General features: G+C 38.9%; 121 protein-coding genes, 1 other RNA gene and 3 other annotated features (2 of these 125 only partly in view). Of the genes, 107 read left to right on the top strand and 15 right to left on the bottom strand.

From position 1 onward, the window contains the following. On the top strand, window positions 1-249 hold the final stretch of the coding sequence (gene ysxE, locus ACMX9J_RS18690; protein WP_013085128.1) for a spore coat protein YsxE. 801 nt of this gene lie to the left of the window's left edge; the window shows 249 of its 1050 coding nt (coding positions 802-1050); its start codon lies beyond the left edge, outside the window; the stop codon is at window positions 247-249. Window positions 250-260: 11 nt separating this feature from the next. On the opposite strand, the gene ACMX9J_RS18695 is transcribed toward ysxE, so the two are convergent. Further along, a complete protein-coding gene (locus ACMX9J_RS18695) occupies window positions 261-458 on the bottom strand; it encodes a hypothetical protein (RefSeq protein WP_013059354.1) in 198 nt (65 codons plus the stop codon). A 230-nt stretch (window positions 459-688) separates the two neighbouring features. Continuing rightward, window positions 689-933, top strand: a binding site (T-box leader). An 82-nt stretch (window positions 934-1015) separates the two neighbouring features. Here ACMX9J_RS18695 and ACMX9J_RS18700 point away from each other — a divergent pair. The 23 genes from ACMX9J_RS18700 to pheA all read left to right on the top strand — a co-directional run bounded on the left by ACMX9J_RS18700 (window position 1016) and on the right by pheA (window position 21630). After that, complete coding sequence (locus ACMX9J_RS18700) at window positions 1016-3658, top strand: valine--tRNA ligase (protein ID WP_416226090.1); 2643 nt, start codon at window positions 1016-1018, stop codon at window positions 3656-3658. Window positions 3659-3754: 96 nt separating this feature from the next. Next, window positions 3755-5053, top strand: a complete 1299-nt coding sequence (locus ACMX9J_RS18705; protein ID WP_047749802.1) for a bifunctional folylpolyglutamate synthase/dihydrofolate synthase — start codon at window positions 3755-3757, stop codon at window positions 5051-5053. A 156-nt stretch (window positions 5054-5209) separates the two neighbouring features. Next, on the top strand, window positions 5210-5767 hold the full coding sequence (locus ACMX9J_RS18710; protein ID WP_028411723.1) for a DUF420 domain-containing protein: 558 nt from the start codon (window positions 5210-5212) through the stop codon (window positions 5765-5767). A gap of 185 nt (window positions 5768-5952) precedes the next feature. After that, the gene (locus tag ACMX9J_RS18715) at window positions 5953-6147 is read left to right on the top strand and encodes a hypothetical protein (protein ID WP_047749803.1); all 195 of its coding nucleotides are present in this window, start codon (window positions 5953-5955) and stop codon (window positions 6145-6147) included. Next, entirely contained in the window at window positions 6144-6899 is a 756-nt protein-coding gene (locus ACMX9J_RS18720; RefSeq protein WP_047749804.1) for a prepilin peptidase, read from the top strand. Before ACMX9J_RS18715 ends, ACMX9J_RS18720 begins: the two co-directional genes overlap by 4 nt. A 118-nt stretch (window positions 6900-7017) precedes the next feature. Continuing rightward, entirely contained in the window at window positions 7018-8100 is a 1083-nt protein-coding gene (locus tag ACMX9J_RS18725) for an SPOR domain-containing protein (protein WP_416226091.1), read from the top strand. A 111-nt stretch (window positions 8101-8211) separates the two neighbouring features. After that, window positions 8212-8781 carry a Maf family protein gene (locus tag ACMX9J_RS18730; RefSeq protein ID WP_033579650.1) on the top strand — a complete coding sequence of 190 codons (570 nt, stop codon included), beginning with the start codon at window positions 8212-8214 and terminating at the stop codon, window positions 8779-8781. Window positions 8782-8796: 15 nt separating this feature from the next. Beyond that, window positions 8797-9483 (top strand): RadC family protein, encoded by a 687-nt coding sequence (gene radC, locus ACMX9J_RS18735; RefSeq protein WP_028411718.1) that lies wholly within the window; start codon window positions 8797-8799, stop codon window positions 9481-9483. Window positions 9484-9712: 229 nt separating this feature from the next. Next, window positions 9713-10738, top strand: a complete 1026-nt coding sequence (locus tag ACMX9J_RS18740) for a rod shape-determining protein (protein ID WP_013059345.1) — start codon at window positions 9713-9715, stop codon at window positions 10736-10738. Between the two features lie 19 nt (window positions 10739-10757). Next, complete coding sequence (gene mreC, locus ACMX9J_RS18745) at window positions 10758-11639, top strand: rod shape-determining protein MreC (RefSeq protein WP_013059344.1); 882 nt, start codon at window positions 10758-10760, stop codon at window positions 11637-11639. Further along, window positions 11639-12157 (top strand): rod shape-determining protein MreD, encoded by a 519-nt coding sequence (mreD, locus tag ACMX9J_RS18750; RefSeq protein WP_014458115.1) that lies wholly within the window; start codon window positions 11639-11641, stop codon window positions 12155-12157. The genes mreC and mreD overlap by 1 nt, the downstream gene beginning before the upstream one ends. Window positions 12158-12273: 116 nt before the next feature. Continuing rightward, on the top strand, window positions 12274-12957 hold the full coding sequence (gene minC, locus ACMX9J_RS18755) for a septum site-determining protein MinC (protein WP_028411717.1): 684 nt from the start codon (window positions 12274-12276) through the stop codon (window positions 12955-12957). A 2-nt stretch (window positions 12958-12959) separates the two neighbouring features. Beyond that, window positions 12960-13760, top strand: coding sequence for a septum site-determining protein MinD (minD, locus tag ACMX9J_RS18760; protein ID WP_013059341.1), 801 nt, complete (start codon window positions 12960-12962; stop codon window positions 13758-13760). A gap of 120 nt (window positions 13761-13880) precedes the next feature. Then, the gene (locus ACMX9J_RS18765) at window positions 13881-14663 is read left to right on the top strand and encodes a M23 family metallopeptidase (RefSeq protein WP_028411716.1); all 783 of its coding nucleotides are present in this window, start codon (window positions 13881-13883) and stop codon (window positions 14661-14663) included. After that, window positions 14656-15522: a M50 family metallopeptidase gene (locus tag ACMX9J_RS18770; RefSeq protein WP_033579652.1), complete on the top strand. Its 867-nt coding sequence runs from the start codon at window positions 14656-14658 to the stop codon at window positions 15520-15522. Before ACMX9J_RS18765 ends, ACMX9J_RS18770 begins: the two co-directional genes overlap by 8 nt. A gap of 83 nt (window positions 15523-15605) precedes the next feature. Next, complete coding sequence (locus ACMX9J_RS18775; RefSeq protein WP_416226092.1) at window positions 15606-17075, top strand: Rne/Rng family ribonuclease; 1470 nt, start codon at window positions 15606-15608, stop codon at window positions 17073-17075. 78 nt (window positions 17076-17153) lie between these two features. Further along, window positions 17154-17225: a sequence feature (ribosomal protein L21 leader region), on the top strand. A gap of 14 nt (window positions 17226-17239) precedes the next feature. Then, window positions 17240-17548 (top strand): 50S ribosomal protein L21, encoded by a 309-nt coding sequence (rplU, locus tag ACMX9J_RS18780; RefSeq protein WP_013059337.1) that lies wholly within the window; start codon window positions 17240-17242, stop codon window positions 17546-17548. Between the two features lie 9 nt (window positions 17549-17557). Continuing rightward, complete coding sequence (locus ACMX9J_RS18785) at window positions 17558-17890, top strand: ribosomal-processing cysteine protease Prp (RefSeq protein ID WP_013059336.1); 333 nt, start codon at window positions 17558-17560, stop codon at window positions 17888-17890. Window positions 17891-17906: 16 nt separating this feature from the next. Next, on the top strand, window positions 17907-18200 hold the full coding sequence (gene rpmA, locus ACMX9J_RS18790; protein ID WP_013059335.1) for a 50S ribosomal protein L27: 294 nt from the start codon (window positions 17907-17909) through the stop codon (window positions 18198-18200). 171 nt (window positions 18201-18371) lie between these two features. Further along, window positions 18372-18908, top strand: coding sequence for a Spo0B C-terminal domain-containing protein (locus tag ACMX9J_RS18795; RefSeq protein ID WP_029320103.1), 537 nt, complete (start codon window positions 18372-18374; stop codon window positions 18906-18908). A 51-nt stretch (window positions 18909-18959) separates the two neighbouring features. Continuing rightward, the gene (gene obgE, locus ACMX9J_RS18800; protein WP_028411712.1) at window positions 18960-20246 is read left to right on the top strand and encodes a GTPase ObgE; all 1287 of its coding nucleotides are present in this window, start codon (window positions 18960-18962) and stop codon (window positions 20244-20246) included. Between the two features lie 33 nt (window positions 20247-20279). Beyond that, window positions 20280-20729, top strand: coding sequence for an ACT domain-containing protein (locus ACMX9J_RS18805; RefSeq protein ID WP_028411711.1), 450 nt, complete (start codon window positions 20280-20282; stop codon window positions 20727-20729). A gap of 28 nt (window positions 20730-20757) precedes the next feature. Beyond that, the gene (gene pheA, locus ACMX9J_RS18810; protein WP_028411710.1) at window positions 20758-21630 is read left to right on the top strand and encodes a prephenate dehydratase; all 873 of its coding nucleotides are present in this window, start codon (window positions 20758-20760) and stop codon (window positions 21628-21630) included. 29 nt (window positions 21631-21659) lie between these two features. Here the strand turns inward: pheA and ACMX9J_RS18815 are convergent, their stop codons facing one another. Both ACMX9J_RS18815 and ACMX9J_RS18820 read right to left on the bottom strand, forming a co-directional pair. Continuing rightward, the gene (locus ACMX9J_RS18815; protein WP_028411709.1) at window positions 21660-22205 is read right to left on the bottom strand and encodes a transcription repressor NadR; all 546 of its coding nucleotides are present in this window, start codon (window positions 22203-22205) and stop codon (window positions 21660-21662) included. Window positions 22206-22220: 15 nt separating this feature from the next. Further along, complete coding sequence (locus tag ACMX9J_RS18820) at window positions 22221-23357, bottom strand: IscS subfamily cysteine desulfurase (protein ID WP_257041496.1); 1137 nt, start codon at window positions 23355-23357, stop codon at window positions 22221-22223. Between the two features lie 89 nt (window positions 23358-23446). On the opposite strand from ACMX9J_RS18820, the gene nadB reads away from it, so the two are divergent. From nadB to ACMX9J_RS18850, 6 genes are all read left to right on the top strand, one after another. Beyond that, complete coding sequence (nadB, locus tag ACMX9J_RS18825) at window positions 23447-24991, top strand: L-aspartate oxidase (protein ID WP_028411707.1); 1545 nt, start codon at window positions 23447-23449, stop codon at window positions 24989-24991. A 35-nt stretch (window positions 24992-25026) separates the two neighbouring features. Next, entirely contained in the window at window positions 25027-25920 is an 894-nt protein-coding gene (gene nadC / locus ACMX9J_RS18830; protein WP_165635124.1) for a carboxylating nicotinate-nucleotide diphosphorylase, read from the top strand. Beyond that, window positions 25877-26977, top strand: a complete 1101-nt coding sequence (nadA, locus tag ACMX9J_RS18835; RefSeq protein ID WP_416226109.1) for a quinolinate synthase NadA — start codon at window positions 25877-25879, stop codon at window positions 26975-26977. The genes nadC and nadA overlap by 44 nt, the downstream gene beginning before the upstream one ends. A 220-nt stretch (window positions 26978-27197) precedes the next feature. Beyond that, window positions 27198-28472 carry a SafA/ExsA family spore coat assembly protein gene (gene safA, locus ACMX9J_RS18840; protein ID WP_416226093.1) on the top strand — a complete coding sequence of 425 codons (1275 nt, stop codon included), beginning with the start codon at window positions 27198-27200 and terminating at the stop codon, window positions 28470-28472. Then, window positions 28462-29427, top strand: a complete 966-nt coding sequence (locus ACMX9J_RS18845; RefSeq protein WP_230624656.1) for a phosphotransferase — start codon at window positions 28462-28464, stop codon at window positions 29425-29427. The genes safA and ACMX9J_RS18845 overlap by 11 nt, the downstream gene beginning before the upstream one ends. Window positions 29428-29521: 94 nt before the next feature. Next, a complete protein-coding gene (locus ACMX9J_RS18850; protein ID WP_033579658.1) occupies window positions 29522-30181 on the top strand; it encodes a YhcN/YlaJ family sporulation lipoprotein in 660 nt (219 codons plus the stop codon). A 103-nt stretch (window positions 30182-30284) separates the two neighbouring features. On the opposite strand, the gene ACMX9J_RS18855 is transcribed toward ACMX9J_RS18850, so the two are convergent. Beyond that, window positions 30285-31364 carry a YsnF/AvaK domain-containing protein gene (locus ACMX9J_RS18855; protein WP_028411701.1) on the bottom strand — a complete coding sequence of 360 codons (1080 nt, stop codon included), beginning with the start codon at window positions 31362-31364 and terminating at the stop codon, window positions 30285-30287. Between the two features lie 291 nt (window positions 31365-31655). On the opposite strand from ACMX9J_RS18855, the gene ACMX9J_RS18860 reads away from it, so the two are divergent. From ACMX9J_RS18860 to yajC, 7 genes are all read left to right on the top strand, one after another. Then, complete coding sequence (locus ACMX9J_RS18860; protein WP_028411700.1) at window positions 31656-32192, top strand: BofC C-terminal domain-containing protein; 537 nt, start codon at window positions 31656-31658, stop codon at window positions 32190-32192. A 296-nt stretch (window positions 32193-32488) separates the two neighbouring features. Next, window positions 32489-33100 (top strand): Holliday junction branch migration protein RuvA, encoded by a 612-nt coding sequence (gene ruvA, locus ACMX9J_RS18865; protein ID WP_028411699.1) that lies wholly within the window; start codon window positions 32489-32491, stop codon window positions 33098-33100. 16 nt (window positions 33101-33116) lie between these two features. Further along, the gene (gene ruvB, locus ACMX9J_RS18870; RefSeq protein WP_028411698.1) at window positions 33117-34118 is read left to right on the top strand and encodes a Holliday junction branch migration DNA helicase RuvB; all 1002 of its coding nucleotides are present in this window, start codon (window positions 33117-33119) and stop codon (window positions 34116-34118) included. Beyond that, complete coding sequence (locus tag ACMX9J_RS18875; protein ID WP_028411697.1) at window positions 34115-34315, top strand: DUF2905 domain-containing protein; 201 nt, start codon at window positions 34115-34117, stop codon at window positions 34313-34315. Before ruvB ends, ACMX9J_RS18875 begins: the two co-directional genes overlap by 4 nt. Window positions 34316-34338: 23 nt before the next feature. After that, window positions 34339-35367, top strand: a complete 1029-nt coding sequence (queA, locus tag ACMX9J_RS18880; RefSeq protein WP_028411696.1) for a tRNA preQ1(34) S-adenosylmethionine ribosyltransferase-isomerase QueA — start codon at window positions 34339-34341, stop codon at window positions 35365-35367. 23 nt (window positions 35368-35390) lie between these two features. Further along, window positions 35391-36530 (top strand): tRNA guanosine(34) transglycosylase Tgt, encoded by a 1140-nt coding sequence (gene tgt / locus ACMX9J_RS18885; RefSeq protein WP_013059317.1) that lies wholly within the window; start codon window positions 35391-35393, stop codon window positions 36528-36530. 72 nt (window positions 36531-36602) lie between these two features. Then, window positions 36603-36866, top strand: a complete 264-nt coding sequence (yajC, locus tag ACMX9J_RS18890) for a preprotein translocase subunit YajC (RefSeq protein ID WP_028411695.1) — start codon at window positions 36603-36605, stop codon at window positions 36864-36866. 35 nt (window positions 36867-36901) lie between these two features. Here yajC and ACMX9J_RS18895 read toward each other — a convergent pair whose 3' ends face one another. Next, window positions 36902-37285, bottom strand: a complete 384-nt coding sequence (locus ACMX9J_RS18895) for a TIGR04086 family membrane protein (RefSeq protein ID WP_034265495.1) — start codon at window positions 37283-37285, stop codon at window positions 36902-36904. Window positions 37286-37431: 146 nt separating this feature from the next. Between ACMX9J_RS18895 and ACMX9J_RS18900 the strand changes: the two genes are divergently transcribed. Further along, window positions 37432-38085, top strand: coding sequence for a DUF421 domain-containing protein (locus ACMX9J_RS18900; RefSeq protein WP_028411694.1), 654 nt, complete (start codon window positions 37432-37434; stop codon window positions 38083-38085). Window positions 38086-38105: 20 nt separating this feature from the next. Here ACMX9J_RS18900 and spoVB read toward each other — a convergent pair whose 3' ends face one another. Beyond that, a complete protein-coding gene (gene spoVB, locus ACMX9J_RS18905; RefSeq protein ID WP_257041499.1) occupies window positions 38106-39716 on the bottom strand; it encodes a stage V sporulation protein B in 1611 nt (536 codons plus the stop codon). 64 nt (window positions 39717-39780) lie between these two features. Between spoVB and ACMX9J_RS18910 the strand changes: the two genes are divergently transcribed. The 6 genes from ACMX9J_RS18910 (at window position 39781) to dtd (ending at window position 48322) form a co-directional block, all read left to right on the top strand. Continuing rightward, window positions 39781-40074 carry a post-transcriptional regulator gene (locus tag ACMX9J_RS18910; RefSeq protein ID WP_028411692.1) on the top strand — a complete coding sequence of 98 codons (294 nt, stop codon included), beginning with the start codon at window positions 39781-39783 and terminating at the stop codon, window positions 40072-40074. 137 nt (window positions 40075-40211) lie between these two features. Next, a complete protein-coding gene (gene secDF, locus ACMX9J_RS18915; RefSeq protein ID WP_416226095.1) occupies window positions 40212-42449 on the top strand; it encodes a protein translocase subunit SecDF in 2238 nt (745 codons plus the stop codon). 141 nt (window positions 42450-42590) lie between these two features. Continuing rightward, window positions 42591-44933: a single-stranded-DNA-specific exonuclease RecJ gene (gene recJ / locus ACMX9J_RS18920; RefSeq protein WP_047749811.1), complete on the top strand. Its 2343-nt coding sequence runs from the start codon at window positions 42591-42593 to the stop codon at window positions 44931-44933. 15 nt (window positions 44934-44948) lie between these two features. After that, entirely contained in the window at window positions 44949-45461 is a 513-nt protein-coding gene (locus tag ACMX9J_RS18925) for an adenine phosphoribosyltransferase (protein ID WP_013059309.1), read from the top strand. A 185-nt stretch (window positions 45462-45646) separates the two neighbouring features. Beyond that, a complete protein-coding gene (locus ACMX9J_RS18930) occupies window positions 45647-47845 on the top strand; it encodes a RelA/SpoT family protein (RefSeq protein WP_013059308.1) in 2199 nt (732 codons plus the stop codon). A gap of 15 nt (window positions 47846-47860) precedes the next feature. Next, window positions 47861-48322, top strand: coding sequence for a D-aminoacyl-tRNA deacylase (gene dtd / locus ACMX9J_RS18935; RefSeq protein WP_416226097.1), 462 nt, complete (start codon window positions 47861-47863; stop codon window positions 48320-48322). Here the strand turns inward: dtd and ACMX9J_RS18940 are convergent. Next, entirely contained in the window at window positions 48313-49197 is an 885-nt protein-coding gene (locus ACMX9J_RS18940) for an N-acetylmuramoyl-L-alanine amidase (RefSeq protein ID WP_416226098.1), read from the bottom strand. The two genes, dtd and ACMX9J_RS18940, sit on opposite strands and share 10 nt — an antisense overlap. Before the next feature lie 166 nt (window positions 49198-49363). Here ACMX9J_RS18940 and ACMX9J_RS18945 point away from each other — a divergent pair, with 166 nt between their 5' ends. From ACMX9J_RS18945 to pstA, 8 genes are all read left to right on the top strand, one after another. Further along, a complete protein-coding gene (locus tag ACMX9J_RS18945; RefSeq protein WP_013059305.1) occupies window positions 49364-49540 on the top strand; it encodes a hypothetical protein in 177 nt (58 codons plus the stop codon). An 87-nt stretch (window positions 49541-49627) separates the two neighbouring features. Continuing rightward, window positions 49628-49860: a binding site (T-box leader), on the top strand. A gap of 68 nt (window positions 49861-49928) precedes the next feature. Continuing rightward, complete coding sequence (gene hisS / locus ACMX9J_RS18950; protein ID WP_028410586.1) at window positions 49929-51197, top strand: histidine--tRNA ligase; 1269 nt, start codon at window positions 49929-49931, stop codon at window positions 51195-51197. Between the two features lie 12 nt (window positions 51198-51209). After that, a complete protein-coding gene (aspS, locus tag ACMX9J_RS18955; RefSeq protein WP_416226099.1) occupies window positions 51210-52988 on the top strand; it encodes an aspartate--tRNA ligase in 1779 nt (592 codons plus the stop codon). A 118-nt stretch (window positions 52989-53106) separates the two neighbouring features. Continuing rightward, window positions 53107-53288: non-coding RNA, 6S RNA (gene ssrS, locus ACMX9J_RS18960), on the top strand. A gap of 162 nt (window positions 53289-53450) precedes the next feature. Continuing rightward, window positions 53451-54215, top strand: coding sequence for a ThiF family adenylyltransferase (locus ACMX9J_RS18965; RefSeq protein WP_028411687.1), 765 nt, complete (start codon window positions 53451-53453; stop codon window positions 54213-54215). Between the two features lie 422 nt (window positions 54216-54637). Beyond that, window positions 54638-55522 (top strand): phosphate ABC transporter substrate-binding protein PstS family protein, encoded by an 885-nt coding sequence (locus tag ACMX9J_RS18970; protein ID WP_033579664.1) that lies wholly within the window; start codon window positions 54638-54640, stop codon window positions 55520-55522. Window positions 55523-55646: 124 nt separating this feature from the next. Then, a complete protein-coding gene (gene pstC, locus ACMX9J_RS18975) occupies window positions 55647-56534 on the top strand; it encodes a phosphate ABC transporter permease subunit PstC (protein ID WP_013059300.1) in 888 nt (295 codons plus the stop codon). After that, window positions 56531-57460, top strand: coding sequence for a phosphate ABC transporter permease PstA (gene pstA, locus ACMX9J_RS18980; protein WP_025750576.1), 930 nt, complete (start codon window positions 56531-56533; stop codon window positions 57458-57460). The genes pstC and pstA overlap by 4 nt, the downstream gene beginning before the upstream one ends. Window positions 57461-57506: 46 nt before the next feature. Here the strand turns inward: pstA and ACMX9J_RS18985 are convergent, their stop codons facing one another. After that, entirely contained in the window at window positions 57507-58784 is a 1278-nt protein-coding gene (locus ACMX9J_RS18985) for a replication-associated recombination protein A (protein WP_033579665.1), read from the bottom strand. 226 nt (window positions 58785-59010) lie between these two features. Here ACMX9J_RS18985 and cymR point away from each other — a divergent pair, with 226 nt between their 5' ends. From cymR to ACMX9J_RS19090, 21 genes are all read left to right on the top strand, one after another. After that, window positions 59011-59427, top strand: a complete 417-nt coding sequence (gene cymR / locus ACMX9J_RS18990) for a cysteine metabolism transcriptional regulator CymR (RefSeq protein WP_013059297.1) — start codon at window positions 59011-59013, stop codon at window positions 59425-59427. 23 nt (window positions 59428-59450) lie between these two features. Then, complete coding sequence (locus tag ACMX9J_RS18995) at window positions 59451-60593, top strand: cysteine desulfurase family protein (RefSeq protein WP_028411684.1); 1143 nt, start codon at window positions 59451-59453, stop codon at window positions 60591-60593. A gap of 106 nt (window positions 60594-60699) precedes the next feature. Further along, window positions 60700-61812: a tRNA 2-thiouridine(34) synthase MnmA gene (mnmA, locus tag ACMX9J_RS19000; protein WP_028411683.1), complete on the top strand. Its 1113-nt coding sequence runs from the start codon at window positions 60700-60702 to the stop codon at window positions 61810-61812. A 157-nt stretch (window positions 61813-61969) separates the two neighbouring features. Continuing rightward, window positions 61970-62629, top strand: coding sequence for a tetratricopeptide repeat protein (locus ACMX9J_RS19005; RefSeq protein ID WP_013085089.1), 660 nt, complete (start codon window positions 61970-61972; stop codon window positions 62627-62629). 24 nt (window positions 62630-62653) lie between these two features. Continuing rightward, window positions 62654-65011: an ATP-dependent RecD-like DNA helicase gene (locus ACMX9J_RS19010; protein ID WP_047749816.1), complete on the top strand. Its 2358-nt coding sequence runs from the start codon at window positions 62654-62656 to the stop codon at window positions 65009-65011. Window positions 65012-65152: 141 nt separating this feature from the next. Then, complete coding sequence (locus tag ACMX9J_RS19015; RefSeq protein ID WP_013059292.1) at window positions 65153-65344, top strand: hypothetical protein; 192 nt, start codon at window positions 65153-65155, stop codon at window positions 65342-65344. A gap of 25 nt (window positions 65345-65369) precedes the next feature. Then, window positions 65370-65504, top strand: a complete 135-nt coding sequence (locus tag ACMX9J_RS19020; RefSeq protein WP_013059291.1) for a YrzQ family protein — start codon at window positions 65370-65372, stop codon at window positions 65502-65504. A gap of 113 nt (window positions 65505-65617) precedes the next feature. Continuing rightward, window positions 65618-66679, top strand: a complete 1062-nt coding sequence (locus ACMX9J_RS19025; protein ID WP_028411681.1) for an AI-2E family transporter — start codon at window positions 65618-65620, stop codon at window positions 66677-66679. A gap of 388 nt (window positions 66680-67067) precedes the next feature. After that, the gene (gene alaS, locus ACMX9J_RS19030) at window positions 67068-69701 is read left to right on the top strand and encodes an alanine--tRNA ligase (protein ID WP_154991838.1); all 2634 of its coding nucleotides are present in this window, start codon (window positions 67068-67070) and stop codon (window positions 69699-69701) included. Window positions 69702-69785: 84 nt separating this feature from the next. Further along, the gene (locus ACMX9J_RS19035) at window positions 69786-70055 is read left to right on the top strand and encodes an IreB family regulatory phosphoprotein (RefSeq protein ID WP_013059287.1); all 270 of its coding nucleotides are present in this window, start codon (window positions 69786-69788) and stop codon (window positions 70053-70055) included. Then, a complete protein-coding gene (gene ruvX, locus ACMX9J_RS19040; RefSeq protein WP_013059286.1) occupies window positions 70056-70472 on the top strand; it encodes a Holliday junction resolvase RuvX in 417 nt (138 codons plus the stop codon). 154 nt (window positions 70473-70626) lie between these two features. After that, a complete protein-coding gene (locus ACMX9J_RS19045; protein ID WP_013059285.1) occupies window positions 70627-70911 on the top strand; it encodes a DUF1292 domain-containing protein in 285 nt (94 codons plus the stop codon). Window positions 70912-71323: 412 nt separating this feature from the next. Beyond that, window positions 71324-72427, top strand: coding sequence for an endolytic transglycosylase MltG (gene mltG, locus ACMX9J_RS19050; protein WP_028411679.1), 1104 nt, complete (start codon window positions 71324-71326; stop codon window positions 72425-72427). Between the two features lie 181 nt (window positions 72428-72608). Then, window positions 72609-73265, top strand: coding sequence for an O-methyltransferase (locus tag ACMX9J_RS19055; protein ID WP_028411678.1), 657 nt, complete (start codon window positions 72609-72611; stop codon window positions 73263-73265). After that, entirely contained in the window at window positions 73262-74191 is a 930-nt protein-coding gene (locus tag ACMX9J_RS19060; protein WP_028411677.1) for a peptidase U32 family protein, read from the top strand. The genes ACMX9J_RS19055 and ACMX9J_RS19060 overlap by 4 nt, the downstream gene beginning before the upstream one ends. Before the next feature lie 39 nt (window positions 74192-74230). Beyond that, on the top strand, window positions 74231-75493 hold the full coding sequence (locus ACMX9J_RS19065; RefSeq protein WP_028411676.1) for a peptidase U32 family protein: 1263 nt from the start codon (window positions 74231-74233) through the stop codon (window positions 75491-75493). A 7-nt stretch (window positions 75494-75500) separates the two neighbouring features. Beyond that, the gene (gene udk / locus ACMX9J_RS19070) at window positions 75501-76136 is read left to right on the top strand and encodes a uridine kinase (protein ID WP_028411675.1); all 636 of its coding nucleotides are present in this window, start codon (window positions 75501-75503) and stop codon (window positions 76134-76136) included. Between the two features lie 218 nt (window positions 76137-76354). Next, complete coding sequence (greA, locus tag ACMX9J_RS19075; protein ID WP_013059279.1) at window positions 76355-76831, top strand: transcription elongation factor GreA; 477 nt, start codon at window positions 76355-76357, stop codon at window positions 76829-76831. Window positions 76832-76950: 119 nt separating this feature from the next. Beyond that, entirely contained in the window at window positions 76951-77511 is a 561-nt protein-coding gene (locus tag ACMX9J_RS19080) for an isochorismatase family protein (RefSeq protein WP_416226100.1), read from the top strand. Between the two features lie 119 nt (window positions 77512-77630). Continuing rightward, window positions 77631-79397 carry a peptidoglycan D,D-transpeptidase FtsI family protein gene (locus tag ACMX9J_RS19085; RefSeq protein ID WP_028411673.1) on the top strand — a complete coding sequence of 589 codons (1767 nt, stop codon included), beginning with the start codon at window positions 77631-77633 and terminating at the stop codon, window positions 79395-79397. Between the two features lie 117 nt (window positions 79398-79514). Beyond that, entirely contained in the window at window positions 79515-80180 is a 666-nt protein-coding gene (locus ACMX9J_RS19090; RefSeq protein ID WP_045292102.1) for a YrrS family protein, read from the top strand. 13 nt (window positions 80181-80193) lie between these two features. Here ACMX9J_RS19090 and ACMX9J_RS19095 read toward each other — a convergent pair whose 3' ends face one another. Beyond that, entirely contained in the window at window positions 80194-80409 is a 216-nt protein-coding gene (locus ACMX9J_RS19095) for a YrzA family protein (RefSeq protein ID WP_033579671.1), read from the bottom strand. A 138-nt stretch (window positions 80410-80547) separates the two neighbouring features. On the opposite strand from ACMX9J_RS19095, the gene ACMX9J_RS19100 reads away from it, so the two are divergent. The 6 genes from ACMX9J_RS19100 to ACMX9J_RS19125 all read left to right on the top strand — a co-directional run bounded on the left by ACMX9J_RS19100 (window position 80548) and on the right by ACMX9J_RS19125 (window position 84946). Beyond that, complete coding sequence (locus ACMX9J_RS19100; RefSeq protein WP_416226101.1) at window positions 80548-81189, top strand: class I SAM-dependent methyltransferase; 642 nt, start codon at window positions 80548-80550, stop codon at window positions 81187-81189. A 17-nt stretch (window positions 81190-81206) separates the two neighbouring features. Further along, complete coding sequence (mtnN, locus tag ACMX9J_RS19105) at window positions 81207-81902, top strand: 5'-methylthioadenosine/S-adenosylhomocysteine nucleosidase (protein ID WP_028411671.1); 696 nt, start codon at window positions 81207-81209, stop codon at window positions 81900-81902. Between the two features lie 143 nt (window positions 81903-82045). Then, the gene (locus tag ACMX9J_RS19110) at window positions 82046-82969 is read left to right on the top strand and encodes a PLP-dependent cysteine synthase family protein (RefSeq protein ID WP_416226102.1); all 924 of its coding nucleotides are present in this window, start codon (window positions 82046-82048) and stop codon (window positions 82967-82969) included. Between the two features lies 1 nt (window position 82970). Continuing rightward, window positions 82971-84104, top strand: a complete 1134-nt coding sequence (locus ACMX9J_RS19115) for a bifunctional cystathionine gamma-lyase/homocysteine desulfhydrase (protein WP_028411669.1) — start codon at window positions 82971-82973, stop codon at window positions 84102-84104. A gap of 81 nt (window positions 84105-84185) precedes the next feature. Beyond that, on the top strand, window positions 84186-84416 hold the full coding sequence (locus ACMX9J_RS19120) for a YrhC family protein (protein WP_028411668.1): 231 nt from the start codon (window positions 84186-84188) through the stop codon (window positions 84414-84416). Between the two features lie 389 nt (window positions 84417-84805). Further along, window positions 84806-84946: a YrzI family small protein gene (locus tag ACMX9J_RS19125; protein ID WP_014458165.1), complete on the top strand. Its 141-nt coding sequence runs from the start codon at window positions 84806-84808 to the stop codon at window positions 84944-84946. 170 nt (window positions 84947-85116) lie between these two features. On the opposite strand, the gene sigK is transcribed toward ACMX9J_RS19125, so the two are convergent. After that, a complete protein-coding gene (sigK, locus tag ACMX9J_RS19130) occupies window positions 85117-85845 on the bottom strand; it encodes an RNA polymerase sporulation sigma factor SigK (protein ID WP_013059268.1) in 729 nt (242 codons plus the stop codon). 216 nt (window positions 85846-86061) lie between these two features. On the opposite strand from sigK, the gene ACMX9J_RS19135 reads away from it, so the two are divergent. Then, window positions 86062-86211 (top strand): hypothetical protein, encoded by a 150-nt coding sequence (locus ACMX9J_RS19135; RefSeq protein ID WP_014458166.1) that lies wholly within the window; start codon window positions 86062-86064, stop codon window positions 86209-86211. 175 nt (window positions 86212-86386) lie between these two features. Here ACMX9J_RS19135 and pssA read toward each other — a convergent pair whose 3' ends face one another. After that, complete coding sequence (gene pssA, locus ACMX9J_RS19140; RefSeq protein WP_013059266.1) at window positions 86387-86926, bottom strand: CDP-diacylglycerol--serine O-phosphatidyltransferase; 540 nt, start codon at window positions 86924-86926, stop codon at window positions 86387-86389. Window positions 86927-87040: 114 nt separating this feature from the next. Between pssA and ACMX9J_RS19145 the strand changes: the two genes are divergently transcribed. Then, a complete protein-coding gene (locus tag ACMX9J_RS19145) occupies window positions 87041-87823 on the top strand; it encodes a phosphatidylserine decarboxylase (RefSeq protein ID WP_028411667.1) in 783 nt (260 codons plus the stop codon). Window positions 87824-87896: 73 nt separating this feature from the next. On the opposite strand, the gene ACMX9J_RS19150 is transcribed toward ACMX9J_RS19145, so the two are convergent. After that, window positions 87897-88037 (bottom strand): sporulation histidine kinase inhibitor Sda, encoded by a 141-nt coding sequence (locus ACMX9J_RS19150; protein ID WP_013059264.1) that lies wholly within the window; start codon window positions 88035-88037, stop codon window positions 87897-87899. 549 nt (window positions 88038-88586) lie between these two features. Between ACMX9J_RS19150 and ACMX9J_RS19155 the strand changes: the two genes are divergently transcribed. From ACMX9J_RS19155 to ACMX9J_RS19190, 8 genes are read left to right on the top strand one after another with little or no spacing between them, the layout of a single operon-like run. Next, complete coding sequence (locus ACMX9J_RS19155) at window positions 88587-89099, top strand: YqeG family HAD IIIA-type phosphatase (RefSeq protein WP_013059263.1); 513 nt, start codon at window positions 88587-88589, stop codon at window positions 89097-89099. A gap of 3 nt (window positions 89100-89102) precedes the next feature. Beyond that, a complete protein-coding gene (yqeH, locus tag ACMX9J_RS19160) occupies window positions 89103-90209 on the top strand; it encodes a ribosome biogenesis GTPase YqeH (RefSeq protein ID WP_028411666.1) in 1107 nt (368 codons plus the stop codon). A 19-nt stretch (window positions 90210-90228) separates the two neighbouring features. Next, window positions 90229-91068, top strand: a complete 840-nt coding sequence (gene aroE, locus ACMX9J_RS19165; protein WP_224980544.1) for a shikimate dehydrogenase — start codon at window positions 90229-90231, stop codon at window positions 91066-91068. Window positions 91069-91086: 18 nt separating this feature from the next. Continuing rightward, a complete protein-coding gene (gene yhbY, locus ACMX9J_RS19170) occupies window positions 91087-91386 on the top strand; it encodes a ribosome assembly RNA-binding protein YhbY (RefSeq protein ID WP_013059260.1) in 300 nt (99 codons plus the stop codon). Window positions 91387-91446: 60 nt separating this feature from the next. Continuing rightward, a complete protein-coding gene (locus tag ACMX9J_RS19175; RefSeq protein ID WP_025750563.1) occupies window positions 91447-92019 on the top strand; it encodes a nicotinate-nucleotide adenylyltransferase in 573 nt (190 codons plus the stop codon). Beyond that, window positions 92006-92578 (top strand): bis(5'-nucleosyl)-tetraphosphatase (symmetrical) YqeK, encoded by a 573-nt coding sequence (yqeK, locus tag ACMX9J_RS19180; protein ID WP_028411664.1) that lies wholly within the window; start codon window positions 92006-92008, stop codon window positions 92576-92578. Before ACMX9J_RS19175 ends, yqeK begins: the two co-directional genes overlap by 14 nt. After that, a complete protein-coding gene (gene rsfS / locus ACMX9J_RS19185) occupies window positions 92571-92924 on the top strand; it encodes a ribosome silencing factor (RefSeq protein WP_013085071.1) in 354 nt (117 codons plus the stop codon). Before yqeK ends, rsfS begins: the two co-directional genes overlap by 8 nt. Continuing rightward, window positions 92921-93679, top strand: coding sequence for a class I SAM-dependent DNA methyltransferase (locus ACMX9J_RS19190; protein WP_367071613.1), 759 nt, complete (start codon window positions 92921-92923; stop codon window positions 93677-93679). Before rsfS ends, ACMX9J_RS19190 begins: the two co-directional genes overlap by 4 nt. A gap of 40 nt (window positions 93680-93719) precedes the next feature. Here the strand turns inward: ACMX9J_RS19190 and comER are convergent, their stop codons facing one another. After that, window positions 93720-94550, bottom strand: coding sequence for a late competence protein ComER (gene comER / locus ACMX9J_RS19195; RefSeq protein ID WP_025750559.1), 831 nt, complete (start codon window positions 94548-94550; stop codon window positions 93720-93722). Between the two features lie 96 nt (window positions 94551-94646). Here comER and ACMX9J_RS19200 point away from each other — a divergent pair, with 96 nt between their 5' ends. The 3 genes from ACMX9J_RS19200 (at window position 94647) to ACMX9J_RS19210 (ending at window position 98300) form a co-directional block, all read left to right on the top strand. Next, window positions 94647-95282 (top strand): helix-hairpin-helix domain-containing protein, encoded by a 636-nt coding sequence (locus tag ACMX9J_RS19200; RefSeq protein WP_028411662.1) that lies wholly within the window; start codon window positions 94647-94649, stop codon window positions 95280-95282. 90 nt (window positions 95283-95372) lie between these two features. Next, window positions 95373-95939, top strand: a complete 567-nt coding sequence (locus ACMX9J_RS19205) for a ComE operon protein 2 (protein WP_028411661.1) — start codon at window positions 95373-95375, stop codon at window positions 95937-95939. 69 nt (window positions 95940-96008) lie between these two features. Then, a complete protein-coding gene (locus ACMX9J_RS19210; RefSeq protein ID WP_416226103.1) occupies window positions 96009-98300 on the top strand; it encodes a DNA internalization-related competence protein ComEC/Rec2 in 2292 nt (763 codons plus the stop codon). A gap of 57 nt (window positions 98301-98357) precedes the next feature. Here ACMX9J_RS19210 and ACMX9J_RS19215 read toward each other — a convergent pair whose 3' ends face one another. After that, on the bottom strand, window positions 98358-98492 hold the full coding sequence (locus tag ACMX9J_RS19215; RefSeq protein ID WP_013059251.1) for a YqzM family protein: 135 nt from the start codon (window positions 98490-98492) through the stop codon (window positions 98358-98360). A gap of 327 nt (window positions 98493-98819) precedes the next feature. Between ACMX9J_RS19215 and holA the strand changes: the two genes are divergently transcribed. Then, on the top strand, window positions 98820-99836 hold the full coding sequence (gene holA, locus ACMX9J_RS19220) for a DNA polymerase III subunit delta (RefSeq protein ID WP_047749824.1): 1017 nt from the start codon (window positions 98820-98822) through the stop codon (window positions 99834-99836). Between the two features lie 34 nt (window positions 99837-99870). On the opposite strand, the gene rpsT is transcribed toward holA, so the two are convergent. Beyond that, entirely contained in the window at window positions 99871-100137 is a 267-nt protein-coding gene (gene rpsT, locus ACMX9J_RS19225) for a 30S ribosomal protein S20 (protein ID WP_013085065.1), read from the bottom strand. A gap of 256 nt (window positions 100138-100393) precedes the next feature. Here rpsT and gpr point away from each other — a divergent pair, with 256 nt between their 5' ends. From gpr to ACMX9J_RS19295, 14 genes are all read left to right on the top strand, one after another. Beyond that, entirely contained in the window at window positions 100394-101506 is a 1113-nt protein-coding gene (gene gpr, locus ACMX9J_RS19230; protein ID WP_028411658.1) for a GPR endopeptidase, read from the top strand. An 84-nt stretch (window positions 101507-101590) separates the two neighbouring features. Continuing rightward, window positions 101591-101926, top strand: coding sequence for a YqxA family protein (locus ACMX9J_RS19235; protein WP_416226104.1), 336 nt, complete (start codon window positions 101591-101593; stop codon window positions 101924-101926). Window positions 101927-102054: 128 nt separating this feature from the next. Further along, window positions 102055-103878, top strand: a complete 1824-nt coding sequence (gene lepA / locus ACMX9J_RS19240; RefSeq protein WP_013059246.1) for a translation elongation factor 4 — start codon at window positions 102055-102057, stop codon at window positions 103876-103878. A gap of 175 nt (window positions 103879-104053) precedes the next feature. Further along, window positions 104054-105193: a radical SAM family heme chaperone HemW gene (gene hemW, locus ACMX9J_RS19245; protein ID WP_047749825.1), complete on the top strand. Its 1140-nt coding sequence runs from the start codon at window positions 104054-104056 to the stop codon at window positions 105191-105193. A gap of 91 nt (window positions 105194-105284) precedes the next feature. Beyond that, window positions 105285-106313, top strand: coding sequence for a heat-inducible transcriptional repressor HrcA (gene hrcA / locus ACMX9J_RS19250; protein WP_416226105.1), 1029 nt, complete (start codon window positions 105285-105287; stop codon window positions 106311-106313). 105 nt (window positions 106314-106418) lie between these two features. Continuing rightward, window positions 106419-106979: a nucleotide exchange factor GrpE gene (gene grpE, locus ACMX9J_RS19255; protein ID WP_028411655.1), complete on the top strand. Its 561-nt coding sequence runs from the start codon at window positions 106419-106421 to the stop codon at window positions 106977-106979. A gap of 30 nt (window positions 106980-107009) precedes the next feature. Continuing rightward, window positions 107010-108827 (top strand): molecular chaperone DnaK, encoded by a 1818-nt coding sequence (gene dnaK / locus ACMX9J_RS19260; RefSeq protein WP_014458181.1) that lies wholly within the window; start codon window positions 107010-107012, stop codon window positions 108825-108827. A 235-nt stretch (window positions 108828-109062) separates the two neighbouring features. Continuing rightward, window positions 109063-110193, top strand: a complete 1131-nt coding sequence (gene dnaJ / locus ACMX9J_RS19265) for a molecular chaperone DnaJ (protein ID WP_013059241.1) — start codon at window positions 109063-109065, stop codon at window positions 110191-110193. Window positions 110194-110310: 117 nt separating this feature from the next. Then, window positions 110311-111252, top strand: coding sequence for a 50S ribosomal protein L11 methyltransferase (gene prmA, locus ACMX9J_RS19270; protein ID WP_028411654.1), 942 nt, complete (start codon window positions 110311-110313; stop codon window positions 111250-111252). Between the two features lie 19 nt (window positions 111253-111271). Beyond that, entirely contained in the window at window positions 111272-112024 is a 753-nt protein-coding gene (locus tag ACMX9J_RS19275; RefSeq protein ID WP_033579675.1) for a 16S rRNA (uracil(1498)-N(3))-methyltransferase, read from the top strand. A gap of 5 nt (window positions 112025-112029) precedes the next feature. Further along, window positions 112030-113388, top strand: coding sequence for a tRNA (N(6)-L-threonylcarbamoyladenosine(37)-C(2))-methylthiotransferase MtaB (gene mtaB / locus ACMX9J_RS19280; RefSeq protein WP_025750549.1), 1359 nt, complete (start codon window positions 112030-112032; stop codon window positions 113386-113388). A gap of 226 nt (window positions 113389-113614) precedes the next feature. After that, a complete protein-coding gene (gene rpsU / locus ACMX9J_RS19285) occupies window positions 113615-113788 on the top strand; it encodes a 30S ribosomal protein S21 (protein ID WP_013059237.1) in 174 nt (57 codons plus the stop codon). A gap of 15 nt (window positions 113789-113803) precedes the next feature. After that, a complete protein-coding gene (locus ACMX9J_RS19290) occupies window positions 113804-114247 on the top strand; it encodes a GatB/YqeY domain-containing protein (RefSeq protein ID WP_013059236.1) in 444 nt (147 codons plus the stop codon). 178 nt (window positions 114248-114425) lie between these two features. Then, on the top strand, window positions 114426-115343 hold the 5' portion of the coding sequence (locus tag ACMX9J_RS19295; RefSeq protein WP_033579677.1) for an NfeD family protein. 414 nt of this gene lie beyond the right edge of the window; 918 of the gene's 1332 nt are visible here — the first part of the coding sequence; the start codon lies at window positions 114426-114428; its stop codon lies beyond the right edge, outside the window.

Below are 115343 nucleotides of genomic sequence, written 5' to 3' on the forward strand. Positions count from 1 at the left end.
TTTGCTCTCAGAGAAGAGGAAAGACTGCTTTTGCACAGTTATTTAGCGTTTCCAGAACCCTTGTATCAGTGTATCGTTCAATATAGGCAGCATAAAGAAAGTAAAACGGAGCTTGAACATATGCAGTCATTTATTCGAGCATACTGGCTGACGAAAAACATTGAACAGCTCAATATTAAAATATTTGAAGTAGATCAGCAAAAAAAAATGGCAGCGGAAGCAGCTGCACAAGCCCAAGCGAACGAATAGCGCTTGGGTTTTTAAATCCAGTCCGAATATAAAGCAACCGCTAGTATGGCAAGAAGTGCCAACAACAGTACATCAAAGGTTGTGGGGAAGAATAGTGTACGTATACCTTGAAAAATTGTTAAAGGAACAATAAACTGTCCACAAGCCGCTCCTGCTGTTTTGAGCCACCGCTGCAGCTGATACGAATTTACATTTATTCGTTTCTTCATTTGTACATGCCCCTTTCAATCCACGTGCCCAGGTTAAAGTAAGTATATGAAAAAAGAAAGAAATGGTGCCATTTTTTTGAGCGGACTTTTCATTTTATTTCCAAAATTAGCGAGTGAATGAAAAAATAAAGAGCAGAACAAAAAAATTATGAATATAATCATAAAAAAATGGAGAAGATTATTGACGATTCAACATTTTTTCATATAGTATAATTAAGAGAAATTCATACATAAATACAGTGAATAGGAAGAGTACGGGATGTTCGTCTTTCAGAGAGAGAAATCAGCTGCTGTGAGATTTCTTAAGAATGTGCACTCGGAATGTCGCCTATGAGTAGCTTTTTTGAACAGCTGCATAGCTCAGTAGAAAAAGCCGGTTAATCAACCGTTATGAAATGAAGTGTATAGGCTTATCAAACGGGATACGTCTATAAAAAAAGGTGGTACCGCGAAATCAACTCCTTTCGTCCTTTTATTAGGAAAGGAGTTTTTTTATGTTTATAAAAGCTTTACACAGTTTCTAAAGACTGAAACTTTATATTATGGAGGTATACATTATGTCTGAAAAAGAAGTGACTCTTCCAACGAAGTATGATCCAAAAGCCGTTGAAGAAAATCGTTATCAGTATTGGTTAGACGGGAAGTTTTTTGAAGCAACAAATAACCCTGAAAAAGAGCCATATACAATTGTAATTCCACCCCCAAACGTAACGGGCAAGCTGCATTTAGGCCACGCTTGGGATACAACGTTACAAGACATCTTAACGCGTATGAAGCGCATGCAAGGCTATGACGTTTTATGGCTTCCCGGCATGGACCATGCGGGGATTGCAACGCAGGCAAAAGTAGAAGAAAAGCTTCGCAGCGAAGGGAAAAGCCGCTACGATCTAGGCCGCGAAAATTTTGTAGCCGAAACGTGGAAATGGAAAGAAGAATATGCAAGCTTTATTCGCCAGCAGTGGTCGAAGCTAGGACTTGGCTTAGACTATTCACGCGAGCGCTTCACGCTTGATGAAGGCCTTTCTAAAGCAGTGCGCGAAGTATTCGTAACGCTTTACAAAAAAGGGTTAATCTATCGCGGAGAATATATTATTAACTGGGATCCAGCTACAAAAACAGCTCTTTCAGACATCGAGGTTATTTACAAAGATGTACAAGGTGCGTTTTATCATATGCGCTATCCGTTGGCAGATGGTTCTGGACATATTGAAATCGCAACAACTCGTCCTGAAACAATGCTAGGAGATACGGCTGTAGCTGTTCACCCTGAAGATGATCGCTATAAGCACTTAATCGGCAAAAAGGTTGTCCTTCCGATTGTAGGTCGTGAAATTCCAATCGTAGGCGATGATTATGTAGATATGGAATTCGGTTCTGGTGCGGTAAAAATTACGCCTGCTCATGACCCGAACGATTTTGAAATTGGAAACCGTCATAATTTAGAGCGTATTTTAGTGATGAATCAAGACGGCACGATGAATGACAAAGCAGGTAAATATGAAGGAATGGATCGTTTTGCTTGCCGTAAGCAAATTGTTAAAGACCTTCAAGAAGACGGCGTATTGTTCAACATTGAAGACCACATGCATTCAGTAGGTCACAGTGAACGAAGCGGTGCCGTTGTTGAACCTTATTTATCAACTCAGTGGTTTGTAAAAATGCAGCCGTTAGCAGATAAAGCAGTAGATCTTCAAAAACAAGAAGAAAAAGTAAACTTTGTGCCTGATCGTTTTGAAAAGACATACTTACACTGGATGGAAAATATTCGCGACTGGTGTATTTCGCGTCAGCTTTGGTGGGGACATCGCATTCCAGCTTGGTATCATAAAGAAACTGGAGAAGTATACGTAGATCATGAGGCTCCAGCAGATATCGAAAACTGGGAACAGGATTCAGATGTATTAGACACATGGTTCAGTTCAGCGCTATGGCCGTTCTCAACAATGGGCTGGCCGGATGTGGATGCAGCTGATTTCAAACGCTACTACCCAACAAATGTGCTTGTAACGGGCTACGACATTATTTTCTTCTGGGTATCTCGTATGATTTTCCAAGGTCTTGAATTTACGGGTAAACGTCCGTTTGACGATGTACTTATTCACGGTCTTGTACGAGATGCTGAAGGTCGTAAGATGAGTAAATCACTTGGTAACGGCGTAGATCCAATGGAAGTAATTGAGAAATACGGTGCAGATTCTCTTCGCTATTTCTTATCTACAGGAAGCTCACCGGGACAAGATTTACGCTTCAGCTTTGAAAAAGTCGAAGCGACGTGGAACTTTGCAAATAAAATTTGGAATGCTTCTCGTTTTGCATTAATGAACATGGACGGCATCACATTTGAAGAGCTTGATTTATCAGGCGAAAAGTCAGTTGCGGATAAATGGATTTTAACGCGCTTAAATGAAACGATTGAGCACGTAACAAAATTAGCTGACAAATATGAATTTGGTGAAGTTGGACGCATTCTTTATAACTTTATTTGGGATGACTTCTGCGATTGGTACATTGAAATGGCTAAACTTCCTCTTTACGGAGAAGATGAAGCAGCTAAAAAGACCACTCGCTCAATTTTAGCTTATGTACTTGATAACACAATGCGACTTTTACATCCATTCATGCCGTTTATTACTGAAGAAATTTGGCAAAGCTTGCCGCATGAAGGTGAATCAATTACAGTAGCTAAATGGCCGGAAGTACGCGCTGAGCTTTCGGATAAAGAAGCTGCTAACGATATGCGTTTACTTGTAGATATTATCCGTGCTGTTCGTAACATTCGTGCTGAAGTGAACACGCCGATGAGCAAACAAGTAAAATTATTTATTAAAGCTAAAGATGAAAATATTCAAAGTCAGCTTGAAAAGAATCGTGCGTATGTAGAACGTTTCTGTAATCCAAGTGAGCTTGTGATTTCAACCGATGTTTCATTAGATGAAAAAGCGATGACTGCTGTTGTAACAGGCGCAGAATTAATTTTACCTCTTGAAGGTTTAATTAATATCGAAGAAGAAATCGCCCGTTTAGAAAAAGAATACGATAAGTTAAACAAAGAAGTAGAACGTGTACAAAAGAAATTAAACAACCAAGGTTTTATTGCAAAAGCGCCTGCTAAAGTAGTAGAAGAAGAGCGTGCAAAAGAGCAAGATTACGTTGAAAAACGTGAAGCTGTTGAGTCTCGTATTGCTGAATTACGCGGATAATCAATGGGTTAATAAACTAACAGAAAAAGCGTGGCTTGTATAGCGACGCTTTTTCTTTACATAATAATAGCGATGGAAAAGAAAGGTGAATAAAAGATGATAACGACATATGAAGAAGCGCTTGATTGGATTCATAACAGACTTCGCTTTGGAATCAAGCCGGGGTTAGAACGAATGGAATGGATGCTAGAGCAGCTTGATTTTCCGCAGCAAAATATAAATGCTATTCACGTTGCTGGAACGAATGGTAAAGGTTCTACTGTTTCGTATTTGCGAAATATGTTAGAAGAAGCAGGGTATAAAGTTGGAACGTTTACTTCCCCTTATATCGAAACATTTAATGAGCGGATTAGCGTGAATGGACAGCCTATTTCAAATGAAGCAATGACCGCTCTTGTTCAGGAAGTAAAGCCTGTAGTGGAGCGACTAGAACATACGGACTTAGGGTCAGCAACGGAATTTGAAGTGATTACAATCATGGCTTTTCTTTATTTCGGCTATCATGATTCAGTTGACTATGTTGTGTTTGAAACAGGTCTTGGGGGACGATATGATTCAACAAACGTTGTGAATCCTATGGTGAGTATTATTACAAACATTGGATTTGATCACATGGCGATACTAGGTGATACGGTAGAAGAAATTGCAGCAGAAAAAGCGGGGATTATTAAAAAAGAAGTCCCTATTATTACTGGTGCAGAGCAAGTAAAGGCGCTTGACGTCATTACAGAAGAGGCAAATTTGAAGCAGGCTTCGTTATTTGTGTTAGGAAAAGAATTTAAAATTGAAAACTATGAGCCCTTAGCAAATGGAGAAGGCTTTACGTTAAAAACGCCGTATGGTATATTTGAACACTTGCAATTAAATATGCTTGGCTATCATCAAGTTAAAAATGCAGCTTTGGCTGTGATGGCCGTTTGTTATTTAAAAGAAAAGAAAAAGCTTTCTATCTCCAATGAGCAAATGATAAAAGGGATTCAGCATACAAAGTGGAACGGCCGCTTTGAGATAGTAAATGAGCATCCTTTAACGATTATTGACGGGGCTCATAATGCAGAAGGCATTGATAGCTTGTTATCTACTTTACGCCTTCATTATGAAGATCGAAACATTCATTTAATCTTCAGCTGCTTAAATGATAAAAGCGCTGATCGAATGGTCCAAGAACTTGAAACAATCGCTGCAAGTATTACATTTACGTCGTTTGACTTTCCTCGTGCTCGCGCAGCTGGGGAGCTTTATGAGATGAGTACTCATCGTAATAAGCATATGGACGAGGAGTGGAAAAAAGCAATTGCTTACGTAAAGGAAAAGGCGACAGGTGAACAAGACATGGTCGTGATTACAGGGTCTCTGTATTTTATATCAGAAGTGCGGGCCTTTCTTCTCAAATGAGCAGAAGCAGCAAGTGAAATCTTGCTGCTTTTAACATAATGTAAGAAAGGGATACAAATAATAAGGAAGCACTAAGTTCAAAGTATTGTCACTTTCACCCCCTAGGTAAGTGATATATAATAAACATGTACATCACTAAATAAGGAGATTGTTAACATGAGTAAGAATAATGAAAAAATTGTACCGAAAAGTAATAAAAACTTTACCGGTATTATTCTTACCTTTTCAGTGATAGCGAATGTTATTATCTTACTGCTATTCTTTTCGAATATTGGCTATCAAGGAAAAGTAAGTTTTGATTTGACTATCTTTCCACGGTTAAATGCTATTTTGAATAGTTTTACGTTTATTTTTTTAGTTGCAGCGTTGATTTCAATCTTTAGAAAAAACATCAATGCTCATAGAGGGTTTATCTTAGCGGCATTCACTTCTACACTGCTCTTTTTAGTTTCATATTTAACGTTCCACTATATCTCAACGGAAACAGCTACGTTTGGTGGAGAAGGAATTGTTCGTCCCATTTACTTCTTTATTTTGATCACACACAGTTTCTTAGCAGCGATTATCGTTCCGCTGGCACTGTTTGCACTTGTGTGGGGCTGGACAATGCAAGTTGAAAAACATAAAAAAATTGTGCGATGGACAATGCCAATCTGGCTTTATGTAAGCCTTACAGGTGTAATTGTCTACTTATTTATGGCTCCTTACTATTAAAAAACGTCTGCTTTTGCAGACGTTTTTTTATGCTGTTTTTGTTTTTTAGTGGTATAATCCTTATTACCTATAAAAGGTGTGTTTTAAGGAAGGAGGCATACAGAATATGACTTTTATGGGTATTAAGATTCAGTTTATTAATGAAGGAGCTGTTTGATACTAATCAATAAAAGAGAGGTGTGGAAATGGATAAACTGTCAAAAGAGAATAAAGGACTTTCTCTCACGCAAGTGATCATACTGGTTATCGTAATAGGTCTTCTAGCAGCTTTTCTCATTCCATTTATTGGCAGTTATTTAAAAGGAAAAGATACATTGCCCCATTCAAAAGAAAATCTACAGTTAGTATTCTATACCCCTGGAATGGAAGGAGTCGTATGAGTATAATTTACCTTTATCTATTCGTTTCAGGTATCACTCTAGGTTCATTTTACAACGTAGCAGGCCTTAGAATTCCTCAGGGAAAATCTATTTTATCTCCAAGATCTCATTGTCCACACTGTTTATACGTTCTTTCTCCACAACAGTTAATCCCCGTAGTCTCCTACATTAAAAATGCAGGAAAATGTAGTATGTGTCGCAAAAAAATCTCCTTCATCTACCCGTTCGTAGAATTTTCGACAGGAAGTTTATTTGTATATGCTTTTTTTAAATTGAATATGACGTTAGAACTGATTGTCATATTAACTTTTGTTTCTTTTTTAACAATTATCGTTGTCTCAGATATAGCCTATATGATTGTCCCAAATAAGGTGCTGCTTTTCTTTTTGCCTATCTTTCTTCTTGAGCGTCTTTTCATTCCATTAACTTCGTGGAGTGATTCTTTAATGGGAGGAGGAATCGCATTTTTTCTCCTCTTTCTAATCGCATTTCTCAGCAGAGGAGGCCTTGGAGAAGGAGATATTAAATTGTATGGTTTGATTGGTATTGTGCTTGGAGTAAAGCTTGTTTTGCTATCACTTTTTTTAGCTATATTAATAGGCGGAACCGTTAGTATAGGAGCATTGTTAATGAAAAAGGCAAAGGTAGGTGTACCAATTCCTTTCGTTCCTTTTATTTTTATAGGGACAATCGCTGCTTATTTTCATGGAAACGAATTGATAGATTGGTATGTTAGCAACTATTTTTATTGAGCTTCAAGTCTTCGACAAAGTTAAAATTTCTGTAACTAAATAGCGAAAACCTTTTGTAACAAGACGACAAATGTCTTGTTATTTTTTTTTTCTTCTATGATAGCATGGAAAAAAGTGTATGTTTTATGTCGGTTTACCTCAGCTTACAACCGGTACTAAGACTACGTTAACTAAAGGCGGTGGGGCAGTGGACAAGCAGGAACGAAAAATTTCAATTAAAATCAATGGTCAATCTAAGGATGAGAAGGAAGAACAAGCGCCGGAAAAAGACGAATTTACGTGGGTTCTTCCGGAACCGGCATCCAAAGATTCTCATGTGGAAGAAAATAAAGTGGTGTTTATTGAAGATGTAAGAAATGAAAAGAAGAAAAAGCCGCGATTACATCCTAAAAATGTTTCGATTAAAACAGTAAACGGCGGTGTGATCAAACGAACAGCTGTGATTGTATTGCTAGCAGTCGGAATAGGCAGCGGCATTGGTATGGTTGGTGTGAAAATGATGACAGGAAGCGAACAGCCTGTAGGAAAAGCACAAACAAGTGAGCGAGCGAAAGAAGAAAAAGCTGCTCAAACAGCGTCTGCCACTGAAAGTGTTGGTAAAGCTGAAAAGAAAAGCGAACAGGAATCGAAGGATACGTCAGCTGCTGCTTCTACTTTAGACCCTTTTTCCTTTTACATTGTGCAAGCAGGTGCTTTTTCATCAAAAGCTGCTGCAAATAAAGCAATGGATAAATGGAAAGAAGAGAACGAAGCAGGCGAGATTTTTTCACCTAAAACCTATTCTCTTGTCGTTGGTGCTGCCACTGGAGAAGAAAAAGCAAAGGCACTTAGTAAAACGTATAAACAACAAGGTAAAGATGTATATGTAAAGTCTTATGAAATTAAGCCCACCAGCGAATTAGGGAAAAAAGATCAAACGGTTATAACAACAGCGCAGCCGTTTATGGCTAATCTCTTAGATCAATCTGTTAAAGCGATTGAGGGAGAGCGGGTAGCTGATATCAAATCTTTGAAAAAAGAGCTGACAAAAGTTCAGAAAGAAGCGTCAAATGAAGACATTAAAACCATGGTGAGCACCCTTCAAAAGGCTGCGGCTTCTCTTTCTTCATATGAAGACAATAAAAGCAGTAAAGACGCTTGGCTTGCTCAGGGATACGTGTTAAAAGCTCTTCAGCAATATGAAAGCCTTGTAACGTCTTAACAGGTGAGGTAGTGTAATGCTGCCTCACTTGTTTATTGTCATTTAGAGATGAAATTGCTAAAATAACGGTGTGTCCTTCTTTTTTAAAATCAAAATGCAAAGGTGAGATGTATGAAACAAACATTAATTTTAGCCTCAGGCTCTCCTCGTCGAAAAGAATTACTTCAGCAGCTTCACATTCCCTTTACCGTTCACGTTAGTACAATTGAAGAAATCGTCAATCCATCATACACTCCGTCCGAGGTAGTAATGGATTTAGCTAGGCAAAAAGCAGTGGACGTCGCTTCGCATTACAAAGAGGATATGGTCCTAGGCGCCGATACAGTTGTCGTATATGGCAATCGTATTTTAGGAAAGCCAAAAACGAAACAAGAAGCGATTGAAACACTTACGATGCTGTCAGGTCAAAAACATCAGGTGTTAACTGGAGTAGCGTTCGTATCAAATGCAAAAGTTCATACGTTTTATGAACAAACTGATGTAGAGTTTTGGCCGATTGAACAAGATGAAATCGTACAGTACGTAGAGTCAGGAGAGCCTATGGACAAGGCTGGTTCTTATGGAATTCAAGGTCTCGGTGCTGCGCTAGTTAAAAAAATTGAAGGAGACTATTTCTCCGTGGTGGGCTTGCCGCTCTCCCGAACAATACGTGAGCTAAAACAATACGGTTTCGTCTACTAAAAAGGAGTGACGAAATTGGATCAATCATTGCTAATTAAAGATTTTCCTCAAGATGAAAGACCTCGAGAGCGCCTTGTGGCAATGGGTGCTTCTAGTCTTTCTAACCACGAGCTTATTGCTATTTTGCTGCGCACCGGAACCAAAGATGAATCTGTTCTTCAGCTGTCCAATCGCATATTAACGCATTTTGAAGGTCTTCAACTTTTACAGCATGCATCGCTTGATGAAATGATGAATATTAAAGGTATCGGACCTGCAAAAGCGATTCAAATTATAGCGGCTATTGAAATAGGTAAGAGGATTGTACAGCGGAAATCTAGTGAGCGATATACCATTCATGGCCCTGAAGACGGAGCTAATTATGTGATGGAAGAAATGCGCGTGCTGTCCCAAGAGCATTTCGTCTGTTTATACCTCAACACGAAAAATCAAGTTCTCCACAAGCAAACCATTTTTATCGGAAGCCTCAATTCATCTATTGTCCATCCAAGAGAAGTATTTAAAGAAGCCTTTCGCCGTTCAGCTGCATCTCTTATTTGTATTCATAATCATCCCTCCGGCGACCCTACTCCCAGCAGAGAAGATATAGAGGTAACGAAGCGCTTAAAAGAGTGCGGATTTATCATAGGAATTGAATTGTTAGATCATTTAATTATCGGAGATCGAAAATATATTAGTTTAAAAGAAAAAGGATACATGTAAGGCTATGCTTTTTAAAATCCTTGGGTTATAATAGTAGTCATGATTTTAAATGACAAGTTCTTTACAATCATTCGTTATTAATAGACAAAGTATGACTTTTTATCATACAATATTTGGCGTTGACATCTATGAAAAAAGTATAGAAAATAAAAAATGTTACTTATGAAATGAAGAAATTGAATTATGGAATTTTTACCTTTGCATTTTGGTAAGAGAAAGGAAGAGACACATGTTTGGAATCGGTACTAGAGACCTTGGAATAGATTTGGGTACTGCAAATACGCTCGTTTATGTAAAAGGAAAAGGAATTGTTGTGCGTGAGCCGTCTGTTGTGGCTTTGCAAACTGATACAAAACAAATCGTTGCGGTAGGTAACGATGCAAAAAATATGATTGGTCGTACACCTGGGAACGTAGTAGCCCTTCGTCCAATGAAAGATGGAGTTATTGCAGATTACGAAACAACTGCGACGATGATGAAATATTACATCAATCAAGCTCAAAAAACAAAAAGTTTGTTTGCGGGTAAGCCGTATGTAATGGTTTGTGTACCTTCTGGCATTACAGCTGTTGAGAAGCGTGCCGTTATTGATGCGACTCGTCAGGCTGGCGCGCGTGATGCGTATACAATTGAAGAACCGTTTGCTGCAGCAATCGGCGCCAATCTACCGGTTTGGGAGCCAACGGGAAGTATGGTAGTAGATATTGGTGGAGGAACAACAGAAGTTGCGATTATTTCTTTAGGCGGAATCGTAACATGTCAGTCAATCCGTATCGCTGGGGACGAGATGGATGAAGCGATTATTCAATATATTCGCAAGAATTACAATTTAATGATCGGTGAGCGTACGTCAGAAGCATTAAAAGTAGAAGTCGGTTCTGCCGGAATTCCAGAAGGTATTGAAAACATGGAAATTCGCGGACGTGACTTACTAACAGGTCTACCGAAAACAATCGAAATTTCAGCAGAAGAAATTGCAGAAGCGCTAAAAGATACAGTGGCTTCTATTGTCGATTCAGTAAAAAGTACATTAGAAAAAACACCACCTGAACTTGCGGCAGATATTATGGATCGCGGTATTGTATTAACAGGCGGTGGCGCATTGCTACGTAATTTAGATAAAGTTATTAGTGAAGAAACAAATATGCCGGTTGTCATCGCAGAAGATCCGCTTGACTGTGTTGCAATTGGAACTGGTAAAGCGTTAGAACACATTGATTTATTTAAAAATCGTACAAGCGATTCATATCGCTAAATATTAAGAGGTGTAGATCGTGCCACAATTTTTCTTAAATAAACGTTTAGTTATTTTATTGGTCAGTATTATTGTATTAGTGGCATTGATTGGTTTTTCGTTAAATGGTCGTAAAAATGTAACGTGGCCTGAACAGTTTGTCAAAGATACGGTTGGTCTTGTTCAGGCTACCTTTAATGAACCCGCACAATTTGTAGCGGGTTTCTTTCAGAATGTAGGTGACTTAAAGCGTACATACGAAGAAAACGAGGTATTAAAAGCCCGTTTAGACGAACGCATGCAATTAGAAACGAAAGCCAACGCTTTGCAGCAAGAAAATAAAAAATTAAGAGCACAGCTCGACAAAAAAACGGATTTAAGTCAATACAATCCAATCGAAGCAACAGTTATTGCTCGTAATCCAGACCGTTGGCATGAGGTAATTGCCATTGATAAAGGGACGGTTCATAATGTACAGGAAAATATGGCTGTTATGACTCCTGAAGGGCTGATTGGTAAAGTGAAGCATGCATCTAAGTTCACATCTACTGTGCAGTTAATTAGTTCATCAGATCGTACAAACCGTGTATCTGCTAAAATTCAGGCTAAAAAAGAAGTGTTTGGTTTAATTGAAGGCTATGATGATAAAGAACAGGCGCTTGTTATGCGTCGTATTCCTTTTGATGCTGATATTAAAGAAAAGCAAAAAGTAGTAACGTCCGGTCTAGGACAAGAAGACGGCATTTTTCCTAGCAATCTTCCAATTGGCGTTATCACAAAAATTGAGCCTGATGAATATGGATTAACGAAAAAAGCTTATATCAAACCTGCTGCTGACTTGTATGACTTAGATAACGTAGTTGTAGCTAAAAGAAGTGCGCCCGCTGCTGAAGACGATTTAGGGGCGGAGGAGGCTAACTGATGAAGCGGTTTGTCCTTCCTATTCTCGTGCTTGTCGTTTTTATGTTTGAAAGTATCTTTGTTAATTTTGTCGCCATGGCATCACCATGGCGAGACTGGATTCTATCGCCTCACTTTGTTGTAGTGGTACTGGCTTTTATGGCAGTGTATTATCACCCAAAGCAAGCGATGCTATATGGGGTAATCCTTGGATTCATGTACGATATTGCCTTTACGGATGTCTTAGGAGTATACGCGCTTGGATTGCCGGCCGTATGCTATATCGTATCAAAACTAATGAAGATTTTTCAGCAAAATACGCTTATCGTAATCTGCATGTCGCTATTAGCTGTAGCCATTATTGAGTTTTATGTATATGGAATTAATAGCATTATTAATATATCCGATATGACCATTGGTCGCTTCTTGCAAGAGCGATTTTACGCAACCATCATTTTAAATGCCATATTTGCACTCATTTTTGCATTTCCGCTTCAAAGATGTTTTCAATATTTCGCTAAATTTATCGATGAACGCTGATCCGAAAATATATTACGCTTCTCGTTCGTGATGTGATAAAAATGCTGATTGAAGAAACGAAAAAAAGGAATTGAGTAAGTCTCTGTCGAAATTATATATTCGTTGAGGTGAGCGTCTTGAATAAACAAAAGCAACAAAATGTGACAATTAAAGGAACAAAAGATGGATTAACGTTGCATCTCAATGATACATGTTCATTTGCAGAGCTTTTGACGGAACTTAAGACGAAGCTTTTGACAAATAAGCATGGCGATGCCGATCAAATCGTCACAGTGTATGTCAAAATCGGAAATCGTTATTTAACTACAGAGCAGGAAACCGAATTGAAGGCGCTCATAGAAGAAAATCAGTATTTAGTAGTTAAACAAATTGATAGTAACGTTATTTTAAAGCAAGATGCAGTCCGAGTAAGAGAAGAAAGTGAATTAGTATCTGTTACAAAGGTAGTTCGTTCAGGACAGGTTCTCCATGTAGAAGGCGATTTGCTTCTAGTCGGAGACGTAAATCCCGGAGGAACCGTTGTAGCTGGAGGAAATTTATTTGTATTAGGTGCTTTAAAAGGGATTGCTCATGCAGGATATCGCGGCAATAAAAACGCCGTTATTGCTGCATCGTTAATGAAACCTTCACAGCTGCGCATTGCTGATATCATTACCCGATCAGAAGAAGAGCGCAGTGAGAAGGAAGAGAATATAATGGAATGTGCATACTTAGATGATAATGATCAAATGGTGATAGATCGCGTGCAAGCTTTACCGCATCTAAGACCGAATTTGACCAGGGTAGAAAGGAGAATTTGACAGTGGGAGAGGCTATTGTTGTTACGTCTGGTAAAGGTGGAGTTGGAAAAACAACGACATCAGCCAATTTAGGTACTGCTCTAGCATTAGCTGGAAAGCGCGTGTGTCTAGTAGACACTGATATCGGCTTACGCAACTTGGATGTTGTAATGGGGCTTGAAAATCGTATTATTTATGATCTTGTAGACGTGGTAGAAGGTCGATGCCAACCGCAAAAAGCCTTGATTAAGGACAAGCGTTTTGAATGTTTGTACTTACTTCCTGCTGCTCAAACGAGTGACAAAACAGCTGTTCAACCAGAACAAATGCGAGAGTTAGTTCTTCAGTTAAAGCAAGACTATGACTATGTGGTTATTGATTGCCCAGCTGGTATTGAACAAGGCTATAAGAATGCCGTAGCTGGCGCTGATAAGGCACTCGTTGTGACAACACCGGAAGTTTCAGCTGTTCGTGATGCTGACCGTATTATTGGATTATTGGAGCAAGAGGATATCGAATCTCCAAAACTTGTTATTAACCGAATCCGTAGTCATATGATGAAAAATGGAGACATGCTGGACGTGGAAGAAATTTCTCAGCTTCTGGCTGTTGATTTAATTGGAATCGTTGCTGACGATGAAAATGTTATTCGTGCTTCTAACAACGGTGAACCAATTGTCATGGATCCATCAAGCAAAGCATCAATTGCATATCGTAATATTGCAAGACGTATTCTAGGTGAAACGGTTCCTCTTCAATCGTTAGATGAAGAAGATAAGGGAATGTTTGCACGTATTAAACGATTCTTTGGTGTTCGTTCTTAAAAAGCTTCCGATAGAGGAAGCTTTTTTTATTTGTGTGATTTTGTAGAGTCAAGCTGTCATAAGCTCCACGGACAAGTCATATAGTTGATTATACGATAAGAACAAGGAGAATGATGAATCATGAATCGACGTGCTGATGAAATCCGTAAACGAATTGCTGAGCGCAAGCGAAAACAATTAAATACAACGAAGCGTCTTCCTCAAGAACCTCTTCATACGTCCTTAATGAGTGAAGAAGAAAAATATGGATCGATGGATTATTCTGCGGTTGAATACACACCATCAGCAAAGGAATATCACCCGTTATTTCGAAAAGAACGCTTTTTATTTAAAATTTTAGCTTCGGCCTGCTTAGTGTTAATTGTAGGGATTATGTTCAAGAACGCTTCTCCTGCTTTTGAACAGGCTAGAGTGGTGGTTCAACAAACAATGGATAAAGAATTTCAGTTTGCAGCTGTTTCCTCTTGGTATGAAGATAAGTTTGGGAAGCCGTTAACGCTACTGCCGAATAAGGAGTCTAGCAAAACGGAGCAAAGTGTAAGCGGAGAATACGCTACTCCAGCTTCAGGGAAAGTAACGGAAACATTTGCTCAAAGTAAGCAAGGCGTGACGGTTCAAACAGGAGTGGATTCTGTTGTAGAAGCAATGAGTGAAGGTATTGTAAGGTATGTAGGAAAACGTGATGATACTGGGAATACCGTTATCATTCAACATGCCGATGGAACTGAAACTTGGTATGGACAGCTCAAAAAAATCAATGTTAGCATGTATGATTTTGTGAATAAAGGCAAAGAAGTAGGAATTGTGGAAAACAGTAAAAAAGGCGATGCTGGAACGTTCTATTTTGCTATTAAAAAAGGCGATAAGTTTGTGGATCCTAGTCAGGTGATTCAATTTGAATAGTGCTTTTTCGTTATTAATGAAAATTCACATTCATCCATTGTTTTGGGGGATTTTCGTAATTGGTATCTTAACGGCTACGGTAAAGCAGCTTTTTTTGTTATTTATTATTGTAATTATTCATGAACTGGGCCACGCCGTAGCGGCTCAGTGTTTTTCTTGGCGAATTCGTAGAATTATGCTCTTACCTTTTGGAGGAGTAGCAGAAGTAGATGAACATGGTAATCGTCCATTTCGAGAAGAGTTTATTGTGACAATAAGTGGACCTCTTCAGCATCTTTGGATGTTTGGAGCTGCTTTCTTATTAATGAAAATAAATGTGTTGTCTTTGGAAACGTATGAGCAATTTATGTTTCAATGCACAGTAATTTTACTGTTTAACCTTTTGCCCATTTGGCCATTGGACGGAGGGAAGCTGCTTTTTTTAATGTGCAGTCGTTCTTTACCATTTTTAGAAGCGCATAAGCTTGCACTCCGGTTATCAACGTTTTTTTTAGCTATCGGTATTATCTACGCCGTCATTATGCATCCTTTTCAGCTGCACTTATGGATTGTTATTTCATTTTTAATTATATCCGGATATTTGGAATGGAAGAGCAGGCAATTTGTCTACATGCGCTTTTTGTTGGAGAGGTATCATGGAAAAGAGCATCCAATTGGAGCTTTAAAAACGCTAAGTGTATCAACCAGTGAGACGCTCCATCAAGTCCTGCAAAAATTCCAAAGAGGTTGTAAGCATATGATTATTGCTACATCTCAAACAGGCGAGCATGTACAAATTGATGAAAATGAACTTTTACACGCTTACTTTGTAGAAAAAAGAACAAATAGCCCACTAGATGAACTTGTAACAGTTTACTGATTTCTAGTAACATAGAATAGAATGAAAAAAGTTCGGTTGCACTGACCGAACTTTTTCCTATGAATTTAGATTAAAGTGAGGCAATGTATGTGAAGGCATGTATCATTAACGCGGCTACTTCTTCCAAACGTATAGCCGTGATAAACGATAAAACACTAGAAAAAATATATTTAGAAGAACAAAGCGAGAATCAAATTATTGGTGATATATATTGGGGTAAAGTCGTAAAAGTCCTGCCGCATATGCAAGCAGCCTTTATCGATATTGGTTTATCAATGAACGGATTTATTCATCGAAATGAACTTGTATCCTATCAGCAGTCAGATAATCCTCACAAGGATCAGCAGCCGATGTCTGCTTTTATTCGTGAAGGAGAAAAAGTATTGGTTCAAGTTGTAAAAGAAGGCATTGGAACAAAAGGGCCGAAGCTGACGGGTATTATTGAATTTTCTTCTGATGAGCTTGTATATTTACCGCACGGAAACTATGTCGCTGTATCCAAAAAAATAGATGAGCCAAAACGCCAACAGTGGAAACAGCTTGGCGAGCGGTTAAAACAGGGGATGGAAGGCTTTTTATTTCGAACAGCGATTGAGGAAAAATCAGAAGCTGCGGTCCAACACAAAATAAAAGAGCTACAGAAGAAATATGAGCGCCTTGAACGACAGACACAGGGAATGAAAGCTCCTGCCCTAGTCAGCAAAGGACAAGATTTTCTCGAAACAAGAGTGCAAGCTGCACTTCAACAAGGAATTGACGGGATAGTAGTAGATGACTTTGACCTATATCAACATCTTCAAGCTGCCTACCCTAACTCGTCAATAGAGTACTATAAAGGAAATGAAAATATTTTCTCCTTTTATAATGTGGAACGGCAAATAGAGAAGCTTTTAAAGCGAATCGTGTGGCTCAAAAGTGGAGGTTATATCGTTATTGACGAAACGGAAGCGATGACGGTCGTAGACGTGAACACGGGGAAGTTTTCAGGAAAAGATAATATTCGAAAGACGATGCTTCAAACAAATATGGAAGCTGCGTATGAACTGTCCAAACAGATGCAATTACGTCACTTAGGCGGCATGATCTTAATTGATTTTATAAATATGTCTCATAAAGAAGATCGGACAGAAGTAGAAAGGTACATGAAAAAGCTATGTGAACAAGATGAAGTGCGGACGAATGTAGTTGGCTTTACAGAGCTCGGCATATTGCAGTTAACGCGGAAGAAAGTGCGCAATAGCATTGGGTCAACATTAACTATGCCTTGTGAAGTATGTGAAGGAACCGGTAAAATGATTGATTCCAAAACGGTTGCTTTTCAAATTGAACGTGTAATTTGGGAACATCGCGGCGCGGAAGAAGAGGCTATTTGGATTGAGACGCGAAGTGATGTTATAAATGAAATGAAAGCTCAAGGGTTTCTCAAAGCTCTAGAGAAAATGGTTAAAAAAACCGTATATCTTACGCCAAGCGATGATTATACAAACGCATTTGTTTTGCGTCAATTGGGGTCGAAAGAGCAGATTCAAAAAAGGGTCTCTGCTTCTATATAAATTTTTAGAAGAAAACATGAATTCCAATTGACACTAACCTTTGATTTGTAGTAAGATTTAATATGTTGGTTTGTAGCACCCGTGCTACAACCGCTCAGAACAGGTTTTAAGTTCACTTGAACACCTGTGATGGCGAGTCTTAGTTTTTAGAGGAGGTGCAGAGAATGTACGCAATTATTGAAACTGGTGGTAAGCAAATTAAAGTAGAGGCTGGTCAAGCAATCTACGTTGAAAAACTTGCTGGTGAACAAGGCGAAACAGTTACTTTTGACAAAGTATTATTTGTAGGTGGCGACAGCGTGAAAGTTGGTGTTCCTTTCGTAGAAGGTGCAACAGTTACGGCTAAAGTTGAAAAACAAGGTCGCGCTAAAAAGATCACTGTATTTAAATACAAAGCAAAGAAAAACTATCGTCGTAAGCAAGGTCACCGTCAACCTTACACAAAAGTTGTAATCGACGCTATCAACGCGTAATTATAACAAATGATTAAGGTGACGATTTCTCGTGATGCAAATAAGAAAGTTGACGGGTTCACGATGAGTGGACATGCTGACTTTTCCGAACACGGAAAAGATCTTGTTTGTGCGGGAGCATCTGCAGTTTCATTTGGAACAATTAATGCTATCTTTTCAATAAGTGGGGTTGAACCGCACTTAGAGCAAGGTGGAGATGGTGGCTATCTCCGTTGTGAGATTCCGAAAGATGTGGATTCGTTCACATTGGAACAGATTCAATTGCTATTAGAAGGTATGGTTGTTTCACTGAAAACGATCGAATTAGATTACAGTAATTATATAAAAATTAACGACAACTAAACAGGAGGTGGATGTCATGTTAGTAAGATTAGACCTTCAATTCTTCGCTTCTAAAAAAGGAGTAGGTAGTACTAAAAACGGTCGTGATTCAATCTCGAAACGTCTTGGTGCTAAACGTGCTGATGGCCAATTCGTATCTGGTGGTTCAATTTTATACCGTCAACGCGGTACTAAAATTTACCCAGGTGCAAACGTAGGTCGTGGTGGAGATGATACTTTATTCGCTCAAATCGACGGTATCGTTAAATTTGAACGTTTCGGTCGTGACCGTAAAAAAGTATCTGTATACCCTGTTGCTCAAGAAGCATAAGATACAAAAAGAAAACTCTAACCCAAGTAGGTTAGAGTTTTCTTTTTGTAGAATATTTCACCTATTACCCATTGGAATTTGTTATAATCGAACATATCTAAGAAGATTGATACGAGATGTTTGTCAGCGTTGTGAAATACTTATGCTCGAGTCAAAGTTAGGAGTGCTAAGATGGAAAAAGAATGGGATGTCGTAGAGGTATTAAGATACGCGCGGCATGATTGGTTAAATAAGCTGCAATTAATCAAAGGCAATCTAGCGTTGAATCGGCTTGATCGAGCGAATGAAATCATTGAAGAAATTGTAAATGAATCCAAACATGAATCCAAGTTAACAAACATCAATATGCGACTGTTTGCGGGCTTTGTTATGACCTATCATTGGAATAACCATGCTGTTCGCTTAGATGTGGAAGTGCTTGGAGAATTGAAGGATTTATCACAATACGATGAGTTCGTATACAACTGGTGTTGCTATTTGACAGAAGCACTCGAAAAATATGTTGATTATCATGCAGAAAACTATTTGAGTATTTCAGTATGCATTGAAGAACGGGGAATTCGTTTCTTTTTTGACTTTAGTGGAATACTAACAGATATACAGAAGCTACAAAACAAGCTACAATGTTATGAGTGCGCTCAAGGAGTTGCATTGGTTGAACAGCATATGTCTGAAGATGAATTTAGCCTTATGCTCACAATAAGTTAAAAGCGCTTTTGCTATGGCAAGAGCTAAGATATAGAACGGAGTGAAAAAGAAATGTTTGTAGATCAGGTCAAGGTATATGTAAAAGGTGGCGACGGAGGAAATGGAATGGTTGCCTTCCGTCGCGAAAAGTACGTACCAAAAGGAGGTCCTGCAGGTGGTGACGGTGGTCACGGTGCAGATGTCATTTTTGAAGTAGAAGAAGGATTACGTACGCTGATGGATTTCCGCTATAAGCGTCACTTTAAAGCAAGCCGTGGTGAACATGGAATGTCAAAAGGACAGCACGGACGTAACGCTGAGCCGATGATTGTAAAAGTTCCACCAGGTACCGTTGTGTTGGATGAAGATACGAACGAAACGATTGCTGATTTAGTTGAGCACGGCCAGCGTGCAGTGATTGCTAAAGGTGGACGCGGAGGGCGTGGGAATACGCGTTTTGCTACACCTGCAAATCCAGCACCGGAGCTTTCAGAAAATGGAGAGCCAGGTAAAGAGAGAAATGTCATTCTTGAATTAAAAGTATTAGCCGATGTAGGATTAGTTGGTTTCCCAAGTGTTGGAAAGTCAACGTTATTATCCGTAACGTCTGCTGCAAAGCCAAAAATTGCTGAATATCATTTTACAACAATTAATCCGAATTTGGGAGTAGTTGAGACAGAAGATAATCGCAGTTTTGTGATGGCAGATTTACCAGGGCTAATCGAAGGTGCACATGAAGGTGTAGGATTAGGTCATCAGTTTTTACGTCACATTGAACGTACCCGCGTGATTGTCCATGTAATCGATATGTCAGGTTTAGAAGGCCGTGATCCATATGAAGATTACTTAACTATTAATGAAGAGCTGCGTCAGTATAATATGCGTTTAACGGAACGTCCGCAAGTAGTGGTAGCAAATAAAATGGATATCCCGCAAGCCGAAGAGAATTTAGCTGCATTCAAAGAAAAAGTAGGGGACGAAGTGAAAATCTTTCCAATTTCTGCGGCAACGCGTGATGGAATCCGCGAACTGTTATTTACAGTAGCTGATCTTGTAGAAACTACGCCGGAATTCCCAATGCAAGAAGAGGAAGATCTATCTATGCACCGCGTACTGTACAAGCATGAAAAGAAAGAAGTGGAATTTGTTATTACGCGTGATAGCGATGGCTCATACGTATTAAGCGGTGAAAAAATCGAAAAATTATTCAAGATGACTGACTTCTCACGTGAAGAATCAGTTCGTCGATTCGCGCGCCAGCTTCGAGGCATGGGCGTCGATGAAGCCCTTCGTGAACGAGGAGCAAAAGATGGCGACATTGTAAAGCTGTTTGAATATGAATTTGAATTTATCGACTAATTGTTGTTCATAGGATAAGGGGAGGGGCTTTACTTGCATAAGAGCGATAAGCAGTTTTATTTAGTTCGCGAAGATGTATTACCAGAAGCGATGAAAAAAACATTGGATGCGAAGCTGTTAATTGAACGGGGAAAAGCTGAGTCGGTAGCAGATGCTGTACAAGCCGTAGACTTGAGTCGCAGTGCTTTTTATAAGTACCGCGACACGGTCTTTCCGTTTCAGACGGTTGTCAAACAGCGCATTATTTCACTGTTTTTTCATATTGAAGATCGATCAGGAACTTTATCACATTTATTGAGCACCGTTGCATCATCAGGATGCAATGTGCTAACAATTCACCAAACCATCCCTTTACAAGGGCGTGCCAACGTAACTCTTTCATTAGATACAGCAAGTATGAGTGTTGAGTTAAATGAAATGCTGCGAAGACTGAAAAGCTTAGAGTTTGTAGATAAAGTGGACGTGCTTGGTTCAGGGGCATAATGGTAAACAGATATAGATAAGGAGAGGCATGATTGTGGGGAAAGTAGGATATTTAGGACCAAAGGCAACATTTACACATGTGGCCGTCCAAGGCGTATTTAAACAGCACGACCATATTCCATACAAAACAATTCCAGCATGCATTGATGCAGTGGATAAAGGAGAAATTGAGTATGGAATTGTACCGTTAGAAAATGCACTTGAAGGATCTGTAAATTTAACACTTGATTATCTCATTCACGAACGTCGTCTGCCGATTGTTGGAGAAATTGTGCTTCCAATTCGTCAGCATTTAATGGTTCATCCATCTCATGCAGAACAGTGGAAAAACATTGAAACGATTTATTCTCATCCTCATGCAATTGCGCAGTGTCATAAATTTTTACACGGAGAATGTACGTCAACTGCAGTAGAAGAGATGACATCAACGGCGTTTGCTGCTAAATATGTAAGCGAACACCCTGAGCTTAATATTGGAGCTATTGCGAATGGATTAGCAGCCCGTGAATATGGATTACATATTGCTTGCCCGAACATTCATGATTATGATCATAATACAACAAGATTTGTTATTTTGCATAAAGATGGAGGGCAAGAGGTGCCATTTTTAGCTGGAAACGGGTGCAAGACAACGTTAATGATTACACTTCCATCTGATCAGGCAGGAGCGCTTCATCAAGTGCTTTCAGCTTTCTCTTGGCGTAAGCTAAATCTGTCTAAAATTGAATCCCGTCCCATGAAAACAGGGCTTGGAAACTATTTCTTTATCGTTGATATTGAACAAAAAATGGATGAAGTATTAATTCCTGGGGCTATGGCTGAACTTGAGGCACTAGGCTGTAGCGTAGAGCTGTTAGGAAGCTATCCTCATACACTACTTGAAACAGAAATCCCGCTTTAAAGCGGGATTTTTTTTGTTATAACACCTTTTTACTCATTCGAAACTAAATAACCTTCCGCTTCAAGAGCTAAGCAGGCAGCATTCAGTTTTTCAATTGTATCTGCTTCAATCGTATGAAGGTGAATCCCCTCTGTTAACTGAGATAAATAAGTTGCGTTTGTTTCTTGAATTTTTTTTATGAACGTTTCTACTTCTTTTCGGGTTTGAATCATAACGGAAGCCGTTAATTCACCATACACAGGGTGTTCAACGGTTACATTTTTTACGAGAACGCCGTGGTCAACAAGCAGGAGAAGCTCCTTTTCAGCATCTTCTGGCGTATGCTGACAGGCAATAATTCGCTGATGCACGGTAGTTTGAGATGGATTTTGAATATAAATATATCCTTGGCTTGTTGCGATAATGGGCTCATTTTTAGCTTTAAGCAGCGAAATATCTTGTACAATGACTTGGCGGCTAACGTTTGTTCTTTTCGAAAGCTCACTGCCCGTCATTGGTTTATTCTCTGTTTGTAACCATTGTAGAATAAGTTCTCTTCTTTCTTCTCCAAGAATTTTTTTTTGAGTTCCTGGCACCTTTAATCCCTCCTTTTACACTGTCATAAATTCTTGCTGTAATAAATGAAAAACGGATATGAGTCGATCAATATGCTTAAACGTTGAATGTTGACTAAATGAAAGACGTACAAAGTTCTTAGCATTCGCAGTCGATTTGCCAATCGCAAGTAAAGAAGCTAATGGTTCCTGCTGATTTACATGGCAGGCACTTCCCGTAGATATAGCAATTCCGTGACGATTACATTGTAACATAACATATTGACCCTGTATGTTTGAAAATGTCAGTCCAATAATTCCAGGAAAATGAGAGTTCCCAAGGCCTTCTACCTCTATAAAAGGAGCAAGAGATTCTAGTTTTTCCAGTAAGTACGATTTTAAGCGCTCATAATGGCTTCTGGCGGTCTTCATTTCTTTATATGCGCATTCAGCTGCTGCAGTAAAGGCAGCAATGCCTGTGGTATTTACAGTCCCAGGGCGAAAGCCTTTTTCATGAGTTGCTTTATGATAAATAGGCTTCCAAGAAGAACTTGAATTCATGTATACCATTCCTACACCTTTTGGTCCGTAAATTTTATGACTAGAAACTGAGATGCTATCAGCTTTCAGCTTTTTAACATCAATAGGAAGCTTACCGAAAGATTGAACACAATCACAGTGAAAGAGAATTTCTTTTTTAGATAAAAAATGGCCAATATCCTCAACTGGCTGAATTGTACCGAGCTCATGATTGATATGCTGAATGGCTACTAGCACAGTGTCAGGTCGAATCGTCTTCTTTAAGTCGTCTACAGACACAACGCCGTTTTGATCTACAGGTACGTAAGATAAGGAAAAGTCTTCTTTTTCAAGCTGCTGCAACGTATGAAGAACTGAAGAATGTTCAAGCTTCGTTGTAACCAAATGTTTTCGTTTGCTAGTGTTTCCTTTTAAAAGAGAGTGAATAGCTAAGTAATTAGCTTCTGTTCCCCCGCTTGTAAAAAAAAGATCATCCTCTCGGCAATTTACTAACAGGCTTAATTTTTTTCTGCATAGTGTAAGCAGATTCTCTGCTTGTGTTCCAAGTGTGTGAAGACTGCTGGAATTTCCGTAATAGCTCGTTGCCGCTTCAGTATATACCTCAATTGCTTCTTGTCTCATTGGCGTTGTTGCTGCATAGTCCAGATAAATCATTTTCTCCCCCCGATAAAAAAACTTCTTGTCTTTCATTTAATAATATGTAAATATAGGTGTCAAGACACATGTAAATAAAGAGGTGTAAAATGTTAGAGACGGATGTTTTAATTATTGGAAGCGGATTAGCAGCGTTTTCTGCAGCTTATGAACTGTGTCGTCATAACAGAGTTGTAATGGTAACGAAAGGGAAAATTGACCGCAATAACTCAGTTCTTGCTCAAGGCGGAGTAGCAGCTGCTATTGGAAGCAGCGATCACTGGAGTGAACATCTCTATGATACGTTGATTGCGGGCAATAAGCATTGCAATGAACAAGCGGTACGCACTTTAGTGGAAGAAGGTGCGGCTGTAGTAAATGAATTGATTCATAAAGGAATGAAGTTTGATAAAAATCCAGATGGTACGCTGCATTTTGGAAAAGAAGGAGCCCATCGTGTCAATCGTATTTTGCATGCAGGTGGGGATGCAACAGGACAAGCGCTGTTCGCTTTTTTGAAAAAAGAAGTACTGCCATATATTACAGTGATTGAAAACGAAATGATTCAGCATTTAGTAACTGTAGATGGAACGTGTAGAGGTGCTATCGGACAAGGTGAAAACAACAAAATTACTATATATTATGCTCGCCAAACCATTATTGCTACCGGAGGAATCGGCGCTTTGTACAAGCATACATCTAACCAGCCGCTTGCGACAGGAGATGGGCTAGCGCTTGCGTACAGGGCTGGAGCAAAATTAGCGGACTTAGAATTTGTTCAGTTTCATCCGACCCTTTTGTATCAAAAGGAAGCGAAAGGTCTAGTATCCGAAGCGGTTCGAGGTGAAGGTGGTGTACTGGTAAATGAATGGAATGAACGCATAATGGAAGGCGTTCATCTCTTTAAGGATTTAGCACCGCGAGATGTTGTAGCAAGGACGATTTTTAATGAAATGAAAAAAGGAAGATCCGTATTTTTAGACATTGAAAAAGTGGCTCATTTTGAACAAAAATTTCCTACGATTACGGCACTGTGTCGAAAGTATAAAATTCAATTGGACAAAAAACGAATACCTGTTACTCCGGGCGCACATTTTTTAATGGGTGGAATTGAAGTAGATGCTTACGGACAAACAAGTGTTGAAGGATTGTATGCCGTGGGGGAAGTTTCTTCTACAGGCGTTCATGGAGCAAATCGTCTAGCAAGCAATTCATTGTTAGAGTGTCTTGTATTCGGAAAACGGGCAGGGCGTCATATTTTACATAAAGCGAGAACGGTATCTCGTTATACTCCCGTTCGTTACGTCTATAAAGGCATGCCTAAAATACTGCCTGCCACAAGACAAATTCAGCATAAAATGATGGATTGTGTAGGAATCATTCGTCATGAAAACGAATTGGCTACCATTGTGCATGAATTCACAAATTATTTGGATGGAATACCTCTTGATCAAGAAGTTATATATTCGAGGGAAGCTGCAACCATCTGCAATATGCTAACTGCAGGTCTGCTTATTGCCGAGTCCTCTCTTGCAAGAAAAGAAAGTAGAGGAGGTCATTACCGAAGTGACTTTCCACATGAAAAGCAAGAGTGGGAGCATAAGCGAATTATTAAGCAGTCTGCCGCTTCAACAAAACAATCATTGATTTTATAAGCAAGGAAATCTAAAAAGAAAGGTGAGGTAGCATAATGAACACGTTGAAATTACAAACACTGTTGCAGTCTTTTTTTATAGAAGACATTGGAGATGGAGATATAACTTGTGAAGCTATTTTTTCTCCGTCTGACCAAGGGAAGGCTGTGTTTACGGCAAAGCAATCAGGTATTATCGCAGGAGTGGAATTGATTAAAGAAGGATTTCATTTAATAGACCCTAATGTGAAAGTGGATTTCGAAAAAAAAGATGGAGATGTTCTTAAGCCTGGAGATAAAATAGCTGCCGTTTCAGGATCCGTGCGATCTATTTTGACCGGTGAACGGGTAATTTTAAACTTACTTCAAAGAATGAGCGGCATTGCCACTATGACGCACAAAGCCGTAGCGATGCTTGGCAGCTCACATACCCGCATATGTGACACGCGAAAAACAACGCCTGGTCTGCGAATGTTAGAGAAGTATGCCGTTCGTGCTGGAGGAGGTTATAATCATCGTTTTGGCTTGTACGATGGCGTCATGTTAAAAGATAACCATATTGCACATGCAGGATCTATTCTAGACGCTGTTGTGAGAGTAAGAGAGCAGCTTGGACATATGGTTAAGGTGGAAGTAGAAATTGAAAATAAAAGTCAATTGCTAGAAGCAATAGAGGCAGGAGCAGATGTCATTATGTTCGATAACTGTTCTCCAGAAGTCATTAAAGATTGGATACCGCTGGTTCCTGCTCATATTGTCACAGAAGCATCCGGTGGAATTACGCTTGGCACGCTCCATTCTTTTAGAGACAGCGGAGTGGACTATATTTCACTTGGAGCTTTAACGCATTCAGCAGGGTCTATCGATATCAGCTTGGACTTATTAACAGAAAGGGGAACAGAAAATGATGAGTTTATTACAAACGCTTCAGCAGCAAACGCTGCCCGCTAAATATACGGAGCTCACAGAAAATGAAATGAAAAGAAGCGTATTAGAAATCAAGAAAAAACTCGGAAGCAAATTGTTTCTGCTCGGCCACCATTATCAAAAAGACGAAGTGTACGAGTTTGCAGATGCGGTAGGAGACTCCTTACAGCTGGCTCAAATAGCGGCTGAAAATAGAGAAGCTGAGCATATTGTGTTTTGCGGCGTTCACTTCATGGCAGAAACAGCTGATATTTTAACAGATGAAAACCAAAAAGTCATTTTACCCGATATGCGAGCTGGCTGTTCAATGGCTGATATGGCTACTATTCAGCAAACAGAAAAGGCATGGCCTGTCTTGCAGGATCTTTTCGGAGATACGATTATTCCGCTTACGTATGTAAATTCTACAGCTGCAATTAAATCTTTTGTAGGCGAACATGATGGTGCAACAGTAACATCTTCAAATGCAAAAAATATGGTGGAGTGGGCATTTTCTAAAAAAGAGCGCATTCTCTTTTTACCAGATCAGCATTTGGGCAGAAACACAGCTTATGATTTAGGTGTTGGACTAGATGAAATGGCCATTTGGAATCCTATTGAAGAAATGCTTGAATATGAAGGCGATATAAACAACATCAAGGTGATTCTATGGAAAGGTCACTGTTCTGTGCACGAAAATTTCACGGTTAAAAATATTGATTATTTACGCGAGAAGCAGCCTAGGATGAATATTATTGTTCATCCAGAGTGTTCCCATGAAGTGGTGCAAAAATCAGATTATGCAGGTTCTACAAAATATATTATTGATACAATTGAACAAGCTCCTTCAGGCTCTAAATGGGCCATTGGCACGGAAATGAACTTAGTGAAACGGATTATCAATAGTCATCCGGATAAAGAAATTGTTTCACTTAATCCCTATATGTGTCCTTGTTTGACGATGAACCGAATTGATTTGCCTCACTTGCTGTGGGCTTTAGAAAGCATCGAAGAAGGAAAAGAAGTAAATCAAATCAAGGTGGATAAACATACAGCAGAAGGTGCTATCAAAGCCCTAACGAATATGTTAGAACGAGCATAAAGATTTTTAAGACAATTAAACAAAGAAGGTCTAAAAGAAGACTTATTGACATATTGTTTGTGTTGATAAGTCTTTTTTTCTTTATCATAAAAACTTGAACCAAACTGTGGGCAAAATGAATAAAAAAATGGTTCAAGGCATATCTTGTGATAAACAAACAGAACTTACTTTGATTTTGCACATATAGATGGCAGAGACTCTACTCGGGAGGGGAATGACGTTGAAAATCCATATCGTTCAAAAAGGGGATACCCTTTGGAAAATCGCTGAAAAGTATGGGGTTAATTTTGAAGAGTTAAAAAAAGCGAATTCTCAATTAAGCAATCCAGATATGATCATGCCTGGAATGAAAATTAAAGTGCCGACAAGCGGAGTGCCTGTTCAAAAAGAAGGAGCTCCTTCACCTGGGATAAAAGAAATGCCTAAAGTTCAACACCCTTATAGTGACCAATCCACAAAAGCTTATCCAGTAACGGAAATTGATGAAAGTCCAGATGAGAAAAAGTCAGCTAATCAGCCTGCTCAGACACCGTTTATGCAACCGATAAAAGAAGCACCAATTGCCCAGCCTAAAAAAGAAGCACCGATTGCTCAACCGAAAAAGGAAGCGCCGATTGCGCAGCCAAAGAAAGAAGCGCCGGTCGCCCAGCCTAAAAAAGAAGCACCAATTGTTCAGCCTAAAAAAGAAATGCCAGTTGCGCCAAAGCTTCCTAAATTAAAGCCAATTGCACCTGAGATTGATATTAACAATTATTACACAGTTAATATGGCGATGCAGGCTCCAAAAAAAGAAGCACCAAAAGAACTACCCAAGCATGAATCGCCAGAAAGTCCTGAGATGGAGAGTATAGAAATGCCTCCTCAAATGCCATGTTACCCAATCATGCCAATATCGCCTGTGATGCCAGGCTGCGGATTTAATTATATGCCGTGTCATCCGCCAATGTATGCACCGCAGCCATATCCAATGCCAATGTATCAACAGGCTCCAATGTATCATCACGGTTATGAAAACGAATCGTTTGAAGAACATGCAATGGGCGCTCACATGGCACCGATGCCAATGTATCCAATGATGCCACACAGCTGCTATGGACCGGTACAATGTTCTCCTTGTCCGCCTCCATGGGGATATCAGCAGCCCGTTTATCCGGCCTATCATCAAGCACCGATGTATCCACAAGTGCAAGGAGCTATGACAGGTGGCCATTATGAAAGTTCTTCCGAAGGTTTTGGAAACGCGCCTTACCATTATGGGCAGCACTATGCGCCACAGCAGCAAGGAGACTGCGGCTGCGGTGAACCACGACCTGACGACTATGCACCACAGCAGCCTTATCCACAGTACCAGCAGCAGGTACCTTATGGCTTTCAGGACCCAAGGGCATCCTATCCAGCCCCATATGGCATGATTGGTGTACCTCCGTATCCTGCGTTTGACCCAAATGCATTTAGTATTCCAGAATATGATGAGTACGACGAAGATGAGGATTGATTATTATACACGAGACGATTTTAATTTAAATCGTCTCTTTCTCTATTTGAAAAAAAGAGATATTCAAGTTGAGGCTTACCGTATGAAAAAGCCTCATGTCATCATAGCGGATACGAATAAAGGAAAAAAAGTAATAAAAGCTTACAGAGATAAAGGTAAAATTGAACATGTTTATCATTTTTTATCTCAGATTCAACAAGGGTACGCTGTTAATTTCGAAGCTTACCCACAAGGTGAACTTTATATAAAGGACCGTCATTTGTATTGGGCGATGATGCCCTTTGTTAAGCAAGTAAAAGAGGTAACGTATGAAAGTTTTCAGGATCGAGAAGAAGTATTACAAGCATTGAGCCGCTATCATGGAGAAGTTCATAAAAAGAAAATAGCCGCGTATACAAAGCTTTCTGAGTATGATCTTATTTTAAAATGGAAAAAGCGGCTTTCTTCTTTTCAAGAAGCATCACACATATTTAGAGAATTTAATCAATTTCATGTATATAAAGATATTGTGACTTGGGGAGAAAAAGCTTTAGTCTTAATGGAGCGCTTCAAAGATAGAGGGTTGAACTATTCCATTATTCATGGTGATGTTGCTTCACATAATTTCTTGAAAACAAACCACTTGGGTATTGTTATGATTGATTTTGACTTAGCGGCTAAAGCTCCTGCTCTTTATGACTATGTTCAGCTGGCCCAGCGCTTTTTGCCTTACGTCCAGTGGTCGATGAAAGAACTACTTCAACACTCGAAAATAAAAGAATTAAGCAAGCAGCGTTTTTTTCTTGCTTCTTTGCTATTTCCATCGATGCTGATGAGAAACTGGAATATAAACCCCTCTGCTTTATCATGGGCAACCCGTCAAAGGTTAATGCAGCAATCAGTTGAAGAATGGTCACAGCGTACACGGTTTTATCGAGTGATTTACCAGCACTTACAAAACCTACATGACATGTAAAGAGTTTATAAACACTTCATCGAATAAGAAACGGCTTGTCTTTTAATCCTAATAGTAAGCTCAGAGTAAATAGAGCTTAAATTAGGGGGCGATTATGTTGAATAGGTATGTAGCAACTTCTTTAGCTTTTGCATGTATGATGGGACTTGGCGCTTGCAATAACAAAGACCAAGGTATGGAACAACGCTATACAGATACGACACAGCCTGTTGGGTATCATACAAATGAAAAAGCGAATGAACATCGCGTAGATAATCCGAAAGGTCCAATGACTGAAGTTTTAGATGGGAATGGAACACCTAATTATCCGTTAAACGTAAGTGATGGACGTTTTGACAATCCGACAAACCCTTATGGAAACATCAATAATACAAATGATCGTACAAATGGCGTGGCTAATATGTATTACGGTGAAGATTATCCAAGAGACTTTACGGAAAAAGTGGCTGATCGAGCTGCAAGCGTTAAAGGTGTAGAAAATAGTCGCGCCGTTGTCCGTGGAGATCAGCTATTAGTTGCTGTGGATCCTGCCAAAGACATAAATAACGGCCGTTTAAGACAAAATGTGCTCGATAAAGTAAAGCCTATTGCGAAGGACTACAATGTTCAAGTAAAAGTAGATCACGATGTATTTATGAATGCTCGTTCTCTTGATGACGATATTCGAAATGGAAAAGACCGAAATACGATTCAAACTAATTTCAATGGTCTATTTGAATCAGTCGATGAGAATGTCAATCATAAACATCGTTAAATGAAGAAGCAGCTGTCTGTGAAGGGCGGCTGTTTTTTTGATGAGAATACATATAAAAAAGCTGCCATTGAAGCCAGGCAGCTATTCCTCGAACATGTAACTATTAATTTTTCTTGTTAGAAGCAGATTTGTTTGTTGTTTTAGATTCCGCTTCTTCATTTTGAGCGTTAGTTTCGTTTTGTTTGAGGCGACCTTCTCTTTTTTTCGTATCTGCTGGTGCCGTAGCGACACTCTTTGTATTTTTAACATTTTTTGCAGAAGAGCTTGTCTTATTAGCTTGTGTGTTTGGCTTCTCGTTGTTAGTTGTCTGACTATTTTCGTATTCAGCTTCCACGTCGCTTGCTAGAGCTGCAGAAACTTGAGCGTAAGTATGGTCTGTATAGTTCATCATATTTTCGTATACTTCAGGGCTCGCGAGTCCATCAGGTTCTACGCTTGCTTCTTCTTTCTTAATCGTTTCAGTCCATTCTTTTGTTTCTTGAATAAGTTTTTTTCCTATAATTACTTCTTCAACAATAACTGGTCTTTTGGTTATTTCTACTCGTTCTTCCATGATTGGAACACGAATAATTTCATCTTCTGTAAGTGGGCCAGCGTTATAGTCTCCGTCAATTACAGGGCGGCGTTCAATATAAAACTCTTCTCTTGTAACAGGAACGTGTACAGTTCTTTCTTCCTCTATTACTTTTTTGTGGAGTTTTACTTCACCTACTTGAACGCGTTCTTTTAAGACATCTAATTTTTCTTCACGCAGTTGGACAGCTCTATGCTCGTTGTGTTCCGTATAGGTTCCGTACGCTGGAGTTTGTTCAGAGCTTACGGCATCTATCAAAATTAGAATTTTACCAGCAGCTACATCTGTCTCGCACTGCACGGCTGAGATGTCTGGGATGCCCATGCGGATTAATTTTGATTTCAAGCCGCTTCCTTGTTTGAGCCCCATGCCGCCTGTCATCATGGTAAAAAAGTTATCCATCATGACGCCAGCTAATGAACTTACGGCAGGCGAACCAGCTTCAATAATTACATTTGTATCATGACCTATTTGAAATGTATTGCTTTTACTATTAGAAATGACCATGATGTCTGTTTCTCGATAACCTTGACGTTTTAAATTATGGATAACATCTAAAGCTTCTTTTTCTGAAAAAAAAGTTCCGACTACACGTTTATTCATTCTCATTACTTCAGCTCCCTTTTTTATGAAAATAGATAATAGAAGTCCTTACAATTACTTCCACTATGTACATACCCTGCGAAAATTTAATTAAAACGTTTAAGAGAAAATTTTACAAATAGTGTGCAAATGTAACAAATACTCCATGTTTTCTTAACATAATATCGTGAAAAGGATTCGCTTCATAAAATAAGAGGATAAAAGAAAATAAGTAGGTCAAACTATTAGTGTAGATTTTCACAAAACCTTTTTAGATAATACTAAAAAGAGTATGATTAACGTGTGAGGTGAAGGTGAGTGAAGAAAGTCATTCATCAAGCAGCTTTTTTAATGCTAGTAAGTATTGTGCTTTGTATAATGCCATACCGTGCAGATGCGAATGAAAAGGAGCCGATGACATTATTTCTTGAGCGCGTGTATGTGGATGGAGTCGTAAGTCAAGAGATGATCAAAAGCCCTTCTATGACAAAAAAACAATTAATGAAAAAATATAAAAATTGGCGACTGCTTAAAGAAACCGATCGAGAGCTAGTTTTTAGAACAAGCATAGACGATATTTCACCTATTTTAAAAGACAACGGCTACGTAGGGCTTTCTGTTAACGGTATTCTCTCAGCATTTGAAGGCAAGCCAGCTTCGTCGCAGCACATTATACAGTCGTTTTTTCAAATTGACATCAAAAGGCTTGAAAGCTATCAGCATGAACAATTAAAGAAAGGTATTCGCGTTCAATCAAAAGATGAATATCTTTCCCTCATTAATTTCTATAAAATCTATCAGCTCCAGCAGCGGCCGCTTTCGATCAAGCAGCCGTTTTTTAGTATGGTAAAATAATTATTGAATTCAACATTCTAAATTGCTTCTATTTGCTTTTGGCGATATGTTAAAATGGTATTCAGCAGTCTAGTATTGTATATAACTTAAAAGGTCATTCATCAATAAAAGTGGGCGGTTCTATTTTTTACAGCTATTGTAAAAGTGGGTTGAGAAAGATGAAAAGAGGCGAACGTTCTCTTGAACGTCTTTTTAAAAGGAACTGTAAAGGAAAATAGAGAACGATGCGGGCAGGACTCTTCATAGGTAAGATGGAAGGTCACTGCCCGCGCGTACGTGAGTAAGGAGAGAGCTTATTGTTTGATTATATCAAAGGCACGGTTACATATATAAATCCTGAGTATATAGTAATTGAAAACAACGGAATAGGCTATCAGGTCTTTACGCCGAATCCATACGTGTTTTCAATTGATGAACAACCAAAAACGGTTTACACCTATCAATATGTAAGAGAAGACGTAATTGCACTTTACGGGTTTGCTTCGCGAGAACAAAAGGATTTATTTATGAAGTTAATTAGCGTGTCAGGAATCGGCCCAAAAGGCGGTTTAGCTATTTTAGCGTCAGGTAATCCAGCGCAGGTTGTCCAAGCTGTGGAGGAGGAAGACGAGAAGTTTTTAGTTAAGTTTCCAGGAGTAGGTAAAAAAACAGCTCGACAGATGATTCTAGATTTAAAAGGAAAGCTGCATGATATTGTACCAGATGCCGTTCCTTCTTTATTTGCAGATTTGGACGCACAAGAAGTCAAATCTCAAAGTTCAGAAGCACTCGATGAAGCGATTGAAGCACTTAAAGTATTAGGTTACGCAGAAAGAGAAATCAAAAAAATTGTTCCAGCTTTAATGAAGGAAACGATGACAACAGATCAGTATATTAAAGAAGCGCTAAAACGATTATTGAAACAATAAGTAAGGGAGGAGTAAAATGGACGATCGTATTGTAACGGGAGATGTTCTTGGTGAAGAAGAAATCATCGAGCAAAGTTTGCGGCCGCAAACCTTACAGCAGTATATTGGTCAGCATAAAGTAAAATCCCATCTTGACATTTTTATTAAAGCTGCCAAAATGCGAAGCGAAACGTTAGATCACGTGCTCTTATATGGTCCTCCAGGATTAGGTAAAACAACCCTTGCCACTATTATCGCTAATGAAATGGGCGTGCAAATCCGAACGACCTCAGGGCCAGCCATTGAGCGTCCAGGCGACTTAGCCGCGGTTTTAACCAGCTTAGAGCCTGGAGATGTGCTTTTTATTGATGAAATTCATCGATTAAATCGTTCTGTTGAAGAAGTACTGTACCCAGCAATGGAAGACTTCTGTTTGGACATTGTGATTGGAAAAGGGCCGAGTGCACGTTCTGTCCGTCTTGATTTGCCTCCGTTTACGCTAGTAGGTGCAACAACAAGAGCAGGGCTTTTATCTTCTCCTTTACGTGATCGCTTCGGCGTTTTAAGCCGTTTGGAATACTATCAAGAAGAAGATCTTGCTTCGATAGTAGAAAGAACAGCAGCTATTTTAGATGTAGAGATTGATCAGAAAGCGACGTTTGAGATGGCTAGGCGTGCTAGGGGAACTCCACGTATTGCGAATCGCTTGCTTCGAAGAGTCAGAGATTTTGCCCAGGTAAAAGGAGACGGAGCTATAACTGAAACCCTTGCTACTGAAGCATTAGAAATGTTACAGGTGGACCGTTTAGGTCTTGATCATATTGACCATAAATTATTAAGAGGGATTATTGAAAAATTTAGAGGCGGGCCTGTAGGCTTAGATACAATATCAGCTACTATTGGTGAAGAATCTCACACGATTGAAGATGTATACGAGCCTTATTTACTACAAATTGGCTTTTTGCAGCGAACGCCTCGAGGACGAATTGTGACTCCTTTGGTTTATGATCATTTTCAGCTGGAGGTGCCTGATCAGTGAATGATATGCCTAAGATGCTGATCACATTAGGAGGCATTTTAGTAGTCATTGGGCTGTTATGGCAGTTCGTTGGCAAGCTTCCTGGCGATATTTTTATTAAAAAAGGAAATACAACCTTTTATTTCCCGATTGTGACATGTATCCTAGTAAGCGTTGTGTTATCACTTATTTTTTATGTAATTGGCAGGTTTAAATAATTAAGTAGAAACAGGTGAACATTTTGAAAGTAGATTTATTTGATTTTCATTTACCAGAAGAATTGATTGCACAAACACCACTTGAGCAGCGAGATGCATCAAGACTCATGGTATTAAACAAAGAAACAGGAAATGTGAAACATCATATGTTTCATGACCTTCTTGATTATGTGCAAGAAGGAGATTGTTTAGTGTTAAACGATACGCGTGTTCTTCCTGCACGTTTATTTGGCACAAAAGAAGATACAGGTGCTAATATTGAAGTATTGCTTTTAAAACAAACACAAGGCGATACGTGGGAGACGCTTGTAAAACCGGCTAAGAGAGTAAAAGAAGGAACGGTTATTTCGTTTGGTGACGGACGTCTGACTGCTGTATGCAAAGAAACGAGCGATCAAGGCGGACGTTTGCTAGAATTCAACTATGAAGGCATCTTTTATGAGGTGCTTGAACAGTTAGGAGAAATGCCGCTGCCGCCTTATATTAAAGAACGTTTGGATGATCAAGAGCGCTATCAAACGGTTTTTGCCCGTGAGCAAGGTTCTGCAGCAGCGCCAACAGCAGGTCTTCACTTTACAGAAGAGATGCTTGAACAGTTAAAAACAAAAGGTGTGCATATTGCATTTTTAACGCTTCATGTCGGATTAGGTACGTTCCGTCCAGTCAGCGTTGACGACTTAGAAGAGCACGATATGCACGCAGAGTTTTATCAAGTGAGTGAAGGAACCGCGGCTTTACTAAACAGCGTACGCGAAAAAGGCGGACGCATTATTTCAGTAGGTACAACTTCTACCCGTACTCTTGAAACAATTGCAACTGAGCATAACGGAAAATTTGTTGCTTCTTCAGGCTGGACCAATATTTTTATTTTCCCAGGGTATGAATTTAAAGCAATTGATGGAATGATTACAAACTTCCATCTTCCAAAATCTACGCTCATTATGCTTGTAAGTGCCTTAGCAGGAAGAGAAAACGTCATTTCTGCCTATGAACAAGCTGTAGCAGAGAAGTATCGCTTTTTCAGCTTCGGCGACGCGATGCTAATCGTGTAATTTAACATGAAAGGAATACATCAATGACAGCAATTCGTTACGAACATATAAAAACTTGTAAACAAACAGGAGCGCGTTTAGGTATTGTCCACACGCCTCATGGTTCATTTGAAACGCCTATTTTTATGCCAGTAGGCACATTAGCTACAGTAAAAACAATGTCTCCGGAAGATTTAAAAGCAATGGGGGCAGGCATTATTTTAAGTAATACGTACCATTTATGGCTTCGTCCAGGTCATGAAATTGTTAAAAAAGCAGGTGGTCTGCATAAATTTATGAACTGGGATCGTCCTATCTTAACAGATTCAGGCGGCTTCCAAGTTTTTAGTTTAAGCGATTTGCGCCGTATTGAAGAAGAAGGCGTTCATTTCCGCAACCATTTGAATGGAGACAAGCTTTTCCTATCTCCAGAAAAAGCGATGGACATTCAAAATGCGCTTGGATCTGATATTATGATGGCATTTGATGAATGCCCTCCTTATCCAGCAGAGTATGACTACTTAAAACGTTCAGTAGAGCGTACTAGCCGATGGGCAGAGCGATGCCTTGAGGCTCACAGCCGCCCTCAAGACCAAGGTCTTTTTGGAATTGTTCAAGGCGGAGAGTTTGAAGATTTACGTCGTCAAAGTGCAGCTGATTTAGTATCAATGGACTTCCCAGGTTATGCTGTGGGAGGCCTGTCAGTTGGAGAACCAAAAGATGTGATGAATCGTGTGCTAGAATTTACGACGCCATACTTGCCAACTGACAAACCTCGTTATTTAATGGGAGTAGGATCACCTGACTCGTTAATTGATGGGGCAATTCGCGGGATTGACATGTTTGACTGCGTATTACCAACGCGTATTGCACGTAACGGAACGCTTATGACAAGTGAAGGTCGTCTTGTTGTTAAAAATGCCAAATATGCAGAAGACTTCGGTCCGATTGATCCAAACTGTGACTGCTACACATGTCAAAATTATTCAAGAGCGTATATTCGCCACTTAATTCGCTGTAATGAAACGTTTGGAATTCGTTTAACATCTTACCATAACTTATATTTTCTGCTAAACTTAATGGAGCAAGTCCGTGAAGCCATTCGCGAAGACCGACTTGGCGATTTCCGCGATGAGTTCTTTGAAAAATATGGGTTTAACGGCCCAGACGCAAAGAATTTCTAGGTCACTACAGGAATTTTCATCAAATTTATGAATGAGTACCTGTTGATAATATAAATAAAAGGAGGAGTTTTCATGGGTGTTTTACAAAATATTTGGCCATTACTTTTAATGTTTGTCATTTTCTATTTCTTGTTAATCCGTCCACAGCAAAAACGTCAAAAAAACGTACAGCAAATGCAATCAGCACTTAAAAAAGGTGATAAGATTGTTACAATTGGCGGTATGCACGGTTTGGTAGAAGCAATCGATGAGTCACAAGTTGTGGTTCGCAGCACTGACGGTTCAAAATTAACATTTGACCGCAATGCTATTCGTGAAGTAAGAAGCGTAGATTAATAAAAAAACGTCACGTACATGTACGTGACGTTTTTTTATGCTTCTCGTGAACCGGAAATGTTTACGCCAACAATTCCCCCGAGAATAGCGACTCCAATAAACCCAGCGTGAAATAAAAGCTGCTGTGCAGAAAACAGGTGACTATAGCCGAGGAATTGCAGCAAAAACATTAAAAAAGAATAAGAAATACCAGTGGCTCCTCCAACAAGCAGTCCCTTTGAACCGTTTCGTCCTCCTGCGATAAATCCTCCGATAAACAGTGTAATAAATGAGAGAATAAGTAAAAATAAACGTACGGACTGTTCTTCAAGCGATGTGAATTTTAAAATAAGCGAAAAGATAATGCTAATCGCTAAAGCCATCACTAAGATTGTTGCTACCCCTGCAAATACAGCGTTGCTCATTCGTTTTGCACCCAACTTGTTTCCCCCTCATGAAATAAAAAGATAGGTGAACCCTTAGTACGAGCATATTCGGGATGACTTCAAAATAGACGCATAAAAGTAAGGCTATTTTAAAATAAATGGTACAAACTACAAGGGAATACATAAAGGAGGTCTTTGCAGTGGAACTATTAATCATGGTTGCGCGAACCGTGCTTTTGTATGTAGTAGTTTTAATTATTTTTCGCGTTATGGGCAAAAGGGAAATAGGAGAGCTGAGCATTTTGGATTTAGTTGTCTTTATTATGATTGCTGAAATGGCAGTAATGGCTATTGAAAACCCAAAAGATCCTTTGCTGTATTCAATTCTTCCGATGTTAACGCTTCTTATTATTCAAATTGGTTTAGCTATATGGTCTCTTAAAAGCAATCGAATGCGAAATTTTATTGATGGTAAACCTAGTATTATCATTGAAAATGGAAAAATAAATGAACATGAAATGAAAAGGCAGCGATATAACTTCAATGATTTGCTTGTGCAGCTGCGAGATAAAAATATAAAAAATGTAGCTGATGTTGAATTTGCTATTTTAGAATCTTCAGGAAGGCTATCCGTGTTTGAAAAAGATCAGCAATCAGGTAAAAAAGGCAATTTGAATTTGCCTTTTATCATTGACGGCGTTATTCAAGAAGAGCATCTGTTGCATGAACATAAAACAACGGAATGGTTAAGGCAGGAGTTAGAGAAACTGGGGCATTCAAACTTAGACAAGATTTCATATTGCAGCTACGACAACGGAAAATTTTTTATAGATTTAATAGATGTGAAACAATAAAACGCGGAGTGCTCCGCGTTTTATTTTCGTTTAAAATAACGTAAAACAGAAAAGCGATTTAATTCTTCTTTTGTTATCAGTCTAAAAAGCAGCAAAAACAGTACATATACAAAGCTTGTCAGTGCAATTGATAAAATGGTTCGTAAGCTTAACGGGATGGAAGTGAAAAGGTTCATATAAGCAAAGTGTCCAATAAAGCCTGATATGCCCATTACAGCAAAGCTGCGAAGATACTCAAACACATGAAGCTTATACGTGATTTTTTTCATGACCGTAGACAGATGTAAAAGAGTGACAAGCATCATTCCCACAACAATTGCAAGGCCAGCTCCCATAATGCCTAGATTGGGCTGAGTTGCGAGTAAGAAGATAAGAGATGTTTTGACCGCTGCTCCTATAAAACTGTTAATCATGGCGGCTTTTGCAAGGTCTAGCGCCTGCAGAACAGCTTGAAGCGGCCCTTGAAAGTAATAAAAGATAAAAAAAGGCGCCATGACTTTGACAAAAATAGCAGCTTTGTCAGAACCATACATCAATTCCATTACCGGATTAGCAAATACATAAAGAACAACAACGGCCAGTCCGCCTGTTACAAACGACAAGCGGAGAGCTTGATGAAGCCGATATTCGATTTGTTTCATTTGATTCTGTGCAAGAGATTCACTGATTGCGGGAACCAAAGAAGTGGATAGAGACACCGTTACAAAAGAAGGCAGCATCAGGAGAGGGAGTGCAAAGCCTGTTAATTCTCCGTACTGCTTCGTTGCTACCGCTGTCGCTACTCCTGCAATTGCTAAACTTTGAGCTACTACAATCGGTTCTAAAAACCAAGAAATTGACCCAATCATGCGGCTTCCTGTCGTGGGAAGAGCGATTCGCATTAAGTCAAGGAACGTATCTTTTCCCGCATGTAAAGAAGCAAAAAATTTTCGTCTTACCGTTATTTTCTTCTTTCGCTTGAACATAAACACCATGTAAAACAGGGAAGCGAGCTCTCCAAATACCGAAGAGAGCATAGCGCCAGCCGCGGCGTACTCAATTCCATAAGGTAAAAATGCTTTTGTACAGACAGCAATTAACGTAATTCGCACCACTTGTTCAATAATTTGAGAATAAGCAGCGGGCTTCATTTGCTGCTTTCCTTGAAAATATCCGCGAATGACAGACGACACGGCGATGATCGGAATAACAGGAATAATCGCAAGCAGCGGATAGATCGTACGTGAATCTGTAAAGAAGGTTTTTGCTACAACGGGAGCGAATAATATTAGTCCGAGCGTAAATAAAACGCTCAGCGTACACGTAATACTTAAAGAGACGACAAGTATTTTTTTTATTTTATGCCTGTCACCTAAAGCTCCTGCTTCTGCCACTAACTTTGAAATGGCAACCGGTAGCCCAAGCTGTGTTAAGGTGATTACTAATACCAGCGTGGGGACCGCCATCATATAAAGTCCCACACCTTCGTCTCCAATCATTCGAGCCACCACAATTCGATTGACAAACCCGAGTACACGTGTAATTAAGCCAGCAATTATTAAAATAATAGTTCCCTGTAAAAATTTAGACATATACTCACTGCTTTCTTGAGGTTTATACAGTGAATATATGCGCCGTCGGTGTCCAAGCATGACAAGTATTCCTCATACGAGAAAGAAATTTTACGCAAAATGTCAAACGGAAAGGAGGATCAATATGACACATCCATTTATTTCAGCTTCGAAAGAACTTATACAGCCTGTCGTATCCAGCAAAATGGAAGAATTTCATATGCTCGGATATGAAGAAGTAACGGAGAACGATTTATTGAGTTATTTGGAAATGAAAAAATGGAAAAAAGAAAAGGAGCTATCTCTCCATCAAGTTGTAAATGATATTTTATCTGTTAAGATCACGCAGGTGATGAGCTATGTAACCATTGAATCTTATAAATCTGATATGTTCTCAAGTGTTAATAATGGAGAAGACTGGAAAGAATTATTAAAGTAGAGTTTGTAAAATACATGTATTAAAATTTGATAAGGTCTTTATTTGACAGACATTAGGTTATGAATGATAATTAGATTGGTCATTTATCTATTGTTATCATTTCATGTTTTTTACATAAGAAGGAGGATTTTCTGTCGATGGTTAAAAGAGGACGTATCGTTGCCTTTTTCCTCTTAGTACTGCTTGTGTTTAGTACAATCGGAACAACGATGACTGGAATTACAAAAGATATTAAACTTGGCCTCGACCTTCAAGGTGGATTTGAAATTTTATATAAAGTCAGTCCAGCTAAAAAAGGCGATGTCATTGACAAAAAGGCACTTAACAGCACGGTTGAAGCGCTGCGTCAACGTGTCGATGTACTGGGAGTTAGTGAGCCCAGCATTCAAATTGAAGGAAACGACCGCATCCGTGTTCAGCTAGCTGGTGTCACGAATCAAAAGCAAGCTAGGGATCTGTTATCAACTCAAGCAAACTTAACGTTCCGTGACGTGAACGATAAGGTGCTGATGGATGGTACAGACTTAGCGCAAGGCGGGGCAAAGCAATCGTTTGACCAAAGCAATCAGCCTAGCGTCTCACTAAAGTTAAAAAATGCGAAAAAATTTGAAAAGATTACGCGAGAGCTTTCTCAAAAACCAGCACCTAACAATTTAATTGTCATTTGGCTGGATTATGAAGAAGGAAAAGACTCGTACCAAAAAGAATCAGCAAAACAAAATCCGAAGTACCTGTCTGCAGCTTCTGTTAGCAGCGTGTTAACACAGCCAGATGTTGAAATTTCAGGTGGAAACTTCACAGTGAAAAGTGCAACGCAGCTGGCGGAATTGTTAAATGCCGGGTCGCTGCCAGTTAAATTAGATGAGCTATACTCTACATCCGTTGGAGCGCAGTTTGGAGAAGAAGCTCTTCATACGACTATACTAGCGGGTATTATCGGCATCGGAATTATTTTCCTTTACATGCTGTTTTTCTACCGTTTACCGGGGCTTATTGCCGTTATTACACTCAGTTTTTATATCTACTTAAACTTAGTTGTATTTGACTGGATGCACGTGGTTATGACGCTTCCAGGGATTGCGGCTCTTATTCTCGGCGTAGGTATGGCAGTAGATGCGAATATTATTACCTACGAGCGGATTAAAGATGAACTGAAAACAGGAAGGTCTGTTATATCGGCTTACCGGGCAGGAAATCGTCGCTCACTTGCGACCATTTTTGATGCCAATATTACAACAATGTTAGCGGCTCTTGTACTGTTCTTTTATGGTCAAAGTTCAGTAAAGGGATTTGCAACAACATTAATGATCGGGATTGTGCTAAGTTTTATTACGGCCGTATACGGTACGCGTTTATTAATGAGCCTTTTAGTAAACAGCCGCTGGTTTGATAAAAAACCAGGATACTTTGGCGTGAAGAAAGAGCAAATTCACGATTTAAGCAAAGATGACGGCACAACCGTTTTACCTACAGCGTGGGATAAAATTGACTTTGTTAAATACCGTAAAGCGTTCTTCACATTCTCAAGCGTGCTCGTGATTATCGGTATTATCTCGGTTGCTGTGTTTAGGCTGAACCTCGGTATTGACTTTACGAGCGGAACTCGTATAGAGATTCCAGCAAATCATACCGTTACGCAGGCTGAGATACAGCGTGAAATGAAGTCTCTTGATATCAAAACGGATGACATAGTTATTACAGGAAAAAGTAATGATACGGGTGTCGTACGTGTAGTTGGGGTCTTGAATAAAAAAGAAATTGCCAATTTAAAAGACCACTTTAAAGACAAATACGGTTCTGAACCAAACGTAAGCACCGTTTCGCCGACAGTTGGAAAAGAACTGGCGAAAAATGCAATGATGGCGATCGTGATTGCTTCAATTGGAATTATCATCTATGTAACGATTCGATTCGAGTTTTACATGGCGCTTGCAGCCGTGCTTGCTCTGTTGCATGATGCGTTCTTTATCGTTACGGTCTTTAGCTTAACAAAGTTAGAGGTAGATTTAACGTTTATCGCCGCTGTCTTGACGATTGTTGGTTACTCAATTAACGATACAATCGTTACGTTTGACCGCATTCGTGAAAACATGCAGAAATTCAAATCCAAAACGTTCGACGATTTGACATTTATCGTAAATCTAAGTTTACGCGAAACGTTTACTCGTTCGATGAATACCGTGTTAACAGTTGTGATTGCAGTTGTAGCACTTCTTGTATTCGGAAGTGAGTCCATTCAAAACTTCTCAATTGCCCTGTTAGTAGGTTTAATTCTTGGTGCATATTCATCTGTGTTTATTGCTGCGCAGCTATGGCTTGTGTGGAAAGGTAAACAGTTGAAGCGTGAGGAACAAAAAGAAGTAGAAAGCAAGTAATTCAAAAACGTGCGAAGTGTTCGCACGTTTTTTTTGTACGTGAAAATTTAAGGCGCACTGTCAGAAAAATATGCTTATTTTCTTTCGTTGCTCCATTTCATCCACTCTAGTATAATAATGTGGGTTAAGGGGTGAAGAGACATGTTACAGTCAAAAAAACGTTGGAATGTTCAAGAATGTGATGAACAACTTGTTAATGAATTTGTAGAAAACCTCAATATTACACCTCTAGTAGCTTCGTTATTACTTAATAGAGGCATGACAACAGTAGAAGCGGCACGTGAGTTTTTACACGTTGATGCACAAACGTTCCACGATCCGTTTTTATTGCACGATATGGACAAAGCAGTAGCTCGTATTCAGCAAGCAATTGATCATAATGAAAAAATTATGATCTATGGAGATTACGATGCGGACGGCGTCAGCAGTACTTCAGTTATGTTATCTGCTTTACAGCAGCTCGGCGCTGATACTGATTTTTATATTCCTAATCGCTTTACAGAAGGTTATGGGCCGAATAAGGCAGCATTTGATAAAATAAACGCAGGCGGCTATCAGCTGGTGATTACGGTAGACACAGGTATTTCGGCAGTCGAAGAAACGGCGTATGCACGTGAATTAGATTTTGATTTAATTATTACTGATCACCACGAGCCGGGTCCGGTTTTACCCGATGCGTATGCAATTATTCATCCAAAGCTTCCGGGAAGTACATATCCATTTAAAGAACTGGCAGGTGTAGGAGTGGCTTTTAAACTCGCTCATGCGCTGTTAGGGGAGCTTCCGGAACATTTGTTAGAACTAGCAGTGATTGGGACGATTGCTGACTTAGTTCCTTTAGTCGACGAAAACCGCTTAATTGCTCGCAAAGGTCTTGACTATCTCAAGCTCACGAAGCGTACTGGAATTGAAGCGCTGCTGAGCGTATGTGGAGTAAAACGCGAAGAAATTACTGAAGATACAATTGGATTTGCCATGGCTCCTCGCATTAATGCAGTAGGACGTCTTCAAGATGCTGATCCAGCTGTTCATTTGCTTATGACAACAAATGCTGAAGAAGCAAAAGGTTTAGCTAAAGAAATTGATGCGTTAAACAAGGAAAGGCAGCAAATCGTAAATGATATTACGGAAGAAGCCGTTGAATTTGTTGAAAGTATGTATCCTCCGGATGAAAATAGCGTTCTTATTGTAGAGGGAGAAGGATGGAATGCAGGCGTTGTTGGAATTGTTGCTTCTAGGCTCGTAGAAAAGTTCTACAGACCAACAATTGTATTAAGTGTTGACTCTGAAAACCATATTGCTAAAGGTTCAGCAAGAAGTATCCAAGGCTTTGACTTATTCGCGAACTTATCTAAATGCCGTGACATTTTGCCGCATTTTGGAGGGCATCCAATGGCAGCTGGCATGACGTTAAACAGCGAGGATGTAGAAGAACTGCGCAGACGCCTTAATGAACAAGCAAGCAACGTGTTAACTCAACAGGACTTTATTCCAATTACATCAGTTGATACAGTATGCAAAACAGAGGAAATTACGCTGGAAAACATTGAACAAATGAGTGCGCTTGCTCCATTTGGTATGCATAATCCGAAGCCAAAAGTTCTCATTAAAGATGTTCATACAACATCTATGCGGAAAATTGGCGCGAATAAAAATCATTTAAAACTCGTATTTGAAGACAGCGGTGTATCGGTTGATGCAGTAGGATTTGGGTTAGGCTATATATTAGATGAAGTATCTCCTATAGCTAAGGTATCATTAGTAGGTGAACTATCTATTAATGAGTGGAACAATATGCGCAAACCGCAGCTGATGGTAGAAGATATCTCTGTAGATGAGTGGCAGATGTTTGATTATCGCAGCGCGGTTGATGTCAAACGTTTCTTTGAACAGGTATTCACAGATCAAATGAAAGTTGTTGCTTTTCACGATTCAACAATTGATAAATACAAGTCGATGCTGCCGATGGAACATGTTGTTCTTATTCAAAATGAAGAACAGGCAAAAGCATGCATGTTTGCAGGAGAACAGATCGTTTTATTAGATTTGCCTCCGTCACAGAAGTGGCTTGAAGCTTTGTTTGTCCAAGGTATTCCTTCTAGGATATACGCTATTTTCTTAACGGAAGAAGACCATTATTTTGATACAATCCCAACTCGCGATCACTTTAAATGGTTCTACGGCTTTTTAGCGAAAAAGGGTCCTTTTGATTTAAAACGCTACAAAGAAGATTTAGCAATTCATAAGGGCTGGTCGAAAGAAACGATTGATTTTATGGCAAAGGTGTTTTTTGAGTTAGAATTTGTTACAATAAACAATGGCTTAATTTCGTTAGTGAAAAATTCTACGAAACGTGATTTAATAGAATCTGCGACTTATCGCCAAAAGCAGCAGCAGATTGAAATAGAAAAAAACTTTATTTATACGTCATATGTACAGCTTAAAAATCAATTTCAAGATATTTTTAAGCGTTCGATTGAATGAGGAGGCAACATTAGAATGAATTTTAAAGATTATATTACAATTGTACCTGACTGGCCAAAACCAGGTATTACATTTAAAGATATCTCAACATTAATGGATAACGGTGACGCATACCGTGCCGCAACGGATGAGATTGTAAAATATGCCAATGATAAACAAGTTGATATTATCGTAGGACCGGAAGCTCGCGGATTTATCGTTGGTTGTCCAGTAGCATATGCGTTAGGTATCGGCTTTGCACCTGTTCGTAAAGAAGGAAAATTACCGCGTGAAGTAATTAAAGTAGATTACGGTTTAGAATACGGTAAAGACGTATTAACGATTCACAAAGATGCAATTAAGCCAGGTCAGCGCGTGTTGATTACAGATGATTTATTAGCAACAGGCGGTACAATTGAAGCGACAATTAAGCTTGTTGAAGAATTAGGCGGAATTGTTGTTGGAGCTGCGTTCTTAATTGAACTTTCTTACCTTGACGGCCGTGACAAACTAGATGGTTACGATGTATTCACATTAATGACGTATTAAGAAGAACGATCACATAAAAAAGAGTACCTGATACAGGTGCTCTTTTTTCGTTAAAAAACGTGAATACGTAAAATGGAAATGATGTAAATTTCATAAATTAGACGCAAAGGCTTTACATCCTTGGATTTTTTCAAGATAATAGTTACAATATGAATTAAAAATGCTAGTTGATAAAAGGTGATTTCATGGCAAATGAGCAAGTCCTAACAGCGGAACAGGTCATTGACAATACGAAGCGATATTTAAATGAAGAAGACGTGGCTTTTGTACAAAAAGCATATGATTTTGCAAAAGAAGCTCACAAAGAACAATATCGCAAGTCGGGTGAACCATATATTATCCACCCGATTCAAGTCGCAGGAATTTTAGTTGATCTAGATATGGATCCAGCAACAATTGCAGCTGGATTTCTACATGATGTGGTCGAAGATACAGAGATAACACTAAAGGATTTAGAAAAAGCTTTTAACGAAGAAGTAGCAATGCTAGTAGACGGCGTAACGAAACTTGGAAAAATTAAATATAAGTCTAAAGAAGAGCAGCAGGCTGAAAATCACCGCAAGATGTTTGTGGCAATGGCTCAAGATATTCGAGTCATACTGATCAAACTTGCGGATCGTCTTCATAACATGCGTACGCTGAAGCATTTACCGCAGGAAAAGCAGCGACGCATTTCAAATGAAACGCTTGAAATTTTTGCTCCTCTTGCTCATCGTCTTGGTATTTCAAAAATTAAGTGGGAGCTTGAAGATACAGCTTTACGTTACTTAAATCCTCAGCAATATTATCGCATTGTCAATTTGATGAAGAAAAAGCGTGCGGAACGCGAGCAATATTTGGCTGAAGTTATTGATGAAGTTCGTGAGCAAGTAGATGAAGTGTCGATTAAAGTTGAAATTTCAGGACGTCCAAAACATATTTATTCCATTTATCGTAAAATGGCACTGCAAAACAAGCAGTTTAATGAAATTTACGATTTACTAGCTGTGCGCATTATTGTAAATAGCATTAAAGACTGCTATGCGGTGTTAGGGATTATTCACACGTGCTGGAAACCAATGCCAGGACGTTTCAAAGATTATATTGCGATGCCAAAACAAAATATGTACCAGTCTCTTCATACGACGGTTATCGGACCAAAAGGTGATCCGTTAGAAGTTCAAATTCGAACATTTGACATGCACCAAATTGCTGAGTATGGAATTGCTGCTCACTGGGCTTACAAAGAGGGAAAAACAGCTGAGCATGCTTCATTTGAAGAAAAGTTAACGTGGTTTAGAGAAATTTTAGAATTTCAAAATGATGCAAACGATGCAGAAGAGTTTATGGAATCTCTAAAAGTTGATTTGTTTTCTGACATGGTTTATATTTTTACGCCAAAAGGCGACGTCATTGAGCTTCCTTCGGGTTCTGTTCCAATTGATTTTTCCTATCGTATTCATTCTGAAATCGGAAATAAAACCATTGGAGCAAAAGTCAACGGCAAGATGGTTACGCTTGATTACCGTTTGAAAACGGGGGACATTATCGAAATTTTGACGTCTAAGCATTCATATGGTCCAAGCAAGGACTGGTTAAAGCTTGCTCAAACGTCTCAAGCCAAAAATAAAATTCGCCAATTCTTTAAAAAGCAAAGCCGCGATGAAAATATTGAAAAAGGCAAAGAGCTGGTTGAAAAAGAAATTCGTCAAATGGAGTTTGACTTAAAAGAAGTATTAACAGCTGATAATATCAAACGAGTAGCGGAGAAGTTTAATTTCTCAAATGAAGATGATATGTATGCAGCTATTGGATATAACGGATTAACTGCGGCTCAAGTAGCTAATCGTTTAACCGAGAAGTGGAGAAAGCAGCGCGATCAAGAACAAGAGATCCAAATTGATGACATTGCACGCGACACTGCGGCTAAACGTGTTCGCCAGCATAAACGAAAAGATTCCGGTGTTATCGTACCGGGTGTAGAGAACATGCTGATTCGCTTGTCTAAATGCTGTAATCCAGTTCCCGGAGATGAGATTGTTGGTTTTATTACAAAGGGGCGGGGAGTATCTGTTCATAGAGCAGATTGTTTAAACGTTCACACAGATGATGCTGAAAGCCGTCTTATTCCTGTAGAGTGGGAAACACATATTAAAGAAGGCAAAGAGTTTAATGTGGAAATTGAAATTTCGGGCTACGACCGTCGAGGCTTACTAAATGAAGTTCTGCAGGTTGTAAACGAGACTAAAACGAATATTTCAGCCGTTTCAGGAAAATCGGACCGAAACAAAATGGCTACGATTCATATGTCAATTTCTATTCATAACATCAGTCATCTTCATAAAGTGGTCGAGCGCATTAAGCAGCTTCGAGACATTTATTCAGTTCGCCGAATTATGCATTAAGAAAGGTCGTTATACATGAGAGTAGTCGTACAAAGAGCAAAGAATGCAAAAGTAACTGTTGCAGGCGAGACGGTCGGCGAGATTGAGCACGGATATATGCTTTTAGTCGGTATTACCCACGAGGATACTGAAGCCGATGCAGAGTATGTAGCAGACAAAATTGTAAATTTGCGAGTGTTTGAAGATGAGTCTGGCAAAATGAATTTGTCGCTTCTAGATGTAGAAGGAGAAATTTTATCGGTATCTCAATTTACGCTTTACGGAGATTGCCGAAAAGGCAGAAGACCAAACTTTATGGAAGCTGCTAGGCCAGATCATGCTGTAACGATTTACAACTATTTTAATAAAGTATTATCAGGAAAAAATATTCGAGTAGAAACCGGCGCATTTGGCGAAATGATGGACGTATCATTTACGAATGACGGACCGGTCACACTTATTGTAGAAAGCAATGAAAAAACGCAGGCTCACAGATGAGTCTGCGTTTTTTCTTTGTTTTGAAAGTAGTGATTTAATCCTTCAGCGATAGCGGATGTAATCATTTGCTGATAACTGATGGAATTAATATACGTTTCTTCCCGTTCGTTGCTTAAAAAGCCCAGTTCAATTAATGTACTCGGACGTGTATTTTCGCGAAGAACATAATAGTTTCCAAATCGTTCTCCTTTGTCTTTCAATTTTGCATGTTCAATGAGTGACTGATGAATAGAATGTGTGAGTGGACTGTCCTGATGCTGATGATAATAATACGTCATAAGGCCAGTTAGCTGTGAGCTGTTCGTACTGTTGTAGTGAACGCTTATAAAAGCATCTGCTTTAGTCGATTGCAGTGTGCGCTGTGAAAGTAGAACGTACTCATCACGGGTGCGGGTTAAAATGACGTGTGCGCCTTCTTTTTGAAGTTTGTTTTGTAAAATCAGCGCTGTTCGGAGAGTGAGATCTTTTTCATATGTGCCCTGTGTGCCGATGGCTCCTTTGTCTTTTCCTCCATGGCCTGCATCAATAATAATGGTTTTGCCCTTTAGGTGCTGCAAGCTTTTACTCAGCGTATAAACAGGCTGGCGCTGCGCTACTTGCATGCTAGGCTGAACGCTGCGGAGCGCTACGGTTTTCGTGAATTTTTTAAACACCCAGCCTTGAATACCCGAGCTTTCTACATAATACCAATCTCCTTGACGGTCTGAAACGGATAGTCTTGTATTCTTCGTCAATTTATTTGTAATTGAAAATGAACGTCCTGGACCGCTGCGTACATGAAGAGAGTCAGCTGTTACAACAATGCGTTGATGCACCGGTACATTTGGGCGCTCAAATGAGGAAGAGCACAGTAACAAAAGGATACTTGCAGCCAAAACAGATACAGACTTCATGTTAAGATGGCGAATAGATAGACCTCCTTTTTATAACAAAATAGAGTATTCGATGAAAAGAAAAAAAATCCTTTCTCTTATGTAAAAACATCTTTTTTGGGCAATGCTAATAAAAGGATAAGTAAGTGTAGGCAGGGAGGAAGAAACGATGAAGTTTAGTGAAAAAGGTGAACAATCATTTCAGCAGGTAAATCCGGTATTTGGCATTCATTTTCATGATTTTATTGATAGAGAAAGTGAAGCTTCATCCCTTGAATTGGCTTCTGAATTTGGTTTAACGCTTCGAGATATTCAGAAACTAAGAAAACAATTAGACCGCTCTTAACATGAAAGGTGCTTGACAACTGCTCATTTCATTCGTAATATAGAAAGCAATTGCTAAATTAAAATGAATGTATAACATTTTTATATTGATAAGCCAAAGATCGAGAAAAGTAGTAAAGATGACACATGGCTAGAGAGGAAATGTCTTAGGCTGAAAGCATTTCTACATGATGACTTTATGAAAGAACACTCAGGAGGCTTCACTCTGAAAAGGGAAACTTAGTAGGAGATGAACGTGTTCGTGCGTTAACGAAATGAGTGGAAACATGTCATATGTTTCAATTAGGGTGGTACCACGTGAGATTAACTCTCGTCCCTACTATGGAAAAATAGTAGAGGCGAGAGTTTTTTTGTATTGTAAATTTTAAATATAGGAGGCATATCACGTTATGTCAGTTCAAATACCTAGAGGCACACAAGATATTTTACCGGGCAAAGTAGAATATTGGCAGTTTGTTGAACAGCGAGCAAGAGAAATCTGCCGTGCGTTCAACTATCAAGAAATTCGTACACCAATGTTTGAACACACTGAATTATTTTTGCGCGGAGTGGGAGAAACAACGGATATCGTGCAAAAAGAAATGTACACATTTAAGGATCGAGGCGACCGCAGCTTAACACTTCGTCCAGAAGGAACAGCTGCAGTTGGACGATCATTTGTTTCAAATAAAATGTTTGGAAATCCAACGCAGCCAACAAAGCTGTTTTATATCGGTCCTATGTTTCGTTATGAACGACCTCAAGCGGGACGTTTCCGTCAATTCGTTCAGTTTGGCGTAGAAGCATTAGGGGTAAATGATCCAGCTATCGACGCTGAAGTTCTTGCCCTGTTAATGAGCTTTTACCAATCGCTTGGATTAAAAAAATTAAAGCTGGTTGTTAACAGTTTAGGAGATACAGAAAGTCGTCAAGCTCACCGTCAAGCACTTATCGATCACTTTGCACCTCGCATCGGAGAGTTTTGCAGCGACTGTCAAAGCCGATTGGAGAAAAATCCTCTTCGTATTTTAGATTGTAAAAAAGATCGTGACCATGAACTGATGGCTACAGCGCCGTCTATTCTTGATTATTTAAACGACTATTCAAAAGAATATTTTGAAAAAGTACAGCAGTACTTAACCGATTTAGACATTGACTATGTTGTAGATCCGACGCTAGTACGCGGGTTAGATTATTATAATCACACAGCATTTGAACTAATGAGTGAAGCAGAAGGATTTGGCGCCATTACAACTCTTTGCGGCGGAGGCCGTTATAATGGGCTGATTCAAGAAATCGGCGGACCTGAAACACCAGGTATCGGATTCGCTTTAAGCATTGAACGCTTATTATCTGCATTGGAAGCAGAAGGAATTGAGCTTCCGGTAGAAACTGGCGTAGATTGCTATGTAGTGACAATGGGCGATGAGGCGAAAGAAAAATCTGTTTCAATTGTAAATACGCTTCGACGTGCAGGTTTTGTAGCAGATAAAGATTATCAAGATAAAAAAATGAAAGCTCAGTTCAAAGCAGCCGATCGTGTACAAGCAAAATTTGTTGTTGTTCTAGGTGAAGATGAGCTAGCAAAACAAGTTGTAAACGTAAAGAATATGGAATCTGGCGAACAGCAAGAAGTATCAATTGATCAATTGGTTAGCTATTTGCAGGAACAAGTATAAGGGGGAACCATGATGACAAAACGTTCATACTACTGTGGAGATGTAACAGAACAAGCAACTGGCGAAACAGTTCTATTAAAAGGATGGGTTCAAAAGCGCCGTGATTTAGGCGGATTAATTTTTATTGATTTACGCGACCGCGGCGGAGTTGTGCAAGTTGTATTTAATCCTGAAAAATCTGCTGAAGCGCTAAAAATTGCTGAAGATGTACGTAATGAATTCGTACTGGAAGTGCAGGGAACTGTTGTAGCTCGTGAAGAGGGAACCGTTAACCCGAACTTAAAAACAGGTAAAATTGAAGTTCACGCTGAGCAAATTACTGTGTTGAATAAAGCCAAAACACCTCCTTTTGCCATTGCGAATCAAACGGAAGTATCAGAAGATGTTCGATTAAAATATCGTTATTTAGATCTTCGACGTTCTGAAATGTTTAACACGCTTAAAATGCGCAATGACATTACAAAAACAATTCGCGACTTCTTAGATCAAAATGACTTTTTAGATGTTGAAACACCTATTTTAACAAAAAGCACGCCAGAAGGTGCACGTGATTATCTTGTGCCGAGCCGCGTACACGAAGGTGAGTTTTATGCTCTTCCTCAATCACCGCAAATCTTTAAGCAACTGTTAATGGTAAGCGGAGTTGAGCGTTATTATCAAATTGCTCGCTGTTTCCGCGATGAGGACTTGCGTGCAGATCGTCAGCCTGAATTTACTCAAATCGATATTGAAACATCATTTTTATCTCAAGAGGACATCATGACAATGACGGAAGAAATGATGTCTAAAGTAATGAAGCGCGTAAAAGATTTAGATGTAACGACGCCTTTCCCGCGCATGTCATATGATGAAGCGATGAGCCGCTATGGTTCAGATAAGCCGGATACACGTTTTGAAATGGAGCTAGTCAACTTATCAGAGCTTGTGAAAGACTGCGGGTTTAAAGTATTTAGCGCAGCAGTTGAAAACGGCGGAGAAGTAAAAGCGATTAACGTAAAAGGTGCCGCTTCTAGCTATTCACGTAAAGATATCGATGCTTTAACAGAGTTCGTGAAAATTTACGGTGCTAAAGGGTTAGCATGGCTGAAAGTTGAAGCAGACGGCTTAAAAGGACCAATTGCAAAATTCTTCAACGAAGATGAGCAAAAGCAATTTGCTGAAGCTCTTCAAACGGAAGAAGGAGATTTACTTTTATTTGTAGCTGATAAAAAGTCAGTTGTAGCAGATGCACTTGGCGCTCTTCGTCTAAAGCTTGCAAAAGAACAAGGGATTATTGATGAAACGAAATTTAACTTCCTATGGGTAACAGATTGGCCTCTTCTTGAGCATGACGAAGAAGACAACCGTTACTACGCGGCTCATCATCCATTCACAATGCCAGTTCGTGAAGATTTACCAATGTTAGAAAGCGATCCTGGACAAGTCCGTGCACAAGCATATGACTTAGTGTTGAATGGTTACGAACTTGGCGGAGGATCTTTACGTATTTATGAGCGTGATATTCAAGAAAAAATGTTTAAAACGCTTGGATTTACATTAGAAGAAGCATATGAGCAGTTCGGTTTCTTACTTGAAGCATTTGAATACGGTACTCCTCCTCACGGCGGAATTGCGTTAGGTCTTGACCGTTTGGTTATGCTTTTAGCAGGACGTACAAACTTGCGCGATACAATTGCCTTCCCTAAAACAGCAAGTGCAAGCTGTCTATTAACAAACGCACCTGGTGAAGTAAGTGAAGCGCAATTAGACGAGCTGCATTTGCAGGTAAAAAAGCAAAAAACAGAAGCGTAATCGATTAAACCATCTGTTAAATCGAGCCTGTCACTGGAGCACGACAGGCTCGATTTTTTTGTTTTACTTATTAATTGCAAAGTGATTTTTTCTGTGATAAGATACTTTCAAGAACTAAATAGTCCTGATGTGTTCGTCCTTAATCCAGTTTTGACCGAACAATTTTTTGCTTGGGAGCTCGGAGTTTTTAACGAGCGTACATGCCTCATCTCGAGGACTTACAATGGTTAAAGCAGAGCACCCACCTGCCGAGAGCGGGTTCAAAACGAAGGCACTCGAGACGGCACGATCGGGACTAGCATACATATAAGAAATCCTCTATGTAATGATTTGCATAGAGTTTTTTTATGGAGAAATAACGAATGCTCATGTTCGTTTTGCTAAAAATATGGTATAGTCAATTTCGTTGTTTATTTGAATTAATCATACACGTTGGTGTATTTAATAGAGGAGTGTTTTAACATGTTGCATCAGTTTTCGCGTAATGAACTGGCGATAGGAAAAGAAGGGTTAGCTACTTTAAAAGGCAGCACGGTTGCTATTTTAGGGATAGGAGGAGTAGGGTCGTTTTCTGCTGAGGCTTTGGCTCGGTCAGGAGTAGGTCGTTTAATTCTTGTAGATAAAGACGATGTTGATATTACAAACGTAAATCGTCAAATTCATGCGCTGCTTTCGACGGTAGGTCAGCCCAAGACAGAATTAATGAAACAGCGTATTTTGGATATTAACCCAGACTGTGACGTCGTTTCTCTTCAAATGTTTTATACGGAAGAAACGTATGAAGAGTTCTTTAGTTACAAACCGGACTTTGTAGTGGATGCATCCGATACGATTTCGTATAAAATTCATTTAATGAAAGAATGTTTAAAACGTGATATTCCGATTATTTCAAGTATGGGTGCTGCGAATAAAATGGATCCAACACGTTTTAAAATTGCAGACATTTCAAAGACGCATACAGATCCGATTGCAAAAGTGGTTCGTACTCGTCTGCGTAAAGAAGGAATTCGCAAAGGAATTAACGTCGTTTTTTCTGATGAACGTCCAATCGTTATTCGCGAAGAAGTTCGCAAAGAAGTAGGAAACGATCAAGCGCAAATTCGAAAAGCGAAAATGCCCCCATCTTCTAATGCTTTTGTTCCATCTGTAGCGGGATTAATTATGGGCGGTCATGTTATCAATGAATTATTAAGTAATATTAAGATTCGCCGCGTAGGTGATCAATAAAAAGAAGGCTATCGCAGCCTTCTTTTTTTTATGGAAATATCTGTTCTATTTATGCTTTGGATGGAATCTTCTGTTTGATATGTATAAAAAGTACTAATAAATTGAAAAATATGGCTTGATGGTGAATTTACACTGTAGTAAAAAAAGAGATTTATGTAAATTTATTTAACGCTTTATTTACATAAAATTTACGTTTTGGCTTTCTTTCTGTTGTATCTTCTACAGTAATATTCAGAAAGTCTTATATATCAAGGGTTTTGATAGAAATAAGAAAAAATAAACCCCAAATAAGTAAGTTTACAGTAACTTAAAATTCACTTCATATAAAGACAACAATCTACTCGTATAATGTGTCTTGTACCTGTTGTTCGAGTACAAAGGACTAGTACTAATTACACATATATTTATTGGAGGGTAATGTAATGAAAACAAAGGGTTTTAAAGTAACATTAGCAGCTTTTTTAATGGTAGGAGCACTAGCAGCATGTGGTAAAGACGGAGCAAGCAACGACAGTGGTTCGGGCAGCAAAGAAGAAGTGTCAGGTACGTTAACAGCGGCGGGATCTACAGCTTTACAACCACTTGCAGAAGAAGCAGCGAATGGAATTACGGAAAAATATCCAAACCTTTCAGTAACGGTACAAGGTGGAGGTAGTGGAACTGGTGTTAACCAAGTAGCATCAGGAGCAGTTGACATTGGAAACTCTGACGTTCCAGCAGCCGATAAAATCGAAGATAAATCAAAAGCAGATAAACTTGTCGATACGAAAGTAGCGGGCATTGGGTTCGCACTTGTTGTAAATAAAGATGTAAAAGTAGAATCGTTAACAAAAGAGCAAATTCAAAAGATTTTCTCTGGTGAAATTAAAAACTGGAAAGAAGTTGGCGGAAACGACGAAAAAATTAACGTAATCAACCGTCCAGCATCATCTGGTACACGTGCTACATTTGAGAAAACATTAATGGGTGACGCAAAAGTAAATGACAGCGTTGGTACAGCTCAAGATTCAAACGGAGCGGTTGAGCAATCAGTAAACTCAACTCCAGGAGCAGTAAGTTACCTTGCTATGTCGTATTTAATTGGCGATAAAAAAGAAAGTTTAAAAATGCTTAATATTGATGGTGTGGAGCCAACAACAGAAAATATTGTTTCTAAAAAATATCCGTTCTGGTCTTATGAGTACATGATTACAAACGGTGAGCCAAAAGATGGTGCAAAAGAGTACATTGATTATGTATCTGGTAAAGACTTTGCTAAGCAAGTAGAAGATATGGGCTATATCCCAATGACTGAATTCAAAAAATAAAAGTGTTTTTAAAAAGAATAGGGCTGACTAACACAGTCAGTCTTATTCTATTTGAATGTTAATAAAGTATATAGCAAATAAAAAGAAAAGCGAATATATACTGAATATGTAAGGAGACAGAGCGATGAAGGGGAAAAAATCCATTAATTATGTAAAAAGCGAATACATTGGCCGTACGCTTTCTACATTTTGCGGTATTTTAATTGTACTTGTTACGTTAGCTATTATCGTATTTATTTGTGAAAAAGGCATACAGTCATTTTTACAAAGCAATATATCAATCGGTGAAATGTTGACTTCAACAAAATGGAGCCCAAACAATAAAGAATACGGGGCACTTGTGTTTATTCTGGGTTCAATGCTTGTATCAATCGGAGCCGTTATTATAAGTGCTCCAATTGGAATTGCTATTGCCATTTTTAACAACTATATTTCGCCTAAATTTGGGTCAACGGTTTTACGACCGGTTTTAGAGCTTTTAGTCGGAGTTCCTTCAGTGGTATACGGCCTTTTAGGGGTTACCATTTTAGTGCCGCTTCTTCGCGATAACTTCGGCGGAGTGGGCTTTAGTTTGATTGCCGGAATTATTGTCTTAAGCGTCATGATTCTTCCGACAATTGCAAGTATTGCTGACGATGCAATTCGAAGCGTAGCACCTGAATATTTAGAAGCTTCTTATGGACTAGGTTCAACAAGATGGCAGGCAATTAGCCGAGTTATTATTCCATCTGCTAAAACAGGTATTTTAACAGGTATCGTGTTAGGGCTTGCCCGTGCATTCGGAGAAGCGCTAGCTGTGCAAATGGTTATCGGAAATACGGTTAAGCTTCCTGAAAGCTTATACAGCCCAACGGCAACATTAACAGGTATTTTAACAATGGATATGTCTAATACGTTAAACGGAACGGCATGGAATAACGCATTGTGGACGTTAGCCATGATTTTACTGCTTATTTCTTTCGTGTTCATTTTAATTATCCGAGCAATTGGGAAACGAGGTGCTCATCAATGAGAAACAAAAATGCACGCACAGTAAATAATATATGGACAGGTATTTTTTATGGCATTGCCGCTCTAGTTGTGGCGCTATTAGTGTATTTAGTTGTTGAAATTATCGCCAAGGGCTGGGGATTTTGGGATCCGAACTTTTTATTTGGAAAGCCAAGCAATACGATGGCAGGTGGCGGTATTGGACCGCAGCTGTTTAACTCGTTTTACATGCTTGTTTTAACGCTGATCATTTCTATTCCTCTTGGTTTAGGAGCCGGAATTTACTTAGCGGAGTACGCGAAGCAAGGTCGTTTCCTAAATTTCGTCCGCTTATGTATTGAGACAATGGCGTCATTACCGTCCATTGTAGTTGGTTTATTTGGATTATTAATTTTCGTCACATTTTCAGGCTGGGGCTATACGCTTATCGGCGGAGCACTTGTGATTACAATTTTAAATTTACCGGGTTTAACGCGCGTATGTGAAAGTGCGATTGCATCTGTTCCTGCGAGTGTAAAAGAAGCGAGTTTAGGCTTGGGTGCGACTAAATGGCAAACAATTGTCAAAGTAGTGATTCCATCAGCGATTCAACAAATTATCACGGGCGTTATTTTAACAGCGGGACGAATCTTTGGAGAGGCAGCTGCGCTGATTTATACAGCTGGCTTAACGACGCCGATGTTAAATTCAAATGCCGACTTAACGAGTCCTGTAAACCCGTTTAATATTTTTCGACCAGCGGAGACGCTTGCCGTCCACATTTGGAAATTAAACTCTGAAGGAATTGTACCTGATGCGAGATTGATTGCAACAAAGTCAGCTGCTATTCTAATCATTATGGTTCTGTTGTTTAATATCATCGCTCGTTTAGTAGCAAAACTTTTAGACAGCTACTTTAAAGGTTCAACAAAAACGAAAAAACGAAAAGACGTTAAAAGTGCAGCTTAATAGATAAAGACAAAAAAGAAAATGGCTTTGAAACTGAGCAACAGTTTCAGCCATTTTCTTTTTTTAATGTCTCTAAACGATTGAAAACTTTTGAAAAGTATTTTTCTTGTCCATTTTGTTTAGGATGAAAATATTGTTTGTTTTTGATGCGATCCGGTAAATACTGTTGAAGGACCCATCCGTTATCAAAATCATGCGGGTATTGATATTCAACGCCTCGTCCAAGGTTCTCTGCTCCTTTGTAATGAGCATCCTTCAAATGAATGGGAACGTCGCCGGACAACCCTTTTTTAATATCACTTATCGCTTCATCTAATGCTTTGTAAGCAGCGTTGGACTTCGGTGATAGGCAAAGCTCAATAACGGCGTTTGCAAGCGGGATGCGTGCTTCTGGAAGTCCTAATCGCTCAGTTGCTTGAATAGCTGCTAGTGTCCTCATGCCGGCATCCGGATCAGCTAGTCCAATGTCTTCATAGGCAATGACTAAAAGGCGACGATTGATGCTGATCAAGTCTCCTGCTTCAATTAGCCGTCCCAAATAATGAAGAGCGGCATTTACGTCGCTCCCGCGAATCGATTTTTGAAAAGCCGATAATACATCATAGTGAGCGTCACCATTTTTATCATGTGAAAAATACTTTTGCTGCAGACATTCTTCTGCCGTTTGTAAGGTAATAACGATTTTACCATCGCTTTCACTTGTTGATAAAACAGCTAGTTCCAGAGCATTCAAAGCCGAGCGCACGTCACCGTTACAGCTGTTGGCAAAGTGGTTCATGGCGTCATCTTCTACGACAATTTTTCTATCCCCAAATCCATTGGATGAGTCGTTGAGTGCTCTTGTTAGCGCCATTTTGATATCATCTGGCGTAAGAGATTTTAATTCGAAGATTTGGCATCTGCTTCGAATAGCAGGATTAATCGCGTGATAAGGATTGCTTGTTGTCGCTCCGATTAGAATGATCATGCCGTTTTCTAAATAAGGAAGCAAAAAGTCTTGCTTGGCTTTGTCAAGGCGATGAACTTCATCTAGCAGAAGAATTACTTTGCCTGACATTTTGGCCTCTTCGGCGACAATTTCCATATCTTTTTTATTGTTTACAACGGCATTTAACTGACGAAACGCCGTGTTGGTTGTTTTTGCAATAGCTGTCGCAATTGTTGTTTTCCCGACGCCTGGAGGCCCATATAAAATCATCGAGCTTAAGTGATTTGCTTTTACCATTCGATAAATCATTTTATCTTTGCCAACTAAATGCTGCTGCCCGATAACGTCATCTAAATGAGTCGGACGCATTCGAAATGCGAGAGGTTTTGTAGACATGTTTTTCTCCTTTCTTTTCTTTCACTGTATCACAAGAGGTGAATAGGTGGTGGAAATTTATCTTATAGGCATAGTATGTTATAATACCAACAGTTACATTTGCAAGAAACGCGTATAGAGAAGTTCATATAGCTTAGTAAAAAACGACTCATCACAGCATTCAGTGACAACGTGAGGGTCTTATTTTTTTCATAAATAAAAAAAGTGTATTGAAGGAGTGTATCGTATGAAAATTTCAACAAAAGGACGCTACGGTTTAACGATTATGATTGAGCTTGCGAAGCGCTTTGGAGAAGGTCCTATCTCGCTTAAAACTATTGCTCAAACGCATGATTTATCTGAACATTATTTAGAACAACTTATTTCACCGCTGCGTAACGCTGGGCTTGTAAAAAGCGTGCGCGGAGCTTATGGAGGTTACATCTTGGCACATGAACCTGCTAACATTACTTCTGGCGATATTATTTCCGTTTTAGAAGGTCCTATTAGTCCTGTAGAAGGAATTGAAGATGAAGAGCCTGCAAAACGCGAGCTGTGGATTCGTATTCGAGATGCAGTTAAAGAAGTGCTAGATAGTACAACGCTTGAAGATTTAGCAAATCATTCTGATGATGATCAAGCGTCTTATATGTTTTATATTTAATAATGAGCTAGGAGGCGTTTATTTTGGAACGTATTTATGTTGATCATGCAGCAACGTCTCCAATACATCCAGCAGTCGTTGAGAAAATGACGACTTTTATGCATGAGTACTTTGGAAATCCGTCTAGTATTCATCACTACGGGCGGGAAAGTCGACGCTATTTAGACGAAGCTCGCCAAACGATTGCAGCAAGTATTGGAGCACACGAAAATGAACTGATTTTTACAAGTGGTGGGACAGAAGCAGATAATATGGCACTGATCGGAGTCGCTCTTGCAAACCGCCATAAAGGAAATCATATTATTACCACGCAAATTGAACACCACGCTGTGCTTCATACGTGTGAATATTTAGAAACACAGGGCTTTGAAGTGACTTACCTACCAGTTAATGAGTACGGACAAGTATCTGTGGATGAAATAAAATCAGCCCTAACGGATCAAACAATTCTTGTGTCGGTGATGTTTGGAAATAATGAAGTAGGTGCTATTCAGCCAATTGGAGAAATTGGAGTTCTATTAAAAGAGCATGGAGCATATTTCCACACGGATGCAGTGCAAGCTTATGGATTAATTCCGTTAAATGTGCAACAATTAGGTGTCGATCTTTTATCCGTTTCGGCTCATAAAATTAACGGACCAAAAGGGATGGGCTTTTTATATGCAGCTGCTCACGTTTCACTGTCTCCTTTGCTATTTGGAGGAGAACAAGAGCGCAAACGACGAGCTGGAACTGAGAACATGACAAGTATCGTCGGGTTTGAAGAAGCTGTGAAAATTTCGCAACAAACGCTGCAAACACGTGCAGATGAATATAGAAGATACAAAGAAATAATGGTAGCTGTGTTGAAAGAAGAAGGTATTTCATTTGAAATTAACGGACATCTTGAAAATGCTCTGCCACATGTGTTAAATTTATCATTTCCAAAAACAAATGTTGAATCGATGCTCGTAAATTTAGACTTAGCAGGAATTGCGGCATCGAGCGGTTCAGCTTGCACAGCGGGAGCAATCGATCCTTCTCATGTGCTTGTTGCTATGTTTGGAAAAGGGTCTGAGCGTTTAACAACTTCTATTCGATTTAGCTTTGGCCTAGGAAACTCTGCTGAGCAAATTGAAAAAACCGCACGTCAAACAGCAAACATCGTTAAGCGACTAACGATGTAAATAGCAGCCATCAGTAGGGTCTTCATCCCTCACTGATGGTTTGTGTCGTTTCTTTCGCTTTTTAGCGAACAATTTAATTAAAATGAAGAAAACGGAGGTGGCGAAGTTGACAAAATCACCTAAAGATACACGTGTAGTAGTCGGAATGAGCGGAGGCGTTGATTCATCTGTAGCAGCTCTTTTATTAAAACAACAAGGATACGATGTGATCGGAATCTTTATGAAAAACTGGGACGATACGGATGAAAACGGCGTTTGTACTGCGACTGAAGATTATAACGATGTTATTCGCGTATGTAATCAAATTGGTATTCCCTACTATGCAGTCAACTTTGAGAAACAATATTGGGATAAAGTATTTACCTACTTTTTAGATGAATATAAAGCAGGTCGTACACCGAATCCTGATGTAATGTGTAATAAAGAAATTAAATTCAAAGCCTTTTTGGAGCATGCAATGACGCTAGGAGCAGACTATCTAGCGACAGGACATTATGCACGCGTTGCGTATCGTGACGGGGAGTATAAAATGCTTCGAGGCGTAGATGGAAATAAAGATCAAACGTATTTCTTAAATCAATTAGGACAAGATCAGCTTTCAAAAGTAATGTTCCCAATTGGAGAAATTGAGAAATCAAAAGTGCGTGAAATTGCAAAAGAAGCAGGCCTTGCTACAGCAACGAAAAAAGACAGCACAGGTATTTGCTTTATTGGCGAACGCAACTTCAAGGAATTTTTAAGTCAGTATCTTCCTGCTCAGCCAGGTGTGATGCAAACGCTTGACGGCGAAGTGAAGGGCAAGCATGACGGCCTTATGTACTACACGATTGGTCAACGCCATGGTTTGGGTATCGGAGGCAGCGGCGAACCTTGGTTTGTAGTTGGAAAAGATTTAGAAAAAAACGTTTTATACGTCGATCAAGGCTTTCACAATGAGCTGCTTTATTCTACATCTCTTACAGCAACAAATGTCAGCTGGGTAAGCGACCGTGACTGGTCGTCACCAATGACGTGCACAGCAAAATTCCGCTATCGTCAAACCGATTCAGCAGTAACCGTTGAGAAAGTCGATGATGATACAATTAAAGTTATTTTTGCTGAACCCGTGCGGGCAATTACGCCAGGTCAAGCAGTTGTGTTTTACAAAGATGACGAATGTCTTGGCGGAGCAACTATTGACAAAGTATTTCAAGAAGAAGAGCAAATTTGGTACGTATAATTTATATAAGCAAGAACGAAAAACCTCAGCTGTATATAGCTGAGGTTTTTCTATGATATACTTTACTTATTGGGTAAACTAATAACTTACATATTCTAGATTTTCATGATGTGAAAATCTTTTAAATCATAACTAAAACAGTGGAGTGAACGAAAAAATGACAGATAAAAATCAGCTAGGAATTCAGTATATGCAGGAAGGGAAATTTGAAGAGGCTGCTAAAACATTTTCAGAAGCAATTGAAGATAATCCAAAAGATCCAATTGTGTATGTGAATTTTGGCAATTTGTTAGCGGCTGTTAGTGAGATGGATCGTGCTTTGAAATTTTATGAACGTGCGATTGAATTAGATGAAGAAACGGCAACAGCGTATTACGGAGCAGGAAATATTTATTTTAATGCAGAGCAGCTTGAGCAGGCAAAGCACTACTTTGATTTAGCAATCAAAAAAGGCTTAGATTCATCCGATGCCTACTTTATGCTTGGTTTAACGCTGTTTCATATGGAAGAAATTCGTTTTGCGATGCCTTATCTGCAGCGAGCGGTAGAACTAAACGAACATGATGTAGAAGCAAAATTTCAGTACGGTCTTTGTTTAGCACAGCTCGAAATGGTAGATGAAGCGATTGCTGAATTTCTTAAGGTAGTAAATCAAGAGCCAGAACATGCCGATGCTTTCTATAATTTGGGCGTAGCGTATGCCATGAAAGATGATAAGGACAAAGCAATTGAGATGTTAGATGAAGCTTTAAACGTGCAGCCAGATCACGTAATGGCAGCAAATGCTAAACAAGTTCTGTCTACATTAGAACATTAAGAAAGCGGGTAAAGGAAGGATAACATGAACGAAGAACTAGTGAACCCTTCACAGCCAGAACGTCATTATATAAGCGGCACGTCAATTGTAACGGTTTTTCATAACGAAGAAAACTTATATAACGTTACGCGGATACGGATCAAAAAAACAAATTTAGAGATTGAAGATAAAGAAACGGTCGTTACAGGCTATTTTCCTAAGCTTAATGAAGATGAAGTATACACATTTTACGGGGACTTCAAAGAGCATCCAAAGTTTGGTCTGCAATTTCATGTTGAGCAGTTTAAAAAAGAACTTCCGCAATCAAGGCAAGGGGTTGTTCAGTACCTATCAAGCGATTTATTTCACGGAATCGGTAAAAAAACCGCTGAAAATATTGTGGACGCCCTAGGAGAACGCGCTATTTTTCGTATTTTGCAAAATGAGTCCGTGCTAAAAGAGGTTCCGAGGCTTTCAGCCGACAAGGCAGAGGCTTTAGTAACGCAGCTTCGTGAACATCAAGGGTTAGAAGAAGTAATGGTAAAGCTGACAGACCTCGGGTTTGGACCGCAGCTTTCGATGAAGATTTTCCAAGCGTACAAACAAGAAGCGCTTGAAATTGTTCAAAATAATCCTTATCAGCTCGTAGAAGATATTCAAGGTATTGGTTTTAGCAGGGCCGATGAACTTGGAAAGAGGCTTGGTATGGCAACCAACCATCCTGATCGTTTGCGTGCAGGTATTTTATACGTCATTGAGCAAGAATGTAATCAAATGGGACATGTATACGTCACGGCAGATCAGCTGTATGGAAAAACAGCAGAGCTTCTTCGAAAAAGCAGGCATGAGAATCTGTCTGAAATGGATCTTACAAGAGAAGTGGACGCATTAAAAGCAGACAAAAAGCTTATCATTCAAGACGAAAAAATTTATTTTCCTCCCCTTTTCTATGCTGAAAAAGGGCTGGTTAAAGCTATTCAAAAAATTATGGCCCAAACGCAATACGAAGAGCAGTTTCCAGAATCAGAATTTTTACTAGCTTTAGGTGAACTAGAAGAGCGATTAGACGTGCAATATGCACCGTCTCAGCGCAAGGGCATACAAACTGCTTTAATGTCTCCAATGCTTCTTTTAACAGGTGGACCAGGTACAGGGAAAACAACGGTTATTAAAGGAATAGTCGAACTCTATGCAGAACTTCACGGATGTTCGTTAAATCCAGGGGATTATAAAAAAGATGAAGCTTTTCCTGTTTTACTTGTGGCACCTACTGGACGCGCTGCTAAACGAATGAGCGAAGCGACCGGACTTCCGGCAGTTACGATTCACAGATTATTAAAATGGAACGGACAAGAAGGATTTGACCATAATGAGGAGAATCCAATTGACGGAAAATTATTGATTGTGGATGAAGTATCGATGGTAGATTTGTGGCTTGCTCATCAGCTGTTTAAGTCTCTTCCTGCTAATTTACAGGTTATTTTAGTTGGAGACGAAGACCAGCTTCCTTCAGTAGGTCCGGGACAGGTGTTAAAAGATTTACTGAGTTCAGAAGTAGTTCCTACCGTCCGTCTGACAGATGTATACCGGCAAGCGGAAGGGTCATCGATTATTGATTTGGCTCATGAAATAAAAAAAGGAAAGCTTCCGGAAGACTTATCGAGGCAGCAAGGAGATCGTTCCTTTATTCGCTGTCACGGACAGCACATCACGAATGTCGTGCAACAAGTTTGCGGGAATGCGTTAAAAAAAGGCTATACGGCTAAAGATATTCAAGTTCTAGCTCCTATGTATAAAGGTCCTGCAGGGATTGATAAACTGAATGAAGTTCTTCAGGAATTATTTAACCCGGCTTCTGAGCAAAGAAGAGAGCTTAAGCACGGAGATATTACGTACCGAGTCGGAGATAAAGTGCTGCAGCTTGTAAATCAGCCGGATAGCAACGTATTTAACGGAGATATGGGAGAAATCGTCTCAGTTTTCTTTGCCAAAGAAAATACGGAAAAACAGGATATGCTGGTTATTTCATATGAAGGAAACGAAGTAACTTATACAAAGCAAGACTTTAATCAAATAACTCATGCATACTGCTGTTCCATTCATAAATCGCAGGGAAGTGAATTTCCCATTGTTGTGCTTCCAATTGTCAAAAGCTATTACCGAATGCTGCGACGCAATTTACTTTATACCGCCGTTACGCGAAGTAAACAGTTTTTAATTTTATGCGGCGAAGACGAAGCGTTTCAGCTTGGAGTCAGCCGGAATGAAGACAGCGTTCGACAAACGAATTTACAGCCCCTGCTTCGAGAAAGCTTGGATAACGACATAGAAGATCCCGAAATTCCATTTATGAAAGATGCAAATATTGGGATGGAAAACGTTACGCCGTATGATTTCATGTAACCTTTCGCATGCTAACAAAGAGTTAAATAAACTCCTTTGTTGCCATCCTTCTTTGCTAATTGTCAGAAAATAAAGTATGGGCGTGAAAAAAAGTGGACATAATGCGTTTATATAAGTAGAACGTATAAAGAGGTGTCGACTTTGTTTAAATGTCCAAACTGTAAAAGTATTGACGTTGGCAAAATTGGTGTAAATCAGTATTACTGCTGGAATTGTTTTATTGAAATGACTATTTCAAAAGGACAAATTAATACTCACCAAGTAGAAGAAGATGGAACATTGAGCTCGCTTGATGATTTGTTCTCAGATGACGAGCGCACAATCAATTTCTAATTCTTTTTTACCGGGAGGAAGAGCAATGGGCAGAATCATTCCGTCAGTAGTCGCTTTCGGTCTTGGAGCTTATGCATTTAAAATGGCAGATGATCGAGAGATGTTTACAAAAAGAAATATGAAAAAAATGCGTAAACGTATGATGAAAGCTATTCACTAATAAAAAAGCACTATTGCACTGAGCTGCAATAGTGCTTTTTTGCAGGCAGAAGATACAACTGCATGTATAAACTCCTTTCTTTATCAAAAAATAGAAGGGAGGAGGAGTTTACGTTGAAAGATAGTTCATTCAAATGGTTCTATAGATTCGGACTGCTGTTATTAGCACTGCTGTGCGTATTAGTCTTTTTTAAAGTCCAGTTTTTATGGCTGCCTGTTATTTACATGTTTTTAAAAGCACTGCTGCCTTTTTTTATTGCAGCATTCATTACATATTTACTTCATCCGCTTATTGAAAAAACCCATGACAAAGGCGTGCCTCGTCCTCTAGCTATTTTACTGATCTACATCATCTTTTTTGGAGGAATCGGATTTGGAGCCTATAAGTCGTACCCTATTTTTGTGGAACAAGTAAAAGATTTAAACGAGCAGCTGCCTCATTTTACGAATACATATAGACATTGGGTAGAATCGATTCATGATCGTACAACTTCACTTCCAAACGGTGTACATGAAAAAATTGAAGGCAGCATTGATGATGTAGAGGCTACGCTCAACGTGTGGCTTACAAAAGTGGCGGAAGGATTAAAATCATTGATTACCTCTTTTTTGATTTTAATCATTATTCCATTTATTGTTTTTTATATGCTAAAGGATTTTTCCTCTATTAAGAAAGCAACAGCTTATGTTACACCTAAAAAGTGGCACAAACCAGGCGAACGTTTTTTATCGGATGTGAATGAATCGCTCGGCAATTACATTAGAGGGCAATTTTTTGTTTGTCTCATTATTGGTGTGATTGCCACAGCAGCACTTTGGTTCTTTCATGTACCTTATGCACTTCTTTTAGGCTTTATTATTGGCGTAACGAATATCATTCCGTATTTTGGCCCGATTATTGGTGCGGTTCCAGCAGCTATTATTGCAGCAACTATCTCGATAAAGTTGGTTATTACCATTGTCATTATTATCTTTGTGCTGCAGTTTCTAGAAGGAAATGTGCTGTCTCCGCTTATCGTAGGAAAGAGCCTTCATATTCATCCTTTGTTTATCATGCTTGCGCTCCTTTTAGGAGGAGAGTTTGGAGGAGTATTGGGTCTCATTTTGGCTGTGCCAATTTTAGCAGTCGTTAAAATATCTATTTTGCATATTCGCTCTTATACGCTCAAACATTGACAAAGAGCGGTTAATTTGTCATAATATCGCCATAAGAAAACGCTACATATTTTGAACACAATGATGGATCGAGTACGTTGCACACTGGTTTTTAGAGAAGGGCTTCCTTGGCTGAAAGAAGCGCTAAACAAAGAGCAGCTGAACGCTAGTCCAGAGTGCAGGCTAAAACCTGCCGTGTCAGCAACGTTAACGCTATGAAGGTGATAAATGCTTTTGGCATTTATAATCAGGGTGGTACCGCGAGTTCAACTCTCGTCCCTGCTACAGGGATGAGAGTTTTTTTGTGTGCAAATAACTAGCAATTACTTTTGGACACAGGGAAAATAGATGCTTTTATGTCATCATTTTTTTGTCTATAAATAAGAAGAGTATTAAAGGAGGACCAATCATGAAAAAACTGACGTCAGCACAAGTTCGTCAAATGTATTTAGATTTCTTTAAAGAAAAAGGCCATGATGTAGAACCAAGCGCATCTTTAGTTCCGCATGAAGATCCATCTTTATTATGGATTAACAGTGGAGTAGCTACATTAAAAAAATATTTTGATGGTCGTGTTATTCCTCAAAATCCGCGTATTTGTAACGCACAAAAATCTATTCGTACAAACGATATCGAAAACGTAGGTAAAACGGCTCGCCATCATACGTTTTTTGAAATGCTTGGTAACTTCTCTATCGGTGATTATTTCAAAGAAGAAGCAATCCAATGGGCATGGGAATTCTTAACGAGCGATAAATGGATTGGATTCGACGCAGATAAGCTATCTGTAACAGTTCACCCTGAAGATGAAGAAGCATTTAAGATCTGGAATGAAAAAATGGGCGTGCCTAAAGAGCGTATCATTCGTTTAGAAGGTAACTTCTGGGATATTGGAGAAGGTCCGAGTGGTCCAAATACAGAGATCTTTTATGATCGCGGAGAAGCATATGGAAGTGACCTAACTGATCCCGAATTATATCCAGGTGGAGAAAATGAGCGTTATTTAGAAATTTGGAACCTTGTATTTTCTCAGTTTAATCATAATCCTGATAATACGTACACGCCGCTTCCAAAGAAAAATATTGATACAGGAATGGGCTTAGAGCGTATGGTTTCTGTTATTCAAGATGTGCAAACAAACTTTGATACAGATTTGTTTATGCCAATTATTGAAGCAACAGAAAATATTTCAGGCGCTAAATATCGTACAAATGATGAGCAAGATACGGCATTTAAAGTCATTGCTGACCACATTCGTACGGTAACATTTGCTGTAGGTGATGGTGCTCTTCCTTCAAATGAAGGCCGCGGGTATGTATTGCGTCGTTTGTTACGCCGAGCAGTTCGCTATGCTAAAAAGTTAAACATTAATCGTCCGTTCATGTACGACCTAGTGCCGGTAGTAGGTGAAATCATGGTTGATTTCTATCCGGAAGTAAAGGAAAAAACGGATTTTATCCAGCGCGTAGTCAAAAATGAAGAAGAGCGTTTTCACGAAACGTTAAATGACGGACTAGCTATCTTGGCAACTGTTATTAAAAAAGAAAAAGCGCAAAACAGTGATACGGTACAAGGCGAAGATGTTTTCCGTCTATATGATACGTATGGCTTCCCTGTTGAATTAACGGAAGAATACGCAGAAGATGAGAACATGAAAATCGATCATGCAGGTTTTGAACGTGAAATGGAAGCACAGCGTGAGCGTGCGCGTGCTGCTCGTCAAGATTCTAGTTCTATGCAAGTTCAAGGCGGCGTACTTGGTGAAGTAACGGTTGCAAGTGAGTTTGTGGGCTATGATAAAAATGAAGTAGAAACAGTTGTTGAAGCAATTATTGTAGACGGTGAGCTTGTTGACCGTGCTGAAGCTGGAACAGAAGCGCAAGTCATTTTAAGCCACACGCCATTCTACGCAGAAAGCGGCGGTCAAATTGCGGACCAAGGTACGATCCAAAGTGCTTCAGGAAAAGCGGAAGTAAAAGACGTTCAAAAAGCGCCAAATGGTCAAAATGTCCAAACGGTATCTGTAACAAGCGGCGAGCTTGTAAAAGGTGAAACATACATGGCAACGCTTGATGAAGAAAACCGCAGTGCAATTGTGAAAAACCATACGGCAACGCATTTATTGCATCAAGCATTAAAAGATACGTTAGGAACGCATGTTAATCAAGCGGGTTCTTTAGTAACAGCGGATCGTTTGCGCTTTGACTTCTCTCACTTTGGTCAAGTGACACAAGAAGAGATTGAGAAAATTGAACAAATCGTTAATGAAAAGATTTGGGACAGCATCTCTGTACAAATTGAAAACAAAGCAATTGACGAAGCAAAAGCGATGGGTGCAATGGCGCTATTTGGTGAGAAATACGGAGATATCGTGCGCGTAGTACAAGTAGGCGACTACAGCTTAGAATTATGTGGTGGATGTCACGTACCAAATACATCTGTTATCGGTTTATTTAAAATTGTATCAGAATCTGGAATCGGTGCAGGTACTCGACGTATTGAAGCTGTAACTGGAAAAGCTGCCTATCAGTTAATGAATGATCAAGTAGGTTTACTAAAAGAAGCTGCGGCAAAAGTAAAATCCAACCCGCGCGATTTAGTAGGGCGCGTTGAAGGATTACTAGAAGAAATTCGTAATCTTCAGCGTGAAAATGATTCACTATCTACAAAGCTTGGCAATATTGAAGCTGGCAATCTTGTTGACCGCGTACAAAACATTAATGGTGTAAATGTCCTAGCAGCAAAAGTGAATGCAACGGATATGAATAACCTTCGTGCAATGGTTGATGATTTAAAACAAAAATTAGAATCTGCTGTGATCGTATTAGCTTCTCCACAAGGTGAAAAGGTAAATATTATTGCAGGTGTAACAAAAGATTTAATTGCTAAAGGCCATCATGCTGGCAAACTTGTTAAAGAAGTAGCAACGATTTGCGGCGGAGGCGGAGGCGGACGCCCTGACATGGCGCAAGCTGGAGGAAAAGACGCTAGCCAAATTGAAAAAGCACTTGGCACTGTAGAAGAATGGGTTAAATCCGTTTAATTCTCCTCTTTCTTGGTGTACAATATAAATAAGACTTAGCATAGTGCACAATGTGTTCACAAATTAAGAGAGTGAGGTGGGACCGTGAGTTCATTTGATAAAACCATGCAATTTAATTTTCAAGATGAGCCAGCTGAAACAAACGTACATGAAGTATTGTTTACGGTTTATGACGCACTGCAAGAAAAAGGCTACAACCCGATTAACCAAATCGTTGGGTATTTGTTATCAGGAGACCCTGCTTACATTCCTCGTCATAACGATGCGAGAAACACAATTCGCCAGTTAGAGCGAGACGAGCTCATTGAAGAACTTGTTAAATCTTATTTACAACAGCATCGAAAGGATTCATAAATGCGCGTATTAGGATTAGATGTAGGAACCAAAACAATTGGTGTGGCAGTTAGTGATGAAATGGGATGGACAGCGCAAGGAATTGAAACAATTAAAATTGCAGATGAGCAGATGGAGCAATCATATCCTCGTTTACAGCAGTTAATTGACGAATATTCCGTAGAGAAAATCGTAGTGGGTCTTCCTAAAAATATGAATGGTACGATTGGCCCTCGAGGCGAAGCGTGCATCGAGTTTGCTGACAACGTCAAAGAAAAACTTAACATTGAAACGATGATGTGGGACGAGCGCTTGTCAACGATGGCAGCAGAGCGAGTACTGCTGTCTGCCGACGTAAGCCGCAAGAAACGCAAAAAAGTAATCGATAAAATGGCAGCTGTTATGATTCTTCAAGGATACTTAGACAGCAAGCAATAAGAAAAGCAGCAGGCTTTGCTTAAGCTGACAAGTTATGACTTTCCCTTTTGCATATTCTTTTGTACGTAAAAGGGAAGTGAAATAACTGAACAGCTTGCTTTTCGCTGAAGAAAAAGTTAAGCTAAGAGCTTACAATATAAAATGAGGTGCAAACATGAGCGTAGAAGAAAATAAAATTACAATCGTCGATGAGAATGGAAATGAGCAGCTATGCGAAATTTTATTCACATTTGATTCTGATCAATATAACAAATCATATGTAATTTACTATCCAATCGGAGCAGACCAAGATGATGAAGAAGAAATTGAAATTCATGCATCTGCTTTCACACCAAGTGAAGACGGTCAAGACGGCGAGCTTCAACCGATTGAAACAGAAGAAGAGTGGGACATGGTTGAGGAAATGGTTAACACATTCCTTGACGAAGAAGGCGAATAATTATAGTGAAAAAGCTGATGACAATCGTTATCAGCTTTTTTTTACATAGAGGCCGTTCTTTTTAGATATAAAAAGGTTTTTCCTTGCATTCTTAGGGGAGATTGTATGATAATGACGAAAAATGAGATAAATTGTAGTATAATAATTCCTGCGTGTGAGAGTGCATTTTAATAAAAGAATTCATTGTTTGAACGGATGAAACTAGACTTTGGGCAGACAATAACATAAATCATGGAAAAAATTTAGGAGAGGCGATAGTTTAAGGAAGCGATACCATCTCACACCTATAGGAGATACGAATGAATCGCAATCTCATGTATCCTCTCTGTTCATACTTACAAAAAATCAAGAAGAAAAGAGGTGAAACTGGTTGTATCTTCTTTTACAGAAGTAGATTTAACCAGGAAGCTGCTTGTCGCAACAAACATTTTTACCACCTAATCGTTCAAGGAAAAAACGAGTTATTTTTATTACAATTATCGTACTTCTTTTACTTGTTGGCGGTGCATTTTTCTATGCTCAATCCCGCTTAACACCCGTGGATCGAAACAGCAATAAAAAAGTAAATGTGACCATTCCACAAGGTTCTTCCGTTCAATCGATTGGTACGGTATTGAAAAAAGAAGATTTAATTAAAAGTAAAAGTGCCTTTCGCTATTACGTAAAATTAACCCATGTATCTGGATTTCAAGCTGGAACGTATTTATTTTCTCCTTCCATGAGCTTAGGGGAAATGGTTGAAAAAATGGAAAAAGGCGAGGTTTCAAAACAACCTGATATTCGTGTCACCATTCCAGAAGGACGCCAGCTTGTCGAAATTGCTGATATCATTGCTAAAAATACAAAGTTTACAAAAGACGAAGTCATGAAAAAGCTAGACGATAAGGCATTCATCAATAAAATGAAAGAAAAGTATCCAGATTTAGTAACGGATGAAGTGATGCAAAAAGATATTAAACATCCGCTAGAAGGTTATTTATATCCCGTTACGTATGATTTTTATGATAAAAATGTGTCGTTAGATGAAATATTGGATAAAATGGTAGGGAAAACAAATAATGTATTAGGTCAGTACAGTGGGCAAATGGAAAAGAAAAAATTCAGTGCACATAAATTGTTAACCATGTCTTCTCTAATTGAAGAGGAAGCGACTGCGAAAGTCGACCGAGAAAAAATTGCCAGCGTCTTTTATAATCGCCTTGAAAAAAACATGCCTCTTCAAACGGATCCAACCGTATTATATGCCTTAGGAGAGCATAAAGACCGGGTGTTCTATAAGCATTTAGAAGTGGACTCTCCTTACAATACGTATAAAGTAAAGGGGTTGCCTCCAGGACCAATTGCCAGCTCTGGATTGATGTCAATCAAAGCTGCGTTACATCCAGCCAATACAGATTATTTATACTTCTTGGCTACACCTGAAGGAAAAGTTATTTTTACCAAAACGTTAGAAGAACATAACAAAGAAAAAGCCAAGCATATTACAGGTAAAGAAAAGCAAAATACCGAAAAATAATTGGAAATTTAAAATTGGGGAATCGCGATACTTCGCATTCCCCATCTTTTATGTTAAAATATATCGGGTTTACGTAAAAACGAAAAAAACTTATAATAGACTAGTTGTCTTACTATTTTGCAGTAATGAAACGTTATGAAAACATAATGTAAAATGTACTTCTGAGAACGGAGGAAGTGTTTTGCTTTTACAAAACGTAGAGCAGTATGTGGAAAAGCTTATTCCTAAGCGCCAGGAGCTTATTGAAGAAATGGAAGCTTATGCAGAAGAACATCACGTTCCGATTATGGAATTGATTGGTGTTGAAACGCTATTGCAAATTCTTCGTCTTCATCAGCCAAAACATATATTAGAAATTGGAACAGCGATTGCATATTCGTCTATTCGAATCACCCATGCGCTTCCAGAGGCACGAGTGGTTACGGTAGAACGAAATGAAGAGCGTTACCAAAAAGCGCAAGAGTTTATTGAACGGGCGGGAAAACAAGATAAAATTGTGTCGTTGTTTGGAGATGCACTTGAGCTTAGAGATGAAATTGAACGTCATGGTCCTTATGATGCAGTCTTTATCGATGCAGCTAAAGGTCAGTATCAGCGTTTTTTCGAACATTATGAGCCGATGCTATCTTCTAAAGGAATGATTATTTCGGATAACGTACTATTTAAAGGTCACGTAGCGACCGATTTGGCGGAAGTAGAAACACGTCGACGCCGTAGCTTAATTAAAAAAATTCAGGCATACAATACGTGGCTGATGAATCATCCCGATTATTATACAACTATTCTCCCTATTGGAGACGGAATCGCGATTAGTATTAAAAGAGGTGACCAAGAATGAAAAAACCAGAACTATTAGTGACACCAACTGCAGTTTCGGAAATCGAATCATTACTACAAGCTGGAGCAACAGCTATTATGGTTGGTGAACAGCGCTACGGTTTGCGTTTAGCAGGTGAATTCAAACGTGAAGATATCGTAGAAGCTGTAAATATTGCTCATCAGCATGATGCAAAAGTCTACGTAGCGATGAACGGATTATTTCACAATGATAAAATCGCCGAATTAAATGAATATATTTTATTCTTAAAAGAAGCAAGCGTGGATGCGATTGTATTTGGAGATCCGGCTGTATTAATGGCAGTGCGTGAAACAGCTCCAGAAATGAAGATGCACTGGAGTACTGAAACAACGGGAACAAACTGGTATTCATGTAACTACTGGGGCCGCAAAGGAGCTAAGCGTGCAGTTCTTGCTCGTGAGCTAAGCATGGATAGCATCATTGATATCAAAGAAAAAGCCGAAGTAGAAATTGAAGTTCAGGTGCATGGCATGACGTGTATGTTCCAATCGAAACGTTCACTTCTTGGCAACTACTTTGAGTATCAAGGAAAAGTCATGGAAATTGAAAATCGTAAAGTAGAAAAAGATATGTTTTTACTTGATAATGAGCGAAACAATAAGTATCCAATTTTCGAAGATGAAAATGGAACGCATATTATGAGTCCAAATGATATGTGCATTATCGATGAGCTTTCCGAAATGATTGACGCTGAAGTAGATGTATTTAAAATTGACGGCGTATTAAAGTCACCGCAATATATTTTAGAAGTAACAAAAAAATATCGTCAAGCGATTGATTTATGTGTAGATGACCGTGAAGAATACGAAAACGTTAAAGACGATTTGTTAGAAGAAATTGAAAGCTTGCAGCCAATTAACCGCCCGTTAGACACAGGGTTTTTCTTTAAAGAAACGGTATATTAAAAAGCATGCAAAGAAAGATAAACAAAGGAGGTACAAACGATGGCTGTTCAAATCGATACTGTAGTAGAAGGTAAACGAGTTATTACTAAAAAGCCTGAGTTGTTAGCTCCAGCCGGTAACCTTGAAAAATTAAAAGTTGCCGTACACTATGGAGCAGATGCTGTGTTTATCGGAGGAAAAGAGTTTGGCCTTCGTTCAAATGCAGATAACTTTACATTTGAAGAAATGGCAGAAGGTGTTCAGTTTGCAAACAAATACGGCGCACGTATTTATGTTACAACAAACATTTTTGCTCACAATGAAAATATGGACGGACTTGAAGATTATTTAATGGGATTAGAGCGCGCTGGCGTTTCTGGAATCATCGTAGCTGATCCGTTAATTATCGAAACCTGTCGACGCGTTGCACCTAAGCTTGAAGTACACTTAAGTACCCAGCAATCACTTTCAAACTGGAAAGCCGTTCAATTCTGGAAAGAAGAAGGATTAGAACGTGTTGTACTTGCTCGTGAAACGGGTGCTGAAGAAATGCGCGAAATGAAAGAAAAAGTGGATATTGAAATTGAAGCTTTTATTCACGGAGCGATGTGTATTGCTTATTCAGGCCGCTGCGTGCTAAGTAACCACATGACAGCGCGTGATTCAAACCGTGGAGGCTGCTGTCAATCATGCCGTTGGGACTATGATTTATTTAAAGTAGAAGACGGTAAAACGGAAACGCCTTTATTTGATGAGCAAGACGATCCGTTTGCAATGAGTCCAAAAGATTTAAATTTAATTCAATCTATCCCTCAAATGATTGAGCTGGGTATTGATAGCTTGAAAATTGAAGGACGTATGAAGTCGATCCACTATATTGCAACAGTGGTGAGCGTATATCGCAAAGTGATTGACGCATACTGTGCAGATCCTGAGAATTTTGTGATTCAAAAAGAATGGCTTGATGAGCTAGACAAATGTGCGAACCGCGATACGGCTCCCGCCTTTTTTGAAGGGGTTCCTGGAGTGGATGAACAAATGTTTGGCGTACACGGCAAGAAAACAAAATTTGATTTTGCTGGTTTAGTATTGAATTATGATGAAGAAACAAGCATCGTGACATTGCAACAGCGTAACTATTTTAAACCGGGAGAAGAAGTGGAATTTTTTGGTCCGGAAATTAAAAACTTTACGCAAAAAATAGATAAAATTTGGGACGAAGATGGCAATGAACTAGATGCTGCGCGTCATCCGCTGCAAATTGTGAAATTTAAAGTGGACCAACCTCTATTTTCATATAACATGATGCGAAAGGGGATTTAAATATAAAATGGGGAAAAAGCCCGTTGTAATCGGTATCGCTGGTGGATCCGGTTCTGGTAAAACAACTGTAACCAAAGCTATTTATGAGTATTTTAAAGGGCATTCTATTATGCTTCTTGAGCAAGACTATTATTATAAAGATCAAAGCGATGTACCGTTTGAACAGCGTTTGCAAACAAATTACGATCATCCTCTAGCATTTGATAATGATTTGCTGATTGAACACTTGCAAAACTTATTAAATTATGAGAGCATTGACAAACCGGTATATGATTACGCAATTCATACGCGCTCTGAGAAGGTAATTAAAGAAGAACCAAAAGATGTTATTATCTTAGAAGGTATTCTTGTACTAGAAGATCAGCGCTTGCGTAATTTAATGGATATCAAGCTATACGTAGATACAGATGCGGATCTTCGTATCATTCGTCGTATGCTTCGTGATATTAAAGAACGAGAGCGTACGCTTGAGTCAGTTGTTGATCAATACGTATCTGTCGTTCGCCCGATGCATAATCAGTTTGTTGAACCAACAAAACGCTATGCAGATATTATCATTCCTGAAGGCGGTCAAAACCACGTAGCGATTGACTTGATGGTCACTAAAATTCAAACAATTCTTGAACAAAATGCCATTTTATAATAACATAGCATAGATGCAGGAATTTTTTTGAAGACAATGCAGACATATTCTGCTAACTAAACACAAACATTATAAAGAATAGAGAAACGAGCAGCTTCTATTTTGAAGCTGTCATTTCTCTATTAACTGATTTTTCCACAGAGTGGAAAATTTTTTGTACATACAGAAATCGACTGTATACACTAGAGATTTTGAGTTCAAGAAGGAGTGAAGGGATTATGGCACAAGAAAAAGTATTTCCAATGACAGAAGAAGGAAAGCTAAAGCTAGAGCAAGAGCTAGAATATTTAAAAACAGTAAAACGTAAAGAAGTTGTAGAGCGTATCAAGATCGCCCGCAGTTTTGGAGATTTATCGGAGAACTCTGAATACGATTCTGCAAAAGACGAGCAGGCTTTCGTGGAAGGACGTATTACAACGCTTGAGAATATGATTCGCAATGCGAAAATTATTGAAGAAGATGTAGAAAATTCTTCTATCGTATCATTAGGTAAATCTGTAACATTTGTAGAGTTGCCAGATGGTGACGAAGAAACGTATACAATTGTAGGTAGTGCAGAAGCAGATCCATTTGAAGGGAAAATTTCAAATGATTCGCCAATTGCTAAAAGTCTAATGGGCAAACAAATTGGAGATCAAGTAACTGTTCAAACTCCTGGTGGAGATATGTCAGTGAAAATTGTATCTGTTAAGTAAAACATATGGTTGGAAGCGTTCTACTGAATGCTCGTAAGTAAAAAAGCTGACACGCGTCAGCTTTTTTTATATGATTTAAAAAAACGGAGAGAATAGAAAAGATATGTAGGAAAGGAAAGATGAAGATGAAAGATATCGATTTTACTAAAACAGCGCTTGTTTTAATTGATTTACAAAAAGGGATTGTTCCAATTGGAGGAGACGAAATTGTAGAAAAATCTGTTCAGCTTGTGAATCGTTTCCGCGAACAAAATGGATTTATTAGCTTTGTACGAGTAGATTTTCAAGATGGAAAAGATGGGTTGACGCCAGAAACGGATCAAAAGCCATCTGCTCCTCAAGAAAGACCTGCAGACTGGGCAGAATTCGATCCAAGACTTAATGTTCAAGAGAATGATTACATTGTGACAAAACGTCAGTGGGGAGCCTTTTTTGGGACAGATTTAGACCTTCAGCTTCGCCGAAGAGGAATTGATACAATTGTCCTTTGCGGAATTGCAACAAATATTGGTGTGGAAAGCACAGCTCGTGAAGCATTTCAGTATGGATATAACCAAATTTTTATCACGGATGCCATGGCGACATTTACAAAAGAAGAGCATGAAGCCACTCTTTCTTACATCTTTCCGAAAATAGGAAAGCTACGAACAACTCAACAATTTTTAACGGAAAATGAATAATAAAAACTTGCTGAATTAGCAAGTTTTTTTATGGAATGAAAAAAAGAATGAATATTTCTTAAGATAATGGTTTTAAAAGTAATGGCAACGTCGACACTTGTAAAGAGTGAGGTGTAGTCATGAAAATAATTCACAAGCGAATTTATATTACTCTTATTTTTATTTTATTATTAATTAGTGGACTGGGAGCACGGCTTGTTCAACTCCAGCTTGTCAGCACGGAATCTTTTACTGATAAAAATATTAACTTAATTGAAGGAAGCGTAAAACAGCGTACGCAGGAAATGGTGGTAGACGACGGGCGAGGGAAATTCGAAGATAAAAATGGACAGTCTTTAACATCTATCACGCATAATCGCTTAGTTCTATTTCCGTTTTTAGAAAAAATGAAGTGGCCCGTTCAGCAAGTAAGCGAAATTGTGGGAATGCAACCACAGGAATTAACGAACAGACTAGCGAATGCTAAAACACCGGTTGTTATTACAAAAGAATTATCCCATGCACAAGTCGAAAAAATAAATGCATTAAAGGTACCTGGCGTGTTTGGAATTCCTCTAAAAGATGAGCGTCCAGTTCCTCTTGCTGAACATTTAATCGGACTAGAAGCACAAAGCAAACAAATAATTGAAGAGAAGTACAGTGATAAATTGAAAAATGGAGCTATTAAATCAACTACGCCTGTAGGTATCTCAGGGATGCAGAGGGCTTTTGACGAGTTTTTGCTGCCTGAACAAGAGTCTAAGCTCCTTTATCATGTTGATCGCCTAGGTGGACCTATGTTTGGCATCGATGTAAAATATACGGGCACAGCTAACCCTTATTATCCAGTCAGTGTGCGTACGACGCTTGATTTGTCTGCTCAGGAGCTAGTGGAGAATACATTGAATCATTATAAGTTAAAAGACGGAGGAGCCGTCTTAATTGATATAAAAAACAATAAAGTAATTGCGATGGCCAGCAGGCCTTCAATTAATAAGAAAGATCCATTTAAAAAGCAAAACGGTTCAGACAGCGTAGAAAATCGTTTGCTGACGCCGCAAACTCCTGGATCTATATTTAAAACCGTAACAGCAGCTGCAGCGCTTGAACAAAATAAAATTCAGCCTTCTTTTACCTATAACTGCGATAAAAGTATTTATGGCAATAATGTAGAAGAAGATCATCAAAAAGGGCAGCTGACGTTTGAAGAAAGCTTTGCGCAAAGTTGTAATGCAACGTTTGCCCAGCTAGCAAAAGAAATGATAATATCTAATCCGGATATCATTGAACAATATGCTGATAAGTTAGGGCTTCTTCAGCCTGTAGGATGGACGGGTGATGTGTTTCACTTTGAACATTTTAAGCAGTTTTTAGGAGAAAAATCGGGAAGAGTTTGGACAAATGATAGAGAAAAAAAAGTACCAAATGCTGTAGCGCAAACAGCAATTGGACAGCTTGACGTAAAAGTGACTCCGCTTGCAGTAGCAAATATGATGGCGACAATTGCACGGGGAGGAGAAAAGAAGCAGGTAAAAGCGGTAGATGCGCTGGACTATAAAAACAATACGTCACTGTATACGTTTAAAGAGCATGAGCTAAAAGGAGATACGATTAATGAAGCCACAGCTGCTTCTATGCAGCAGCTTTTAAAAGGCGTCGTACAGAGCGAAAAAGGAACAGGAAGAAGATTTCAAACGCTTCCTTATGAAGTGGCAGGAAAGTCAGGAACTGCTGAAATCAATGTGAAGGCCGATATCGTCAATAAATGGTTTGCGGGTTACTTTCCGGCAGATGATCCAAAATACGCAATGGTAGTAGTGGATTTAAATACAAAAAGTGCGATATCTCCCACAAACAGCGTATTTTATGATATTGTTAAAGGGATGTATGACTTAAATACACGTTAAAACAAGAAGAATTTGTAAAAAATATTACAAATATACTTCAAATAAATTTTGATGCTTCATGTATAAGAAAACACATGTTAGAATAAAGCATTATAAAAGTTGGAGGAAATTGTAGCAATGAATAACAATCGTTCTTCAAGACACGAAAACAAAGAAAAAAAAGTAAACCGATTATATAATCTGTTAATTGCTGTCGTAGCGGTTTTAATTGTATTTGTCGGTGGTACGATGATTCTTGGAAACAAGGATAAATCGGATAACCAAGCGGAAACAACTCAAAACAATCCGCAAACAAATGACCAAAAAACGGACAAGACGGCTAAAAAAGACGATGATTCTTCGAAAGATGATCAAGCAACAGAGGATCAAGCAACGGACGATCAAAGCTCTGAAGATGACCAAAGCTCTGAAGATGATCAAGCAACAGATGAAGAATCAAACGACTCAGATTCACAGGCTGAAGTAGAGAAAAATCCAGAGCCTGGCGTGGCAGAACGCAAGGTAGATCCTTCATGGGATTCAGTAGGTACATCACAAGATGCTCCTGCAGCAACATATAAAAAAGGATCAACGGATTGGAACGAAATGCTAAAAGCTGTAGGCGAAGGGTCAGGCATTAGCCCAAGCAATATGACCGTATGGCGTCTAGGTAATAACGGTGGCGTAGGTAAAGCTGTAGCTACGGTTAGTCCTAAAGGCAACTCATCAACAAAATACCGCGTTCAAATTGAATGGGTAGATGGAGAAGGCTGGAAGCCCGCAGTAGTGGATAAGCTTCAATAAAAAAAGCAGCGCGCTAGCGCTGCTTTTTTATTTTGAAATGAACAACTGCAGAGTACAGTTTTTTACCTTGTTCATAGTCCACAGACATTTGATGAGATACGCTATGTACCTCAAGTAAAATCGCCTTATTTTGATCAATTTTTTCAGCAATTTGTTTTTCAAGCATTTTAACATCAGGCGCTTCAAAAAATTCTATTTTATCTTCAATCATTTCAAATTCAAAATTCATCTTACGGCCTCCTTACCTCATTACTATAGTATAGCAAATAGAAAGTTAAAAGCTTAAAATATTTGTAAATGAAGAACAAACGATGACTAAAAACATACTATATCCATAAGAATTATTAGTTATGAGGAGGCGTTTTTTATGGGGCTAGAGTTTTTAGATATCTTTGAAAAGTGGGCGAATGAGTATGATGCATCGGTAAGCGGGAAAGATGAACAGTATAGAGAAGTGTTTCTCAATTATAATGAAATCTTAGAATATGTAGCAGACCGTTCAATAGGGCATGTGATAGAATTTGGAACAGGCACTGGAAACTTAACAAAAAAACTTTTAGAAAAAGAACTTACGGTAGTAGGAATTGAGCCGTCAGTGCCAATGAGACAATTGGCACACCAGAAATTAGGAGCAGATGTTTTAGTCACACCGGGAGACTTTTTACAGTTTGATACATCGTTGTTTCCAGCAGAGAGCTTAGTTAGTACGTATGCATTTCATCATTTAACAGATAAAGAAAAAGAAGAAGCTGTGATAAACTATGGAAAGTTACTTCAAACCGGTGGTAAAATAGTGTTTGCCGATACAATGTTTGAAACAGCGGATTCATTTGCTGATACCATTGTTCAGGCAAAACAAAAAGGGTATACGCAACTAGCAGAAGATCTAGAGAGGGAATACTATACAACGATCCCTGTCTTAAAGCAAATCTTTGAAAGCAATGGTTTTCACATAACCTTTACACAATTTAATCACTTTGTGTGGGTATTGGAGGCAACGAAACAATAGTAGAAAGAGGTTTTAAAATGAAAGTAGCAATCATTGGAGCAATGGAAGAAGAAGTGACGATTTTACGCGATAAAATTGAGAATCGTCAAGAAACAGTAATCGCAGGATGTGAATACTCAACAGGAACAATCAGCGGCGTGGAGGTTGTATTATTAAAATCAGGTATTGGAAAAGTAAATGCGGCGTTATCTACAGCCATCTTACTAGAGAAGTTCAAACCTGATTACGTTATTAACACAGGATCAGCAGGCGGTTTCCATCCAGAGTTAAACGTAGGGGATGCGGTTATTTCAACAGAAGTTCGTCATCATGATGTAGATGTAACGGTATTCAACTATGAATACGGTCAAGTGCCAAACTTGCCTGCAGCTTTTAAAGCAGATGAAAAACTAGTTCGCCTTGCTGAAGAAAGCGCTCTTGAAGTAACGGATATGAAAATTGTGAAAGGATTAATTGCTACAGGAGATTCGTTCATGAACGATCCTGTGCGCGTAGAGTTTGTTCGCTCTAAGTTTCCAGACCTTTATGCAGCTGAAATGGAAGCAGCGGCTGTTGCTCAAGTATGCTATCAATTTGGCGTACCGTTTGTTATTCTTCGTGCTCTTTCTGACATCGCCGGCAAAGAATCAAATGTTTCTTTTGAGCAATTTTTAGAAAAAGCAGCTGTTAATTCAACGAAATTAGTATTGAATTTTATTACAAAATTAAAATAAGCTGTTCATAAAATATAGAGTTTGTTTTCGTCTACACTCTGCATCGTTTGTCATAACATGGGGTGTAGACTATATTTTTATCTTAATTCCTACTTTATTTATAGGTTAAGTTATATTATTTCGATAGCGAGGTGTTCAAGATTATGAAGGTAGTCAAAAACGTTCATGAATTGATTGGAAACACACCTATGATTGAGATTACACAATTTGATTTACCTAGGGAAATCAGGATATTTGCCAAGCTGGAATATGTTAATCCAGGAGGAAGTGTAAAAGATCGTTTAGGAAAAGAACTGCTGCAAGAAGCTCTTGGCTCTGGAAGACTGAAGCGAGGCGGAACGCTGGTTGAGCCTACTGCTGGGAATACGGGGATCGGGCTGGCTTTAGCTGCTCTTCAGTACGAAATAAACGTCATACTATGTGTTCCAGAAAAATTCAGTATTGAAAAACAGCAGCTTATGAAGGCTTTGGGGGCAACGGTGGTTCAAACGCCTACTGAAGCTGGTATGAAAGGTGCTATAAACAAAGCTCAAGAGCTGCTGCGTGAAATCCCTGGTTCTTATTGTCCTCAACAGTTTGCTAATCTGGCCAACCCTATGACTTATTATAAAACCTTAGGGCCAGAAATATATGAACAGCTTGATGGAAAAGTTGACGTGTTTGTAGCTGGAGCAGGTACAGGGGGGACATTTATGGGTACAGCGAAATTTTTGAAAGAAAAAAATCCTTCTCTAAAAACAGTCATCGTGGAGCCAGAAGGTTCAATTTTAAACGGGGGGAAATCCGGTCCTCACTTAACTGAAGGAATTGGAATGGAGTTCATCCCTGATTATATGGAGCGATCTTATTTTAATGCTATTCATACTGTTGAAGATGTTTATGCTTTTCAAAGAGTGAAAGAGCTAGCTTTAAAAGAGGGGTTACTAGTAGGTAGCTCTTCAGGAGCAGCCTTTGAAGCAGCCCTGATCGAAGCAAAAAATGCAGAAAAAGGGGCTCATATCGTCACGATTTTTCCGGATAGCAGTGAACGGTACTTAAGTAAAAATATTTACAGTGGAGGAAGATAAGATGAAACGTAAAACACAGTTGATTCATGGTGGAATTGTTGGCGATGAACAGACGGGTGCTGTCTCTGTTCCTATTTATCAAGTGAGTACTTATAAACAAGAGGGAGCGGGAAAACATACGGGATATGAGTATTCGAGAACCGGTAACCCTACACGTCATGCCCTAGAAGAACTTATCAAAGAAATTGAAGGAGGGTATGCTGGGTTTGCGTTTGGATCTGGTATGGCCGCTACTACAGCCGTGTTCATGCTGTTTAACAGCGGAGATCATGTGTTAATTACAGATGACGTATACGGAGGAACGTATCGAGTGATCACAAAGGTACTAAGTCGTATCGGCATTGAGGCTACTTTTATTGATACAAGCGATATCCAAAATATCGAGAAAGAAATTCGCCCTAACACAAAAGCCATTTTTATTGAAACTCCAACGAATCCTCTTCTAAAAATTACTGACTTGCAGCATGCTTCTTCAGTAGCTAAACAACACCATTTACTTACCATCGTTGACAACACATTCAGTACGCCGTATTGGCAAAATCCTATCGAAAAAGGCGCAGATATTGTTCTGCACAGTGCAACTAAGTATTTAGGGGGACACAGTGACGTTGTAGCAGGGCTAGCAGTGGTGAATTCGCCTAAATTAGCTGAAGACCTTCATTTTATTCAAAATGCGACTGGAGGCATTTTAGGACCTCAGGATTCTTGGCTTTTAATGAGAGGGATTAAAACATTAGGAATACGAATGGAAGAACATGAATTCAACACGGGGAAAATAGTAGAATTTTTACTTGCCCATCCTGCTGTGGCAAAAGTATATTATCCAGGATTAAAAACCCACCCAAACCACCTCATTGCTAAAAAGCAAGCAAGAGGTTTTGGGGGAATGGTTTCGTTTGATGTGGGAAGCGAAGAGAAAGCGGAAGAAGTACTGAGCAAAGTGAAGTATTTTACATTAGCAGAAAGTTTAGGAGCCATCGAAAGCCTCATTTCCATTCCTTCTAAAATGACTCATGCTTCTATACCGAGCGACCGACGTAAAGAGCTAGGAATTACAGATGGATTAATTCGTATTTCTGTAGGTCTTGAAGATGTAGAAGATTTAATTGAAGACTTAGAAAGAGCATTGGAATAAAGGTGGTAAAAATAGGATTTTTATAGACCTATAGATCTATGATAGAGTAGAGTTATAACATTCTACTGAGAAGGTGATTGTATGAAAGCTCAACACATCAAAGCAAAAATTGAAGATTACAGCCGCTTTATTTACGTCCTTCTAGCCGTAAGTACATTCTTGTATATTGGTGTTATGATTGGCCAAGGTGAAAAAAGTGATATGCAGCTTGGAATAATGGAAGCGATCGTTATTCTTTTTACCGCCCTTGCTTTTTATTTTAGTTATCAAACTAAAAAACTAAAAAAAGAATTAATGAAAGAAAAAGAATAATAGATACAAAAAGGCGATGATCCATCGTCTTTTTTTTATGAGGGTTAAAAAAATAAAAAAATTCCCTATTTTTCAAAAAAACAGTTTACTTTTTATAAGTTCGTGGATATAATTACCATTGTAAGGAAAATACTTTATTAAAAGGAGGTCGAGTCATATGTTAAGACGTTTATCAGGTATGGATCATTCAGTTTGGGCTATGTTCAAAAATCGTCTATATATGTATACTATTCGGCCGTGTTCCTGTATCAAGTAACTTTCTTACCTTGATCGTTAAAACACGTTAATTCACCACAGGTGCGAATAGTAGCCCTGTGGTTTTTATTGTCTTTCAGCCACAGGATGCTTATGCATAACTGTGGTTTTTTTTGTATAAGGAGGTGATTGGAATGACACTGAATATTTTCTTTTTAACTATTACCATAAAGTCCCGTCAATACTCAGAGGAAGAAATTAAGCATGAACAGTATGTAAGACAATTAGAAGAAGAAATAAAAGACCGCAAGTATGAATTTTATCGTCATTTCTAATTTGAATAGTGGAAAGGAGTGGATGAATGATGATTAATCAAAAAGGATATATCGTTGTATGGCTGCTTGTGGAGAAAGATTCCACCTAAATGACTAGTAGGGGGAGTAATGATGTGTTTGCTGCGGATTATCATTTGGAAATTATTTTAAAAAAAGAGCGGAAAGAAGGATTAATTCTCCTTCTTTCCGCTCTTTTTTTTCTCTTTTTCGGCTCTGTAAAATTCGTGAAACATTTTCATCAGCGCTCGCTTTTCAATTCGTGAAACATAACTTCTTGAAATATTTAATTCCTTTGCAATTTCTCGCTGGGTTTTTTCATCCTGCAAATCCAAACCGAAGCGGCCAACAATTACTTCTTTTTCTCGATCATCGAGGATATCGATATATTCTTTTATTTTTTCTAATTCCATATTTAGTTGAATCATATCAATTACATCGTCTGATTCTGATTTTAATACATCAATCAAACTGATTTCATTTCCTTCTTTATCCTGGCCAATTGGATCATGCAGCGACACATCTTTTTTTGTTTTTTTGAGCGCTCGCAAGTGCATCAATATTTCATTTTCAATACAGCGTGCGGCATAAGTAGCTAATTTTGTTCCTTTTCCTTGCGAATAACTTTCGATTGCTTTAATTAAACCGATTGTCCCAATTGAAATTAAATCTTCCGCATCCTCTCCCGTGTTTTCAAACTTTTTAACAATATGCGCAACGAGTCGGAGATTGTGTTCAATAAGAAGGTTTCGCGCTTCTTGATCTCCTTGTTCCATTAAAGATAAATATCTCTTTTCTTCAGCAGCAGACAAGGGTTGAGGAAACGCATTGTTTTTTACGTAGGAAACAAGGAAAACCAATTCTTTAAAGAAATAGCCTAGTGCGGTAAATAATGCAGACATCTCTTCACCTCCATAAGGGGATATCAACCTGTGAGAGACTAACATTACACTATATGTAAAAAGAAGGATGTCTTTGCCTGTACGTTTAAAATTCCCCCCAGGGACAAGAGAGTTTGAAAAAGTCCACAGATTTTTCTTTAGAGATAGTTACTAGCCTATACAGAGAAAAAGTATGTACATACGCTAGTAGTAGTTCATAGTGTAAGGAGGGAGAGTATGTACGGTTACGGAGGCTGCTGTTATCCTAATTATCCAGCTTACCCATGCGGAGGAGGGTTCGGCTGGGGACTTGGATTGTTGATTGTTCTATTTGTTCTGTTATTAATTTTCGGAAGCTTCTATTGGTTTTTTAGCTGCTGGTGTTAAAAAAAACTCATGCATGTGCATGAGTTTTTTTAGATGACATATCCTACCGAATAGAACCATTCATTTTTAAGAATTCTTAAGGAATTTTCGCTTTGTTTCTTAAAGAAGATGATTTATTCTATAATTAAGAAAAGAAGCAAGATGATAATATTCCTTTGTAAAAGTAAATGGAGCTCTATACTTTTTTTAGCTTGAACGTACTAATCATCAAGCAAGCGAGTACGATAATTAAAAACATATAAAAGTGTGAAGGCAAATAAGGGACGCCCAAGTAGCTAAGAGTTAATAAACAACCTGCTGCGGTAATAGGGAGCCCTGTAAAATACCCAGTATTTTCTGTGATGTTAAAGCGGGCAAGACGAAGTGCTCCGCAAGCAATGTAACAGATGGTAACAATTGAACCTGCAGCACCAAAGTGAGATAAAATACTTTGATAAAGTAGTAGAGCTGGAGCGATGCCAAATGATATAATATCGCACATGGAGTCCAGTTGTTTTCCAAGTTCAGATTCAATTTGCAGCTTTCTGGCTACCATGCCGTCGAATCGGTCTGCTAACGCTGCTAAAAAAATTAGTAATAAACTTAAGTTCAATTCATTTTTCATGACAAATAAAATAGCAAAGCTTCCTAAACTTAAATTAACAATCGTTAAGGAGTTTGCCGCTTGGGATCTCAGCTTTTTAATTGTATGATCTAGATAGTCTAATAAAAACAATTTCCTCACTCCTTTAAAGGATGGAATGAACTAAAGGTAAAAATAATGGTAATTTCATTGTAGACGCAAACCTTATTCTAGTAAAGAACTATTCAGTATGTGGAGGTAAAATTATTGTTGCAGCACCTGTATCGAACGTTTATTGAGCTTACGAATCACCAGGGATCATCGAAGCTCATTCGAAAATTCACTTTCTCTAAATGGAGTCGGTTTATTATACCCTCCTATACAAAAGTTTTTAAAGTAAATAAAGAAGAAATGGACAAGCCTCTGCATCATTATCAAAACTTACACGAGCTATTTATTCGTCGTTTGAAGCCCTCTGCCCGTCCGGTCGATCAGCAGAAAGACAGCGTTGTCAGTCCTGTAGATGCAAAGATAGAAGCATATGGAGTCATTACGCCTCAAAAAGAAATGATTGTAAAAAACAAACCTTATTCTATACAGGAAATGGTTTCAAATGATCTCATTCTTGAAAAATATATAGAAGGACAGTTTATCATCCTCTATCTTAGTCCAAAAGACTATCATCGCATTCACAGTCCTCTTAAAGCACAAGTAGGGAATACGTGGACCGTTGGACAAAAGTCTTATCCAGTAAATTCATTAGGAATCAAGTATGGGAAAGAACCGCTTGTGAAAAATTTCCGGAAGCTCACGGAGTTAACATTTGAAAATGGTCACATGCTGATGGTAAAAGTAGGAGCCATGTTTATAAACAGCATTGAAGCGGTTTCTAAAAAAGAAGTAGTCGAAAAAGGGGAAGAAATGGCTTACTTCACGTTTGGCTCGACTGTCATTTTATTATTTGAGAAGAACTCAATCACTTTTGATTCTAACGTCCACTCAGGTTCTTACGTAAAATGTGGAGAACCAATTGCTCATTTGAAAAAATAGAGCCTATATAATAAAAGAGTAGATAGATAAATGAAGATGCAGCTTTCTTTTATTAAGAAGGCTCTTTTATTCGTTAAGAAGGAATTTGTATGCTAATCTTTAATGATCTTCTTTCAATTTCCTCTTCAATTAATTTTATAAAATCAGGACTTAATTGCAGTTCGGTTGCTTTGCTGTATGACTCAATAAGCAGCTCATCTGATAATTTTCTCATAAGATTGCCGCCACCTCCTACTAAAATAAATATCCTAAAAAGTTATATTTAAATGCTAATAAATTCCTTATTTATAATCTAACATGAATCAAATAAAGGAACAATCGTTCTGTTATCCACAGCTTTCGGTGGATAAAATGTGGGTATGTTGTTTATAATTACCATTAATTGCTGAACTATAACAGAGGATAATGTGTATAACCTTATCCACATAGTTGGGGTTATCATTTTTTGTCGAAAACTTTTAACAGAATTTGTTTACCACTTACCCTATTTGATAAGTAATAAACGTTTTCTGCACTATTTTTTATTTTAAGTTTGCAGTGGGTAAATATATCGTAAGCTCACGAACAAATGGAGGTTTACTGCCTTTTGTCAATAACTTTCTGTATAAAGTTAAAGCATTCACAAGGCATATCCTTTATACTAAGAAAAGACCTGTTTTTGAAGAGAATAAAATTTTAGGTTGGAAAATAACAAGAAGTCGTTATAATGATAGACGGCGTTAATTTTAGTATGTAACTATATATTCGAGGTGCATGATACGTGTTGAAACTTTTTTTACCAAATGAACATGTGAAAAACGTGTTTCAAATTAAGCCAGACGATTTGAAAGAGCGCGGGATAAAAGGAATTATTACCGACTTAGATAACACGTTGGTGGAATGGGATCGCCCTGATGCCACTCCGGAATTAATTGAGTGGTTTCAGTTAATGAAAGATAGTGGAATTAAAATTACGATTGTATCGAATAATGTGGAGAAACGAGTCAAGCTGTTTTCAGATCCAGTTGGACTTCCATTTGTATATAAAGCACGCAAACCGATGCGTAAAGCATTTAGAAGAGCTCTTCGTGATATGGAGCTGCAAAAAGATGAGGTTGTGGTCATTGGCGACCAGCTTTTAACGGATGTATTAGGAGGAAATCGCCTAGGCGTATATACGGTTTTGGTTGTACCAGTTGCGCAAACAGATGGATTTGTAACGAAATTTAACCGTAAAATGGAACGAAGAATTTTAGGTTGGATGAAACGAAAAGGTATGATTAACTGGGAGGATTAAAACGTGAGTGAAGAAAAAATACAGTGCGTAGGATGCGGAGTGGAGATTCAAACAGAACGACCGAATGAACTTGGCTACGCTCCAAAATCAGCATTAGAAAAAGAAGCTATTATTTGCCAGCGATGCTTTCGCTTGAAGCATTATAATGAAGTACAAGATGTTTCCTTAACAGACGATGATTTTTTAAAAATCTTAAATGGAATTGGTCAAACGGACGGTTTGGTTGTAAAAGTTGTAGATATCTTTGACTTTAACGGCAGCTGGTTACCTGGTTTGCATCGATTTGTTGGAAATAATAAGGTTCTTTTAGTGGGAAATAAAGCAGATTTACTGCCGAAGTCTATAAAGAAAAATAAACTAATTCATTGGATGAAGCGAGAAGCGAAAGAGCTTGGCCTAAAATCAGTGGATGTGTTCCTCATGAGCGCGCAAAAAGGACAAGGAATTCGAGAAATTGCCGAAGCCATTGAACATTATCGCGAAGGTAAAGATGTATATGTTGTTGGATGTACAAACGTTGGTAAATCGACATTTATTAATGCCATTATTAAAGAAGTAACGGGAGAAAAAGATATTATTACTACGTCTCAATATCCGGGCACAACGCTTGATATGATTGATATCCCGCTTGATAACGGCGCGTCTTTATATGATACGCCTGGCATTATTAATCATCATCAAATGGCTCACTATGTAGATAAACGAGACTTAAAGTTAATTTCTCCTAAAAAAGAAATAAAGCCGAAGGTTTATCAGCTAAACGAAGGGCAAACGTTATACTTTGGAGGACTGGCGCGCTTAGATTATGTACAGGGAGGCCGCAAGTCGTTAACATGTTATGTATCGAATGATTTGCATATCCATCGTACAAAGCTTGAAAAAGCAGATGAGTTGTATGAAAAGCAAGCAGGTGAACTGCTTCAGCCGCCGCGCCCAGAGCAAATGAGTGAGTTTCCTGAACTTGTTGCACATGAATTTACAATCAAAAATGAAAAGACGGATATTGTTTTTTCAGGGCTTGGCTGGGTGACGGTTAATGAGTCAGGTTCAAAAGTTGTGGCGCATGCACCAAAAGGAGTCGGCGTATTTGTGCGCGATTCTTTAATTTAAACAAAAAGGGGAAAAAATCTTGAGTACATTATATGGGCTAGTTGGTTATCCGCTTGGGCATTCACTATCGCCATTGATGCAAAATGATGCCTTTAAACGTCTGAACATGGATGCGCATTATGAGGCTTTTCCAATTGAACCTGTTCATTTTGAGTCAGCTATTGGAGAGCTAAAAGATAAAAACATTCAAGGATTTAATGTCACGATTCCGTATAAAGTTGATATTATGAATCATTTGGATGAAGTCGATTCATTAGCAAAGGCAATTGGCGCTGTAAATACAGTTGTTAATCAAGATGGCCGTTATATTGGATACAATACCGACGGAGAGGGGTATGTGACTTCTTTACTCAAAGCAGTAGAAGGCGGCTTATCCCAAAAAAGAATTTTAATTATTGGAGCTGGAGGAGCTGCGAAAGCTATTTTTTATACAATTGCAGCTCAGCACGCTCCCGATGTAATTGCGATATGCAATCGTACCGTCGAAAAAGCAGCTGTACTAGCTAACGAGCTGCCTTTTTCGACGAAAACGGCGGCGATGTCTATTTCTGATGCGGAAAAACAACTAGATACATTCGATATTATTATTAATACCACTTCGGTGGGGATGTATCCTAACGTTGATGAGCTGCCTTTAGCACTTACTTTATTGCAAAAAGAAGCGGTAGTCAGCGATATTATTTACAACCCTTTAAAAACAAAGCTTTTGAAAGAGGCTGAAGCAAAAGGGGCAGGCACTCATAACGGTGTCGGTATGTTTGTACTGCAAGGTGCACTTGCATTTGAAAAATGGACGAAGATCCGTCCTGACGAAGAGGCAATGGAACACATTGTTCTTTCAACACTAACTAAGAGATAAGATACAACGGAGGTTTTTATGTTAACAGGTAAACAAAAACGTTTTTTACGTTCAAAAGCACATCATTTAAATCCAATTTTCCAAGTAGGAAAAGGTGGAGTCAATGAAAATATGATTGGTCAAATTGCTGATGCATTAGAAGCAAGAGAATTATTAAAAGTAAGCATTCTGCAAAACTGTGACGAAGATCGTGACACGGTTGCTGCTCGATTAACAAAAGGAACAAAAGCAGAGCTTGTACAAGTGATTGGAAATACAATTGTGTTATATAAAGAATCACGTGAAAATAAGCAGTTAATGCTTCCAAAAGTGAAATGAAATAGAGCGGGGAAACCCGCTCTATTTAAAAATGAAGTAAATTAAAGGAGTCGGGGATTGTTGAAGAGTATTGGAATTTTAGGTGGAACGTTCAATCCGCCTCATTTGGGGCATTTAATGATGGCAAATGAGGTTTTGCATGCCTTGAAATTAGATGAGATATGGTTCATGCCGTCATATATTCCACCTCATAAAACAATCAAAGAGCCTATTGAGCCATATCATCGTTTACAAATGCTAAAGCTAGCTATTGAAGAACATGATCAATTCACCCTGCAGCCGATTGAATTTGAGCGCAAAGAGCCTTCATATACATATGATACGATGAGAATACTAACAGAGAAATATCCAACGTATCAGTTTCATTTCATCATTGGTGCTGATATGGTAGAATATTTGCCGAAGTGGTATGAAATTGATGAATTAGTCAATTTGGTTACATTTGTAGGTGTAAAGCGCCCGGGGTATACCATTACGTCCCCTTACCCGATAAAAGAAGTAGAAGTTCCGCAGTTTGATGTCTCCTCTTCCTTTATTCGCGAACGAGTAGTAAAGAAAGAAACCATTCGTTATTTTATACCTGCTGGTGTTAAACAATATATCGAGGAGAATCAATTATATGAATCGAACTGAGGCATTAGAAATCGTAAAGAAACAGTTAACAGAACGTCGTTATATTCATACTGTCGGGGTAATGGAAACAGCAATTGAATTAGCTAAACGTTTTGAAGCAGACGAAAAAAAAGCAGAACTGGCTGCTATTTTTCATGACTATGCCAAGTTTCGTCCAAAGGAAGAGATGAAGCAAATTATTATTGATCAAAACATGAACCCTTCTTTATTGGAATACAATACCGAATTATGGCATGCTCCAGTAGGCGCGTTTTTAGTGAGAAATGAAGTAGGGATTACGGATAAGGAAGTATTGGATGCAATTGCTTACCATACATCCGGAAGACCTGGCATGACGTTACTTGAAAAAATTGTGTACGTTGCTGATTATATTGAACCTGGAAGGAGATTTCCAGGTGTTGATGAAGTGCGGGAGTTAGCTAAAACCGACTTAAATGCAGCACTTATTCAATCATTAAAGAATACTATTTCTTTTTTAATGACCAAACATCAGGCCGTTTATCCCGATACGATGATGACATATAATGATTTAATCTTAGGAGGTCAAACACATGACTGAACGTGAATTGCTATCTCTTGTTGTAGAAGCAGCCGATGATAAAAAAGCAATCGATATCGTAGCGTTAAATATGGAAGGAATCTCACTTGTGGCAGATTATTTTGTTATTTGTCACGGTAACTCAGATAAACAAGTGCAGGCAATTGCTCGTGAAATTAAAGAAAAAGCACACGAACAAGGCATTTCTGTGAAGCGTTTAGAAGGGTTTGAGCAGGCTAAGTGGGTGCTTGTTGATCTTGGAGATGTTGTGGTTCACATTTTCCATAAAGATGAGCGCGGATATTATAACTTAGAACGCTTATGGGGAGATGCACCATTTGTAAGTTCAGAAGAGCTACAGCTATGAGCAGGTACGGAGAATTTGCCTACGTATATGATCAGCTAATGGCAGACGTTCCGTATGACGATTGGGCTGAATTTTTTAATCAGCAGGTGGCAAAAGCAAAAACAAAGCCTAACAGTATATTAGACCTTGCCTGCGGCACGGGAGAACTCTCCGTTCGATTTGCAAAAGAAGGTTTCTCCGTAGTCGGCGTTGATTTGTCTGATGATATGCTTATGGTAGCTCAAGAGAAGGCAGCAGAAGCAGGGGTAACGCTATCTCTTTTTCAGCAAAACATGGCGGAACTTGAGTTATTGAAAGAGTTTGATTGTGTAGTAATCTTTTGTGATTCTTTGAACTATTTGCAAAGTGATAAAGAAGTTCAAGAAACCATTCAACGTGTATATAAACACTTAAAACCAGGTGGGCTCTTTATATTTGATGTTCATTCAGTGTACAAGATGAAGGACGTATTTGGAAATCAATCTTTTTCTTATGTAGATGAAGACGTGTCATATATTTGGAACTGCACCTATGACGATACAGACATGCGTGTAGAGCATGATATTACGTTTTTTGCTTATGATGAAGAAATCGATGCATATCATCGCTTTGATGAGGTGCATGCTCAGCGCACTTGGTCGATTGACCATTATCAATCATGGTTGAGCCAAGCTGGTTTTATAAATATAGAAGTAAGTGCAGATTTCAAAATGAGTAAGCCTACTTCAAACAGTGAGCGCATCTTTTTCTCTGCGCAAAAAAAAGAAGCCGAGTAGAGGCTTCTTTTTTTGTTTCAAAGCAGGATTTCTACAGAAATTATGGAATAAGACTATCAAACTGATTGTGAACAAGCTCAATGTCTTCGTCAAATTTTTCGTGTGTTTTTTGAAATACGTGCACAAACATCTCTCCGAGTTCAGCTTCTAAAACTTTAATACCTTCTCCGGTTACACCGCCTTTTACGCATACTTTATCCTGCAAGGTAGGAAGCGTAAATATTTCTTTTTCCAACAGTTTTCCCATTCCAATAATCATATCGCTGGCCATGACGGTAGCTTCTTCTTCAGAAATATTTGTTTCTTGAACTGCTGCATCAATAAAGCGTTGAAGCAAAAAGCTGAAGAATGCAGGACCGCAGCTTACGATATCGGATGATACGCGGGTAATCGTTTGATCAATAGCCACAGGCTTTGACATAGATGAAAATAATTCATGTAAATAATTTTGGTAAAAAGGCGTACATCTTTCTCCAAACGTGAAAAGAGAAACACCTGCTAATGCCCGATTCGTAATGCTAGGGATAATTCTAGCTGCTTGACTCGGAATGAGGCGTTCGATTTGTTCTACGCTAATTGGACTGGTAATGGATACAATGCAGTGATCTTTCGTCAGCAGTGGTTCTAATTTTATTAAAAGGGGGTGAATATCCAATGGCTTAACACAAATAAAAATGACTTTGGATGCGTGAACAACTTCTTCAGCTGTATCAGCAACATGAATTTTTTTATGCTGCTGTTGAATCTCTTTGGCCCTTTTTTTTGTACGATTCATAATAGTAATTTTAGAAGGACGTACGGCTTTTGATTCAATAAACGCATCAATTAATATTTTCCCCATGTTTCCTGTTCCGATAAACCCTATGTTCACTGATTCATTCCCTCCTTCAAAAGCCTTTTCTTCTAAACACTATGAAGACGTAATGGAATTTATGACGTTACTTCAAAATTCAAAGGAGTGTACAAGTTGACTTTTTCAAAAAAACAATGGCTAATTGGGTGTATTTGCTTAGCAGTTGGGTTGGCTTTTTATATCTATCGCACAGGCGGAGAGAAACCGGAAAGTTCTCTTCAAACCTCAGATATAATCAAGGCAGAATCTTCTGGTACAAAAAAAGAAGGAGAGTCGTCTAATCAAGTAATTTCAAGCCAAGATTCCCCGTTTGTGATGGTGGATATTAAAGGAGCTGTTCAGAAGCCTGGTGTATACCAGCTTCCGAAAGATGCAAGGGTAAAAGATGCTCTAGCACAAGCCGGAGGCGCTACGAAAGAAGCGGACTTAAGACAGCTCAATTTAGCTAGCAAGCTACAAGATGAAATGGCTGTGTATATTCCAGCTGCTGGAGAAGAAATCCCCCCTTCATCTCCAGTTTCTTCAATTTCTTCCTCAGGAACTTCAAATGATCAGCCCCTTGTTAATATCAATACAGCGAACACTGATGAACTGCAAACGTTAAATGGCATTGGACCTTCAAAAGCCAGTGCCATCGTTTCATATCGAGAGGAAAATGGCTTGTTTCAAACAGTAGAGGATTTGGGAAAAGTATCAGGTATTGGCGAGAAGTCGCTAGAAAAAATCAAAGCTCAAATTACGGTACAGTAGAGACTTATTGACGAAAAAGGAAAAAAAACGCTACACTATGAAAGAGAAAAGTATCATTATTCAGTTTTAAATAAAAAGGCAGGGAATGAGATGAACCGGATTTCATGGGATCAATATTTTATGGCACAAAGCCATTTGCTAGCTTTAAGAAGCACTTGTGAACGTCTGGCTGTTGGAGCTACAGTGGTGCGTGATAAACGTATTATAGCTGGAGGATACAACGGTTCGATCAGCGGAGGCGTGCATTGTGCTGACGAAGGCTGCTATGTAATTGATGGCCACTGCGTAAGAACTGTCCATGCAGAAGTGAATGCACTCTTGCAGTGTGCTAAGTTTGGTGTAAAGACAGAAGATGCGGAAGTATACGTCACGCATTTTCCTTGTTTAAACTGCTGTAAAGCTCTTATTCAAGCGGGAATTAAAACAGTATATTATGCTAATGATTACAAAAATCATCCGTATGCTGTTGAGTTATTTGAACAGGCGGGAGTGAAAACAGCAAAAGTTGAACTTGATGAAGCAATCATTGACTTAAAAAGTAAAGAGAAGCTTCAATTTGTAACGGATGTTCTCGCTCGTTTAGAAAAAAGCGGAGCTGACGAAGCAGAAGTGATGAATTTACAGCGTGAAGCTCTCGCTTTGTTTACGGCAAATTAAAGGTAAAAGAGGTTTTTTACTTGGTAACAGTAAGAAGCCTCTTTCTTTTAAGGAAGAAAGGAGCTAAAAGTGAAAGGATATTATATTTACTGTGCTTTTAGCATGATGCTAGCCTTATATGTATATGATAATCATTCCGCTGTAAGCCTGTTTTTGCTAATCGTGCTTTTCATTTTTCAATGGCTACAATGTCCGAGGAAAGTGGTTATTGCTTCTGCACTGTTGAGCGTTTTGTGCGTCTACCTATTAGCTGAGGCAAATAACCATAACAAAACGGTTCTTTTAGCTGAATCTTCTACTTTTACAGGCGAAATTTCATCTGTTCCGCATAGTGACGGCGACAAGCTTACTTTTAAGTTTACGGTTCAAAATGAAGAAGTCATGGCTTTTTATAAACTAAAAACGCTGGAAGAGAAACAGCAGCTCGAAAAGCTAACGATTCATCAAGTTTGTCAACTAGCAGGGCAATTAACTTCTCCTTCATCTGCTCGCAACCTTCATGCATTTGATTATCAGCAATATTTATACCATCAGTCTATTCATTGGCAGCTTAACGTCAAGAGACTTGATTTGGCAAAATGCCAGCTCCCCACCTTAACTCCACTTACATACCTTACCTTTATTCGTCAAAAAGGAATTAATTATATTCAACAAAACATGTCGGATCCAGGCGCTGGATTTATGCAGGCACTAATTTACGGCAAGCGTACTGGGATCGAAGAAGAGAGTATCAAGCGCTATCAGCAATTTGGTTTAATACACTTGCTTGCCATATCAGGTCTTCATGTTGGCCTGCTGACAGCGATGTGTTTTTATTTGCTCATTCGGATTGGAATAACGCGCGAGCGAGCCATTACGCTTTTACTTTTGCTTCTTCCTGTATACATGGTTTTGGCCGGTGGCAGCGCTTCAGTTGTCCGAGCTGTTTTTATGAGTATGCTGATGCTTATATCGATAAAAATACAAAGAAAAATTCTTTTGGTTGATAGCATCAGCCTTGCTTTTATGAGCATGCTGCTTTTCAAACCGTACTATTTATTTGATGTAGGATTTCAGCTTTCTTTTGCCGTTAGTTTTGCCTTGATTTTATCGAGTCAGACAATTTTACCTCGTTTTCATTCTTCTTTCAGCCAGCTCATGGCTGTTTCAGCGATTGCACAAGTCAGTTCACTTCCTTTATTGTTGTACTATTTTTATGGAGTATCTCTCCTCAGTTTGCCATTAAATATGGTTTTTGTACCGTTGTTTTCTCTTGTTGTATTACCTCTTTGTTTGCTCATTCTTTTTGTTCGTATCATCTTGCCGGGAGTGAGTGAATTGCTGGAGCAAATTCTTCATGTTCTTTTACTTGCTTGTGAAAAATTGCTTGATTTTTTTGAGTGGATTCCCGCTGATTTCGTAACGGGAAAACCCCATATTTTGCTGTTTTTGGGCATGTACCTATGCATTTATGCTTTATTTGTGGCGGTCGAAGAAGGGAAATTTTTCGTTCGCTATATGTTTCTTCTCGCGGCATTGTTAGCCGCACAATGTATGTATCCTTATTTGAATCCAAAAGGAACGGTCACAATGGTCGATGTAGGACAAGGAGACTGCTTTATCATTGAGCTTCCTTATCGAAAAGGCGTGTATATGATCGATACCGGAGAAACCGTTTCATTTCCAAAAGAACCATGGCAAAAACGCCGTTCTTCTTTTGACGTGGGAGAAGACGTACTTGTTCCCTTTTTGCATTCAAAAGGAATGACAAAGGTAGATAAAATGATTATTACACACGGCGATTATGATCACGCAGGGGCGGCACAGCATTTATTTTCACAAGTGGCTGTCGGAGAGCTGGTGCTTGGGAAAAAAGCCGAATTAAATGACGTAGAGACTGGCTTGGTGATCGCTGCTCAAAAACAAAGCGTGCCTGTTCAAATTGTTCAACAAGGAGATAGCTGGCAAGAAGGAGGTGTCTTATTTCAGGTTATTTCTCCGACAGGTTTCGAAGAAACGAGCAACAACGGCTCAATTGTAATAGACGCTAAGTTAGGAAATTTAAGATGGCTATTCACCGGAGATTTAGAAAAGGAAGGAGAACAAAGAATATTGAAAGACTTTCCCAACCTTAAAGCAGATGTATTAAAAGTGGGTCATCATGGCAGTAAAACATCAACTTCAGAAGAGTTTGTTCAACATTTAAACCCTAAAGTAGCGCTTGTTTCAGCGGGGCAAAAAAATCGTTATGGTCATCCTCATCAAGAAATATTAGAGCTTCTGAAAAGCTACGGGGTGTATATTTACCGAACGGATGAAGATGGTGGGGTAATGTATGAATTTACAAAAAAGTCAGGAACGTTTTCGCAGCAACTTCCATAGTCTATAGTAAGAAAAACGAACTGAAAAAGACTGCTAAGAAGCAGCCTTGAAGCAATTTTACGAACCCAAGTAGTGAATCACAGTTGCAATAACAAATAAGGCAGTGAAAAAGCCAAATGAAACACCAAATCCTACGGCAGAATCGACAGCGTCGTTGCGTTTACTTTGGACACTTTCTTCAAATTGGTTCATTAACACCCCTCCTGTTTACAGTATAATCTAACTTTTTTTAAAAATCTAGACAATTTAAAAGCGTTTTCACAAACTGACAACAGTTAACAACTATACTTTATGAGCATGAGGAGAAAATAGAGATAAGGGTTTAATCATTAACAAATAAGTAACCTAGGGCTTATATTGTTGATGTTTATCATAAACTGAGGAATTGTCGTTTTAAGACAATTCCTTTTGTATTGTTGCCAAAAACTCATAACACCTTTACGATAGAAATTGTATTTTGTTTATCAGTAACTATACATAATCAATATAGATGAATAAAAAAAGAGGAGCGTATATACGTTGGCAGTTGATAGCTTAAAAAGTATTACCAAAAATAATATCGCCCCCGTTTATTTAATACACGGGGTTAATGCATTTATGAGTAAAAAGATTAGAGATAAAATCGTCTACTATACGTTGAATGAAGAAGATAAAGAATTTAACTTGTCCCTATACGATTTAGAAGAGACATCGATTGATCAAGTTCTAGAAGATGCTGAAACGCTTCCTTTTTTAGGAGACAAGCGTGTAGTGGTTGCGAAAAATGCAGCATTTTTAACGGCTGAAAAATCAAAAGATAAAGTTGAGCATGATCTGGCAAAACTTCAGCAATATGTCGAACAGCCCCCGTCTTTTTCAACGTTAATTCTTCTAGCCCCTTATGAAAAGCTGGATGAAAGAAAAAAAATAACAAAATTATTAAAAAAACAAGCAGCTTACATCGAAGCGAACGAATTTGGTGAAAAAGAAATGAAGCAGTGGATTCATAATTTGCTTTCAAAAGATGGAGTGAATATGGATGAAGATGCTGAAACGCTGCTTATTCAGCTTGTGGGGCTTAATGTAACGCTCGTGACAAATGAAATTGAAAAAATGGTGTTATACGTTGGACAAGGAGGAGTCATTACAAAAGAAGTGGTGCTTAAGCTTGTGGCAAAAACGCTTGAACAAAACGTATTTACGCTTATTGACGCTGTTATTCAGCGAAAGGTTTCTATCGCTTTAAATATGTATCAGGATTTGCTGCGTAACAACGAAGAGCCTATTAAAATTTTATCTTTGTTAGCGACGCAGTTTCGTTTAATTTATCATACGAAGCAGCTGTCTAGTCAAGGGTACGGTCAGCAGCAAATTGCTCAAACGATTAAGGTTCATCCGTTTCGTGTGAAAATCGCTTTGCAGCAGAGCAGAAGTTTTGAGGAACAGCAGCTTAAAGGAATTTTAAAGGATTTAGCAGAGGCAGATTATGAAATGAAGACGGGAAAAATGGATAAAGCGCTTATTTTACAGCTGTTTTTATTAAAAAGAGCGCAATAAAAAAACGATCCTAATGGGATCGTTTTTGTCTCAATTATGCAGATAAACCGTTAAGTTTTACTGCTAAGCGAGATTTTTGACGAGCTGCAGCATTTTTGTGGATAAGACCAGATTGTGCGGCTTTGTCTAATTTTTTAGAAGCAACAGCAAATGCTGCTTTTGCGTTATCTACATCGTTGTTTTCAACTAAAGCTTCAAAGTTTTTGATTGCAGTACGCATAGCTGATTTAGCTTGAATGTTATGAGCACGGCGAGCTTCAGTAGTTTTTACACGTTTGATAGCTGATTTAATGTTTGGCATCCGTTTCACCTCCCGAAATGATAACAATCGAGATTATATAGAACTCGACATTCTTCACAATAAGAACAAAAGATATTTTATCAAACACAAGGACAGAATGCAATAGCCTTGACAAGGAATTTTATATGACAGACCTCTCTTTAAAAGCTTGTAGCTGATATTACGCCCTTCCTTCTACTTTTCATTTCTTAAATGCATGAATCTGCCAGTCCTCGGTGACAATAATTTCAACAAAGATTGTCTAGGAGGTTAAGAAATGGAAAAAGAACTTGATTTAAGTCAATATAGCGTGCGCACGGATTTAGCTGTCGAAGCAAAAGACATAGCGTTAGAAAATCAGCCTAAACCGAATAACCAGTCAGAAATCAACGGCGTAATTGTAAAAGAAAAAGAAGAACAAGGTGTCAAAATTTCAATGGTAGAAATTACGGAAGAGGGCGCAGAAGCAATCGGTAAGAAAAAAGGCCGATATGTAACCCTTGAATCGGTAGGCATTCGCGAGCAGGATACTGAAAAGCAAGAGGCTATGGAAGAAGTATTTGCTAAAGAGCTGAATTTTTTTATTAAAAGCCTCAACATTCCAGATGATGCTAGCTGTCTTGTAGTGGGTCTTGGAAACTTAAGTGTGACACCAGATGCGCTTGGACCAAAGGCAGTAGATAATTTGTTGATTACAAGACATTTGTTTGAGTTACAGCCTGAAAGCGTGCAAGATGGCTTTAGACCCGTTAGCGCCATTGTTCCGGGAGTAATGGGAATGACGGGTATTGAGACAAGTGATATTATCTTTGGCGTTGTAAAGAAAGTGAATCCGGATTTTATTATTGCAATCGATGCGCTGGCCGCTCGTTCGATTGAACGGGTAAATGCTACCATTCAAATTTCAGATTCAGGTATTCATCCTGGGTCTGGGGTTGGAAACAAGCGCAAAGAAATCAGTTATGAAACACTTGGCATTCCAGTTATTGCAATAGGTATTCCAACGGTGGTGGATGCTGTGTCCATTACAAGCGATACAATTGACTTTATCTTAAAACATTTCGGCCGAGAAATGAAAGAGCAGGGAAAGCCGTCTAAGTCGCTGCTTCCGTCTGGTATGACGTTTGGAGAAAAAAAGAAGCTCACGGAGGATGATTTACCCAATGAAGAGCAGCGTCAAACGTACCTCGGTATGATTGGCACTCTTCCCGATGAAGAAAAAAGACGTCTTATTCATGAAGTGCTTGCACCTTTAGGTCATAATTTGATGGTTACGCCAAAAGAAGTGGATATGTTTATTGAAGATATGGCTAATGTAGTTGCAGGAGGACTTAACGCTGCTTTGCATCATGAAGTGGACCAAGAGAACTTTGGGGCATATACTCATTAATACGCTTTTAGATGAATGAGTTCTTCAGAATATAGTCATAATGGTTAGTACTACAGAAGATAAAGAAGTAAGGGGCCTAATAATATGATTAAATTTACTTTAAAATCAGTAGTGCTAACTATTTTTTTACTGTTCGTCGTATTTTTAGGAATGCAGACGGCTCAGCAAGGGCTGATTAAAATGAAGGGATATAATGATCCTTCGATTGAACATGTTATTAATGTGTCTAAAACGTCAGATGGTCAGGTGGAAGCTGCTGTTTTAGGTTCAAAAAAAGTTGTGAACATTGATGAAAAACAGCAGCTTTTAGAAAAACGAAAGGCTTTTAACTTTTTCTCCTCGCTAGGTCAGAGTCTAGCGGAAGGCGTGAAAAGTACAATAGGAAAAGCTTTTAAGTCTATCCATCATCTTCTTAATTAAAAGCAGAATCTCTTTCTGCTTTTTTGTATGGAAAAATCCCCAATGGAATGCTTATTGAATGTTGACGAATGTGTTGTTATAATTTAGTTTAGTGTATTTTGCCGATTTTCAGTAGGAGTGAAAAAAATATGGATAGAGAAGCAAGATTGAAACGACAATCGAAAATCAGAAACTTTTCGATTATTGCTCATATAGACCACGGTAAGTCAACATTAGCAGACCGTATTTTAGAAAAAACAAATGCGTTAACACAGCGAGAAATGAAAGCTCAGCTTTTAGATTCGATGGATTTAGAACGTGAACGTGGAATTACCATTAAATTAAATGCTGTGCAGCTTCAATACAAAGCAAAAGATGGAGAAGAGTATACTTTTCATCTAATTGACACACCGGGACACGTCGATTTTACATATGAAGTGTCGCGAAGTTTAGCCGCGTGTGAAGGTGCTATTCTAGTAGTAGATGCAGCTCAAGGTATTGAAGCTCAAACACTAGCAAACGTATATTTAGCGCTTGATAACAACCTTGAAATTTTACCTGTCATTAATAAGATTGACCTGCCGAGCGCAGAGCCAGAGCGAGTGCGCCAAGAGGTTGAAGACGTAATTGGATTAGATGCGTCGGAAGCTGTATTAGCTTCAGCTAAAGCAGGAATTGGAATCGAAGAAATTTTAGAACAAATTGTTGAAAAAGTTCCTGCTCCTGAAGGGGATCCAGATGCACCGCTTCAAGCGCTAATCTTTGATTCATTTTATGATGCATACCGAGGTGTAGTTGCATCTATTCGTATCGTACAGGGACGAGTAAAAGTAGGCGACAAAATTAAAATGATGGCAACAGGAAAAGAGTTTGAGGTAACGGAGCTAGGTGTGTTAACGCCAAAAGCCGTTGCTAAAGATGAACTTTCTGTTGGCGACGTAGGGTTTTTAACAGCAGCTATTAAAAATGTTGGAGATACGCGAGTAGGGGACACGATTACTCTTGCCAAAAACGGAGCAAGTGAACCTCTTCCTGGCTATCGTCGTCTGAATCCAATGGTATACTGCGGACTGTATCCGATTGATACAGCGAAGTATAACGATCTTCGTGAAGCACTAGAAAAGTTAGAGCTAAATGACTCTGCACTTCAGTTTGAGCCAGAGACGTCTCAGGCCTTAGGGTTTGGTTTCCGATGTGGATTCTTAGGACTGCTTCACATGGAGATTATCCAAGAGCGTATTGAGCGTGAATTTAAAATTGATTTAATTACAACAGCTCCAAGCGTTATTTATGACGTATATTTAACAGACGAGACTCATCTGTCTGTAGATAACCCTTCTAATATGCCGGACCCACAAAAGATTGAACGCGTGGAAGAACCGTATGTGAAGGCCACAATGATGGTACCAAACGATTATGTTGGTGCTGTGATGGAGCTTTGTCAGAAGAAGCGAGGCAACTTTATTGATATGCAGTACTTGGATGCTAATCGCGTGAGTATTGTATACGAAATTCCGCTGGCTGAAATTGTATATGATTTCTTTGATCAACTAAAATCAAATACAAAAGGCTACGCGTCGTTTGACTACGAGCTTATCGGATATCAGCCTTCGAAGCTTGTGAAGATGGATATTCTCTTAAACGGTGAAACGGTCGATGCGCTGTCCTTTATCGTTCACAGAGATTCAGCTTATGATCGTGGTAAAGTCATTGTAGAAAAGCTTAAAGAGCTTATTCCACGTCAACAGTTCGAAGTGCCGATTCAAGCGGCAATCGGTCAAAAAATTGTGGCGCGTTCAACAATTAAAGCCATTCGCAAAAACGTTTTAGCAAAATGTTACGGAGGAGATATCTCTCGTAAACGTAAACTTCTTGAAAAACAAAAAGAAGGTAAAAAACGTATGAAGCAGGTCGGTTCTGTTGAAGTACCGCAGGAAGCATTCATGGCTGTGCTTCGCATGGACGAAGATTAATAGCTGAAATTCTATTATTTAACATGTCAAATTAGTTTTGAAAATGAAGCGAATCTGATACGATAGTAAAGAGTTTTGAGCGCTGTAAATAAGTGTGAACGAACATAGATAAAAATACCGCAGAGAGACTCTGCGGTATTTTTATCATTTATAAATGTGATTGAGGTGAAAGTCCATGGTGAAGGCAGCATATCTGCATATCCCGTTTTGTCATCATATTTGTCACTATTGTGACTTTAATAAAGTGTTTTTCAAAAATCAGCCCGTTATGCCGTATTTGGAAAGCATGCGAGAAGAAATGAAACAAACAGTCGAACGTTATCCAACGACCAATTTGAACACGATATTCGTTGGGGGTGGAACGCCCACAGCCTTAGATGAACAGCAGCTGGAGTATTTTTTAGAATCCATTCGTATGTATCTTCCTTATGATGAGAAAGGTGAGTTTACATTTGAAGCGAATCCGAATGAATTGACAAAAGAAAAGCTTCAGCTTCTCCATGACTATGGCGTGAATCGTTTAAGTATTGGTGTACAAACGTTTAATGAAAGGTTATTGGAGAAAATTGGACGTGTGCATTCAAATAGGCAGGTATTTGATTGTATTGAGCAAGCGAGAAAGATTGGAATGTCGAATATAAGCTTAGACTTAATTTATAGCTTGCCGGAACAAACGGTAGCTGATTTTTCTTCTACGCTTCAAACCGCTTTTTCATTAGAGGTAGAGCATATGTCTGCCTATTCGTTAATTATTGAACCTAAAACGGTATTTTATAATTTAATGAATAAAGGGAAGCTGCCGCTGCCTGCTCAAGAAGAAGAAGCAGCTATGTATGAGCTGCTTATGAAAGAAATGGACAAACAAGGTTTTCATCAATATGAAATCAGTAATTTCGCAAAGTCAGGCTACGAGAGTATTCATAATCTAACATATTGGAACAACGACGATTATTACGGAATTGGTGCAGGCGCACATAGCTATATTGACGGAATAAGACGAGCAAATATTGGACCATTAAAAAAGTACATTGATTCAGTCGAGCAAAAAGGAAATGCATATCTTAATGAAGTGAGCGTGACCGAGGCTGAAAAAATGGAAGAAGAAATGTTTTTGGGCCTTCGTAAAACGAAAGGAGTCTCAAAAGAGGAGTTTAAGCAAAAATTCAATCGAGAATTAAAAGATGTATTTGGAGAACCTATTCAAGAATACAAAGAGAAAGGACTTTTGGGTGAAGACAATAGCTCCGTCTTTTTAACACACAATGGTCGATTTTTGGGGAATGAAGTTTTTCAAGCCTTTATTGGGATAATCTAATACCAAATCGTTGACATCGCTATAGTGATTTGGTAATTTATTATTAGATTTAGCACTCAGAGTTTTAGAGTGCTAACAGAGGTGATGAAGCGTGCTTACTGATCGACAGTTATTAATTTTACAAGTCATTATTGATGATTTCATTCGATCTGCGCAGCCGGTAGGCTCTCGAACATTATCTAAGAAAGAAGAGTTTAATTTTAGTTCGGCTACGATTCGTAATGAGATGTCAGACCTAGAAGAACTTGGATTTATTGAAAAAACTCATACTTCTTCAGGGCGCGTTCCGTCTGAGAAAGGCTATCGTTATTATGTTGATCACCTAGTGTCCCCGCAGCACTTGAAAGCAAGCGATGTTTCTACAGTACGTTCGGTATTTGCTGAGCGCATTATAGAACTGGAGCAGCTCGTTCAAAAATCAGCGCAAATTTTATCTGATTTAACGAGTTTAACGTCCATTGTGCTAGGGCCAAAAGCGGTCAGCCATAAGTTAAAACAGCTGCAGATTTTACCTTTAACGGCTCAGTCAGCTGTTGCCATTATTGTGACTGATACAGGACACGTTGAAAGTCGGACGATTACGTTACCGAGCAGTATTCAACCTTCCGATATTGAAAAGATGGTTAACATTTTGAACGAAAAGCTCATTGGCGTTCGCATTACTGATTTACATGATAAAATGTACAAAGAAGTAGCGACGCTCTTAAAAAGCCACATTCAAGGGTATGAGCAGACGATGGACATACTCAATGATGCATTAAAGCTCAACATGAATGGCAAATTAGTAGTTGGCGGCAAAACGAATATGTTTGCTCAGCCGGAATTTCATGATCTTAATAAAATTCGCGGACTGTTCAACATTATTGAACATGAACAGCAGTTTTATAAGCTGCTAAGCCCAAATGAGGCTGGCATACACGTGAAAATTGGTCATGAAAATAAGTTGAATGAAATGGTAGGCTGCAGCTTAATTACAGCTAGTTATTCTTTTGGTCACGAACAGCTCGGCACAATTGCTATACTGGGACCGACCCGCATGGAATATGCGCGTGTGATTAGTTTGCTTACACTGCTATCATCAGATATGTCTCAAGTGTTAACAAACTTGTATAAAGAATAAAGGAATCGGGTGGAATATATTACTTCCATCCTTTCCCTGTGATAAAATAAAAATCGTTGTTTAAAATGTGAAAATGTGTGTAAACATTTAAGGGAGGTGAATGAATTGTCAAACGAAAAGCAAGTAGAAGAACAAAACGAAGAAGTGGTTGAAGAAGTTCAAACAGAAGCTGCTGAAGCAACTGAAGCTGAAGCGTCTGAGGAAGTAAACCCTCTTCAACAAGAAAATGATCAATTAAAGCAACAGCTTGAAGAAGAAGAGAATCGCTACTTACGTCTACAAGCTGATTTCGATAATTTCCGTCGTCGTTCACGTCTCGATGCAGAAGCTGCTCAAAAATACCGTGCTCAATCATTGGTTGCGGATATTTTACCAGCACTTGATAACTTTGAACGTGCATTACAAGTTAACACAGCGGACGAACAAACCAAATCTGTGCTACAAGGTGTAGAAATGGTATACCGTCAATTGGTAGAGGCACTTCAAAAAGAAGGTGTTGAAGCAATTGAGTCAGTTGGGAAAACATTTGATCCATACGAGCATCAAGCAGTGATGCAAGTAGAAGACGATGAATACGAACCGAACACGGTAGTAGAAGAGCTTCAAAAAGGTTACAAATTAAAAGATAAAATCATCCGCCCTGCGATGGTTAAAGTGAATCAATAACACTACATATTATGAAGGAGGTCATTGTCAATGAGTAAGATCATTGGTATCGATTTAGGTACAACTAACTCTTGTGTCGCTGTATTAGAAGGCGGCGAACCAAAAGTAATTCCAAATCCAGAAGGAAACCGTACAACGCCATCAGTTGTGGCATTCAAAAACGGTGAGCGTCAAGTTGGGGAAGTAGCGAAACGTCAAGCTATTACAAACCCTAACACAATTATTTCAGTTAAACGTCATATGGGTACAGACCATAAGGTGGAAGCTGAAGGCAAGCAATACACGCCTCAAGAAATGTCAGCTATCATTCTTCAACATTTAAAAGGTTATGCTGAAGAGTATTTAGGTGAGCCTGTAACAAAAGCTGTTATCACAGTTCCTGCTTACTTTAATGATGCTGAGCGTCAAGCAACAAAAGATGCTGGTAAAATTGCTGGTTTAGAAGTAGAGCGTATTATTAACGAGCCTACTGCAGCAGCGCTTGCATACGGATTAGAAAAAACAGATGAAGATCAAACAGTTTTAGTTTATGACCTTGGTGGCGGTACGTTTGACGTATCTATTCTAGAACTTGGCGACGGCGTGTTTGAAGTTCGCGCAACTGCAGGTGACAATCGCCTTGGTGGTGACGACTTTGACCAAGTAATCATCGACTATTTAGTAGCTGAATTCAAAAAAGAAAACGGCGTTGATTTAAGCAAAGATAAAATGGCGCTTCAACGTTTAAAAGATGCGGCTGAAAAAGCGAAAAAAGATTTATCAGGCGTAACATCTACACAAATTTCTTTACCATTTATCACTGCTGGAGAAGCTGGTCCTCTTCACTTAGAAGTATCTTTATCACGTGCTAAATTTGACGAGTTATCAGCAGGTCTTGTTGAACGTACAATGGCCCCTGTGCGTCAAGCTTTAAAAGATGCAGGTCTTTCTGCAAGCGAACTTGATAAAGTAATCTTAGTTGGTGGTTCAACTCGTATCCCAGCGGTACAAGATGCAATCAAAAAAGAAACTGGTCAAGATCCTCATAAAGGTGTAAACCCTGATGAAGTAGTTGCACTTGGTGCAGCAATTCAAGGTGGCGTATTAACTGGTGATGTAAAAGACGTTGTATTACTAGACGTAACGCCTTTATCACTAGGTATCGAAACAATGGGTGGCGTATTTACAAAGCTAATTGAGCGTAATACGACAATTCCAACAAGTAAATCACAAGTATTCTCAACGGCTGCAGATAGCCAAACGGCTGTAGATATTCACGTTCTTCAAGGTGAGCGTCCAATGTCTGCAGACAATAAAACGCTAGGACGTTTCCAATTAACAGACATTCCTCCTGCACCACGCGGAGTACCTCAAATCGAAGTATCATTCGATATTGATAAGAACGGTATCGTAAACGTTCGCGCAAAAGATTTAGGTACAAACAAAGAGCAGGCGATTACAATTAAATCTTCAACTGGTTTATCAGATGACGAAATCGAACGCATGGTAAAAGAGGCGGAAGAAAACGCAGATGCTGATAAGCAACGTAAAGAAGAAGTGGAACTACGCAACGAAGCAGATCAACTAGTGTTTACAACTGAAAAAACATTAAAAGATCTTGAAGGAAAAGTAGAAGAAGCTGAAGTAACAAAAGCTAACGAAGCAAAAGATGCTTTAAAAGCTGCGATTGAAAAGAATGACCTTGAAGAAATCAAAGCGAAAAAAGATGAACTTCAAGAAATCGTTCAAGCGTTAACTGTAAAATTGTATGAGCAAGCTCAACAAGCTCAGCAAGCAGGTGAACAAGGCGCTCAAAATGATGATGTTGTAGATGCAGAGTTTGAAGAAGTAAACGACGACAAAAAATAATGCATCTTGACGACTAACGTGAATGACGCCATGGTGCGATTCACATCTTTTTAAAAAGTCAAAGTCAAGCTTATTTCTTGGCTTTGACTTTTTTAACGTGGAAAAGCGAAAGGGGAAGTTTTTCTCTTGGCTCTCTGCGTGCACGTGAGCAATAGAAAGTAACTTTTATGTTGCTATGGAATTATTAATAATGATACAATTACGTTTATGTGAAACGATTCGGGAGTGAGTATTGATGAGTAAGCGAGATTACTATGAAGTACTCGGTATCAGTAAGAGCGCTACAAAAGATGAAATAAAAAAAGCATACCGCAAGCTTTCTAAACAATATCATCCAGATATTAATAAAGCGGAAGATGCTGCTGACAAATTTAAAGAAGTAAAAGAAGCATATGAAGTATTGAGTGATGACCAAAAAAAAGCACAATACGATCAATTTGGTCATACTGATCCAAATCAAGGCTTTGGCGGCTTTGGTGGAGGCGGCTCAGACTTTGGCGGCTTCGGCTTTGAAGATATTTTCAGCTCGATCTTTGGTGGTGGTGGTCGCAGACGTGACCCTAATGCTCCGAGACAAGGTGCCGATTTACAATACACGATGACACTTTCTTTTGAAGAAGCTGTTTTCGGAAAAGAAACAACAATTGAAATTCCACGTGAAGAAACGTGTGAAACATGTCACGGTTCAGGTGCAAAACCTGGAACAAAAGTTGATACATGTTCGCACTGTAATGGTTCAGGTCAGTTAAACGTTGAACAAAACACGCCGTTTGGTCGCGTGGTAAATCGACGTGCGTGTCATCATTGTAATGGTACGGGAAAAATCATTAAAGACAAATGTGCAACGTGCCACGGTGACGGTAAAGTAACAAAACGACGTAAAATTAATGTTAAAATTCCAGCTGGTGTAGATGATGGTCAACAGCTGCGCGTTAGTGCTCAAGGAGAACCAGGGGTAAATGGTGGTCCTCCGGGAGATTTATACGTAGTGTTCCACGTGCGCACTCATGAATTCTTTGAACGTGATGGAGACGATATCTACTGCGAAATGCCTTTAACGTTTGCTCAGGCAGCACTAGGTGATGAAGTAGAAGTACCAACTCTACACGGCAAGGTGAAGCTGAAGATTCCTGCTGGTACACAAACGGGGACGAAATTCCGTTTAAAAGGAAAAGGTGTGGCAAACGTACGAGGGTATGGTCAAGGAGATCAGCATATTCACGTTCGCGTTGTAACGCCAACAAAAATATCAGAAAAACAAAAACAATTATTGCGTGAGTTCGCTGAACTGAGCGGTCAAGAAGCCGTTGATGAGCAGCATGATTCCTTTTTTGCAAAAGTAAAACGAGCAATTAAAGGAGAATAATTGTCTTTCATAATAAACAGAGACAGGTTGGTAAAGGTACTTTGCCAACCTGTCATCTGTCATGTTCATATTTAAAATCCTATATTACTGAAGGCAGAAAGGATGAAGTTGGTAGCAATGAAATGGTCTGAAATTTGTATTCATACAGCGCAAGAAGCAATTGAACCCATCTCTCATATTTTACATGAATCAGGAGCTAGCGGGGTAGTCATTGAAGATCCTGCTGATTTAGTGAAGGACAGAGATACAACTTTTGGTGAAATCTATGATTTAAACGTAGAAGACTACCCAGAGGAAGGTGTAGTGATTAAAGCATACCTTCCAGTTAACAGCTTTTTAGCAGAAACTGTGGATGGTATCAAAAAAGAAATTAATGGACTGCTTGTTTACGACTTTGATTTAGGAGCTAACAAAGTTACGATCAGTGAAGTGAACGAGGAAGAGTGGGCCACTGCTTGGAAAAAATATTACCACCCTGTGAAAATTTCAGAGCGTTTTACGATTGTACCAACTTGGGAAAACTATGAAAAAGTAAGCACAGATGAATTGATTATCGAGCTTGATCCCGGAATGGCTTTTGGTACAGGTACGCATCCAACGACGGTTATGTCTCTTCAAGCATTGGAAAGAACAGTGAAAGCAGGAGATACCGTTATTGACGTGGGTACAGGCTCAGGAGTGCTAAGTATTGGCGCAGCCCTGTTAGGAGCAAGTAATGTACAAGCTCTAGATCTTGATGAAGTAGCCGTACGTTCTGCCCGCGAAAATATTGAACTGAATCAAGTTGGAAATATCGTAACAGTAGGTCAAAACAACTTATTGCAAGGCATAGAAGGGCCGGTTGACATTGTTGTGGCGAATATTCTAGCTGAGGTAATCGTTCGTTTTGTAGACGATGCTGCAAAGGTATTAAAGCCAGGAGGCATGTTCATTACATCAGGTATTATTAGTGCGAAAAAAGAAGATGTCAAAAAAGCGTTAACGGGAGCGGGCTTTGTTATTCAAGAAGTAACGCTTATGGAAGACTGGGTAGCAATTATTGCGCAAAAACAAGCTTAACAAGTGAGAAGGTGTCAAGATGCAACGTTATTTTCTGCCAAATGATCAATTTCAAGAGCAAAGTGTCACAGTGATACAAGATGATGCCCATCATATCTCACGCGTCATGAGAATGAATGAAGGATCACAGTTTATTGCCTGTAATGAACAGGGGCAAGCTGCTTTGTGTGAAATTGAAAATATTTCCGCTAACGAAGTGAAAGCATCTATTATAGAATGGATAAGCGAAGAAAAAGAGCTTCCAGTCCATGTTACAATTGTGAACGGTCTGCCTAAAGGGGATAAGCTCGAGCTTATTATCCAAAAAGGGACAGAACTTGGAGCGTATAGGTTTATCCCTTTTATTGCGGCTCGTTCAGTTGTTAAATGGGATGATAAAAAGAGTCAAAAAAAAGTAGATCGCTGGAACAAGATTGCTAAAGAGGCTGCAGAACAATCTCATCGTACGATTGTACCAGCAGTAGAAGCCCCAATTTCTTTTAAGAAACTAGTAGAAATTAGCGGTGACTATACTCATAAAGTTGTAGCCTATGAAGAAAGAGCAAAGCAAGGAGAAACATCTCATCTGCATGCTGTTCTTTCAGCTTTAAAACCCGGCAATTCCGTGCTTGTGGTTGTAGGCCCCGAGGGTGGTTTGACCGAGCAGGAAGTAGAAGTATTAGAAGAAAATGAATTTACAATAAGCGGATTTGGTCCGCGGATTTTACGAGCAGAAACAGCTCCATTATATGCGCTGTCTGCTATATCTTATCAAACTGAGTTAATGAGGTGACGATTATGTCAACAGTTGCTTTTCACACGCTAGGGTGTAAAGTAAATCACTATGAAACAGAAGCAATTTGGCAATTGTTCAAAGGCCAAGGCTATGAGCGTGTTGAATATGAACAAACTGCCGATGTATATGTAATTAATACATGTACGGTAACAAATACAGGAGATAAAAAGAGCCGTCAAGTTATTCGCAGAGCTGTGCGAAAAAATCCAGATGCGGTTATTTGTGTAACTGGATGTTATGCTCAAACTTCGCCAGCTGAAATTATGGCCATTCCTGGTGTTGATATCGTAGTAGGTACACAAGATCGTGTTAAGATGCTTGATTATATTGAACAATTTAAAAAAGAGCGTCAGCCGATTAACGGTGTAGGAAACATTATGAAAACACGCGTATATGAAGAGCTAGATGTACCGGCATTTACAGACCGTACGCGTGCTTCGTTAAAAATTCAAGAAGGCTGTAACAACTTCTGTACATTCTGTATTATTCCATGGGCACGCGGTTTAATGCGATCTCGTGATCCTAAAGAAGTAGTAGCACAAGCACAGCAGCTAGTGGATGCAGGCTATAAAGAAATCGTGTTAACAGGTATTCACACTGGCGGATACGGAGAAGACATGAAAGATTACAATCTTGCCCAGCTTCTTCGTGATTTAGAGTCTCAAGTAAAAGGATTAAAACGCATTCGTATTTCGTCAATTGAAGCAAGTCAAATTACGGACGAAGTGATAGAGGTACTAGATCAGTCAGAAATGGTTGTACGTCATTTGCATATCCCTCTTCAATCAGGTTCAAATACGGTATTGAAGCGCATGCGTCGTAAGTATACAATGGAGTTCTTTGGCGAGCGCTTAAACCGTCTGAAAGAAGCTCTTCCTGGATTAGCGATTACATCAGATGTGATTGTCGGGTTCCCAGGTGAGACAGAAGAAGAGTTTATGGAGACGTATAACTTTATTAAAGAGCACGGTTTTTCAGAGCTTCACGTATTCCCGTATTCTAAACGTACAGGTACGCCAGCAGCTCGTATGACCGACCAGATTGATGAAGAAGTAAAAAATCAACGTGTGCACCGTTTAATCGAACTTTCAAACCAATTGGCAAAAGAATATGCTTCAACGTTTGAAGGAGAAGTACTGGAAGTAATTCCGGAAGAAAAATATAAAGAAGATCCTGAAAGTGGTTTATATGTAGGATATACTGATAACTACTTAAAGGTTGTGTTTAAAGCGTCTGAAGAAATGGTTGGAAAGCTTGTAAAAGTGAAAATTTCAAAAGCTGGATATCCTTATAATGAAGGTGAGTTTGTTCGCGTGCTAGATGAGGTTCATCTTCAAGATCAGGTGAAAATGAGCTCATAACACTTATTGGAAAGCTGCGTGTTTGCGCAGCTTTTTTCATACGTATAAAACAGCTGAGCGAGTAATGTTTTATCAAGAAAGTTCATAAAATAAAGGGGGAATAACTGCATTACTTTATGTAAAGCGGTTGACCTTAAGGAATCATTATATTATAATTGCAAAAGACATGTCTAACATGTCATTTCATTATGATGTTAGTGGTTTTGTTCGGAGGGAGGGAATTAGAATGTCAAGAACAGTTGTTCGTAAAAACGAATCGCTTGAAGATGCTCTTCGTCGCTTCAAACGTTCAGTTTCAAAAACTGGTACGTTACAAGAAGCAAGAAAGCGCGAATTCTATGAAAAGCCTAGCGTAAAGCGTAAGAAGAAATCTGAAGCTGCTAGAAAACGCAAGTTCTAATAAGAGGGTGGATTTATGAGTCTTCTCGAGCGTTTAAATAGTGATATGAAACAAGCGATGAAAAACAAAGAGAAAGAGAAGCTTGGGGTCATTCGTATGGTCAAAGCATCTCTTCAAAACGAAGCCATTAAGTTAGGCACTGACCTAACTGAAGCAGACGAGTTGACGGTTATTTCTCGCGAATTCAAACAACGTAAAGACTCCCTCCATGAATTTGAGAAAGCAGGTCGTCAAGATCTTGTTGATAAAATTCATTCTGAATTAGCGGTTTTAGAAGTTTACGCTCCTAAACAGCTAACTGAAGAAGAGTTATCTGAAATTATTAAAACGACGATTGAAGAAACGCAGTCTTCCTCTAAAGCTGATATGGGGAAAGTTATGGGAGCGCTTATGCCGAAAGTAAAAGGCAAAGCGGATGGCTCTCTTGTTAATAAGCTTGTCCTTCAACACTTATCATAAAAAACACCTTACCTTGTGTAAGGTGTTTTTTATATAGATAATATCCGAACGTATGTTTTGTTTCTCTAGTGCAAAGAATAAAATAGATAAATTTTAAAAAATTTGAAACTATTGTTAAAGTTATTCGTATATACAGATACATACTCATACTATCTATGGAAGGAGGGAAGTGTATTCGGTGAAAACCTTATTTTCTTTCGTGTGCTTTCTTATTTTAGCCACTGGGTTATTCCCCACTATTAGCACCGCTGACGTGAAGCGTGTACACATTATTCCTGTCAATAAAACGGTAGAAAATGGACTGCTTTCTTTTTTAAACAGATCCATTGAAGATGCGGAAAATGACGGTGCAGATTTGATTATATTGGACATAGATACTCCTGGAGGAGCTGTAGATGCAGCTTCTGAAATAGCTAAAAGCTTAACCTCAACACCTATTCCTACCGCTGCTTTTGTCGACAAAAAAGCATTATCGGCCGGAGCGTATATTGCACTTAACGCCGATCAAATTTATATGACACCCGGTTCTACAATGGGATCGGCAGCTGTGATTGACCAACAGGGAAATGCAGCAGGAAAAAAAGCTCAGTCCTACTGGTTATCGGCTATGAAGAGCGCAGCAGAACAAAATAACCGAAACCCTAAATATGCAGAAGCGATGGCAAACACAAAGATGGTCATACCTGAGCTCAACTTAAAAGGAAACGAATTGTTGACGCTAACTCCGAAGCAAGCCGAGCAAGTTGGTTATTCAGAAGGAACTGTAAAAAATTTAGATAATCTCCTGAGCGTGCTTGGCTATGAAGATGCTAAACTGACGTATGCAAAAATGAGTGTAAGTGAACAAATTGCTCGTTTTCTTACCCATCCGCTTGTTGTTCCCATTTTATTATCTATTGGTGCTTTAGGAATTGTAATTGAATTGTTTACGCCTTCATTCGGTATTGCGGGCTCCATTGGAGTAGCTTCACTTCTTTTATTTTTCTATGGTCATATGGTAGCAGGATTAGCAGGAATGGAAGCCCTCGTTTTATTTATAGCAGGAATTATACTGCTTCTATTAGAGATTGTAGTGCCAGGCGGCGTTTTAGGGCTG

Origin of the sequence: Priestia sp. RMT2NF4, assembly GCF_047872835.1 — a bacterium.
Lineage (GTDB): Bacteria > Bacillota > Bacilli > Bacillales > Bacillaceae_H > Priestia > Priestia zanthoxyli.

Excerpts from the sequence above, each read along its gene's own strand:
- ACMX9J_RS19190 (WP_367071613.1), top strand. The coding sequence starts at position 92,921 with ATGAGCAGGTACGGAGAATTTGCCTACGTATATGATCAGCTAATGGCA.
- lepA (WP_013059246.1), top strand. The coding sequence starts at position 102,055 with ATGGATAGAGAAGCAAGATTGAAACGACAATCGAAAATCAGAAACTTT.
- ACMX9J_RS19150 (WP_013059264.1), bottom strand. The coding sequence starts at position 88,037 with ATGAGAAAATTATCAGATGAGCTGCTTATTGAGTCATACAGCAAAGCA.
- ACMX9J_RS18925 (WP_013059309.1), top strand. The coding sequence starts at position 44,949 with ATGAATTTTAAAGATTATATTACAATTGTACCTGACTGGCCAAAACCA.
- obgE (WP_028411712.1), top strand. The coding sequence starts at position 18,960 with ATGTTTGTAGATCAGGTCAAGGTATATGTAAAAGGTGGCGACGGAGGA.
- rpsT (WP_013085065.1), bottom strand. The coding sequence starts at position 100,137 with ATGCCAAACATTAAATCAGCTATCAAACGTGTAAAAACTACTGAAGCT.
- ACMX9J_RS19090 (WP_045292102.1), top strand. The coding sequence starts at position 79,515 with ATGAATAACAATCGTTCTTCAAGACACGAAAACAAAGAAAAAAAAGTA.
- ACMX9J_RS19215 (WP_013059251.1), bottom strand. The coding sequence starts at position 98,492 with ATGAACCAATTTGAAGAAAGTGTCCAAAGTAAACGCAACGACGCTGTC.
- dnaJ (WP_013059241.1), top strand. The coding sequence starts at position 109,063 with ATGAGTAAGCGAGATTACTATGAAGTACTCGGTATCAGTAAGAGCGCT.
- ACMX9J_RS19020 (WP_013059291.1), top strand. The coding sequence starts at position 65,370 with ATGGGCAGAATCATTCCGTCAGTAGTCGCTTTCGGTCTTGGAGCTTAT.
- ACMX9J_RS18795 (WP_029320103.1), top strand. The coding sequence starts at position 18,372 with ATGGAAAAAGAATGGGATGTCGTAGAGGTATTAAGATACGCGCGGCAT.
- ACMX9J_RS18710 (WP_028411723.1), top strand. The coding sequence starts at position 5,210 with ATGAGTAAGAATAATGAAAAAATTGTACCGAAAAGTAATAAAAACTTT.
- ACMX9J_RS18730 (WP_033579650.1), top strand. The coding sequence starts at position 8,212 with ATGAAACAAACATTAATTTTAGCCTCAGGCTCTCCTCGTCGAAAAGAA.
- ACMX9J_RS19115 (WP_028411669.1), top strand. The coding sequence starts at position 82,971 with ATGAAACGTAAAACACAGTTGATTCATGGTGGAATTGTTGGCGATGAA.
- ACMX9J_RS18785 (WP_013059336.1), top strand. The coding sequence starts at position 17,558 with ATGATTAAGGTGACGATTTCTCGTGATGCAAATAAGAAAGTTGACGGG.
- ACMX9J_RS19290 (WP_013059236.1), top strand. The coding sequence starts at position 113,804 with ATGAGTCTTCTCGAGCGTTTAAATAGTGATATGAAACAAGCGATGAAA.
- ACMX9J_RS18910 (WP_028411692.1), top strand. The coding sequence starts at position 39,781 with ATGACACATCCATTTATTTCAGCTTCGAAAGAACTTATACAGCCTGTC.
- ACMX9J_RS18695 (WP_013059354.1), bottom strand. The coding sequence starts at position 458 with ATGAAGAAACGAATAAATGTAAATTCGTATCAGCTGCAGCGGTGGCTC.
- ACMX9J_RS18850 (WP_033579658.1), top strand. The coding sequence starts at position 29,522 with ATGTTGAATAGGTATGTAGCAACTTCTTTAGCTTTTGCATGTATGATG.
- yqeK (WP_028411664.1), top strand. The coding sequence starts at position 92,006 with ATGAATCGAACTGAGGCATTAGAAATCGTAAAGAAACAGTTAACAGAA.
- aspS (WP_416226099.1), top strand. The coding sequence starts at position 51,210 with ATGACAAAACGTTCATACTACTGTGGAGATGTAACAGAACAAGCAACT.
- alaS (WP_154991838.1), top strand. The coding sequence starts at position 67,068 with ATGAAAAAACTGACGTCAGCACAAGTTCGTCAAATGTATTTAGATTTC.
- mtaB (WP_025750549.1), top strand. The coding sequence starts at position 112,030 with ATGTCAACAGTTGCTTTTCACACGCTAGGGTGTAAAGTAAATCACTAT.
- ACMX9J_RS19100 (WP_416226101.1), top strand. The coding sequence starts at position 80,548 with ATGGGGCTAGAGTTTTTAGATATCTTTGAAAAGTGGGCGAATGAGTAT.
- ACMX9J_RS18725 (WP_416226091.1), top strand. The coding sequence starts at position 7,018 with ATGTTTTATGTCGGTTTACCTCAGCTTACAACCGGTACTAAGACTACG.
- nadC (WP_165635124.1), top strand. The coding sequence starts at position 25,027 with ATGAACACGTTGAAATTACAAACACTGTTGCAGTCTTTTTTTATAGAA.
- ACMX9J_RS18705 (WP_047749802.1), top strand. The coding sequence starts at position 3,755 with ATGATAACGACATATGAAGAAGCGCTTGATTGGATTCATAACAGACTT.
- tgt (WP_013059317.1), top strand. The coding sequence starts at position 35,391 with ATGACAGCAATTCGTTACGAACATATAAAAACTTGTAAACAAACAGGA.
- spoVB (WP_257041499.1), bottom strand. The coding sequence starts at position 39,716 with ATGCTTGGACACCGACGGCGCATATATTCACTGTATAAACCTCAAGAA.
- ACMX9J_RS18715 (WP_047749803.1), top strand. The coding sequence starts at position 5,953 with ATGGATAAACTGTCAAAAGAGAATAAAGGACTTTCTCTCACGCAAGTG.
- pstA (WP_025750576.1), top strand. The coding sequence starts at position 56,531 with ATGAGAAACAAAAATGCACGCACAGTAAATAATATATGGACAGGTATT.
- ACMX9J_RS18855 (WP_028411701.1), bottom strand. The coding sequence starts at position 31,364 with ATGAGAATGAATAAACGTGTAGTCGGAACTTTTTTTTCAGAAAAAGAA.
- ruvB (WP_028411698.1), top strand. The coding sequence starts at position 33,117 with ATGGACGATCGTATTGTAACGGGAGATGTTCTTGGTGAAGAAGAAATC.
- ACMX9J_RS18965 (WP_028411687.1), top strand. The coding sequence starts at position 53,451 with ATGTTGCATCAGTTTTCGCGTAATGAACTGGCGATAGGAAAAGAAGGG.
- ACMX9J_RS19045 (WP_013059285.1), top strand. The coding sequence starts at position 70,627 with ATGAGCGTAGAAGAAAATAAAATTACAATCGTCGATGAGAATGGAAAT.
- dnaK (WP_014458181.1), top strand. The coding sequence starts at position 107,010 with ATGAGTAAGATCATTGGTATCGATTTAGGTACAACTAACTCTTGTGTC.
- rpsU (WP_013059237.1), top strand. The coding sequence starts at position 113,615 with ATGTCAAGAACAGTTGTTCGTAAAAACGAATCGCTTGAAGATGCTCTT.
- ACMX9J_RS18700 (WP_416226090.1), top strand. The coding sequence starts at position 1,016 with ATGTCTGAAAAAGAAGTGACTCTTCCAACGAAGTATGATCCAAAAGCC.
- ACMX9J_RS19235 (WP_416226104.1), top strand. The coding sequence starts at position 101,591 with ATGATTAAATTTACTTTAAAATCAGTAGTGCTAACTATTTTTTTACTG.
- ACMX9J_RS18985 (WP_033579665.1), bottom strand. The coding sequence starts at position 58,784 with ATGTCTACAAAACCTCTCGCATTTCGAATGCGTCCGACTCATTTAGAT.
- cymR (WP_013059297.1), top strand. The coding sequence starts at position 59,011 with ATGAAAATTTCAACAAAAGGACGCTACGGTTTAACGATTATGATTGAG.
- ACMX9J_RS18765 (WP_028411716.1), top strand. The coding sequence starts at position 13,881 with ATGAATCGACGTGCTGATGAAATCCGTAAACGAATTGCTGAGCGCAAG.
- ACMX9J_RS19085 (WP_028411673.1), top strand. The coding sequence starts at position 77,631 with ATGAAAATAATTCACAAGCGAATTTATATTACTCTTATTTTTATTTTA.
- ACMX9J_RS18970 (WP_033579664.1), top strand. The coding sequence starts at position 54,638 with ATGAAAACAAAGGGTTTTAAAGTAACATTAGCAGCTTTTTTAATGGTA.
- ACMX9J_RS18845 (WP_230624656.1), top strand. The coding sequence starts at position 28,462 with ATGAGGATTGATTATTATACACGAGACGATTTTAATTTAAATCGTCTC.
- ACMX9J_RS19095 (WP_033579671.1), bottom strand. The coding sequence starts at position 80,409 with ATGAATTTTGAATTTGAAATGATTGAAGATAAAATAGAATTTTTTGAA.
- ACMX9J_RS19080 (WP_416226100.1), top strand. The coding sequence starts at position 76,951 with ATGAAGATGAAAGATATCGATTTTACTAAAACAGCGCTTGTTTTAATT.
- pheA (WP_028411710.1), top strand. The coding sequence starts at position 20,758 with ATGATTGTGGGGAAAGTAGGATATTTAGGACCAAAGGCAACATTTACA.
- dtd (WP_416226097.1), top strand. The coding sequence starts at position 47,861 with ATGAGAGTAGTCGTACAAAGAGCAAAGAATGCAAAAGTAACTGTTGCA.
- ACMX9J_RS19125 (WP_014458165.1), top strand. The coding sequence starts at position 84,806 with ATGACACTGAATATTTTCTTTTTAACTATTACCATAAAGTCCCGTCAA.
- ACMX9J_RS19065 (WP_028411676.1), top strand. The coding sequence starts at position 74,231 with ATGGCTGTTCAAATCGATACTGTAGTAGAAGGTAAACGAGTTATTACT.
- ACMX9J_RS18945 (WP_013059305.1), top strand. The coding sequence starts at position 49,364 with ATGAAGTTTAGTGAAAAAGGTGAACAATCATTTCAGCAGGTAAATCCG.
- pstC (WP_013059300.1), top strand. The coding sequence starts at position 55,647 with ATGAAGGGGAAAAAATCCATTAATTATGTAAAAAGCGAATACATTGGC.
- prmA (WP_028411654.1), top strand. The coding sequence starts at position 110,311 with ATGAAATGGTCTGAAATTTGTATTCATACAGCGCAAGAAGCAATTGAA.
- ACMX9J_RS19010 (WP_047749816.1), top strand. The coding sequence starts at position 62,654 with ATGAACGAAGAACTAGTGAACCCTTCACAGCCAGAACGTCATTATATA.
- rplU (WP_013059337.1), top strand. The coding sequence starts at position 17,240 with ATGTACGCAATTATTGAAACTGGTGGTAAGCAAATTAAAGTAGAGGCT.
- hemW (WP_047749825.1), top strand. The coding sequence starts at position 104,054 with ATGGTGAAGGCAGCATATCTGCATATCCCGTTTTGTCATCATATTTGT.
- ACMX9J_RS19060 (WP_028411677.1), top strand. The coding sequence starts at position 73,262 with ATGAAAAAACCAGAACTATTAGTGACACCAACTGCAGTTTCGGAAATC.
- udk (WP_028411675.1), top strand. The coding sequence starts at position 75,501 with ATGGGGAAAAAGCCCGTTGTAATCGGTATCGCTGGTGGATCCGGTTCT.
- ACMX9J_RS19205 (WP_028411661.1), top strand. The coding sequence starts at position 95,373 with ATGAACCGGATTTCATGGGATCAATATTTTATGGCACAAAGCCATTTG.
- ruvX (WP_013059286.1), top strand. The coding sequence starts at position 70,056 with ATGCGCGTATTAGGATTAGATGTAGGAACCAAAACAATTGGTGTGGCA.
- secDF (WP_416226095.1), top strand. The coding sequence starts at position 40,212 with ATGGTTAAAAGAGGACGTATCGTTGCCTTTTTCCTCTTAGTACTGCTT.
- ACMX9J_RS19135 (WP_014458166.1), top strand. The coding sequence starts at position 86,062 with ATGTACGGTTACGGAGGCTGCTGTTATCCTAATTATCCAGCTTACCCA.
- ACMX9J_RS19005 (WP_013085089.1), top strand. The coding sequence starts at position 61,970 with ATGACAGATAAAAATCAGCTAGGAATTCAGTATATGCAGGAAGGGAAA.
- recJ (WP_047749811.1), top strand. The coding sequence starts at position 42,591 with ATGTTACAGTCAAAAAAACGTTGGAATGTTCAAGAATGTGATGAACAA.
- ACMX9J_RS19275 (WP_033579675.1), top strand. The coding sequence starts at position 111,272 with ATGCAACGTTATTTTCTGCCAAATGATCAATTTCAAGAGCAAAGTGTC.
- greA (WP_013059279.1), top strand. The coding sequence starts at position 76,355 with ATGGCACAAGAAAAAGTATTTCCAATGACAGAAGAAGGAAAGCTAAAG.
- ACMX9J_RS18930 (WP_013059308.1), top strand. The coding sequence starts at position 45,647 with ATGGCAAATGAGCAAGTCCTAACAGCGGAACAGGTCATTGACAATACG.
- yhbY (WP_013059260.1), top strand. The coding sequence starts at position 91,087 with ATGTTAACAGGTAAACAAAAACGTTTTTTACGTTCAAAAGCACATCAT.
- nadB (WP_028411707.1), top strand. The coding sequence starts at position 23,447 with ATGTTAGAGACGGATGTTTTAATTATTGGAAGCGGATTAGCAGCGTTT.
- mtnN (WP_028411671.1), top strand. The coding sequence starts at position 81,207 with ATGAAAGTAGCAATCATTGGAGCAATGGAAGAAGAAGTGACGATTTTA.
- hisS (WP_028410586.1), top strand. The coding sequence starts at position 49,929 with ATGTCAGTTCAAATACCTAGAGGCACACAAGATATTTTACCGGGCAAA.
- ACMX9J_RS19110 (WP_416226102.1), top strand. The coding sequence starts at position 82,046 with ATGAAGGTAGTCAAAAACGTTCATGAATTGATTGGAAACACACCTATG.
- rsfS (WP_013085071.1), top strand. The coding sequence starts at position 92,571 with ATGACTGAACGTGAATTGCTATCTCTTGTTGTAGAAGCAGCCGATGAT.
- nadA (WP_416226109.1), top strand. The coding sequence starts at position 25,877 with ATGAGTTTATTACAAACGCTTCAGCAGCAAACGCTGCCCGCTAAATAT.
- gpr (WP_028411658.1), top strand. The coding sequence starts at position 100,394 with ATGGAAAAAGAACTTGATTTAAGTCAATATAGCGTGCGCACGGATTTA.
- ACMX9J_RS18775 (WP_416226092.1), top strand. The coding sequence starts at position 15,606 with ATGTATGTGAAGGCATGTATCATTAACGCGGCTACTTCTTCCAAACGT.
- ACMX9J_RS18820 (WP_257041496.1), bottom strand. The coding sequence starts at position 23,357 with ATGATTTATCTGGACTATGCAGCAACAACGCCAATGAGACAAGAAGCA.
- mreD (WP_014458115.1), top strand. The coding sequence starts at position 11,639 with ATGAAGCGGTTTGTCCTTCCTATTCTCGTGCTTGTCGTTTTTATGTTT.
- rpmA (WP_013059335.1), top strand. The coding sequence starts at position 17,907 with ATGTTAGTAAGATTAGACCTTCAATTCTTCGCTTCTAAAAAAGGAGTA.
- ACMX9J_RS18720 (WP_047749804.1), top strand. The coding sequence starts at position 6,144 with ATGAGTATAATTTACCTTTATCTATTCGTTTCAGGTATCACTCTAGGT.
- yajC (WP_028411695.1), top strand. The coding sequence starts at position 36,603 with ATGGGTGTTTTACAAAATATTTGGCCATTACTTTTAATGTTTGTCATT.
- sigK (WP_013059268.1), bottom strand. The coding sequence starts at position 85,845 with ATGTCTGCATTATTTACCGCACTAGGCTATTTCTTTAAAGAATTGGTT.
- ACMX9J_RS18740 (WP_013059345.1), top strand. The coding sequence starts at position 9,713 with ATGTTTGGAATCGGTACTAGAGACCTTGGAATAGATTTGGGTACTGCA.
- ACMX9J_RS19120 (WP_028411668.1), top strand. The coding sequence starts at position 84,186 with ATGAAAGCTCAACACATCAAAGCAAAAATTGAAGATTACAGCCGCTTT.